104 protein-coding genes, 3 tRNA genes, 1 other RNA gene and 1 pseudogene (1 of these 109 running past the window's edge) are annotated in these 115343 nt (G+C 71.4%); 77 read left to right on the forward strand and 32 right to left on the reverse strand.

Annotation, left to right across the window (positions count from 1 at the left end; all coding sequences use genetic code 11):
* Window positions 1–169 precede the first annotated feature (169 nt).
* The 16 genes and pseudogenes from gltX to SOM35_RS04340 all read left to right on the forward strand — a co-directional run bounded on the left by gltX (window position 170) and on the right by SOM35_RS04340 (window position 10438).
* On the forward strand, window positions 170–1657 hold the full coding sequence (gltX, locus tag SOM35_RS04270) for a glutamate--tRNA ligase (protein WP_320514519.1): 1488 nt from the start codon (window positions 170–172) through the stop codon (window positions 1655–1657).
* Between the two features lie 5 nt (window positions 1658–1662).
* Complete coding sequence (locus SOM35_RS04275; protein ID WP_308118870.1) at window positions 1663–2586, forward strand: NAD(P)/FAD-dependent oxidoreductase; 924 nt, start codon at window positions 1663–1665, stop codon at window positions 2584–2586.
* 43 nt (window positions 2587–2629) lie between these two features.
* Window positions 2630–2701: transfer RNA gene (locus SOM35_RS04280), tRNA-Gln, on the forward strand.
* 167 nt (window positions 2702–2868) lie between these two features.
* Complete coding sequence (locus SOM35_RS04285) at window positions 2869–3159, forward strand: zinc ribbon domain-containing protein (RefSeq protein ID WP_111075619.1); 291 nt, start codon at window positions 2869–2871, stop codon at window positions 3157–3159.
* 196 nt (window positions 3160–3355) lie between these two features.
* Window positions 3356–4642, forward strand: coding sequence for an ABC transporter substrate-binding protein (locus SOM35_RS04290; RefSeq protein ID WP_414648549.1), 1287 nt, complete (start codon window positions 3356–3358; stop codon window positions 4640–4642).
* Between the two features lie 107 nt (window positions 4643–4749).
* Window positions 4750–5772 (forward strand): carbohydrate ABC transporter permease, encoded by a 1023-nt coding sequence (locus SOM35_RS04295; RefSeq protein ID WP_414648550.1) that lies wholly within the window; start codon window positions 4750–4752, stop codon window positions 5770–5772.
* A gap of 62 nt (window positions 5773–5834) precedes the next feature.
* On the forward strand, window positions 5835–6671 hold the full coding sequence (locus SOM35_RS04300; protein WP_253467925.1) for a carbohydrate ABC transporter permease: 837 nt from the start codon (window positions 5835–5837) through the stop codon (window positions 6669–6671).
* A gap of 2 nt (window positions 6672–6673) precedes the next feature.
* The gene (locus tag SOM35_RS04305; protein ID WP_320514520.1) at window positions 6674–6937 is read left to right on the forward strand and encodes a hypothetical protein; all 264 of its coding nucleotides are present in this window, start codon (window positions 6674–6676) and stop codon (window positions 6935–6937) included.
* Between the two features lie 18 nt (window positions 6938–6955).
* Window positions 6956–7087, forward strand: a pseudogene (locus SOM35_RS17435) (helix-turn-helix domain-containing protein); the annotation flags it as partial.
* A complete protein-coding gene (locus SOM35_RS04310) occupies window positions 7061–7966 on the forward strand; it encodes a LacI family DNA-binding transcriptional regulator (protein ID WP_475395203.1) in 906 nt (301 codons plus the stop codon). The pseudogene SOM35_RS17435 and the gene SOM35_RS04310, both read left to right, overlap by 27 nt.
* Before the next feature lie 36 nt (window positions 7967–8002).
* Complete coding sequence (locus tag SOM35_RS04315) at window positions 8003–8635, forward strand: MBL fold metallo-hydrolase (RefSeq protein ID WP_320514522.1); 633 nt, start codon at window positions 8003–8005, stop codon at window positions 8633–8635.
* 104 nt (window positions 8636–8739) lie between these two features.
* Window positions 8740–8815: transfer RNA gene (locus SOM35_RS04320), tRNA-Glu, on the forward strand.
* A 33-nt stretch (window positions 8816–8848) separates the two neighbouring features.
* Window positions 8849–8924: transfer RNA gene (locus tag SOM35_RS04325), tRNA-Glu, on the forward strand.
* Between the two features lie 100 nt (window positions 8925–9024).
* Window positions 9025–9468 carry a fluoride efflux transporter FluC gene (locus SOM35_RS04330; RefSeq protein WP_320514523.1) on the forward strand — a complete coding sequence of 148 codons (444 nt, stop codon included), beginning with the start codon at window positions 9025–9027 and terminating at the stop codon, window positions 9466–9468.
* A complete protein-coding gene (gene crcB / locus SOM35_RS04335; RefSeq protein WP_111075611.1) occupies window positions 9465–9839 on the forward strand; it encodes a fluoride efflux transporter CrcB in 375 nt (124 codons plus the stop codon). The genes SOM35_RS04330 and crcB overlap by 4 nt, the downstream gene beginning before the upstream one ends.
* Window positions 9836–10438: a histidine phosphatase family protein gene (locus SOM35_RS04340; protein WP_290156969.1), complete on the forward strand. Its 603-nt coding sequence runs from the start codon at window positions 9836–9838 to the stop codon at window positions 10436–10438. The genes crcB and SOM35_RS04340 overlap by 4 nt, the downstream gene beginning before the upstream one ends.
* Before the next feature lie 68 nt (window positions 10439–10506).
* Here the strand turns inward: SOM35_RS04340 and SOM35_RS04345 are convergent, their stop codons facing one another.
* Window positions 10507–10929 carry a GNAT family N-acetyltransferase gene (locus SOM35_RS04345; protein ID WP_320514524.1) on the reverse strand — a complete coding sequence of 141 codons (423 nt, stop codon included), beginning with the start codon at window positions 10927–10929 and terminating at the stop codon, window positions 10507–10509.
* Window positions 10930–10969: 40 nt separating this feature from the next.
* Window positions 10970–12037: an FUSC family protein gene (locus SOM35_RS04350; RefSeq protein WP_320514525.1), complete on the reverse strand. Its 1068-nt coding sequence runs from the start codon at window positions 12035–12037 to the stop codon at window positions 10970–10972.
* A 147-nt stretch (window positions 12038–12184) separates the two neighbouring features.
* On the opposite strand from SOM35_RS04350, the gene leuC reads away from it, so the two are divergent.
* From leuC to SOM35_RS04380, 6 genes are all read left to right on the forward strand, one after another.
* The gene (gene leuC / locus SOM35_RS04355) at window positions 12185–13636 is read left to right on the forward strand and encodes a 3-isopropylmalate dehydratase large subunit (RefSeq protein ID WP_320514526.1); all 1452 of its coding nucleotides are present in this window, start codon (window positions 12185–12187) and stop codon (window positions 13634–13636) included.
* A complete protein-coding gene (gene leuD, locus SOM35_RS04360; protein WP_320514527.1) occupies window positions 13636–14232 on the forward strand; it encodes a 3-isopropylmalate dehydratase small subunit in 597 nt (198 codons plus the stop codon). The genes leuC and leuD overlap by 1 nt, the downstream gene beginning before the upstream one ends.
* Window positions 14232–15599, forward strand: a complete 1368-nt coding sequence (gene murA / locus SOM35_RS04365) for a UDP-N-acetylglucosamine 1-carboxyvinyltransferase (protein ID WP_111075605.1) — start codon at window positions 14232–14234, stop codon at window positions 15597–15599. Before leuD ends, murA begins: the two co-directional genes overlap by 1 nt.
* The gene (locus tag SOM35_RS04370) at window positions 15596–16408 is read left to right on the forward strand and encodes a lysophospholipid acyltransferase family protein (RefSeq protein WP_320514528.1); all 813 of its coding nucleotides are present in this window, start codon (window positions 15596–15598) and stop codon (window positions 16406–16408) included. The genes murA and SOM35_RS04370 overlap by 4 nt, the downstream gene beginning before the upstream one ends.
* A gap of 106 nt (window positions 16409–16514) precedes the next feature.
* Window positions 16515–17528: an NAD(P)H-dependent glycerol-3-phosphate dehydrogenase gene (locus SOM35_RS04375; protein WP_111075634.1), complete on the forward strand. Its 1014-nt coding sequence runs from the start codon at window positions 16515–16517 to the stop codon at window positions 17526–17528.
* Window positions 17529–17559: 31 nt separating this feature from the next.
* Window positions 17560–18702, forward strand: a complete 1143-nt coding sequence (locus tag SOM35_RS04380; RefSeq protein WP_320514529.1) for a D-alanine--D-alanine ligase family protein — start codon at window positions 17560–17562, stop codon at window positions 18700–18702.
* Window positions 18703–18791: 89 nt separating this feature from the next.
* Here the strand turns inward: SOM35_RS04380 and SOM35_RS04385 are convergent, their stop codons facing one another.
* On the reverse strand, window positions 18792–19316 hold the full coding sequence (locus SOM35_RS04385) for a DUF3515 domain-containing protein (RefSeq protein WP_320514530.1): 525 nt from the start codon (window positions 19314–19316) through the stop codon (window positions 18792–18794).
* A gap of 24 nt (window positions 19317–19340) precedes the next feature.
* Between SOM35_RS04385 and thiL the strand changes: the two genes are divergently transcribed.
* Window positions 19341–20369: a thiamine-phosphate kinase gene (gene thiL / locus SOM35_RS04390; protein WP_320514531.1), complete on the forward strand. Its 1029-nt coding sequence runs from the start codon at window positions 19341–19343 to the stop codon at window positions 20367–20369.
* A 64-nt stretch (window positions 20370–20433) separates the two neighbouring features.
* On the opposite strand, the gene SOM35_RS04395 is transcribed toward thiL, so the two are convergent.
* Window positions 20434–21000 (reverse strand): RsmD family RNA methyltransferase, encoded by a 567-nt coding sequence (locus SOM35_RS04395; RefSeq protein WP_320514532.1) that lies wholly within the window; start codon window positions 20998–21000, stop codon window positions 20434–20436.
* Window positions 21001–21177: 177 nt separating this feature from the next.
* Between SOM35_RS04395 and SOM35_RS04400 the strand changes: the two genes are divergently transcribed.
* The 7 genes from SOM35_RS04400 (at window position 21178) to SOM35_RS04430 (ending at window position 30429) form a co-directional block, all read left to right on the forward strand.
* A complete protein-coding gene (locus SOM35_RS04400; RefSeq protein ID WP_320514896.1) occupies window positions 21178–23379 on the forward strand; it encodes an ATP-dependent DNA helicase RecG in 2202 nt (733 codons plus the stop codon).
* An 81-nt stretch (window positions 23380–23460) separates the two neighbouring features.
* Window positions 23461–23949, forward strand: a complete 489-nt coding sequence (gene coaD / locus SOM35_RS04405) for a pantetheine-phosphate adenylyltransferase (protein WP_320514533.1) — start codon at window positions 23461–23463, stop codon at window positions 23947–23949.
* Window positions 23950–24017: 68 nt separating this feature from the next.
* A complete protein-coding gene (locus SOM35_RS04410; protein ID WP_320514534.1) occupies window positions 24018–24623 on the forward strand; it encodes a YceD family protein in 606 nt (201 codons plus the stop codon).
* A gap of 47 nt (window positions 24624–24670) precedes the next feature.
* The gene (rpmF, locus tag SOM35_RS04415) at window positions 24671–24874 is read left to right on the forward strand and encodes a 50S ribosomal protein L32 (protein ID WP_110902027.1); all 204 of its coding nucleotides are present in this window, start codon (window positions 24671–24673) and stop codon (window positions 24872–24874) included.
* Between the two features lie 13 nt (window positions 24875–24887).
* Entirely contained in the window at window positions 24888–25619 is a 732-nt protein-coding gene (rnc, locus tag SOM35_RS04420; RefSeq protein ID WP_111075599.1) for a ribonuclease III, read from the forward strand.
* A 4-nt stretch (window positions 25620–25623) separates the two neighbouring features.
* Window positions 25624–26658: a bifunctional DNA-formamidopyrimidine glycosylase/DNA-(apurinic or apyrimidinic site) lyase gene (gene mutM, locus SOM35_RS04425; RefSeq protein WP_320514535.1), complete on the forward strand. Its 1035-nt coding sequence runs from the start codon at window positions 25624–25626 to the stop codon at window positions 26656–26658.
* A gap of 33 nt (window positions 26659–26691) precedes the next feature.
* On the forward strand, window positions 26692–30429 hold the full coding sequence (locus tag SOM35_RS04430; RefSeq protein ID WP_320514536.1) for a chromosome segregation SMC family protein: 3738 nt from the start codon (window positions 26692–26694) through the stop codon (window positions 30427–30429).
* A 170-nt stretch (window positions 30430–30599) separates the two neighbouring features.
* On the opposite strand, the gene SOM35_RS04435 is transcribed toward SOM35_RS04430, so the two are convergent.
* Window positions 30600–31628: a TerC family protein gene (locus SOM35_RS04435; RefSeq protein WP_320514537.1), complete on the reverse strand. Its 1029-nt coding sequence runs from the start codon at window positions 31626–31628 to the stop codon at window positions 30600–30602.
* A 227-nt stretch (window positions 31629–31855) separates the two neighbouring features.
* On the opposite strand from SOM35_RS04435, the gene ftsY reads away from it, so the two are divergent.
* From ftsY to SOM35_RS04450, 3 genes are read left to right on the forward strand one after another with little or no spacing between them, the layout of a single operon-like run.
* Window positions 31856–32725: a signal recognition particle-docking protein FtsY gene (gene ftsY / locus SOM35_RS04440; protein ID WP_216261016.1), complete on the forward strand. Its 870-nt coding sequence runs from the start codon at window positions 31856–31858 to the stop codon at window positions 32723–32725.
* Window positions 32722–34254 (forward strand): hypothetical protein, encoded by a 1533-nt coding sequence (locus tag SOM35_RS04445; protein ID WP_320514538.1) that lies wholly within the window; start codon window positions 32722–32724, stop codon window positions 34252–34254. Before ftsY ends, SOM35_RS04445 begins: the two co-directional genes overlap by 4 nt.
* Before the next feature lie 40 nt (window positions 34255–34294).
* Window positions 34295–34462, forward strand: a complete 168-nt coding sequence (locus SOM35_RS04450) for a hypothetical protein (protein ID WP_216261028.1) — start codon at window positions 34295–34297, stop codon at window positions 34460–34462.
* A gap of 257 nt (window positions 34463–34719) precedes the next feature.
* Here the strand turns inward: SOM35_RS04450 and lipA are convergent, their stop codons facing one another.
* Both lipA and lipB read right to left on the reverse strand, forming a co-directional pair.
* Window positions 34720–35703, reverse strand: a complete 984-nt coding sequence (gene lipA / locus SOM35_RS04455; protein WP_320514539.1) for a lipoyl synthase — start codon at window positions 35701–35703, stop codon at window positions 34720–34722.
* Complete coding sequence (gene lipB / locus SOM35_RS04460) at window positions 35700–36467, reverse strand: lipoyl(octanoyl) transferase LipB (RefSeq protein ID WP_320514540.1); 768 nt, start codon at window positions 36465–36467, stop codon at window positions 35700–35702. The genes lipA and lipB overlap by 4 nt, the downstream gene beginning before the upstream one ends.
* Window positions 36468–36548: 81 nt before the next feature.
* Between lipB and SOM35_RS04465 the strand changes: the two genes are divergently transcribed.
* The 3 genes from SOM35_RS04465 (at window position 36549) to ffh (ending at window position 39519) form a co-directional block, all read left to right on the forward strand.
* Window positions 36549–36920, forward strand: a complete 372-nt coding sequence (locus SOM35_RS04465; RefSeq protein ID WP_320514541.1) for a PadR family transcriptional regulator — start codon at window positions 36549–36551, stop codon at window positions 36918–36920.
* Window positions 36917–37894 carry a hypothetical protein gene (locus SOM35_RS04470; protein ID WP_320514542.1) on the forward strand — a complete coding sequence of 326 codons (978 nt, stop codon included), beginning with the start codon at window positions 36917–36919 and terminating at the stop codon, window positions 37892–37894. Before SOM35_RS04465 ends, SOM35_RS04470 begins: the two co-directional genes overlap by 4 nt.
* Before the next feature lie 71 nt (window positions 37895–37965).
* Window positions 37966–39519 carry a signal recognition particle protein gene (gene ffh / locus SOM35_RS04475; protein WP_111075593.1) on the forward strand — a complete coding sequence of 518 codons (1554 nt, stop codon included), beginning with the start codon at window positions 37966–37968 and terminating at the stop codon, window positions 39517–39519.
* A 112-nt stretch (window positions 39520–39631) separates the two neighbouring features.
* Here the strand turns inward: ffh and SOM35_RS04480 are convergent, their stop codons facing one another.
* Window positions 39632–40762, reverse strand: coding sequence for a glutamate--cysteine ligase (locus tag SOM35_RS04480; RefSeq protein WP_320514543.1), 1131 nt, complete (start codon window positions 40760–40762; stop codon window positions 39632–39634).
* A gap of 94 nt (window positions 40763–40856) precedes the next feature.
* Here SOM35_RS04480 and SOM35_RS04485 point away from each other — a divergent pair, with 94 nt between their 5' ends.
* The 5 genes from SOM35_RS04485 to trmD all read left to right on the forward strand — a co-directional run bounded on the left by SOM35_RS04485 (window position 40857) and on the right by trmD (window position 45169).
* Window positions 40857–42971 (forward strand): oxidoreductase, encoded by a 2115-nt coding sequence (locus tag SOM35_RS04485; protein WP_320514544.1) that lies wholly within the window; start codon window positions 40857–40859, stop codon window positions 42969–42971.
* Between the two features lie 184 nt (window positions 42972–43155).
* Window positions 43156–43566 carry a 30S ribosomal protein S16 gene (rpsP, locus tag SOM35_RS04490; RefSeq protein ID WP_111075590.1) on the forward strand — a complete coding sequence of 137 codons (411 nt, stop codon included), beginning with the start codon at window positions 43156–43158 and terminating at the stop codon, window positions 43564–43566.
* 3 nt (window positions 43567–43569) lie between these two features.
* Window positions 43570–43806 (forward strand): RNA-binding protein, encoded by a 237-nt coding sequence (locus SOM35_RS04495; RefSeq protein ID WP_111075589.1) that lies wholly within the window; start codon window positions 43570–43572, stop codon window positions 43804–43806.
* Window positions 43807–43825: 19 nt separating this feature from the next.
* Window positions 43826–44479, forward strand: coding sequence for a ribosome maturation factor RimM (rimM, locus tag SOM35_RS04500; protein ID WP_320514545.1), 654 nt, complete (start codon window positions 43826–43828; stop codon window positions 44477–44479).
* 3 nt (window positions 44480–44482) lie between these two features.
* Window positions 44483–45169 carry a tRNA (guanosine(37)-N1)-methyltransferase TrmD gene (gene trmD, locus SOM35_RS04505; RefSeq protein ID WP_111075587.1) on the forward strand — a complete coding sequence of 229 codons (687 nt, stop codon included), beginning with the start codon at window positions 44483–44485 and terminating at the stop codon, window positions 45167–45169.
* Window positions 45170–45260: 91 nt separating this feature from the next.
* Here trmD and map read toward each other — a convergent pair whose 3' ends face one another.
* Complete coding sequence (map, locus tag SOM35_RS04510; protein ID WP_320514546.1) at window positions 45261–46043, reverse strand: type I methionyl aminopeptidase; 783 nt, start codon at window positions 46041–46043, stop codon at window positions 45261–45263.
* A gap of 164 nt (window positions 46044–46207) precedes the next feature.
* Here map and rplS point away from each other — a divergent pair, with 164 nt between their 5' ends.
* The 9 genes from rplS to SOM35_RS04555 all read left to right on the forward strand — a co-directional run bounded on the left by rplS (window position 46208) and on the right by SOM35_RS04555 (window position 53471).
* On the forward strand, window positions 46208–46561 hold the full coding sequence (rplS, locus tag SOM35_RS04515) for a 50S ribosomal protein L19 (RefSeq protein WP_110826147.1): 354 nt from the start codon (window positions 46208–46210) through the stop codon (window positions 46559–46561).
* A gap of 159 nt (window positions 46562–46720) precedes the next feature.
* The gene (gene lepB / locus SOM35_RS04520) at window positions 46721–47470 is read left to right on the forward strand and encodes a signal peptidase I (RefSeq protein ID WP_221852354.1); all 750 of its coding nucleotides are present in this window, start codon (window positions 46721–46723) and stop codon (window positions 47468–47470) included.
* On the forward strand, window positions 47467–48162 hold the full coding sequence (locus SOM35_RS04525) for a ribonuclease HII (protein WP_320514547.1): 696 nt from the start codon (window positions 47467–47469) through the stop codon (window positions 48160–48162). The genes lepB and SOM35_RS04525 overlap by 4 nt, the downstream gene beginning before the upstream one ends.
* Window positions 48163–48268: 106 nt before the next feature.
* A complete protein-coding gene (locus SOM35_RS04530) occupies window positions 48269–48592 on the forward strand; it encodes a DUF2469 family protein (protein ID WP_110826150.1) in 324 nt (107 codons plus the stop codon).
* Window positions 48593–48670: 78 nt separating this feature from the next.
* Window positions 48671–49021, forward strand: a complete 351-nt coding sequence (locus tag SOM35_RS04535; RefSeq protein ID WP_110902043.1) for a histone-like nucleoid-structuring protein Lsr2 — start codon at window positions 48671–48673, stop codon at window positions 49019–49021.
* Between the two features lie 185 nt (window positions 49022–49206).
* Window positions 49207–49611 carry a YraN family protein gene (locus tag SOM35_RS04540; protein ID WP_320514548.1) on the forward strand — a complete coding sequence of 135 codons (405 nt, stop codon included), beginning with the start codon at window positions 49207–49209 and terminating at the stop codon, window positions 49609–49611.
* Window positions 49608–51131, forward strand: a complete 1524-nt coding sequence (locus SOM35_RS04545) for a YifB family Mg chelatase-like AAA ATPase (RefSeq protein ID WP_320514549.1) — start codon at window positions 49608–49610, stop codon at window positions 51129–51131. The genes SOM35_RS04540 and SOM35_RS04545 overlap by 4 nt, the downstream gene beginning before the upstream one ends.
* Window positions 51128–52465: a DNA-processing protein DprA gene (dprA, locus tag SOM35_RS04550; RefSeq protein WP_320514550.1), complete on the forward strand. Its 1338-nt coding sequence runs from the start codon at window positions 51128–51130 to the stop codon at window positions 52463–52465. Before SOM35_RS04545 ends, dprA begins: the two co-directional genes overlap by 4 nt.
* Window positions 52466–52481: 16 nt before the next feature.
* Complete coding sequence (locus SOM35_RS04555) at window positions 52482–53471, forward strand: tyrosine recombinase XerC (RefSeq protein ID WP_320514551.1); 990 nt, start codon at window positions 52482–52484, stop codon at window positions 53469–53471.
* Here SOM35_RS04555 and SOM35_RS04560 read toward each other — a convergent pair.
* Window positions 53444–54091, reverse strand: a complete 648-nt coding sequence (locus SOM35_RS04560; RefSeq protein ID WP_320514552.1) for a murein hydrolase activator EnvC family protein — start codon at window positions 54089–54091, stop codon at window positions 53444–53446. The genes SOM35_RS04555 and SOM35_RS04560 overlap by 28 nt on opposite strands.
* A 371-nt stretch (window positions 54092–54462) precedes the next feature.
* Here SOM35_RS04560 and SOM35_RS04565 point away from each other — a divergent pair, with 371 nt between their 5' ends.
* The 10 genes from SOM35_RS04565 (at window position 54463) to SOM35_RS04610 (ending at window position 63263) form a co-directional block, all read left to right on the forward strand.
* Window positions 54463–55905, forward strand: a complete 1443-nt coding sequence (locus SOM35_RS04565) for a sugar porter family MFS transporter (protein ID WP_320514553.1) — start codon at window positions 54463–54465, stop codon at window positions 55903–55905.
* Between the two features lie 271 nt (window positions 55906–56176).
* Complete coding sequence (gene rpsB, locus SOM35_RS04570; RefSeq protein WP_320514554.1) at window positions 56177–57103, forward strand: 30S ribosomal protein S2; 927 nt, start codon at window positions 56177–56179, stop codon at window positions 57101–57103.
* Window positions 57104–57193: 90 nt separating this feature from the next.
* Window positions 57194–58021, forward strand: a complete 828-nt coding sequence (gene tsf, locus SOM35_RS04575) for a translation elongation factor Ts (protein WP_320514555.1) — start codon at window positions 57194–57196, stop codon at window positions 58019–58021.
* Window positions 58022–58126: 105 nt separating this feature from the next.
* Window positions 58127–58846, forward strand: coding sequence for a UMP kinase (gene pyrH, locus SOM35_RS04580; protein WP_111075577.1), 720 nt, complete (start codon window positions 58127–58129; stop codon window positions 58844–58846).
* Window positions 58847–58900: 54 nt separating this feature from the next.
* On the forward strand, window positions 58901–59455 hold the full coding sequence (frr, locus tag SOM35_RS04585; RefSeq protein ID WP_111043857.1) for a ribosome recycling factor: 555 nt from the start codon (window positions 58901–58903) through the stop codon (window positions 59453–59455).
* A gap of 50 nt (window positions 59456–59505) precedes the next feature.
* Window positions 59506–60447 carry a phosphatidate cytidylyltransferase gene (locus SOM35_RS04590; RefSeq protein ID WP_320514556.1) on the forward strand — a complete coding sequence of 314 codons (942 nt, stop codon included), beginning with the start codon at window positions 59506–59508 and terminating at the stop codon, window positions 60445–60447.
* A 103-nt stretch (window positions 60448–60550) separates the two neighbouring features.
* Window positions 60551–61099, forward strand: coding sequence for a DivIVA domain-containing protein (locus tag SOM35_RS04595; RefSeq protein ID WP_111075575.1), 549 nt, complete (start codon window positions 60551–60553; stop codon window positions 61097–61099).
* A gap of 233 nt (window positions 61100–61332) precedes the next feature.
* Window positions 61333–62178: an aggregation-promoting factor C-terminal-like domain-containing protein gene (locus SOM35_RS04600; RefSeq protein ID WP_320514557.1), complete on the forward strand. Its 846-nt coding sequence runs from the start codon at window positions 61333–61335 to the stop codon at window positions 62176–62178.
* Window positions 62179–62190: 12 nt separating this feature from the next.
* Entirely contained in the window at window positions 62191–62496 is a 306-nt protein-coding gene (locus SOM35_RS04605) for a hypothetical protein (protein WP_374107141.1), read from the forward strand.
* Window positions 62493–63263 (forward strand): alpha/beta hydrolase, encoded by a 771-nt coding sequence (locus SOM35_RS04610; RefSeq protein WP_320514558.1) that lies wholly within the window; start codon window positions 62493–62495, stop codon window positions 63261–63263. The genes SOM35_RS04605 and SOM35_RS04610 overlap by 4 nt, the downstream gene beginning before the upstream one ends.
* A gap of 64 nt (window positions 63264–63327) precedes the next feature.
* On the opposite strand, the gene SOM35_RS04615 is transcribed toward SOM35_RS04610, so the two are convergent.
* Window positions 63328–65169, reverse strand: a complete 1842-nt coding sequence (locus tag SOM35_RS04615; RefSeq protein ID WP_320514559.1) for a coiled-coil domain-containing protein — start codon at window positions 65167–65169, stop codon at window positions 63328–63330.
* 183 nt (window positions 65170–65352) lie between these two features.
* Between SOM35_RS04615 and SOM35_RS04620 the strand changes: the two genes are divergently transcribed.
* Window positions 65353–67095, forward strand: a complete 1743-nt coding sequence (locus tag SOM35_RS04620) for a DUF8094 domain-containing protein (RefSeq protein ID WP_320514560.1) — start codon at window positions 65353–65355, stop codon at window positions 67093–67095.
* Window positions 67092–68114: a tetratricopeptide repeat protein gene (locus SOM35_RS04625; RefSeq protein ID WP_290156941.1), complete on the forward strand. Its 1023-nt coding sequence runs from the start codon at window positions 67092–67094 to the stop codon at window positions 68112–68114. Before SOM35_RS04620 ends, SOM35_RS04625 begins: the two co-directional genes overlap by 4 nt.
* 87 nt (window positions 68115–68201) lie before the next feature.
* Here SOM35_RS04625 and glgB read toward each other — a convergent pair whose 3' ends face one another.
* The 3 genes from glgB to SOM35_RS04640 all read right to left on the reverse strand — a co-directional run bounded on the left by glgB (window position 68202) and on the right by SOM35_RS04640 (window position 74908).
* Window positions 68202–70724, reverse strand: coding sequence for a 1,4-alpha-glucan branching protein GlgB (glgB, locus tag SOM35_RS04630; protein WP_320514561.1), 2523 nt, complete (start codon window positions 70722–70724; stop codon window positions 68202–68204).
* A complete protein-coding gene (locus SOM35_RS04635) occupies window positions 70721–72778 on the reverse strand; it encodes a maltotransferase domain-containing protein (protein WP_320514562.1) in 2058 nt (685 codons plus the stop codon). Before SOM35_RS04635 ends, glgB begins: the two co-directional genes overlap by 4 nt.
* A gap of 105 nt (window positions 72779–72883) precedes the next feature.
* Window positions 72884–74908, reverse strand: a complete 2025-nt coding sequence (locus SOM35_RS04640; RefSeq protein WP_320514563.1) for a glycogen debranching protein — start codon at window positions 74906–74908, stop codon at window positions 72884–72886.
* Between the two features lie 58 nt (window positions 74909–74966).
* On the opposite strand from SOM35_RS04640, the gene SOM35_RS04645 reads away from it, so the two are divergent.
* From SOM35_RS04645 to SOM35_RS04675, 7 genes are all read left to right on the forward strand, one after another.
* A complete protein-coding gene (locus tag SOM35_RS04645) occupies window positions 74967–76130 on the forward strand; it encodes a cysteine desulfurase family protein (protein ID WP_301222218.1) in 1164 nt (387 codons plus the stop codon).
* Window positions 76131–76161: 31 nt separating this feature from the next.
* Window positions 76162–77271 (forward strand): peptide chain release factor 2, encoded by a 1110-nt coding sequence (gene prfB / locus SOM35_RS04650; protein WP_221850118.1) that lies wholly within the window; start codon window positions 76162–76164, stop codon window positions 77269–77271.
* 94 nt (window positions 77272–77365) lie between these two features.
* The gene (ftsE, locus tag SOM35_RS04655; RefSeq protein WP_111075566.1) at window positions 77366–78121 is read left to right on the forward strand and encodes a cell division ATP-binding protein FtsE; all 756 of its coding nucleotides are present in this window, start codon (window positions 77366–77368) and stop codon (window positions 78119–78121) included.
* Complete coding sequence (gene ftsX / locus SOM35_RS04660) at window positions 78118–79032, forward strand: permease-like cell division protein FtsX (RefSeq protein WP_111075565.1); 915 nt, start codon at window positions 78118–78120, stop codon at window positions 79030–79032. Before ftsE ends, ftsX begins: the two co-directional genes overlap by 4 nt.
* A gap of 142 nt (window positions 79033–79174) precedes the next feature.
* Window positions 79175–79651, forward strand: a complete 477-nt coding sequence (gene smpB, locus SOM35_RS04665) for an SsrA-binding protein SmpB (RefSeq protein ID WP_216261097.1) — start codon at window positions 79175–79177, stop codon at window positions 79649–79651.
* Window positions 79652–79776: 125 nt separating this feature from the next.
* Window positions 79777–80153: a transfer-messenger RNA gene (gene ssrA / locus SOM35_RS04670) on the forward strand.
* Between the two features lie 182 nt (window positions 80154–80335).
* Window positions 80336–81178 carry a hypothetical protein gene (locus SOM35_RS04675; RefSeq protein ID WP_320514564.1) on the forward strand — a complete coding sequence of 281 codons (843 nt, stop codon included), beginning with the start codon at window positions 80336–80338 and terminating at the stop codon, window positions 81176–81178.
* Between the two features lie 15 nt (window positions 81179–81193).
* Here SOM35_RS04675 and SOM35_RS04680 read toward each other — a convergent pair whose 3' ends face one another.
* From SOM35_RS04680 to SOM35_RS04715, 8 genes are all read right to left on the reverse strand, one after another.
* On the reverse strand, window positions 81194–82498 hold the full coding sequence (locus SOM35_RS04680) for an LLM class flavin-dependent oxidoreductase (protein WP_320514565.1): 1305 nt from the start codon (window positions 82496–82498) through the stop codon (window positions 81194–81196).
* A complete protein-coding gene (locus SOM35_RS04685; protein ID WP_320514566.1) occupies window positions 82495–83910 on the reverse strand; it encodes an O-acetylhomoserine aminocarboxypropyltransferase/cysteine synthase family protein in 1416 nt (471 codons plus the stop codon). The genes SOM35_RS04680 and SOM35_RS04685 overlap by 4 nt, the downstream gene beginning before the upstream one ends.
* Window positions 83911–84040: 130 nt before the next feature.
* Window positions 84041–84760: a M50 family metallopeptidase gene (locus SOM35_RS04690; protein ID WP_320514567.1), complete on the reverse strand. Its 720-nt coding sequence runs from the start codon at window positions 84758–84760 to the stop codon at window positions 84041–84043.
* Window positions 84761–84791: 31 nt separating this feature from the next.
* Window positions 84792–85604, reverse strand: a complete 813-nt coding sequence (locus SOM35_RS04695) for a hypothetical protein (protein WP_320514568.1) — start codon at window positions 85602–85604, stop codon at window positions 84792–84794.
* A 1-nt stretch (window position 85605) separates the two neighbouring features.
* The gene (locus SOM35_RS04700) at window positions 85606–87210 is read right to left on the reverse strand and encodes a polysaccharide deacetylase family protein (protein WP_320514569.1); all 1605 of its coding nucleotides are present in this window, start codon (window positions 87208–87210) and stop codon (window positions 85606–85608) included.
* On the reverse strand, window positions 87207–89036 hold the full coding sequence (gene glmS / locus SOM35_RS04705) for a glutamine--fructose-6-phosphate transaminase (isomerizing) (protein WP_320514570.1): 1830 nt from the start codon (window positions 89034–89036) through the stop codon (window positions 87207–87209). Before glmS ends, SOM35_RS04700 begins: the two co-directional genes overlap by 4 nt.
* Window positions 89037–89038: 2 nt before the next feature.
* On the reverse strand, window positions 89039–90079 hold the full coding sequence (locus tag SOM35_RS04710; RefSeq protein WP_320514571.1) for an NAD-dependent epimerase/dehydratase family protein: 1041 nt from the start codon (window positions 90077–90079) through the stop codon (window positions 89039–89041).
* Between the two features lie 11 nt (window positions 90080–90090).
* Window positions 90091–91503, reverse strand: coding sequence for a nucleotide sugar dehydrogenase (locus SOM35_RS04715; protein ID WP_320514572.1), 1413 nt, complete (start codon window positions 91501–91503; stop codon window positions 90091–90093).
* A gap of 387 nt (window positions 91504–91890) precedes the next feature.
* Between SOM35_RS04715 and SOM35_RS04720 the strand changes: the two genes are divergently transcribed.
* Window positions 91891–93195, forward strand: a complete 1305-nt coding sequence (locus tag SOM35_RS04720) for a glycosyltransferase family 2 protein (RefSeq protein WP_320514573.1) — start codon at window positions 91891–91893, stop codon at window positions 93193–93195.
* A gap of 80 nt (window positions 93196–93275) precedes the next feature.
* On the opposite strand, the gene SOM35_RS04725 is transcribed toward SOM35_RS04720, so the two are convergent.
* A complete protein-coding gene (locus SOM35_RS04725) occupies window positions 93276–95975 on the reverse strand; it encodes a helix-turn-helix transcriptional regulator (RefSeq protein ID WP_320514574.1) in 2700 nt (899 codons plus the stop codon).
* 490 nt (window positions 95976–96465) lie between these two features.
* Here SOM35_RS04725 and SOM35_RS04730 point away from each other — a divergent pair, with 490 nt between their 5' ends.
* On the forward strand, window positions 96466–98043 hold the full coding sequence (locus SOM35_RS04730; protein WP_320514575.1) for an MFS transporter: 1578 nt from the start codon (window positions 96466–96468) through the stop codon (window positions 98041–98043).
* A 44-nt stretch (window positions 98044–98087) separates the two neighbouring features.
* Here SOM35_RS04730 and SOM35_RS04735 read toward each other — a convergent pair whose 3' ends face one another.
* The 4 genes from SOM35_RS04735 to aroA all read right to left on the reverse strand — a co-directional run bounded on the left by SOM35_RS04735 (window position 98088) and on the right by aroA (window position 102551).
* The gene (locus SOM35_RS04735; RefSeq protein WP_111075553.1) at window positions 98088–98873 is read right to left on the reverse strand and encodes an inositol monophosphatase family protein; all 786 of its coding nucleotides are present in this window, start codon (window positions 98871–98873) and stop codon (window positions 98088–98090) included.
* A 61-nt stretch (window positions 98874–98934) separates the two neighbouring features.
* Complete coding sequence (locus tag SOM35_RS04740; protein WP_320514576.1) at window positions 98935–100080, reverse strand: hypothetical protein; 1146 nt, start codon at window positions 100078–100080, stop codon at window positions 98935–98937.
* A 51-nt stretch (window positions 100081–100131) separates the two neighbouring features.
* A complete protein-coding gene (gene rsgA, locus SOM35_RS04745; RefSeq protein ID WP_221850105.1) occupies window positions 100132–101184 on the reverse strand; it encodes a ribosome small subunit-dependent GTPase A in 1053 nt (350 codons plus the stop codon).
* Window positions 101181–102551 (reverse strand): 3-phosphoshikimate 1-carboxyvinyltransferase, encoded by a 1371-nt coding sequence (gene aroA / locus SOM35_RS04750; protein ID WP_320514577.1) that lies wholly within the window; start codon window positions 102549–102551, stop codon window positions 101181–101183. The genes rsgA and aroA overlap by 4 nt, the downstream gene beginning before the upstream one ends.
* A 152-nt stretch (window positions 102552–102703) precedes the next feature.
* Between aroA and SOM35_RS04755 the strand changes: the two genes are divergently transcribed.
* The 3 genes from SOM35_RS04755 (at window position 102704) to SOM35_RS04765 (ending at window position 104243) form a co-directional block, all read left to right on the forward strand.
* Window positions 102704–103504, forward strand: coding sequence for a sigma-70 family RNA polymerase sigma factor (locus SOM35_RS04755; RefSeq protein ID WP_221850103.1), 801 nt, complete (start codon window positions 102704–102706; stop codon window positions 103502–103504).
* Window positions 103501–103743, forward strand: a complete 243-nt coding sequence (locus tag SOM35_RS04760) for a zf-HC2 domain-containing protein (protein ID WP_111075549.1) — start codon at window positions 103501–103503, stop codon at window positions 103741–103743. The genes SOM35_RS04755 and SOM35_RS04760 overlap by 4 nt, the downstream gene beginning before the upstream one ends.
* Window positions 103744–103805: 62 nt before the next feature.
* Entirely contained in the window at window positions 103806–104243 is a 438-nt protein-coding gene (locus tag SOM35_RS04765; RefSeq protein WP_221850102.1) for a GNAT family N-acetyltransferase, read from the forward strand.
* 102 nt (window positions 104244–104345) lie between these two features.
* Here SOM35_RS04765 and SOM35_RS04770 read toward each other — a convergent pair whose 3' ends face one another.
* On the reverse strand, window positions 104346–108140 hold the full coding sequence (locus SOM35_RS04770; RefSeq protein WP_320514578.1) for a multifunctional oxoglutarate decarboxylase/oxoglutarate dehydrogenase thiamine pyrophosphate-binding subunit/dihydrolipoyllysine-residue succinyltransferase subunit: 3795 nt from the start codon (window positions 108138–108140) through the stop codon (window positions 104346–104348).
* Between the two features lie 190 nt (window positions 108141–108330).
* On the opposite strand from SOM35_RS04770, the gene guaB1 reads away from it, so the two are divergent.
* Complete coding sequence (gene guaB1 / locus SOM35_RS04775) at window positions 108331–109770, forward strand: GMP reductase (RefSeq protein WP_320514579.1); 1440 nt, start codon at window positions 108331–108333, stop codon at window positions 109768–109770.
* Window positions 109771–109846: 76 nt separating this feature from the next.
* On the opposite strand, the gene SOM35_RS04780 is transcribed toward guaB1, so the two are convergent.
* The 3 genes from SOM35_RS04780 to SOM35_RS04790 all read right to left on the reverse strand — a co-directional run bounded on the left by SOM35_RS04780 (window position 109847) and on the right by SOM35_RS04790 (window position 113059).
* Window positions 109847–110887 (reverse strand): hemolysin family protein, encoded by a 1041-nt coding sequence (locus SOM35_RS04780; RefSeq protein WP_111075547.1) that lies wholly within the window; start codon window positions 110885–110887, stop codon window positions 109847–109849.
* Window positions 110884–112248, reverse strand: a complete 1365-nt coding sequence (locus tag SOM35_RS04785) for a hemolysin family protein (RefSeq protein ID WP_320514897.1) — start codon at window positions 112246–112248, stop codon at window positions 110884–110886. The genes SOM35_RS04780 and SOM35_RS04785 overlap by 4 nt, the downstream gene beginning before the upstream one ends.
* 190 nt (window positions 112249–112438) lie before the next feature.
* Window positions 112439–113059, reverse strand: coding sequence for an HAD family hydrolase (locus tag SOM35_RS04790; RefSeq protein ID WP_320514580.1), 621 nt, complete (start codon window positions 113057–113059; stop codon window positions 112439–112441).
* Window positions 113060–113083: 24 nt separating this feature from the next.
* On the opposite strand from SOM35_RS04790, the gene SOM35_RS04795 reads away from it, so the two are divergent.
* On the forward strand, window positions 113084–113938 hold the full coding sequence (locus tag SOM35_RS04795; protein WP_320514581.1) for an ADP-dependent NAD(P)H-hydrate dehydratase: 855 nt from the start codon (window positions 113084–113086) through the stop codon (window positions 113936–113938).
* 115 nt (window positions 113939–114053) lie between these two features.
* Here the strand turns inward: SOM35_RS04795 and SOM35_RS04800 are convergent, their stop codons facing one another.
* On the reverse strand, window positions 114054–114794 hold the full coding sequence (locus SOM35_RS04800; RefSeq protein WP_320514582.1) for a YceI family protein: 741 nt from the start codon (window positions 114792–114794) through the stop codon (window positions 114054–114056).
* 67 nt (window positions 114795–114861) lie between these two features.
* Here SOM35_RS04800 and SOM35_RS04805 point away from each other — a divergent pair, with 67 nt between their 5' ends.
* Window positions 114862–115343: the start of a glycosyltransferase family 87 protein gene (locus SOM35_RS04805; protein ID WP_320514583.1), read on the forward strand. Its footprint extends 784 nt past the window's final position; 482 of the gene's 1266 nt are visible here — the first part of the coding sequence; the start codon lies at window positions 114862–114864; its stop codon lies beyond the right edge, outside the window.

Here is a 115343-nt window from a genome sequence, read left to right on the forward strand (position 1 = left end):
GGAGAGTAGGACGCCGCCGGACTTCTCTTCAATGGAAAGCCCCTGACGGGTGGAGCATCACGCTCCACCGGTCAGGGGCTTTTCTGCATTCCCCGGCAGAGCCGTCTCCGGAGGACTGGCGCTCGCTGGCCGCCAGCGCAACGGGCGGCCACGGTAGGATCAGGGCGTCATGACAGCGCCATTCTCCCCTGCCACCGGTTCCGACGTCCGCGTCCGGTTCTGCCCGTCGCCCACCGGAACGCCGCACGTCGGCCTCGTCCGCACTGCCCTGTTCAACTGGGCCTACGCCCGGCACACTGGCGGCAAGCTCGTCTTCCGCATCGAGGACACCGATGCCGCCCGTGACAGCGAAGAGTCGTACGCCCAGATCATCGAGGCACTGCGCTGGTTGAAGCTGGACTGGGACGAGGGGGTCGAGGTCGGGGGACCGCACGGCCCGTACCGACAGTCCGAGCGAGCCGACGTCTACGCCGACGCGATCGCGCAGCTCACGGCGGCCGGCCACGTGTACGAGTCGTACGTCACGCCGGAGGAGATGGAAGCCCGCAACGTCGCGAACGGCCGCGACCCGAAGCAGGGCTACGACAACCACGAGCGTGACCTCACCGCCGCTGAGCGTCAGGCCTTCCGCGACCAGGGTCGGGCGCCGGCGCTCCGCCTGCGCGTGCCGGACCGTGACCTCAGCTTCCAGGATCTCGTCCGCGGTGAGATCACCTTCCCGCAGGGCTCGTTCCCGGACTTCGTGGTGGTGCGTCCGAACGGCAAGCCGCTGTACACGTTCACGAACCCCCTCGATGACGCTCTGATGGGGATCACGCACGTCCTCCGTGGCGAGGACCTGCTGTCGTCGACCCCGCGTCAGATCGCGCTGTACGAGGCCCTGTACGAGATCGGCCTCGCGCAGTTCATCCCGCAGTTCGGTCACCTGCCGTACGTGATGGGGGAGGGCAACAAGAAGCTCTCGAAGCGCGACCCGGAGTCGAACCTCTTCCACCACCGCGCGAACGGCATGGTCCCCGAGGGCCTGGTCAACTACCTCGCCCTGCTCGGGTGGTCGATCGGTGCCGACCGCGACGTGTTCTCGATCGACGAGATGGTCGCAGCCTTCGAGGTCACCGACGTGAACCCGAACCCGGCGCGCTTCGACCACAAGAAGGCCGAGTCGATCAACGGTGACCACATCCGCCTGCTCGACCCTGCCGACTTCCGTGCTCGTCTCACGCCCTACCTGACCGACTTCCTCGACGACCCGGCGACGGCGGAGCAGCAGCGTGTGCTCGAGCTGGCCGCGCCGCTCGTCCAGGAGCGCATGCAGCTGCTCAGCGAGGCGCCGGGCATGCTCGGGTTCCTGTTCACCGCGGACGACGACCTGGTGGTCGAGGACGACGCCCTCGGTTCGCTCAAGGGCGACCCGGCCCCGGTCCTCCAGGCCGGCATCGGCGCACTCGAGCAGCTCGACGACTGGTCCACGGCCGCCATCGAGCAGGCCCTGCGGACGGCGCTCATCGACGGCCTCGAGCTGAAGCCCCGGGTGGCGTTCGGTCCGCTGCGTGTCGCGGTGTCCGGTCGTCGGATCAGCCCGCCGCTGTTCGAGTCGATGGAGATCCTCGGCAAGCAGTCCACGCTCGCGCGGCTCCGTTCCCTCGCGGCACGCTGACGTCCGTGGTCGACGTCGTCGTCATCGGAGCCGGTCCGGCCGGGCTCAGCGCTGCGCTCAACCTGGTGCGGGCGAAGCGCACGGTGTTGCTGCTCGATGCGAACCGACCCCGGAACGCCGCGACCCTGCGCTCGCACGGGTTCATCACACGGGACGGCATCTCACCCCTGGAGCTGCGGAAGCTCGGGCGCGACGAGGTGGCCGGCTACCCGGAGGCCACGGTGACCCAGGCCGTCGTGGACCGGGTGTGGCAGGCCGACGGCGCGTGGAACGTGCACGGGACGTGGCGGGGCGCCGAGGTGTCGGCGACCGCACGGGCGGTGGTGATCGCCACGGGCCTCCGTGAGTCGTTCCCCGCGCTGCCGTCGCTCCGGGCGTTCTACGGCACGGACGTGCACAGCTGTGTCGAGTGTGACGGGTACGGCAAGGCGGGGCAGCCACTGGCGTTCATCGGCGAGACCGACGACGTCGTCGACCGTGCGTTGCTCGTCGGCTCGTGGTCGGACGACCTCATCGTCTTCACGAACGGCGTCGCGCCGGTGACCGACGCGGGGCGTGCGCGTCTCGACGCTGCGGGTATCCGTGTCGACGAGCGTCCCCTGGCGGACCTGGAGGGCGACCGCACCGGCATGACCGGCGTCCGGTTGGCCGACGGGGACGTGGTGTCGCGGTCCGGTGCCTTCGTGCGGCCCGAGTGGCACGCCGACCTGGACTGGGTCGACGCGGCCCTCGACCGCGACGCCCAGGGCTTCGTGCGGGTGGACCGGCTCGGTCGCTCGAACCTGCCCGGGCTGTACGCAGTCGGGGACGTCACACCGCCCGGACCGGAGCAGCTCATCGTCGCTGCGGGTCACGGCGCCTCGACCGCCGCGGCTGTGCACCGTGACCTCGTCGGTGGTCTCGAAGACCTCCGGGATGCTGTACAGTAGTTGATCGTGCCCCGGACAACGGGGCGCGGGGCCGCAGGGCCTTTGGGGTATGGTGTAATTGGCAACACAGCGGTTTCTGGTACCGTCGTTCTTGGTTCGAGTCCAGGTACCCCAGCAAGTGGACACACGGAAAGCCCCCGGGAAACCGGGGGCTTTCGTCGTTCCCGGGCGAAGGCGTCGTTCCGGCGCGCGGGTCTGCCGACCGGCTATCGTCGATGCACGAGCGCGGACAGCGCGCCGCCACGCCCGGACACCGTCCGGGCGACACGACCAGGGGGACCCATGATCATCTTCGGCAGCCGCACCCGTGACGCCCTCGTCGGGGTGCTCTTCTTCGCCTGCACCCTCTGCGGGTCCACCGCTGCGCAGCGCCTGCACCGCCTGCGGACGTGGTTCACGCTGTTCTTCCTGCCGGTGTTCCCGTTCGGGCACGGTCGGTACGTGCTGCAGTGCGCCTACTGCGGCGGCCAGTCGGCCATGCCGCGCGAGGGCGCCGAGCGGTTCATCGCCGACAGCGAGCGGGCGCAGCAGGCGCACCTGGCGCAGGAGACCCTGCCGCCGACCGGCGCCTGAGCCGCGGGACACCGGACGCGGCAGCTCGCCCGGCACAGCTCTGTAACGCTCCGGTCACGGTGCGACTGCAACCGGTTGCACCACCCCCGTCCGGGGCGTAGCGTCCTCGCTCAGCAGGCAGCGTCGCCTGCTCCAGTGCAGCGTCGCCGGCACGGTCCGGCGATGCTCCTGGTGATCTCGATGAGGAGACAACGCTGTGAAGAACACACGTGCGAAGGGCCGCGTGGCCTCGATCGCAGGGATCGCGGTCGTCGGCCTGTTGCTCGCGAGCTGCTCGAGCGGGAGCTCGGCCTCGAACGACGCGAAGAGCGGGCAGGACAGCCGCGGACCGATCACCTACGTCCAGGGCAAGGACAACTCGAACGTCGTCCGCCCGCTGATCGCCAAGTGGAACAAGGCCCACCCGGATGAGAAGGTCACCTTCAAGGAGCAGTCCGACCAGGCCGACCAGCAGCACGACGACCTCGTGCAGCACTTCCAGGCCAAGGACGACAACTACGACGTGGTGGACGTCGACGTGGTGTGGACTGCGGAGTTCGCCGCGAAGAGCTGGCTCACCCCGCTGACCGGTGACATGAAGATCGACACGTCGAAGCTGCTGCCGTCGACGGTGAAGACCGCGACGTACAACGACACGCTCTACGCGGCCCCGCAGACCTCCGACGGCGCGCTGCTCTACTACCGCAAGGACCTCGTGAAGACCCCGCCGACGACGTGGGACGAGATGATGAAGGACTGCTCGATCGCGAAGGACGCCGGCATCGGCTGCTACGCCGGACAGTTCGCCAAGTACGAGGGGCTGACGGTCAACGCCTCCGAGGCGATCAACGGCGCTGGCGGCGCGGTCCTCAACGGCAGCGGCAAGCCGGACGTGGACACCTCCGACGCGAAGGCCGGGCTGCAGAAGCTCGTCGACGCCTTCCAGGACGGCAACATCCCGAAGGAGGCGATCACCTACCAGGAAGAGCAGGGTCGCCAGGCGTTCGAGGACGGCAAGCTGCTGTTCCTCCGTAACTGGCCGTACGTGTACAGCCTCGCGAAGACGGACGGCTCCAGCAAGGTGAAGGACACCTTCGGCATCGCCCCGATCCCAGGTGCGGACGGCGTCGGTGCCTCCACCCTGGGCGGCCACAACGCCGCGATCAGCGTCTACTCGAAGCACAAGGCCACCGCGCACGACTTCCTCGAGTTCCTCATCTCGAACGACACGCAGAAGTTCTTCGCGACGCAGGGCTCGCTCGCCCCGGTCATCGGCGACCTGTACACGGACCAGGAGCTCACGGCGAAGCTGCCGTACCTCCCGACGCTCCTCGAGTCGATCAAGTCGGCCGAACCGCGTCCGGTGACGCCGTTCTACCCGGCCGTGACGAAGGCGATCCAGGACAACACCTACGCCGCACTCAAGGGGTCGAAGTCCGTCGACTCGGCGATGCAGGACATGCAGGCCGCGCTCACGTCGGCGACCGACGGCAGCGGCAACTGACACCGCGGGCGGCGCACGCCGCCCACTGACGGGAGGGTCGTGGTCACGCGACCACGTCCCTCCCGACTCCACTCTGTGCGTTCCCGACACCGGCAAGGAGGCCGTCCGTGTCAGCAGCAACCGAGATCCCCGCAGCGATACCCGAACCCCAGGGGACGGAGCCACCGAAGCGTCGCAAGGGCGGGCTCAACGCGGACCACGGCCGGTGGGCCGTGTACCTGATCGGCCCGACGATCGTGCTCCTGGCGATCGTCATCGGCTACCCCGTCGTCAGCGCGGTCATCCAGTCGTTCCAGCTCGACCAGGGCCTCGACAAGGCGACCGGCCTGTTCGTCGCGGGTGGCTTCGCCGGCGTCACGAACTACGTGCACTGGCTCGGCCAGCAGTGCGGGAACGCCGCTTGCCCGCCCGGCAACCTCGGGTCCCAGTTCTGGACGGCGTTCGGCAACACGTTCTTCTTCACGGTCGTGACCGTGGCACTCGAGACCGTCATCGGGCTCTGGATGGCCATCATCATGAACCGCAACTTCAAAGGCCGCGCCCTCGTCCGCGCCGCGATCCTCATCCCGTGGGCCATCCCGACCGCCGTCACCGCGAAGCTCTGGTACTTCATCTTCGACGCGAACGGCGTGCTCAACCACGTCATCGGCCACCAGGTCCTCTGGTTCTCGGACGAGTGGGCCTCGCGGTTCGCCATCATCATCGCCGACACCTGGAAGACCACGCCGTTCATGGCGCTGCTCATCCTGGCCGGGCTGCAGCTGATCCCCGACGAGGTGTACGAGGCCGGCAAGATGGACGGCGCGTCGACGATGCAGCGTTTCGTCAACATCACGCTGCCGCTCGTCAAGCCGGCGCTCATGGTCGCCATCCTGTTCCGCGTGCTCGACGCGCTCCGGATCTACGACCTCATCGCGATCATGACCGGCGGCGGTGGTGGTTCCGGCAACGCGACCGTCTCGCTGTCCGTGCTGGTCGTCGACCAGATCCGGCAGGGCTTCAACTCCGCCTCGGCACTCTCCACCATCACGTTCGTGGTCGTCTTCGTCGTCGCGTTCGTCTTCGTCCGGTTCCTCGGCGCGAACGTCGTGCAGACCCAGGCGGCACAGCAGAAGGGCGAACTCAAGTGACCCTCGCAGCAGACCGTCTCCACATCCCCGCCGAACGTGCTGGCGCGCGCAGCGACGTCCGCGTGAAGCGCCACGTCGGGCCGAAGCTCCGCACCGGCATCCAGGCCGGGGTCATCGCCCTGTGGTGCCTCCTGCCCTTCTACTGGATGATCGTCACGTCGTTCCGTGACGTCGGGTACACGTTCGACCCGACGCCGTTCTTCACGCACGTCACGCTCGACAACTACGCGACCGCGTTCTCGACGGCCCTCGGCAACCACCTCGGGCGGGCACTGCTCAACAGCGTGTTCATCGGGGCCGTGGTGACGATCATCGCCCTGCTCGTCGGCACGACCGCGGCCTACGCACTGGCCCGGCTGGAGTTCCGCGGCAAGTCCCTCATCGCCGGTGCGATCCTCGCTGCGTCGATGTTCCCGGGCGTCGCGCTCATCTCGCCGCTGTTCCAGCTGTTCACGGACATCGGCTGGATGGGCACCTACCAGGCGCTGATCCTGCCGAGCATCTCGTTCGTGCTGCCGCTGACGGTCTACACGCTCGCGTCGTTCTTCCGCGAGATGCCGTGGGACCTCGAGGAAGCGGCGCGCATCGACGGGTGCACCCGGGTGCAGGCGTTCCGTCGGATCATCCTGCCGCTCGCTGCCCCGGCCGTGTTCACGACCGCGATCCTGGCGTTCATCTCGTCCTGGAACGAGTACCTCATCTCCTCCCAGCTCTCGAGTGACGCCACCCAGCCGGTGACGGTCGCCATCGCGTCCTTCGCCGGGTCGCAGCCGCACCAGGAGCCGTACACCGCGGTGATGGCGGCGGGCACGATCGTCACGATCCCGCTCGTCATCCTGGTGCTCGTGTTCCAGCGACGCATCGTGGCCGGCCTCACCGCCGGCGGTGTGAAGGGCTGACGATGGCCCAGCGCGCGCCCCTCCGGCCGACGTCGCGGATCGAGGAGGCCATCGGTTTCGTCGGGTGCTTCGGGCTGCTGTTCTTCGGCGTCACGGTGTTCTGCGAGCTGACCGGGCGACCGGCGCTCGGGTGGGCCCTCACCCTCCTCGGCGCCGTCGTGGCGATCGTCCTCCTGGACCGGTGGCGACGCCGGGTGCTCCGGCGGACCGCGGACGCTGCCCAGGCCGACCACGGGCCGGCCGCGACGCGCGTGTCCGGCCGCTGACGGGCCTCCCGGCAGAAGCACGTGGGGATCCAGGAGATCGCGCACGCGACGGGGCTGTCGAAGGCGACCGTCTCGCGGGCGCTCCGCGGCCTGCCGACCGTGGCGGGCACGACCATCGACCAGGTGCGTCGGGTCGCCGACGAACTCGGGTACGTCCCGAGTTCGGCGGCGGCCGGTCTGGCCACCGGCCGCCAGCACGCGGTCGGGGTCGTCGTGCCGGTGATCGACCGCTGGTTCACCACGAAGGCCCTGGGCGGGGTCGACGCGGAGCTCCGGGCCGCCGGCTACGACCTGGTCCTCTACAACCTCGGTGGCCCCGGCGGCGACCGGCACCGGGCCTTCCGCCGCACGATGCTGCGCCAGCGGGTCGACGCGCTGGTGCTGCTGTCGCTGGTCCTCGACGAGACCGAGCGACGCGAGCTGCAGGTGAGCGAGCTGCCGACCGTCGTGATAGGGGGACCGGCCCACGACCTGCGGAACGTCGGTGTCGACGACCACGAGGTCGCGGCCCTGGCGGTCACGCACCTCACCGGCCTCGGACACCGCGAGGTCGCCTACGTCGGCGGGCAGGACGAAGCCGGGTTCAGCGTGGCCGTGCCGTACCGCCGGCGCGACGGGTTCACCGCGGCCATGGAGCGCGCCGGAGCGCCGGTCCGCCCCGCGTGGTACGCCGACGGCCGGTTCTCGTTCGCCGGTGGCGTGGCCGCCGGTACCGCCCTGCTCGACGTGCCGGCGTCGGAGCGACCGACCGCGGTCGTCTGCGCCTCGGACGAGATGGCACTCGGCGTCGTGGTCGCCGCGCACCGGCTCGGGCTCGACGTGCCGCGGGACGTCTCCGTCACCGGCGTCGACGGGCACGAGTACGGCGAGGTCCTCGGTCTGACGACCGTCGCGCAGGACCCGGAGGCGCAGGGTCGCGTGGCCGCACGGGCCGTCGTCCTGGAGGCCCAGGGTGCGTCCCCGGCGCCGCTCGCGCCGTCCGCCGCGCGGCTGGTGGTGCGCGGGTCGACCGCGCCGCCGTGCCGGTGAGGGCCCTCTGGCGGCGTCGGGCGTAGCGTCACCAGCATGCTGGTCACGAAACTCGAGCACGCCTGTCTCGTCGTCGAGCAGGACGGCGACCGCCTGGTCATCGACCCCGGTGCCTACACCCGGCCGATCGACACGGGTGGCGTCGTCGCCGTCGTCGTCACGCACGAGCACCCGGACCACGGCACGGCGGAGCAGCTCACGCGGATCCTGCAGCGGAACCCCGGCATCCCCGTGTTCGGACCGGCCGGGGTCGCGTCGGCGCTCGCCGGGTCCGTCGCAGTCGACGTCGTGACGGACGGGGACACCCGGACCGTGGGTGCCTTCACCCTGACCTTCCACGGCACACGGCACCAGCTCATCCACTCGTCGGTGCCGGTCGTCGACAACACCGGGGTGCTCGTCAACGGCACGCTGTTCCACCCGGGCGACGCCTACATCGACCCGGGCGTCCCCGTCGAGGTGTTCGCGACGCCGGTCGGGGCTCCGTGGCTCAAGATCGGCGAACTGATGGACCACCTGGCCGCCGTCGCCCCACGCCGGGCGTTCCCGATCCACGAGGCCACCCTCTCCGACATCGGGTTCGCCGGGCACACCGATCGGATCCGGCAGGTCGTCGAGCCCGCCGGTCAGGTCGTCGTGCTCCGGCCGGGGGAGTCGCTCACGGTCTGAGGACCGGCAGGGAGACGCCGCTGAGACCGGCGACACACCGGCGTGGGCACGGCCGTTTTGGCGCTCGATCACACCCTGTGCAATACTTGTCGAGTTGTCGGAACGGCCCCATCGTACAGTGGCCTAGTACGCCGCCCTCTCACGGCGGTAACGCGGGTTCGAATCCCGCTGGGGTCACCACGAGTGACACACTCCGAACCGACACATCGCCGCGGCCCCATCGTATAGCGGCCTAGTACGCTGCCCTCTCACGGCGGTAACGCGGGTTCGAATCCCGCTGGGGTCACCACGCATGCAGTCCCTCGTCCGGGTTCCGGGCGGGGGACTTCGTCGTTCCCGGGCGGGGGACTTCGTCGTTCCCGGGCGAACGGGTGCAGGAGGATGTCGGTATGGACTCGACCGGAGCACCACCGCAGGACGGACCGCCACACACCCGGTGGTCGATGATCGCCCTCGTGGCGCTCGGCGGCGCGGTCGGCACCGCCGTCCGGGCGCTCCTCGCCCAGGCGTTCCCGGCCGTCGACGGGATCAGCTGGAGCATCCTCGCGATCAACGTCGTCGGCGCGTTCTGCCTCGGCCTGCTGCTCGACACCCTCGCGCGTCGGGGTCCGGACGTCGGCCGACGTCGGTCGCTCCGGCTGTTCGTCGGGACCGGCGTGCTCGGCGGGTTCACGACGTACAGCACCCTGGCCGACGACACCGCACGGCTGCTCGACGGTGGTCGGTGGGCTGCCGGTGGCGGGTACGCACTGCTGTCGGTCGTGCTCGGGCTGGTCGCCGTGGTCGCCGGACTCGCGGTCGCCGGTGCGCTGACGAAGCGGGCAGCGCGGTGACCGCCCTCGTGCTGGTGGTCGTCGCCGTCGGCGGCGGGGTCGGGGCCGCGCTGCGGTTCGTGCTGGACGGCGTCGTCAAGGCGCGGGTGACCCGGTTCCCCCTCGGCACGCTGCTGATCAACGTCTCCGGATCACTCGTCCTCGGGTTCGTCACGGGCCTGGGGGAGGCCGGCACACTCGCCGCCCCGATGGTCGCCGTGCTCGGGACGGGCATGATGGGTGGGTACACGACGTTCTCGACGGCGAGCGTCGAGACCGTGCAGCTCCTCCGATCCGGCAAGACCCGGCTCGCCGTCCTGAACGGCCTCGGGATGCTCGTCGTCTCGGTCGGCGCTGCTGCGCTCGGCCTCCAGCTCGGAAGGAACACATGACCTCGGAACGCCCCGGCGAACTCGTCCTCGTCCGCCACGGAGAGACGGAGTGGTCGAAGAGCGGGCAGCACACCGGCCGCACCGACATCCCGTTGACGGAGAACGGCGTCGCGCAGGCCGAACGGGCCGCCCGGTACCTGGCGGACCGCGACTTCGCGCTCGCCCTGTCGAGCCCCCTCGCCCGGGCCCGCGAGACCGCCCGCATCATCGGCGTCGACCCGGAGCTCGACGAAGACCTGTACGAGTGGGACTACGGCGCGTACGAAGGCCTGACGACGCCGCAGATCAAGGTCCAGCGGCACGGCCCGTGGGACCTCTGGACCGACGGCGTCCCCGCCGGTGACACGCCCGGCGAGAACGCCGCCGAGGTCCGGGTCCGGGTCGAGCGGGTCATCAACCGCGCGCGCCCGGTCCTCGCCGAGGGCCAGGACGCGATCTTCGTCGCGCACGGCCACGTGCTCCGTGCCCTCGGCGCCGCCTGGATCCGTCTCGCGCCGCAGGACGGCGCGGTGCTCAAGCTCGGCACGGCGACGGTCAGCACGCTCGGGTACGAGCACGGCCGACCGGTCATCGACGCCTGGAACATCACCCCGTCCTGAGGTGACGAACGGCACGGGCGGCGGTGACGATCCCCGCCGCCCGCCGCCGTCCGGCCCGGCGTCCGCGGTCAGTCGGCGCTGAGCACGATCCCCATGCCGAGGCTCGGGGTGACGTCCTCGAACCCGAGCGAGCGGTACAGGCGCTGCCCCGGCGGGTCCCCGATGAGCGACACGTAGGGCCCCGCGGGAGCCCGGTCGCGGATGTCCGCCACCAGCCACTCGACCACCGCTCGGCCGAGCCCCTGCCGCTGGTGTGCCGGGTCGGTGGCGACGTCGACGACGTGGAAGTACCAGCCGCCGTCGCCGATCACGCGGCCCATCGCGACCGGTGTGCCGTCGGCGTCGACGACGTGGCAGGCCGACCAGGCACCCGCGATCGCCGGCGCACCCTGCTCGGCCGTCACCGGGGTCAGCCCGGAGTCACGCCGGAGCCGCAGGTAGTCCTGGAGCGGCGGGGCGGTCGGCAGCAGCGTGTAGTCGGCGGTGTCCATGTCCCCAGCCTGCCCGATGCCGGCGTCGGGGGCGGTGTGGTCAGACCGTGCGGATGCTGCTGGTCGCCCCCAGTGCCCGACCACGGCGCCGTTCGACGACGCGTCCGACCGCCAGGAGCGCGACGCTGACGACCGCGCCGAGCAGCGTCTGCACGATCCGGTCGAGCGCCAGGAGCCCCGGGGCCTCCGGCAGGCTCAGCCACGACACCGCCAGGGCCAGCGGCGTGAGGAACAGCAGGCAGACGGCGTAGTTCCGCGCGACGAAGACCTCGGCCATGAACTGCCCGACGACGGCGATGACGACGATCCACCACGCCGAGGGTTCGAGCAGCAGGATCCCGACCGCGACGACCGTCCCGCCGACGGTGCCGACGACGCGCTGGACGGCGCGCGAGACCGTGTGTCGCTGCCGGAGCGCCGGCAGCGTCGACACGACGGCGATCACGGCCCAGTACGGGTGACCGAGACCCGGCAGGGACTCGGCGACCGTCCCGGCCGCGAGCGCGCCGACGACGTTGAGGCCGATGGTCTCCCAGAGTGCCGAGGTCCGGAGGACCGCCAGCGACCGGTGCTTCCGGGCCGCGAGCGGACGGAACCGGTGCGGTGCGTGCGGGTGCAGGACCCGGCGGAAGCCCGCGCCGGACATCGCGACGAGCCACGCCCAGGCGACCGAGCCGAGGATGATCGCGGCGACGAGCGGCAGGTCGCCGGTGTGCACCGGCACGAGGGCCGAGACGACGAACGCGAACACCGGGAAGATCGGTTGGGCGGGGATCGTCCGGAGGGCGCTGAGCGTGGCGACCGCGACGACCAGCACCACGACGAGGCCGGCGCCCTGCAGCCACAGCGGCGACCCGAGCAGCGACACCGCGATGCCCGCGGCCATGCACGCGACCTGCAGCGACCCGGCGACCCCGGTGGTCACGGCACGCTGCCGGTACGGCTCGGTCGCGCCGAAGATCGCGGTGAAGCCGGCGAACAGCGCGAAGGCGGCGTACTGCGGCATCCCGAGTCCAACGAGCAGCGCGAGCGGGACACCGCCCGCGATCGCGGCGCGCGCTGCGCCCTCGAGGTTGGTCGTGCGGGTCGAGTGCGGAGCGGTCGTCATGTCCTGGCCATCCTCTCACCGCGACGGGTGTCGTCGACTCGTGGCGGGCCTCCCGGCTGTCGTCCCGCGATTGGTATACCAAGCTGCTAGAGTGCTCGGACGACGCCGTGTCAGCGGTGTCGCAACGCGAAGCGAGGAGGCACGGGCATGGGCAGGACGCTCGCCGAGAAGGTGTGGGACGACCACGTCGTCGTCAAGGGGGAGGACGGCAACCCCGACCTCCTGTACATCGACCTCCACCTCGTGCACGAGGTGACCAGCCCGCAGGCCTTCGACGGCCTCCGTCAGGCCGGTCGCCCGGTGCGTCGCCTCGACCTCACGATCGCGACCGAGGACCACAACACGCCGACGCTCGCGATCGACCGGCCGATCGCGGACCCGACGAGCCGCACCCAGATCGAGACCCTGCGCCGCAACTGCGCGGAGTTCGGCGTCCGCCTGCACTCCCTGGGCGACAAGGAGCAGGGGATCGTGCACGTCGTCGGTCCGCAGCTCGGTCTGACCATGCCCGGCATCACCGTCGTGTGCGGCGACTCGCACACCTCGACCCACGGGGCCTTCGGCGCGATGGCGTTCGGCATCGGCACCAGCGAGGTCGAGCACGTCCTGGCGACGCAGACCCTGCCCCTGAAGCCCTTCAAGACGATGGCGGTCACGGTCGAGGGCACGCTGCGGCCGGGCGTGACGGCGAAGGACGTCATCCTGGCCGTGATCGCGCAGATCGGTACCGGCGGTGGGCAGGGCTACGTCCTGGAGTACCGCGGGTCGGCGATCCGGGCGCTCTCGATGGAGGGCCGGATGACCATCTGCAACATGTCGATCGAAGCGGGCGCCCGCGCCGGCATGGTGGCCCCCGACCAGACGACGTACGACTACGTGCAGGGCCGCGACCACGCCCCGACCGGCTCCGACTGGGACGACGCCGTCGCGTACTGGGACACGCTCGCCACCGACGACGACGCGGTGTTCGACGCCGAGGTCTTCATCGACGCCGACACGCTCGAACCGTTCGTCACCTGGGGCACGAACCCCGGCCAGGGCGTCTCGCTCTCCGACTCCGTGCCGGACCCGGCCGACTACGCCGACCCGAACGACCGCGCCGCGGCCTCCCGCGCGCTCGAGTACATGGACATCCAGGCGGGGACGCCGATGAAGGACATCGCGGTCGACGCGGTCTTCATGGGCTCCTGCACGAACTCCCGCATCGAGGACCTCCGCGCCTTCGCCTCCGTCATCAAGGGCCGCGAGAAGGCGCCCGGTGTGCGCGTGATGGTCGTGCCGGGGTCCGCGCGAGTCCGGCTCGAGGCCGAGGCCGAGGGGCTCGACCAGGTCTTCATCGCCTTCGGTGCCGAGTGGCGCTTCGCGGGCTGCTCGATGTGCCTCGGCATGAACCCCGACCAGCTCGCGCCGGGGGAGCGCTGCGCCTCCACCTCGAACCGCAACTTCGAGGGCCGGCAGGGCAAGGGCGGCCGCACGCACCTGGTCTCGCCGCTCGTCGCGGCCGCGACCGCTGTCCGCGGAACGCTCTCGAGCCCGTGGGACCTGGAAGACGACGACGCACGCCGGGCCGTCCCGGTGACCGCTGGAGGGAACCACTGATGGAGAAGATCGGCACCGTCACCGGGATCGCCGCACCGCTGAAGCGGTCGAACGTCGACACCGACCAGATCATCCCCGCGGTCTACCTGAAGCGGGTCACGAAGACCGGCTTCGAGGACGCGCTGTTCTCCGGATGGCGGCAGGACCCCGAGTTCGTGCTCAACCAGCCCGCCTTCCAGGGCGCCCGCGTGCTGATCGCCGGACCGGACTTCGGCACCGGCTCGTCGCGCGAGCACGCGGTGTGGGCCCTGCGCGACTTCGGCTTCCGTGTGGTCGTGTCCCCCCGTTTCGCGGACATCTTCAAGGGCAACGCCGGCAAGCAGGGACTGGTCACCGCGATGGTGCCGGAGCCCGAGATCGAGCGGATGTGGGCCGCGATCGACGCGCAGCCGGGCATCGAGGCGACGGTGGACCTCGCGACACAGCGCGTGTCGATCGGCGACGTGGACGTGGCTTTCGAGATCGACGCTTACACTCGTTGGCGGTTGATGGAAGGGCTCGACGACATCGGGCTCACCCTCCGTGACGAGACCTCGATCACGGAGTTCGAACACTGCCGCTCCAGTTGGCGGCCGAAGACATTGCCGGTGAAGTAGTGAACTCTCTCGTACAGGACGCAGCAGCCGCAGGGGCGCGCGTCGGGTTGAAGTCGGACGAGATCGTCATCCGCGGGGGCAAGCCCCTCGTGGGACGCATCGAGGTCCGCGGTGCGAAGAACCTGGCGACCAAGGCCATGGTCGCCGCGCTCCTCGGAGACACCCCGTCGATCCTCAAGGACGTCCCGGACATCTCCGACGTCAAGGTCGTCCGCGGCCTGCTCGAGGTGCACGGCGTCCGCGTGACCGACCCGGCCCGTGGCGAGCTCATCCTCGACCCGTCCCGCGTCGAGTCCGCGCACTTCGCCGAGATCGACGCCCACGCCGGGTCGAGCCGGATCCCGATCCTGTTCTGCGGCCCGCTGCTGCACAAGCTGGGCGAGGCGTTCATCCCCGACCTCGGCGGCTGCCGCATCGGCGACCGTCCGATCGACTTCCACCTCGACGCCCTGCGCGCCATGGGTGCCGTCGTCGACAAGCAGATCTCCGGCATCCACATCACGGCGCCGAACGGCCTCAAGGGCGCGAACATCGAGCTGCCCTACCCGAGCGTCGGGGCGACCGAGCAGGTCCTGCTCTCGTCCGTGCTCGCCGAGGGCACCACCGAGCTCCGCAACGCGGCGATCGAGCCCGAGATCATGGACCTCATCGCGATCCTGCAGAAGATGGGCGCGATCGTCACGGTCGAGCCCAGCCGCACGATCTTCATCGAGGGCGTCAAGTCGCTCCGCGGGTACACCCACCGCGCGATCAACGACCGCAACGAGGCCGCGAGCTGGGCCTCCGCCGCGCTGGCCACCAACGGCGACATCTTCGTCGAGGGCGCCAAGCAGCAGGAGCTCATGACGTTCCTCAACGTCTTCCGCAAGGTCGGCGGCGGGTTCGACATCCAGGAGGACGGCATCCGGTTCTACCGCGAGCTCGACGTCCTCAAGCCCGTCGTCATCGAGACCGACGTGCACCCCGGCTTCATGACCGACTGGCAGCAGCCGCTCGTCGTGGCCCTGACGCAGGCTGAGGGCCAGAGCGTCGTGCACGAGACCGTCTACGAGAACCGCTTCGGCTTCACCGACGCGCTGAACGAGATGGGTGCCGACATCGTCGTGCACAAGGAGGGCCTGCCGGGTCACGACCGCCGTGTCGCCCGTCGACCCTTCGAGCAGGCCGCGGTCGTCACCGGCCCGACGAAGCTGCACGGTGCGAACGTCCGTGTCCCCGACCTCCGCGGTGGCTTCAGCCACCTCATCGCGGCGCTGACCGCCGAGGGCGAGTCGCACATCACGAACGTCGGCATCATCAGCCGCGGCTACGAGCACTTCATCCCGAAGCTCCGCAAGCTCGGCGCGGACTTCGACTTCGCGGGATGAGCACCGAGCCGGCCGACGCCCGAGCCGGTGCGGTGGACCAGGTCACCACGGGCCTCCCGAACCCTGGGAGGCGCTGGAAGCGTGGTGACCTGAACGTCGCGTTCCGGATCACCTCGGTCTTCGTGATCCCGTTGTTCCGTCGGGTCGCGGCGTACCGGTGGCACGGCCCGAACCGCCTGCCGGCGGACGGGGCGTTCGTGCTCGCGCCGAACCACTACACGAACATCGACCCGCTGGTGGTCGGCACCGCCGTCTGGGTGAGCCGCCGACCACCGCTGTTCCTGGCGAAGGCGTCGATCTTCGACGTGCCCGTCGTCGGCAAGCTGATGACCGGCATGGGGCAGATCCCGGTCGAGCGGTCGGGCCGCACGCGGTCCAGCAACCCCCTGCAGGGCGGCGGCGGCCTCGTCCGGAACGGCGGCGCCGTCATCGTCTACCCGGAGGGCACGCTCACCCGCGACCCCGACCTGTGGCCGATGCGCGGCAAGACCGGCGCGGCCCGGATCGCCCTCGAGAACGACGTGCCGCTCATCCCGATGGCCCACTGGGGCACGCAGCGGATCCTGCCGCGGTACTCGAAGCGCCTCAACCTGTTCCGCAAGGCCCACGTCGACATCCTGTTCGGCGAGCCGATGGACCTGTCGGCGTACCGGGGCAAGCCGATCGACCAGGCCCTGCTGCAGGAGGTCACCGACGCGCTGATGGCCGAGATCACGGAGCTCGTCGAACAGCTCCGTGGGGAACGCGCCCCGGAGAAGCGCTGGGACCCCAGCGCCGCCCGCCAGAAGGAGACCGGCAAGTTTGAGTGACGCAGCCGACCGGGGGACCGCACCCGGTCTCCGACCGCACGACGACCACCCGGACCCCTCCGTCGCCGCACGCGGTGCGGTCGACACCGCGGCGATCCGTGTCGTGATGCAGTCCACCGACAAGCCACGTGTCGCCGTCATCGGGGCCGGCAGCTGGGGAACCACCTTCGCGAAGGTCCTGGCCGAGGGCGGTGCCGAGACCGTCGTCTGGGCTCGCCGTCCCGAGGTCGCCCGCGAGATCACCGAGACCAAGCGCAACTCGGACTACCTGCCCGGCATCAACCTGCCGCGCACCCTGACCGCGTCGACGTCCCTCGCGGCGGTGCTCGCCGGCGCCGAGCAGGTGTACGTCTCGGTGCCGTCGCAGACCCTCCGCTCGAACCTCGCCGCGATCCGCGAGCTGCTGCCCGCGGACGTGCCGGTGGTCAGCCTCATGAAGGGCGTCGAGAAGGCCACCGGACTGCGGATGAGCGAGGTCCTGCTCGAGGGGCTCGGCATCGACCAGGACCGCATCGCCGTGGCCAGCGGACCGAACCTGGCGCTCGAGATCGCCCGCCGGCAGCCCACCGCCGCCGTCGTGTCGTCGTCGAGCGTCGACACCGCGACCGCCGTCGCCGCGGTTGCGACGAACCCCTACTTCCGCTCGTTCATCAACACCGACGTGATCGGCACCGAGTTCGGCGGGGTGCTCAAGAACCTCATCGCGGTGGCGATCGGCATCGTCGACGGCGTCGGGTACGGCGAGAACACCAAGGCGTCGATCATCACCCGTGGTCTGGCCGAGATGACGGAGTTCGCGGTGTCGCTCGGCGCGCAGCCGTCGACGTTGTCCGGGCTCGCCGGCCTCGGCGACCTGATCGCCACGTGCCAGTCCCCGCTGTCGCGGAACAACACCGCCGGTCGACTGCTCGGCCAGGGGTACCGCTTCGACGAGGTCGTCCGCCAGATGAACCAGACCGCGGAGGGCCTGGCCTCGGTCGCGCCGATCCTCGAACTGGCGCGAGCGAACGGCGTCGACATGCCCATCGTCGGGCAGGTCGGCGAGGTCCTCGCCGGTAGGCTCGATCCGCGCAACATCGCGCCGCACCTCACGGAGACCGACGAGCCCCAGGGCGAGTGACCGGTCCCGGTACCCACCGCTTGGAGCGTCCATGAGCAGCACCGCGCCCGCATCCGAACCGACCGACGCCGAGCTCACCCCGGAGACCGACGACCGGACGACCGTCGCGGTGCTCTTCGGTGGCCGGTCGAGCGAGCACGAGATCAGCTGCGTGACCGCCGGCGGGATCATGGACGTCGTCGACCGCGACCGGTACGACCTGCTGCCCATCGGCATCACGAAGGACGGCGCGTTCACCCTGCAGCCGGACGACCCGTCGGACTGGGCGCTCCGCGGCCAGGAGCTGCCCACCGTGCCGGACAACGGCACCCGCGTGCGCTTCCCGGTCTCCGGTGATTCCAGGGAACTCTTCGTGGAGCTGCCCGACGGCTCGGTGGAGTCCCTGGGCTCGGTCGACGTGGTGTTCCCGATCCTGCACGGTCCGTTCGGCGAGGACGGCACGATCCAGGGCCTGCTGGAGACCGCCGGCCTGCCCTACGTCGGCGACGGCGTGCTCGCCAGTGCCCTGGCGATGGACAAGCACGTCGCGAAGGCCGTCCTCGAACACGCCGGCTTGCGCGTCGCCCCCTGGACGACCGTGCTCCGTCGGCAGTGGCAGTCCGACCCGGTGGACGTCGCCGAGTCGGTCGCCGCACACGGCTTCCCGCTCTTCGTGAAGCCCGCCCGCGCCGGCTCGAGCATGGGCGTCTCGCGCGTCGACGACCCCGCACAGCTCGGTGCCGCGATGGACCTGGCCTTCGAGCACGACAACAAGGTCATCGTGGAGCCCCGGGTGATCGGGCGCGAGGTCGAGGTCGCCGTCCTGGAGGGCCGTGACGGCACCCCGCGCACGAGTCTGCCCGGCGAGATCGTCGTCGCCGAGGACGGCTTCTACGACTTCAGCGCCAAGTACCTGGGTGGTGACGAGCAGCTGCTCTGCCCGGCCCCACTCACCGAGTCCGAGACCGACGAGATCCGGTCGATCGGCGCTCGGGCGTTCGAGGCGATCGGTGGCGCCGGACTGGCGCGGGTCGACTGCTTCCTGACCGACGACGGGTTCGTGGTCAACGAGGTCAACACGATGCCCGGCTTCACGCCGTTCTCGATGTACCCGCGCTGCTGGGCGGCGTCGGGCATGGCGTACCCGGACCTGGTCGCCGAACTCATCGAGCTGGGGCGGGTCGCGGTCCGCTGATCTCCGCGGGCGTCGAGCGCCCACCGCCCAGCGCCCCTGCCGACGTCCTGCCGAGCAGCGCTCTGGCCGACGTCCTCCGGAGCAGCGCCTCAGCCGACGTCCTGCGGATCGAGGCAGCGGTGCCCGTCCTTCGGCAGCGTCGACACCGCGTCGCCGAGGTCCTGCAGGGCGTCCGGCGTCGCGCGCTTCGTGTCGATGACGACCTGCACCGCGGGTGAGCGGCCGAAGGTCGTGTAGACGACGTTCTGTCCGCGGTCGTCGCGGATCCAGTCGACCGAGCCCTGCGCGAAGCACGGCAGGTCGGAGACCGTCGGCACGGCGACACCGCAGTGGTAGAGCACGGCGGCGGGGGACCCCCACGCGGCAGTCGCCTGCGCCGAGGTGTTGCGGAGCGACAGCGTGCTGTTCACCGTCGCGGGGAGTCGGACCTGCGCACCGGCGCAGGCGGCCGCGTTCGCGGAGGGAGCGGCCTGCATCGCGACGGCGTTGGTGCAGCCGGTCAGTCCGACGACGACGGCCGCGGCCAGGACGAGACCCGCGACGGCACTGCGCCGGCGGGTGACGGCACGGGGCTGACGGGTGACGGTCCGGGGGTGGCGGGGTGCGGTGTCCATCGGCGTCCAGGCTACCGTTCTGGTGTGGACGCGACGGACGAGCAGGACCCCGGCACCCGGCCCCGGACAGCAGCAGACGCGACGGTCGGGGCACTCGGCGAACTGGCCGTGCTCGCCCGCGTGACCCGGCGCCTCCCGTCCGGCTCGCCGCTGCTCGGACCCGGTGACGACTGCGCCGTCGTCGCCGCTCCCGACGGACGCTTCGTCGTGACGACGGACATGATGGTGCACGGCCCGGACTTCCGCTGGGCCTGGTCCTCGCCGGAGGACGTCGGCTGGAAGGCCGCCGCCACGAACCTCTCCGACGTCGCCGCGATGGGCGCGGTGCCCTCCGGTCTCGTCGTCGCGATCGCCGCCCCGCAGGAGACGCCGGTGACCGTGCTCGAGGGCATCGCCGACGGCTTCCGGGTCGCGATCGAGGCCCTGGCACCCGGCATCGGGGTCGTCGGCGGTGACCTGTCGACCTCGGCGACGTTCTCGCTGACCGTGACGGCGTTCGGCGACCTCGGTGGATGTGCTCCCGTCGTCCGCTCCGGCGCGCAGCCGGGTGACGTCCTGGCGGTCTCGGGTGAACTCGGGCCGGCTGCACGGGGGCTCGCCCGCCTGTTCCGCGACGGGGTCGACGACGCCGGTGAGCCGGACGCCGACCGGGTCCGGGCGACCGGGGCGGACACCGACCCCGACGTGGGCCGGCAGCGCCGTCCGGTGCCGCCGATCGCCGACGGGCCGCTCGCCGCCGCAGCCGGAGCGACCGCGATGCTCGACCTTTCCGACGGCTTGGCGATCGACGCCGGCCGGCTGGCGCGCGCGAGCGGGGTGACGCTGGAGCTCGACGTCGAACCGGCACTGGACCCGGTCGCGCTGCACGGCGGCGAGGACCACGGGCTGCTGGCGACGTTCCCGCCCGGCGCGAGCCTGCCCGGTGGGTTCCAACGGATCGGGGTCGTCCGCGCACGCGGAGCGGACCACGGCGTCGACCTGGTGCGGGGCGGGGGAGCGGTCCCGACGACGGGGTGGGACCCCTACGCCGACTGGGACGGCGCGGCGGGCTGAGCGCGCAGCACGTCCGGCAGCAGCAGCGCGCTGTGTGCCCGGCTCAGGCCGCTCTGTGCCGGGCTCAGCCCGCTGCGTCCGCCAGGGCTTCCCACGCGACGGTGTCACCCCAGGACCGCTTGCTGAACGGCGTCAGCCCGACCGGCCACGTCGGTTCCGGCGAGCGGGTGCCCCGTTCGACGACGACGACCGCCTCGGGCGTCAGCCGGGACACCAGGGCGTCGAGGACGTCGGTCAGCTCGGACTCCGGGACCTCGTACGGCGGGTCGATGAACACCAGGTCGAACGTCTTCGCCGTGGTGCGGAGGTAGCCGAGGGCCGGCTGCGCGTGCACCGCGACCCGGACGCCCGGCACACGCTTCTGCACCGCCTTCGCGTTCTCACGACAGGCCGCCGCAGCGGGTGCCGCCCGATCGACGAGCGACACCTCGACCGCACCCCGCGAGGCCGCTTCGAGGCCCAGGGCACCGGTCCCCGCGTACAGGTCGGCGACCGAGGCGTCGTCGATCAGCCCGCGCGACTCGAGCGACGAGAAGAGCGCTTCGCGCACGCGGTCGCTCGTCGGCCGGGTGCCGGACTTCGGCACCCGGAGCGTCGTGGAGCCGGCGGCACCGGCGATGATGCGGGTCATACAGCCACCGTAGCGGGCAGCCGGTGCCCCTCCGGCGTTCTCCACAGGCGTCCGGGAGGCCCGTGGCAGGTCGGTCGTGCCGGGTACCGTGGCCCTGTGGTCACCTCCCGCGCCGACTCCGCTCCGACGACGCCCGACACCTCCGCGCCCGACGGCCTCGCACCCGCCACGCCCGACGTGCAGTGGGGACCGGCGCCGCTCGACGTGAAGCTGGCGAACGTCCTCGGCGGCCGGACCGCGAAGGTGATCGAGAAGGCCTTCGGTCACCGGACCGTCGGCGAGTTCCTCGAACACGCCCCCCGGCGCTACGCCGAACGCGGTGCGCTGACCGCGCTGGACTCCCTGGCGATCGGCGAGGCGGTGACGATCGTCGCCGAGGTGATCGAGGTCCGCGAACGCACGATGCGCGCACGGCGCGGGTCGATCCTCGAAGCGAAGATCGGGGACGGCAAGGGCCTGCTGACGCTGACGTTCTTCAACCAGGGCTGGCGAACCAAGGACCTCGTCCCGGGTGCCCGCGGGGTGTTCGCCGGCAAGGTCGGCGACTACCGCGGTGCCCGGCAGCTGGCGCACCCCGACTACGAGCTGTTCGACCGCGACGACCCGCGTGCCCTGGCGGACCCCGAGTCGGACGAGGCCATCCGGTGGTCGCGGCAGCCGATCCCGATCTACCCGGCGACGGCCTCGCTGTCGTCCTGGCAGATCGCGAAGGCGATGGGCATCGTCCTCGACACCCTGCCGGACGTCGCCGACCCGATCCCGGCCTCGGTGCGGACCCGTCTCGACCTGGTGCCGTTCCGGAAGGCGCTCGAGATGCTGCACCGGCCCGAGAAGGTCGCCGACTTCAAGCGCGCGCAGGACGCCCTGCGCTACCGCGAGGCGTTCGTGCTGCAGACCGCCCTGGTGCAGCGTCGGATCGCGGCCCGCGCGACGGCCTCGGTGGCACGCGTCGCCGCACCGGGTGGGATCCTCGAGCGGTTCGACGCGACCCTGCCGTTCACGCTCACCGACGACCAGCGATCGGTCGGCGCCGAGATCGCCCAGGACATGGCCGGCAGCTGGCCGATGCACCGCCTGGTGCAGGGCGAGGTCGGTTCCGGCAAGACCCTCGTCGCGATCCGGGCGATGCTCACCGTGGCGGAGTCCGGCGGGCAGTCGGCCCTGATCGCCCCGACCGAGGTCCTGGCGGCGCAGCACCTCCGGTCGATCGTGAAGTTCCTCGGCCCGGACCTCGCCGCGGAGCTCCGACCGGTGATCCTGACCGGGTCGCAGTCCACCGACGAACGCCGCCGCGCACTGCTCGCCGCGGCCTCCGGCGGCTCCCGGCTCGTCGTCGGCACGCACGCGCTCCTCGGTGACCGCGTGGACTTCGCCGAACTCGGTCTGGTGGTCGTCGACGAGCAGCACCGCTTCGGCGTCGAGCAGCGTGAAGCCCTGCGGACGAAGGGCACGACCCCGCCGCACGTGCTGGTGTTGACCGCGACGCCGATCCCGCGGACGGTCGCGATGACCGTGTTCGGCGACCTCGACGTGTCGACCATCCAGGGCATGCCCTCCGGTCGCGCCGGGGTGGAGACCTTCACGGTGGGGCTCGCTGAGCATCCCGGGTGGGAGTCCCGGATCTGGACCCGGATGGCCGAGGAACTGGCCGACGGTCGGCAGGCGTTCGTCGTCTGCCCCGCCATCGACGACGCCCACGGCGAGGACGACGGCGCCCCCGAACCCGCCGCCGACGGCAGCGACCCCGAGGGCACGCCGACGCGGAAGCCCGCGACCGTCCTGGCGACCGCCGAGCGGATGCGCACGATGCCGGTGCTCGACGGTCGGCGGATCGAGGTCCTGCACGGTCGCATGACGGCAGAGGAGAAGGACCGGGTGATGACGTCCTTCGCCGACGGGGCCGTCGACGTGCTCGTCGCCACGACGGTGATCGAGGTCGGGGTAGACGTGCCGAACGCCTCGATGATGGCGGTCCTCGACGCGGACCGGTTCGGCGTCTCGCAGCTGCACCAGCTGCGCGGACGCATCGGTCGCGGACAGTACGCGGGCGTCTGCCTGCTCGTCACCCACGCCGAGGCCGAGACGGTGTCGCGCGAGCGGGTCGACGCCGTCGCGGCGTCCGACGACGGGTTCGAACTGGCACGGGTGGACCTGGAGCTCCGCCGCGAGGGCGACGTCCTCGGTGAACGCCAGTCCGGCGGACGGTCCTCGCTCACCCTGCTGCGGGTGGTGCAGCACGCCGACGTCATCATCGACGCCCGCGAAGAGGCCGAGCGGGTCCTCGAGCGCGACCCGGACCTCAGCGGCAGCCCGGCGCTGCTGGACGCCCTGGCACGGCGACTGGACGAGTCCGACGCGGCGTTCCTCGGCAAGAACTGAGCACGCGGCGATCGAGCACGGAGCCGAACGGAGCCGGACGGCGCCGCAGCGGGTCAGGGCGGGGCCGGTATGGTCGCGTGCATGACGAAGATCGCCGTCGTGCCCGGCTCGTTCGACCCCGTGACGCTGGGGCACCTCGACGTCATCGCCCGTGCCGCGGAGCTGTTCGACGAGGTCCACGTGCTCGTCGTCCACAACCCCGACAAGAAGGCCGCGCTGTTCGACGCCGGCGACCGGGTCCGCCTCATCGAGGAGTCCCTGACCGAGGTCGGCGTGCCCGGCACGGTCGTGGTCGGGGAGTGGACCGCCGGGCTCCTGGTCGACTACTGCCGACAGGTCGGCTCGAAGATCCTGGTGAAGGGCGTCCGCTCCGGTGAGGACGTGGCGTACGAGACCCCGATGGCGATCATGAACCGCCACCTGGCCGGCGTCGAGACGGTGTTCCTGCTGCCGGACGCCGCCCGGGCGCACGTGTCGAGCTCGCTCATCCGACAGGTCTCGGGCCTGGGTGGCGACGTCACGCCCTACGTGCCGCAGGTCGTGGCGCGCGCACTCGCCGCCCGGCACTGAGACCGGCACCACCCCGACACGCGTCGGGTGCTCGACTCCTCGTCTCGGGCGCGCTAGGCTGGTTGATCGTGTATTCCTCCGTGAACAGCCCCTACGCCCTGCGTGTGCGTGAACTCGCGCAACGGCCGGGCGAGATGCGCGAGGTCTCGCTCGACATCGCGGTGCCGAGCACGCTCGGTGCCGGTCTGATCGCCGTGCGCGAGGGCGACCAGATGCACCTCGACGTCAAGCTCGAGGGCCTGCACGAGGGCATCCTGGTCTCCGGACACGCCCGGGCCGAGGCGACGGGGGAGTGCTCGCGCTGCCTCATCGACATCAGCGAGCCCGTCGAGGTCGAATTCGCGGAACTGTTCGCGTATGATGCCTCGGAGGAATTCGACTACCAGGTTCACGATGAGCACGTGGATTGTGAACCGGTCGTCCGAGACGCAGTGGTGCTGTCGCTGCCGTTCACCCCGCTCTGCCGACCGGACTGTCCAGGACTCGACCCGGTGACGGGTGAGCGCCTGGCGGACGTCGGTGAGCGACCGGCTCCGTCGGCCACGGATCCCCGTTGGGCAGCGCTCGGCGGGATCCAGTTCGACAGCAACGACCACCAGAACCCCAGCGAGCACCACACCGCTGACCAGACCACCGCGGACGAGGAGCGGGCGCCGGCCGACCAGGCCGAGTGACCGCCACCATCCACGACTGACCACCGACCAAACGAAAGAGAACCACCATGGCCGTCCCGAAGCGCAAGCAGTCCCGTGCGAACACGCACGCCCGTCGATCGCAGTGGAAGGCCGCACCGGTCCAGCTCGTGAAGACGATCGAGAACGGCAAGGTCGTCTACAGCCTCCCGCACCGTGCGAAGGTCGTCGAGGACTCGGCCGGCACCCCCCTGTACATGGAGTACAAGGGCCGCAAGGTCGCCGACGTCTGATCGGACTGCATTCATGACTGCGACGTCCGGCGCCGCGGGGTCCAGCCCCGTGGGGCCGGACGTCGTTCGTCTTCGTGACCTCCTCGGGGTCCCTGTCGACCTCGAGCTCCTCCAGCTCGCGCTGACCCATCGTTCGTACGCGTACGAGCACGGCGGGATCCGGCACAACGAGCGGCTGGAGTTCCTCGGCGACTCCATCCTCGGCCAGGCCGTGACCGTCAAGCTCTTCCGGGACTACCCGGAGCTCGACGAGGGTGAACTCGCCAAGCGACGCGCCAGCCTGGTGTCGACCGTCGCCCTGGCGGAGATCGGTCGGCACATCGGCCTCGGTGCGTACCTCCGGCTCGGCAAGGGCGAGGAGCAGACCGGTGGTCGGGACAAGTCCTCGATCCTCGCCGACACCGTCGAAGCCGTGATCGGTGCGACCTACCTGTCCGCGGGTGCTGACTCCGCCACCGACCTGGTGCTCGGTCTCGTCGCCCCGCTGCTCGTCGATCCGGCACGCTTCGGCGCCGCGATGGACCCGAAGACCAGCCTGCAGGAGCTCGCGTCCGCGCTGACGCTCGGCAACCCGGCGTACCGGATCACCGAGGCCGGCCCGGACCACGACAAGACCTTCCACGCCACCGTCGTGCTGCAGGGCGAGGACATCGCCACCGGCACCGGGACGAGCAAGAAGACCGCCGAGATGTCGGCCGCGCTCGACGCCTGGACACGCCTGTCCGGGCGCACCGCCGGGGCCTGACCAGGTGCCCGAACTCCCCGAGGTCGAGGTCGTCCGCGCCGGCCTCGAACCCGCGGTCACCGGTGCGCGGGTCCTGCACGTGCAGGTGCTCGACGAGCGTGCCCTCACCCGGCACGACGGCCCGGCCGAGGACTTCGCGCACCGCCTGACCGGTCGGACGATCGCCGCCGCCGTCCGCCGTGGCAAGTTCATGTGGTTCCCGCTGAGCGACCAGGCAACACAGAGCGACCAGGCAACACAGAGCGACGAGGCAGCACAGAGCGACGAGGCAGCACAGAGCGACGACACGCAGCCCGAGGCCCTCGTCGCCCACCTCGGCATGAGCGGTCAGATCCTGCTCGGCCGCGACCGCCCCGCCGCCCGCCACCGCCGCATCGTCCTCGACGTCCAGCCGCCCGGCACGGACCGCGACGGTGCTCCGGAGACACCCGTCCAGCTCGAGTTCGTCGACCAGCGGACCTTCGGGTCGATGGCGATCGACCGGATGCTGCCGACGATCGACGGCGCTCCCGCCGGTCTGGCCGGCGCCGTGGACACGATCGACCCCGACGCGGCCTGGCGTCGCCGGATCCCGTTCCAGGTGTCGCACATCGCCCGCGACCCGCTGGACCCCGCGTTCGACGACGACCGCTTCCTGGCCGCGGCACGGAAGCGGTCGAGCGGCATCAAGCGGGTCCTGCTCGACCAGGGCGTCATCAGCGGCATCGGGAACATCTACGCCGACGAGTCACTCTGGGCAGCGAAGCTCCACCACGACCGCCCGGCCGACCGGCTGCCGCGTGCGACCCTCCGCGGGCTGCTCGACGAGGTCCGAGCGGTGCTGCGGCGCGCGCTGGAGGACGGCGGCACGAGCTTCGACGACCAGTACGTCAACGTGAACGGGCAGTCCGGCTACTTCTCGCAGCGCCTGGCGGTCTACGGGCAGCAGGGTGAGCCGTGCCCCCGGTGCGGCACGCCGATCGTGCGCGAGCCGTGGATGAACCGCTCCAGCCACCGTTGCCCCGTGTGCCAACCGAGGCCGCGCGTCCGCCTGCGTTAGCCTGACGCGGACGCCGAGGACCCCGGAGACCGCATGTACCTGAAGAGCCTGACCATCAAGGGGTTCAAGTCCTTCGCGCAGACGACGACGTTCGCGTTCGAACCCGGCGTCACGTGCATCGTCGGGCCGAACGGCTCCGGCAAGTCGAACGTGGTCGACGCCCTCGCCTGGGTGATGGGGGAGCAGGGTGCCAAGACCCTGCGCGGCGGCAAGATGGAGGACGTCATCTTCGCCGGCACCGCCACCCGCGGGCCGCTCGGTCGGGCACAGGTCACGCTGACGATCGACAACGCGGACGGGCTGCTGCCGATCGAGTACGCCGAGGTGACGATCGCCCGCACGCTGTTCCGCAACGGCGGCAGCGAGTACGCCATCAACGGCGAGAACTGCCGGCTGCTCGACGTGCAGGAGCTGCTGAGCGACACCGGCCTCGGTCGTGAGATGCACGTCATCGTCGGGCAGGGCCAGCTCGACAAGGTGCTGCACGCCACCCCGGAGGACCGACGCGGCTTCATCGAGGAGGCCGCCGGCATCCTCAAGCACCGTCGCCGCAAGGAGAAGACGCTCCGCAAGCTCGAGGCGATGCAGACGAACCTCACCCGGCTGTCCGACCTGGCGGGGGAGATCCGGCGCCAGCTCAAGCCGCTCGGTCGGCAGGCCGAGGTGGCCCGGAAGGCGCAGTCCGTCGCCGCGGTCGCACGGGACGCGAAGGCGCGGCTCTTGGCGGACGACGTGGTGCGCCTCCGCCGTGAGCTCCGGGACCACCTGGCCGTCGAGACCGGTCGGAAGTCCGAGCGTGGCGTGCTGCAGGAGCGGCTCGACCAGATCCGGCAGCGCCAGCAGCAGGTGGAGGCGAGCATGGTCGGCGACGACGTGGACCGCGCCCGGACCGTGGTGCACCGGCTCGAGAGCGTGCAGGAGCGCCTCCGCAGCCTGTCGATGCTCGCGAACCAGCGGCTGATGTTCCTGGCGCAGCAGGCCGAGGCGCCGCAGCAGGGTCCGACGATCACTCCTGAGCGGGTCGCCGGCGTCCGTGCCGAGGCCGACCGGCTCGACGACCGGGCGCGCGACATGCAGGCCGGCACGACGACCGTCGCTGAGCAGGTCCGGGCCGCCCGGGCCGCGCTCGACGCCCTCGACGAGCAGATCGCTGCGCAGGCCGCCCTGGTCGCGCAGCACGACCTCGACGGGCAGCGGCTGGCGAGCGCGGTGGAGGTGGCGCGGTCGAAGCGCTCCGCGGCGACGAACGACCGGGAACGTCGGGAGCGGTCGCTGACCGAGGCCGTCGCTCGTGCCGAGCAGGCGGCCGCCGCGCTCGAGGACGTCGGCCGTGACCCGGCTCTCGACACCGACGAGGACGCCCTCACCACGGCCCTCGCCACCGCGCGTGAGCAGCTCGACCACGCGCAGACCGACCGGGACGCCCACCGCGACCGGCTGCACACGCTCGAGCGTGAGCGGGACGCGCTGGACGCCCGGATCGCCGCCCTGGCGCTGTCGATCGACGTGCGCGACGGCTCCCAGGCCGTCATCGACGCCGGTCGTGCGGGCATCGTCGGCCGCCTGGCCGACCGCCTCACGGTGACGCCCGGGTTCGAGGCGGCCGTCGCCACGGCGCTCGACGGCCTGGCCGACGCCGTCCTCGCCGACGACCGCGCGGTCGCACTCGGCGCCGTCGAGCACGCCCGGTCCGCCGACCTCGGCCGCATCGACGTGGTCGTCGCCGACGTTGCCGGCACCGGTTCCCGACTGCCCGCCGTGCTGCCGTCGTCGGTCCGCCGGGCGCTCGACCTGGTGCAGGGCCCGCCCGCCCTCACCGCCCTGCTGGCCGACACGCTGGTCGCGGACGACGACGTCGACCTGGAGGCCGTGCTCGCCGCCGCCCCGGACGCCACGGTGGTCACGCGGTCCGGCGACCTGGTCCGCGCCGCCCGGGTGACCGGCGGCGGGGCACGGACCACGTCCCGCATCGAGCTCGTCGCCGACCGGGACGCCGCCGAGACGCGACGACAGACCGTGGTGACCGAGGCGGAGGAGGCGGCCACGGGCCTCCAAGCCGCGCGGACCGCGGTCGAGACAGCACGACGCGCGGTGGACGAGGCCGACCATGCCGCGCGTGAGCACGCCCGCGCGAGCGCCGAGTACGACCGGGCCAGCGCGTCCGCCCGGGCCCGCGCCGAGAACACCGCGGCCGAGGTCGACCGTCTGCGTGCTGCCCTGGCCGAGACCGACGGCACGACGGTCGCGACCGACGCGGCGCTGGCCGAGGCGGAGACCGCGCTCCGGCAGTTCACCGACCGGCCGAAGCCCGTCGTCGACGCGTCGGCCCGACCGGCGGCGCAGGACGCGGTCGACGCCGCCCGGGCCGCCGAGATCGAGCACCGGCTGCAGGTCGAGACCGCCCGGGAACGCGCGCGTGCCGAGCGCCGACGCGCCGACCAGCTGGAACGGCAGCTCGAGGCCGAGCGTGCCGCGGCCGAGGAAGCAGCCCGGCTCGCGGTCATCCGCCGGGCCCAGATCGCCTCGGCCGAAGGGGTGCTCGCAGACCTGCCGGTGGTCCTGGCCGCGGTCGACCGGTCCCTCGCCGAGGCGCGGGTGCAGCTCGCGTCGGAGGAGTCCGAGCGGTCCCGCCGCAACACCGAGCTGCAGACGATCCGGAACGAGGAGCGCGAGCTGCGCGACCGGTTGCAGACCCTCACCGACGGTGTGCACTCGCTCGAGATGGAGATCTACGAGAAGCGGCTGCACGTCACCGGGGTCCTGGACCGGGCGCAGAGCGAGCTCGGGCTGGGGGAGTCCGTCCTGGTCGCGGAGTACGGGCCGGACGTCCCGGTGCCGGTCGACGTGCTGGTCGACCCGAGGGTGCTGGCACGACGGCACCGGGAAGCGGCACGGGCGGCGGCAGCGGTCACCGGCGACGACACGACCGCGGACACGACAGCGGTCACGACCCCGGAGACGGACGTCGACGCCGATGCCGACACGGACACCGAGCTCGTGGACGCCGAGTCGACCCTGCCCGGCGGACCGGCGCTGCCCGAGTTCGAGGCGCCCGACGTCGACCCCGCCACCGTCCCGACCACCCCCTACGTCCGCGAGGAGCAGGAGCGCCGACTGGCCGCCGCCGAGCGGGACCTCGGCCGGCTCGGCAAGGTGAACCCGCTGGCGCTCGAGGAGTTCCAGGCGCTCGAGCAGCGGCACGCGTTCCTGTCCGAACAGCTCGAGGACCTGCAGCAGACCCGCACCGACCTGCTGACGATCATCGAGGAACTCGACGGCAAGATGCAGACGATCTTCGCGTCGGCGTTCGAGGACACGCAGGCGGCGTTCGACATCGTGTTCCCGATCCTGTTCCCGGGCGGTTCGGGTTCGATCTCGCTGACGAACCCCGACGACATGCTCACCACGGGCATCGACGTGCAGGTGAAGCCCGCCGGCAAGAAGATCGACCGGCTGACGCTGCTGTCCGGCGGCGAGCGGTCCCTGGCGGCGGTGGCGCTCCTGGTGGCGATCTTCACCGCGCGGCCGAGCCCGTTCTACATCATGGACGAGGTCGAAGCGGCCCTCGACGACGCCAACCTGGGCCGTCTGCTCACCGTGTTCGGCCGCCTGCGCGAGGCGTCGCAGCTCATCGTCATCACGCACCAGAAGCGGACGATGGAGATCGCGGACGCGCTGTACGGGGTGTCGATGCGGCAGGACGGTGTCTCGGCGGTCGTCGGCCAGCGGGTGCAGCGGCCGGAGCCGCCGGCCGAGCCGGCGGTCGCGTAGCCGCCGCGGAGCGGCTGATGGGCGAGCCTCGGCTCGGCGGACACTCCGTGCCGACGGGGCGGCGTGATCTGTCCGCCGGACCGAGCCTCGGCCGTCGCGGCCGTACCCACGACGGACGGGAGGCCCGGTACCAGCTGGTACCGGGCCTCCCGTCCGTCGTGGAGGGACGCCTACTTCGCGTCCGCCTGGACCTCCGACGGCTTCTCGCCCGCCGGGGTGAGGCCGCGCTGCTGGCGACGCTTCGACACCACGAGGCTGGCGACCGTCGCGACGGTGATCGTCAGCAGGATGAACCCGAGCGAGAACCAGATCGGGATCTCCGGGGCCCACTCGACGTGCTGCCCGCCGTTGATGAACGGCACCTCGTTGACGTGCAGCGCGTGGAAGACGAGCTTCACGCCGATGAAGGCGAGGATGACGGCCAGACCCTGACCCAGGTAGATGAGCCGTTCGAGCAGCCCGGCGATCAGGAAGTACAGCTGACGGAGACCCAGCAGCGAGAACGCGTTCGCGGTGAACACGATGAACGCGTCCTGGGTGAGACCGAAGATCGCGGGGATCGAGTCGAGCGCGAAGAGGACGTCGGTCAGACCGATCGAGACCATGACGAGGAGCATCGGGGTGAAGAGGCGCTTGCCGTTGACCCGGGTGGTCATGCGGTCACCGTCGAAGTGGTCCGAGGTCGGGATGACGCGGCGGAGCAGTCGGATGAGCTTCGAGTCGCCGTCCTCGGCACCGTGCTCGTCGCCGCCCTTGGCCTGCGACCAGGCGAGCCAGAACAGCAGGATGCCGAACAGGTAGAAGACCCACGAGAAGTTCTCGATGATCGTGACACCGAGGGCGATGAAGACACCGCGGGCGACGAGGGCGATCGCGACACCGACCAGCAGGACCTTCTGCTGGAACTCCTTCGGCACCGCGAAGGTCGTCATGATGATGAGGAAGACGAAGAGGTTGTCGACGGACAAGGCCTTCTCGGTCAACCACCCGGCGAAGTACTCACCGCCGGCCTGTCCGCCGCCGAACACCCAGACGCCGACACCGAACAGGATCGCGAGGGCGATGTAGACGACCGACCAGAAGGCCGATTCGCGGATGTGCGGCACGTGCGGGGTGCGCACGTGCGAGAAGAAGTCGAACACGAGCAAGGCGAGGATGCCTGCGATCGTGAAGAGCCACACGTACAGGGGGACGTCCATGGAGAGCCTCCAGGTCAGGGGCGTGCCACAGGAAAGTGGGTACGCCGGAGCCTGAAGGTCTCTTCCGCCGCGGTCCGGGTCGAGTGGAGCAGACCGGGCCGCGACCGACGCCCCGGGTCCGGGTCGTTCCGGACCGTACTGACGGGGTCGCCGAGAGGGAATACTCCCCTTCGCGAGTTCGATGCTAGCGAAGGTCCGCCCCGGTCGCGCACCCGTAAGCTGGGAACATGGCGAGTAGTTGGTCCCTGTCCTCCCGGCTCCGTGGTCTCTTCCAGCGGAAGACCATCGACGAGACCACGTGGGAGGACCTCGAGACCGCGTTGATCGGCGCGGACTTCGGTCCCGACATCTCCGAGGAGATCATCGAGGACCTCCGCGCGCGGGTCGAGCGCTACGGCACGACCGACCCCGCCGACCTGAACCGCATGTTGCGCGAGGTGCTCGAGGAGCGCCTCTCGAAGCTCGACACGACGCTCAAGCTCAGCGCCCGTCCGGCCGTCGTGCTCGTCGTCGGGGTGAACGGTGTCGGCAAGACCACGACGATCGGCAAGTTCGCGAAGTTCCTCCGCACCTACGACCGCACGGTCCTGGTCGGTGCGGCGGACACCTTCCGCGCCGCCGCGGTCGAGCAGGTCGCGACGTGGGCCCAGCGCGCCGGCGTCGACGTCGTCCGTCCCGCGCAGCCCGGGCAGGACCCGGCCTCGGTGGCGTACCAGACGGTCGAGCGGGCGATCCGCGAGGGCACCGAGATCGTCGTCATCGACACCGCCGGTCGCCTGCACACCAAGGCCGGGCTGATGGACGAGCTCGGCAAGATCAAGCGCGTGGTCGAGAAGCAGACCGAGATCGCCGAGGTCCTGCTGGTCCTCGACGCGACGACCGGGCAGAACGGCCTGGCCCAAGCGCAGGCGTTCATCGAGGGCGCCGGGGTGACCGGGCTCGTCATCACGAAGCTCGACGGCTCCGCGAAGGCCGGCTTCGTGCTGAGCGTGCAGGAGAAGACCGGGATCCCGATCAAGCTGATCGGCCAGGGCGAGGGCATCAACGACCTCACCGGTTTCACGCCGCACGTCTTCGTCCAGAACCTGGTCGGTTGAGCGCCGCCGCACCGTCGACGGCGCACCGCCTCGACGACCGGGTCCGGAACCGGCGCGACGGCACGCGACGAGGCGGCGAGCGCCGGGTCCCGGTGCTCGAGGTCGTCGTCATGTGCATCGTCGCCGTCGCCCTGACGATCGGCAGCCTGCTCCACAAGCTGCAGTGCGCGGTCCCGGGCATCGACTTCGTGTCGGCGACCGGCAAGGCGTGCTTCGCCGACACGGTCAGCCTCTTCTCGAGCCGCGGCCTGGGCACCCACGTGTTCCCGTACGTGCAGCCGCTCGGCGAGAACGGCCTCCCGCCGGGCAGCCTCGAGTACCCGACCCTCACCGGCCTCTGGGCGTGGCTGAGCGCCCTGCCGGTGGACTCGCTGCGCGGGTTCCTCGTCGTGACGGCGCTGACCTTCGTGCCGGTGGTCGTCGTCACGGTCGTGGGCCTCTCGCTGGTCGCCGGTCGTCGGGCGTGGTTCTTCGCCGCGACCCCGCCGCTGTTCCTCTACGCCCTCTACAACTGGGACCTGCTGCCGGTCGCGTGCACGGTCGTGGCCGTCGTCGTGGCGGTCCGCTGGCCGGCCGGGCGGGCGCTCGTCTGGCGCGCGGTCGTCGTCGGCGCGCTGTTCGGCCTCGGCGGGGCGTTCAAGTTCTACCCGCTCGTCTTCGTGGCGCCGTTCGTCCTCGCCCTGCTCGTCGACGCGACGGCGGCCTGGGGCGACCGACTGCGGCGCACCGCCGGCGCCGTCGCCGGCTCGGTGGGCGTGGTCCTCGTCGCGAACGTGCCGTTCGTGCTGGTCGAACCGGAGTCGTGGTTCTCGATCATCCGGTACCAGGGCATCCGGGACATCGACAACGCGACGCTCTCGGTCTGGTACTACGCGTTCCAGCCGTGGTCGTCCGCCGACTCGCCCACGTTCCAGCACACGCTGAACCTGCTGGCCACCGGTGCCACCGCGATCGCGTTGCTCGCCGTGCTCGTGACCGGCCTGGTGCTCGGCATCCGCCGCGGCCGCATGCCGTGGATAGAGACGAACGCGGCGATCCTCTGCGCCTACCTGGTGGCGAACAAGGTCGACTCGCTGCAGTACGCGCTGTGGCTCGCCCCGTTCTTCGTCCTGGTGCGCATCCGGACGGGCTGGATCGTCGCCTACCTCGCCGCCAACACGCTGCTCTTCGCCGGCTGGTTCCGGCACATCCACCTGCAGGCATCGGGCACCACGGTGCGCACCTACGCCGACGAGGCCCTGTCCATCGGGGTCTGGGCGCAGATCATCCTGCTGCCGATCCTCGTGGTGGTGTTCCTCCGTGCCCGCGCGGTCGACGCGGACCAGGCGGTCGACGCGCACCAGTCGGTCGACGCGGACCAGGCGGTCGACCCAGACCGAGCGACCCACCCAGACCGGGCGACCCACCCGGGCCGGGCGACCGACCAGGGCCCGGCGGACGAGGCGCACCCGCCGGACGGGGAGCATCCGGCACCGGTGGCGCACCGCACGGTCGCAGGCCCGAGCACGGCGTCACCCACCGACGTGTAGCGTCCGGGACGACCTGCCCCGATCGAAGAGGAACACACCCATGCCCGCACTGCTCATCATCGCGATCATCGTCGGCATCGTCCTGCTGGTCACCGGCATCGTGAGTGCCGCCCTCAAGGCCCTGCTGTTCATCGGCATCGTGCTGATCGTCCTGGCGGTGGTCGGCTGGATCCTCCGCCGTGTCCGCGGTGGCGGTTCGCGCGTCTGACCGACGCGACCACGCGCACGACGGGAGGCTCCCCACCAGCAGGTGGGGAGCCTCCCGTCTGTCCGAGCGCGACCGCCCGTCCGAGCGTGACCGTCCTCCCGTGCGTGACCGCCCGTCCGTGCGTGACCGCCCGTCTGCGATCTCCCGCGGACGGTCCGCGGCCCGTCGTCCGGCCCGACGGATGTGGGTCGGTGCACCCACCGGCCACCGGCCACCGGCCACCGGCCACCGGCCGCCGGCCACCGACCCGGTGCCGGTCAGACGGCCTGCCGGCCCGGCGACGCGTCGAGCAGGTGCGCCAGGTGCTCCGGCACGGTGCCGCCGCGCGCGACCGTCGCCCGGGCCCACAGCCGTCCGGCGCGGTACGAGGACCGGACGAGGGGCCCGGCCAGGACGCCGGCGAAGCCCATGTCCTCGGCGAGCTCGCGGAGGGCGACGAACTCCTCGGGCGCGACCCAGCGGGCGACGGGCAGGTGCCGAGGTGAGGGCCGGAGGTACTGCGTGAGCGTGATGATGTCGGTGCCGGCGTCGTGGAGGCGCTGCAGGGCGTCCTCGATCTCGTGCCGCTCCTCGCCCATGCCGAGGATGAGGTTCGACTTGGTCACCAGTCCGGCGTCCCGGCCCTGGGTGATGACGTCGAGGGACCGCTCGAAGGTGAACGCCGGTCGGATGCGCTTGAAGATCCGGGGGACGGTCTCGACGTTGTGCGCGAAGACCTCGGGGCGGGCGTCGAACACCCGGCCGAGCTGGTCGGGTCGACCGGAGAAGTCGGGCACGAGGATCTCGACCCCGGTGCCGGGCGAGTGCTCGTGGATGGCACGGATCGTCTCGGCGTAGAGCCAGGAGCCCCCGTCGTCGAGGTCGTCCCGTGCCACCCCCGTCACGGTCGCGTACCGCAGCTGCATGGCGGCGACCGAGTCGGCGACGCGCCGGGGTTCGTCACGGTCGAGGGGTTCGGGCTTGCCGGTGTCGATCTGGCAGAAGTCGCACCGGCGCGTGCACTGCGAGCCGCCGATGAGGAACGTCGCCTCGCGGTCTTCCCAGCACTCGAAGACGTTCGGGCAGCCGGCCTCCTGGCAGACGGTGTGCAGGCGCTGGTCGCGCACGAGGTCGGTCAGTTCGCGGTACGCCGGGCCCTGCGACGCGCGGGTCTTGATCCACGCCGGCTTGGTCTCGATGGGCGTCTCGGCGTTCCGGGCCTCGACGCGGAGCATGCGGCGGCCTTCCGGGGCGAGGGTCATGCTGCGGTCTCCTGTCGCTGGCGGGTGCTGGTGCCGGTGCGTGCGGTGTCGCGAGCGGCGGTGCCGACCGGGAGGCGCGGCGCGCGTCCGGTGGACGGCTCGCCGTCGTCGCGGGGCCGAGCCGGGTGCTGCGCGGGCAGCGCGTCGACGGCGGCGAGGACGCCGGCGGTGACGACGTCGAGGACGTCCGCCACCGCGACCGACCGTCCGGCGGCATGGCTCAGGGTCGTCACGCCGGCGTCGGCGATGCCGCACGGGACGATGGCGGCGTAGGCGTCGAGGGCGTTCGCGCAGTTGAGGGCGATGCCGTGCGTCGAGACACCCTGAGCGACATGGAGTCCGACCGCCCCGACCTTGGCCGCGGTCGGACCCGTGCCGACCCAGGCACCACTGCGACCCGGGACCCGGCGGGTGGGCACCCCGACGGAGGTCGCCGCGTCGATGAGCACCTGTTCGAGGGAGCGGACCCAGGCGACGACGTCGAGCGGCTCGCCGAGCCGGACGATCGGGTAGGCCACGAGCTGCCCCGGCCCGTGCCACGTGATCCGGCCGCCGCGGTCGACCTCGACCACGGGCGAGCCGTCCGTCGGCAGGTCGGTGGGCTCGGTGCGCCGGCCGGCCGTGTACACCGACGGGTGCTCGGCGAGCACGAGGGCGCCCGGGGAGCGCCCGGCCACGACGTCCGCGTGCAGGGCACACTGCAGCGCGAGTCCCTCGGCGTAGGGGAGCGGGCCCGGCCAGCGGACGACGTCGATCTCCGGCATGCCGCGAGCGTAGCCAGTAGTTGGACGCAGTACAACAACCACGCGCTTGCAATGCTCTGATCGACAGAGTATCTTCGCCGCATGAGCACCGCCGAGATGCGCGAACCGACCCTGCTCGTGCTGACCTCCCTCGCCGGAGGGCGCAAGCACGGCTACGGCCTGATCGGCGACGCCGCCGACCTGTCCGACGGGCGGGTGCGCCTCAAGGTCGGCACGTTGTACGCCGTCCTCGACCGGCTGCTCGACCAGGGCCTCGTCGCTGCGGCGGGGGAAGAGGTCGTCGACGGCCGACTGCGCCGGTACTTCGATCTCACCGATGCCGGTGCCGACGCCCTCGACGCCGAGGTCCGCCGCATCGAGGCCAACGCCGCTGCCGCACGGGCACGGCTCACCGCGTGGCGGCCGGCCCCGGCCACACGCAGCATCCACATCCGACTGGGGGGAGTGTCGTGACGAACACGAGGCTGGGACAGGGCACGAGGCTGGAACGCGACTACGGGCGGGCGCTCGGGTGGTACCCGATGCGGTGGCGCCGGACGCACGGACCGGCGATGCTCGGGACGCTGCTCGACGTCGCCGACGACGAGGGACGCAGTCGACCCGCGCACGGGGAACTCGCGGAGCTGCGGTGGCAGGGGGTGCGCGAACGGGTGAACACCGTCGTGCCGGGGGACGTCCGGGCGCTCGCCGCGTCGATCGGGACCGGGTCGATGGCCGGGTTCGCCCTCGTTTACCTGGTCTGGGTGTCCTGGGGACCGTGGGACGCACGGCCGCTCGCCCCGAACCAGTACGACACCTTCGGGCCGTTCTGGAACGCCGGCGTGCTGTTCTGCGTGCCGTTCCTGCTCGGTGCGCTCGCGGCGGTGGCCGGGTCGCGTGCCGCCGCGCACCTCTTCGTGCTCGTCGGGCTCGTCGCACTGCCGATCGTGACCGTCATGGTCCGCGCAGACGTCGGGCAGCCCGGCCCGCGGTCGACCACACTCGGTGCCGCTCTCCTGCTCGGGCTCGTCGCACTGCTCGGCGATCCCCGTGACCGGCGAGCGCTGCTGTCCACGTTCGCCGTCGTCGGCGGAGGGCTCGTCTTCTACGCGGTCTGGCTCCCACCGACCGGCAACTCGTGGCGCCTCGTCACCGTGGGCGACGGCGGGTTCTGGGGCTCCGTCGCGGCGCCGTGGATGACGGCCTCCGCCGGCGTGACGGTCGCCGTCGTCGTCGTCGTGCTCCTGGTCCGGCGGCGACCGGTCCCCGCGGCTGCGCTCGCACTGGCGTGGTTGCCCTGGGGTGCGGCGACGACCGTCACCCTCCGCTTCTTCGCGGACGAGCCCGCGGACGCGGTCGTGGTCGCCGCCGTGTCGGTGGCCTTCGCGGTCGGGGCCGTAGCGGCCGCCGCCCGTCGCCCGACCCGTCGCCGACGCGAGCAGGCGTGAGCGGCACCGGCGGGGCGGCGGCGGGCCGCGCCTCCAGGGCCGTCCGCGACGGACGGTAGGATGGTCGGATCATGGCGCAATTCGGTTCACTCTCCGATCGGCTCACCGAGACCTTCCGCAACCTGCGGAGCAAGGGACGGCTGACCCCGTCCGACGTGGACGGCACCGTCCGCGAGATCCGGCGGGCACTGCTCGACGCGGACGTCGCACTCGAGGTCGTGAAGTCCTTCACCGCCTCGGTGCGTGAACGGGCACTCTCGGACGAGGTCAACAAGGCGCTGAACCCGGCGCAGCAGGTCGTCCAGATCGTCAACGAAGAGCTCGTCGGCATCCTCGGCGGGCAGCAGCGACGCCTCGAGTTCGCGAAGCGGCCGCCGACGGTCATCATGCTCGCAGGCCTACAGGGCGCCGGCAAGACGACGCTGGCGGGCAAGCTCGGCAAGTGGCTCAAGAAGGACGGCCACACCCCGATGCTCGTCGCGGCGGACCTCCAGCGTCCGAACGCGGTGCAGCAGCTGCAGGTCGTCGGCGAGCAGGCCGGCGTGCACGTCTTCGCCCCGGAGCCCGGCAACGGCGTCGGTGACCCGGTCAAGGTCGCGAAGAACGCCATCAAGGCCGCGGTCGACCAGCAGTACGACACCGTGATCGTGGACACCGCCGGCCGCCTGGGTGTGGACGCCGAGCTGATGAAGCAGGCCGCGAACATCCGCAAGGCCGTCGACCCGGACGAGGTCCTCTTCGTCATCGACGCGATGATCGGTCAGGACGCCGTCACGACCGCCCGTGCCTTCCAGGAGGGCGTCGACTTCACCGGCGTCGTCCTGTCCAAGCTCGACGGTGACGCCCGCGGTGGCGCGGCCCTGTCGGTCGCCTCGATCACCGGACGCCCGATCATGTTCGCGTCGACCGGTGAGGGGCTCGACGACTTCGAGCCGTTCCACCCGGACCGCATGGCGAGCCGCATCCTCGACCTCGGCGACATCCTGTCGCTCATCGAGCAGGCACAGGGTGCCTTCGACGAGGACGAGGCCCGCAAGGTCGCCGAGAAGATCGCGACCGACAACTTCACCCTGAACGACTTCCTGCAGCAGATGCAGCAGCTCCGGAAGGCCGGGTCCATCAAGGGCATGCTCGGCATGCTCCCCGGCGCGAAGGGCATGCGGGAAGCGCTCGACAACTTCGACGAGCGCGAGATCGTCCGCACCGAGGCGATCATCCAGTCGATGACGCCGCAGGAGCGCGAACTGCCCAAGCTGCTCAACGGCTCCCGCCGCCTGCGTATCGCCCGGGGTGCGGGCTCGACGGTGACCGAGGTCAACGCCCTGGTCAACCGGTTCGAGCAGGCCGCGAAGATGATGAAGACCGTCGCCCGCGGCGGTGTCCCGCAGATGCCGGGCATGGGCCCGATCCCGGGCATGCACGGCGGCAAGAAGCAGCAGCCGCAGGGCAAGAAGAAGAAGGTCGGCAACCCGGCGAAGCGCGCGGCGCTCGCTTCCGGTGCCGCTCCGGCTCCGCAACAGGCGCCGAAGGGTGCGGGCCTCGGGCTCGGCATGGGGTCCGGGAAGAACGGCGGCGCGCCGTCCGAGGAAGAACTCGCGTCGTTGCAGAAGTTCCTCGGTCGCTGACCGTGTGTCACTGACTGTTCGTCGCTGAGAACGGGAGGCCCGGTACCAGCTGGTACCGGGCCTCCCGTTCGTCACGTGGTCGCGTCGCGACCCTCCCCTGTGGGGCGCGTGCTCAGAGCGAGTCGCGGAGCTCGCCGACCAGGTGCTGCACGACCGCGCGGAGGTCGCCGCCGTTCTCCTGCGCGACCGCGAGCTGCCGCTGGTACGAGGCGCCCCGTTCGATCATCGTGTCGAGGTGGTGCAGTTCCTCCTGGCAACCGAGTCGTTCCGCGACCGGGTCGAGGCGCGACACCAGGTCGTGCACCTCGTCCGTGACCAGTCGCTCGTCCCCGGCGACGTTCGTGATGATCTCGGCGTCCATGCCGTACCGGGCGGCTCGCCACTTGTTCTCGCGGACGAACCACGGCTGCATCGCCTGCAGGGTCTCGCCGGCGTCGATCCGGTCCGAGCTCTCGGTGACCAGGCACTGCACGAGCGCGGTGACCGCACCCACCTCGTGCAGGGTCGAGATGCCGTCGGACACGCGGTTCTCGATCGTGCCCCAGCCCGGCGAGGGGCGGATGTCCCAGCGCAGGTCCTTCACGCCGTCGATGACGCCGGTGTGCACGAGGTCGCCGACGACCTCCTCGAAGTTCGCCCACGCACCGAGCTGCGGCGGGAGCCCACCGGTCGGCAGCTGCTGGAACATCAGGGCCCGGTTCGAGGCGTAGCCCGTGTCGGTGCCCGCCCAGAACGGGCTCGAGGCCGTGAAGGCCTGCAGGTGTGGGACGTAGCCGAGCATCGCGTTCATGATCGGGACGGCCTTGTCACGGTCGTCGATGCCGACGTGCACGTGCACGCCCCAGATGAGCATCTGCCGGCCCCACCAGCGGGTGCGGTCGATGAGGGTCGTGTAGTGCTCGCTGTCGGGCGTGATCTCCTGCTGGTCCCACTGTGCGAACGGGTGCGTGCCGGAGCACATCACCTGCGCGTCGAGGGGCTCGGCGGCGTCGATGACCTCGCCGATGATGCCGGAGAGCTCGCGGGTGGCACCGCCGACGGTGTCGTGGACCCCGGTGACGACCTCGACCGTGTTGGTGAGCAGTTCCTCCGTCACCCGTTCCGGATCGTCCAGGCGCTCCCGGACGGCGGCGAGCACCGCCGGGGCCCGGGGCGTGAGGTCACCCGTCGCGCGGTCGACGAGGGGCAGCTCCCACTCGACGCCGATCGTCGACGGAGCGGATTCGGAGAACCGGATGTCCATGGGGCCATCCTGCCCGTCCGTCCCACCGGAACGACGGAGAGTCCGGCGTGTCCGCTCTGCCGCCGAGCGGGCACGTTCGCCTAGTGTTCGTTGCGTGACCGCTGTCGTTCCGCCCGTTGCCGACGTGCCCGCCGAGCTCCGAACCGTGGCCTCGCCCTGGACGCTCGGCCCCCTGCACCTGTCGAACCGGGTGGTGATGGGGTCGATGCACACCGGGCTCGAGGTCCTGGACGACGGCGGTGTCGCGATGGCCGAGTTCTACCGGGAGCGCGCTGCCGGCGGTGTCGCGTGCATCATCACCGGCGGCATCGCGGTGAGCGACGAGGCCCGCGGCGGCCCGGACTTCGCGGTGTTCGGTGTCGGGGGTGCCGACGAACGGTTCCGCCGCGCGGTCGCCGCGGTGCACGACGAGGGCGGTACGGTCCTGGCGCAGCTGTTCCACGCGGGCCGGTACGCACTCGTCGGGGGACTGACCGACCGCGACGGCCGCCCGCAGCGGGCCGTGGCCCCCTCGGCGCTGCCCTGGGCGGCCGCGCGTGGCGTGCTGCCCGAGGAACTCACCGCCGACGAGGTCCGCCGGACGATCGAGGACTTCGCCACGGCGGCCCGCACGGCCGCGGCGATCGGCTTCGACGGTGTCGAGATCATGGCGTCCGAGGGGTACCTCGTGAACCAGTTCCAGTCGCCGCTGACGAACCTGCGCGACGACGAGTGGGGCGGGAGCCCCGAGCGCCGCCGTCGCTTCGCGATCGAGGTCGTCCGCGCCGTCCGTGCCGCCGTCCCCGAGCTGGCCGTCACGATCCGGCTCTCCGGCGCCGACCTGATGCCCGGGTCCTCCACGGACGCGGACGTCGACGCCCTGGTGCGCGAACTGCTGCCGCTCGGCCTCGACGCGATCTCGGTCGGCATCGGCTGGCACGAGTCCCGGACCCCGACGATCCAGGCGTCCGTGCCACACGGCGCGTGGATCGAGCAGGCGAGCCGGATCGCCGACGTGGTCCGGGCCTCCGACCACCCGGACGTGCGCGTGATCGCGTCGAACCGGATGACGGACCTGCGCGACGGCGAAGCGGTCCTCGCCGACGGCCGGATCGACGCGGTGGCGCTGGCACGACCGTTCCTGGCGGACGCGGAGCTCATCGAGCGCTCCCTGGCCGGCCGCTTCGACCTGGTGAACACGTGCATCGGCTGCAACCAGGCGTGCCTCGACCGGTCCGTCGTCGGCGCGCCGGTGTCGTGCCTGGTGAACCCGCGTGCCGCCCGCGAGGTGCGGTTCCCGCTCCGGCCGACGGCGGCCCCGAAACGCGTGGACGTCGTCGGCGGGGGACCGGCCGGTCTCGCCGCAGCGGTCGACGCCGCCCGACGTGGGCACGACGTCCGGCTCTGGGAGGCCTCGGACGTGCTCGGCGGGCAGTTCGGCCTCGCCGCCGAGATCCCCGGGAAGGAGGACTACGCCGGCCCCGTGCAGGCAGCCCGCGCGGAACTCGCGGAGCGCGGTGCGACCGTGCACCTGGGTCGTGCCGCCACCCTCGCCGACCTCCGTGACAGCGACGCCGTGGTGCTCGCGTCCGGGGTGACCCCGCGCGTGGTCGACGTCCCCGGGGTGGACCTGCCGCACGTGCTCACCTACGAGCAGGCCCTCCGCGACGGTGTGCCCGACGGCACGGTGGCGGTCATCGGCGGCGGCGGGATCGGCGTCGACACCGCCGCGTTCCTCACCGAGTCCCCGGACGAGGCTGTGCGTGCCACCGAGTTCGGCGAGCGGTGGCAGGTGCCGGTGTCCGACGAGCTCGTCGGGGACCTGCCGCAGCGCCAGCCGACCGCGGCGCGCACGGTCCGGCCCGGGCACCAGGTCACGGTCCTCCGCCGGTCGGGCAAGTTCGGGCAGGGGATCGGCCTCACCTCGCGGTGGGTCGCGCTCGGCCGGCTCCGGGACGCCGGGGTCCGGATGATCGGCGGGGTGCAGGAGTACCTGCGGATCGAGCCGGGTCGCCTCTGGATCCGCGACGAGTCCGGGGACGAGGTCGCCGTGCCGGCCGACGTCGTCGTGGTCTGTGCCGGACAGGAGGCGCGGGACGAGTTGACCACGGGCCTCCAGTCCGCAGACGTGCCGTATGCGGTCGTCGGCGGCGCCCGGGACGCCCGCAGTGTCGACGCCGTCCGGGCGACGAGCGAGGCCCTGGAGGCCGTCCGACGCCTGGCACCGTAGGGCGCCGCCGACGCGCCGCGGGACGTGGCTCGCTTCCCGCTCCGGAATCTGCAAGAATGAACGGTCGAATCGTGTCCGCTCGACCCTCTATCCAGCGGATCGCGATCTCATCGAGCTTCTACCGTGTGTGCCCCCACGCCCGCGGTTCCGGTTCAACCACAACACGTACGCAACAGGAGTCATTGTGGCTGTCAAGATCCGTCTCAAGCGCCTCGGCAAGATCCGAGCGCCTTACTACCGCATCGTCGTCGCCGACTCGCGCACCAAGCGCGATGGTCGTGTCATCGAGGAGATCGGCAAGTACCACCCCACCGAGGAGCCCTCGTTCATCGAGGTGCAGTCTGAGCGTGCGCAGTACTGGCTCAGCGTCGGTGCGCAGCCGACCGAGCAGGTCGCCGCACTCCTCAAGCTGACCGGTGACTGGGCCAAGTTCAAGGGCGAGAAGGACACCGCGTCCAAGGTCCAGGTCCGCGAGCCGAAGCCGGCCTTCACGGTCGACAGCTCCAAGAAGGCCGTCCTCAAGCCCAAGTCGGAGAAGACGGCCCCCGCCGCTCCGGCCGCAGCCGAGACCGCCGACGAGACGACCGAGGCGTAGTCCTTGCTCGAATCCGCGCTGACGCACCTCGTCAAGGGGATCGTCGATCACCCTGACGACGTGCGCGTCGCCAGCTCCACCTCCCCGCGGGGCGAGGTCCTCGAGGTGCGTGTGCACCCCGAGGACCTCGGCCGCGTGATCGGTCGCGCCGGTCGCACCGCGAAGGCGCTCCGCACGCTCGTCACGGCCCTGGCCGACGGCAAGCGCGTGCGGGTCGACGTGGTGGACAGCGATTCCTAGGGAGACGACCCAGCTCCGGGTGGGTCGCATCACGAAGGCGCACGGGCTCAAGGGCGGCATCAAGCTCGAGCTCTACACCGACGACCCGGATCGTCGGTTCACGCCAGGAGCGGTCTTCACGCTCCAGGTCCCCGACGACTCTCCCTGGTCGGGGAAGACCATCGCGCTCGACGAGCTGCGCTGGTACAACTCCCACCCGGTCGCCTTCTTCGAGGGCATCGCCGACCGGAGCGCCGCCGAGACCCTCGCACGCGCCATCCTCTGGGTCGAACAGGACACCGAGGAAGAGACCGGCGAGGACGACGCCTGGTACGACCACCAGCTGGTCGGCCTGACGGTGCTCCGCGACGGTGTGCAGGTCGGCACCGTCGCCCGGGTCGACCACATGCCGGCCCAGGACCTGCTCGCGGTCGACACCGAGTCCCGCGGCGAGGTCCTCGTGCCGTTCGTCGCGGCGATCGTCCCCTCGGTCGACCTGGAGGCCGGCACCGTCACGGTGACGCCGCCGACGGGGCTGTTCGAGGACCCCGAGGACATGAGCCGTCCCGAGACGGTCACGCCGGCTCCCGACGCGTCGGCTGACGAGTCGTCGGCCCCCGATTCGTCGGCTGCAGAGTCGTCGGCTCCCGAGTCGTCGGCACCCGACGCGTCGGCTCGCGACTCCGAGGACTGATCCGTGCGGATCGACATCGTCACGATCTTCCCGGAGTTCTTCGGGGTGCTCGACGTTTCCCTGCTCGGCAAGGCACGGCAGGGCGGGCTGCTCGACCTGCACGTGCACGACCTGCGCTCGTGGACGACCGACCGCCACCGCACCGTCGACGACACCCCGTACGGCGGCGGCGCCGGCATGGTCATGAAGCCCGAACCGTGGGCCGAGGCGCTGTCCTCGATCCTGCGGTCCGACGGCTCGTCGACCCTCGTCGTCCCGACGCCCGCGGGCACCCCCTTCCGGCAGACCATCGCCCGCTCGCTCGCCGAGCACGAGCACCTCGTCTTCGCCTGCGGGCGGTACGAGGGCATCGACGCCCGGGTGTTCGAGTGGGCGGCCACCCGGAGCACGGTCGTCGAGCTCTCGCTCGGCGACTACGTCCTGAACGGCGGCGAGGTCGCGGCCATGGCCATGATCGAAGCCGTCGGCCGTCTGGTCCCCGGTGTGGTCGGCAACCCCGAGTCCCTCGTCGAGGAGTCCCACGAGGACGGCCTGCTCGAGTACCCCTCGTACACGAAGCCGGCCTCCTGGCGTGGCCTCGACGTGCCGGACGTCCTGCTCAGTGGGCACCACGGGCGGATCGCCGGCTGGCGGCACGAGCAGCAGGTCGAGCGGACGCGCCGCGTCCGGCCGGACCTGCTGCCGGACTGAGCGGGTCGCGGACCCGCCACTGACGTCACGGGAGGCCCGTCACCAGCTGGTGACGGGCCTCCCGTCCGTCGTGTGGCCGGCCGGGCCGGTGTCAGGCGCCGCGCTGTTCCCGGCGGAGGGTGAGGACCTCCGGGCCCTGCTCGGTCACCGCGACCGTGTGCTCGACGTGCGCCGCGCGCGAGCCGTCGACGCTGCGGAGGGTCCACCCGTCCTGGTCCTGGTAGAGCTCGTCCGTGCCCTGCATGAGCCACGGCTCGATCGCGACGACCAGTCCGGGGCGGAGCTTCAGGCCGCGGCCGGGGCGCCCGTCGTTCGGGACGTGCGGGTCGCCGTGCATCGTGTGTCCGACGCCGTGTCCGCCGAACTGCAGGTTCACGTCGTAGCCGGCGCCACGGGCGACCGAGCCGATCGCGGCCGAGACGTCACCGAGCTTGTTGCCGGGGGCCGCCTGGGCGATGCCCGCGGCCAGGCACTGCTCGACGGTCGCGATGAGGCGCTGGTCCTCGTCGCGCGGGGTGCCGACCTGGACCGTGACGGCGGAGTCCGCCACCCAGCCGTCGACGCTCGCGGCGAAGTCCAGGCTGACCAGGTCGCCGTCCTGCAGGACGAGGTCGTACGGCAGGCCGTGCAGCGCGGCGTCGTTCACCGAGGTGCAGAGGTTCTTGCCGAAGGGGGACTTGCCGAACGACGGGTGGTAGTCGACGTAGCAGCTCTCCGCCCCGCGCTCGGCGATCATGCGTGCGGCGACGCGGTCGAGGTCGAGCAGGTTCACGCCGACGTCGACGGTCTCGAGTAGGGCGTCCAGGACGTCAGCGACGAAACGGCCGGCGACACGCAGTCCGTCGAGTTCGGCGGGGGTGCGGAGTTCGATCATGGGACCATCCTGCCGGTTGGCTGCAGTGCACTTGTTGTGGCATGATGATCGATCGTGCCCTGGCTGGACTCTGCCACGGGGGAGTCGCCGACACCGGGCACGTCTCGTTCTTTCCGAATTCGATCCGCGGCGACCCGTGTGCGTCCGCAGGAAGTGACACCATCATGCAGCTCCTCGACCACGTGACCGCCGGTGCCCTGCGCACCGACCACCCTGACTTCCGCCCCGGAGACACCGTCAAGGTCCACGTCAACATCGTCGAAGGCACGCGCTCGCGTATCCAGGTCTTCCAGGGTGTCGTCATCGGCCGCCAGGGCCACGGCATCGGCGAGACCTTCACGGTCCGCAAGGTGAGCTTCCAGGTCGGTGTCGAGCGCATGTTCCCCGTGCACTCCCCGATCATCGACCACGTCGAGATCGTCACCCGCGGTGACGTCCGTCGCGCGAAGCTCTACTACCTCCGCGAACTCCGCGGCAAGGCAGCCCGTCGCAAGATCAAGGAGAAGCGCGACAACTGATCGTCTTCACAGGGAGCGCCGGGAAGCCGGTTCCTCTGCGAGCCCCTCGTCCATGTACGGTTGTGCATCGGCGGGGGGCTCGTCCGTTCCTGGAGCCCGTCGCCACCGGGGCAGGAGCATCTCGGAAGCACTTCCGGGAACAGGTCGACGAGAGCGGAAATGACGGACACGACAGAGGGTGAAGCCCGTCGGCCACGAACGGCGAAGAAGCCGCGCAACGGGGTCCTGACGTTCCTGCGCGACCTCGTCATCATCTTCATCGCGGCGCTGCTGGTGTCGTTCCTGGTGAAGACGTTCCTGATCCGCTCGTTCTACATCCCGTCCGAGTCGATGCAGAACACCCTGCAGGTGAACGACCGCGTCATCGTCAACGAACTCGTCCCCGGCGCCGTCAAGCTCAAGCGCGGCGACGTCGTGGTCTTCAAGGACCCGGGCGGGTGGCTCACCGGTGAGACCCTGCCGAACGTCCAGCCGACGACGCCAATCGGCAAGGCCGCGGACTGGCTGCTCACCCAGGTCGGTCTCGGCACCGGCGACAGCGACGACCACCTGATCAAGCGCGTGATCGGCCTGCCGGGCGACAAGGTGAGCTGCTGCAACGACCTCGGACAGATGTCGGTCAACGGGGTCCCGCTGACCGAGCCGTACCTGAAGCTGCCCGCGGGTGACACCCGTGCGTCGCAGACACCGTTCTCCGTCACCGTGCCGAAGGGCACCATCTGGGTGATGGGCGACAACCGCGACAACTCACGCGACTCCCGCTACAACGGTGACACCCCGTCGAAGGGCTTCGTGCCGCTGTCCGACGTCACCGGTCGGGCCTTCGTGATCTCATGGCCGACCAACCGCTGGACCTGGCTCGACGACCACCCCGAGGTCTTCGCCGGGGTGGAGCAGCGGGACAAGTGACCCCGGTCCGGCCCTCACTGCGGCTCGAGAAGTCGCTGCTCGCCGCCGGGCGGGTCACCGTGATCGGCGTCGACGAGGTCGGCCGTGGCGCGATCGCCGGCCCGGTCGGGGTCGGCGTCGCCGCCGTCACCCTCGACGTCCGTCGGGTGCCGCCGGGCCTGGCCGACTCGAAGCTCCTGACCCAGGCGCGGCGGGAGGCCCTGGTCCCCGTCGTGACGCGCTGGGCGCGCACCGCGGTGGGGATGGCGTCGGCGCAGGTCGTCGACGAACAGGGCATCGTCGCCGCGCTCGGACTGGCCGGGGCCCGGGCGATCGGGGCACTCGTGCAGGACGGCGTGTCACTCGAGGGTGCCGTGGTGGTGCTCGACGGGTCGTTCGACTGGCTCACCCGCGCGCTGCCGGCCGAACAACGGCCGCTCGACGTCCAGGTGCGGGTGAAGGCCGACCGGGACTGCGCGTCGGTCGCAGCGGCCTCGGTCGTCGCCAAGGTCGCTCGTGACGACCTGATGATCGCCGCCCACGACGACGCGCCGCACTACGCATGGGCGTCGAACAAGGGCTACGGGTCGACCGCGCACTACGACGCGATCCGCACGGTCGGACCGCACGAGCTGCACCGGAAGACCTGGCTGCACGCGGCGTCGAGTGTCGCCCTGGACGGGTTCGACGAGCTGGACACCGTCGGCGGGTGAGTGCGGACCTGCGCGGTTCGCACTTGTTCTCCGCGGTTCTCCGCGGTAGGACGGTCAGGAGGCCGTGGTCGCTCTGGAGTGTCGGCCGCTCTAGACTGAGCGGGCCATGGATGACGAAGAATTCGACGACTACGACCGCGAGGTCGAACTGGCCCTGTACCGCGAGTACCGCGACGTCGTGGGGCAGTTCCGGTACGTGGTCGAGACCGAGCGGCGGTTCTACCTGGCGAACGAGGTCGAACTCGTACGCCGGGACACCGAGCACGACTTCTACTTCGAATTGACGATGAACGACGTGTGGGTCTGGGACGTCTACCGTTCCGACCGCTTCGTGAAGTCGGTCCGGGTGCTCACGTTCAAGGACGTGAACGTCGAAGAACTCACCGCGCGTGAACTCGAACTGCCGAAGGAACTCGCGCTCGACGAATGAGGCGCGCCGGGCAATTCGACCGTTCCGCATTGTGCTGCGATACTCTGAGTTGCAATAACGACTCTGAAGGAGTGCACGATGGCGCAGAAGGTCACTGTCCAGCTCGTCGACGATCTCGACGATTCGCCGATCGCCGCTGGCGATGGCCGAACGGTCGAGTTCGCGTTCGACGGTTCGTCGTACGAGATCGACCTGTCGAACGACAACGTCGACAAGTTCCGGGACGCGATCTCGGACTACATCGCCGCGGCGCGCAAGACCGCCGGTCGTCGCACCGGTTCGACGGGCAAGAGCCCGTCCGCCCCGAAGCGGGGGAACTCCGAGGAACTCGGGAAGATCCGCGAGTGGGCCAAGGAGAACGGGTACGAGGTCTCTTCCCGCGGCCGTATCTCCACGCAGGTGCAGGAAGCGTACGCAGCCGCACACTGAGCATCCGACCGGCGCATCAGCGCTGATCACGGCACGAGCCGGACATTCCGTGAGGAATTGTCCGGCTTTTGTCATGTGCGGCAACATTTCCGGCGCTTTCCTGCACAGGACGGTCGTTCTGCCTGGTTGTCCCCAGATTGCGGGTACCGGCCCGGTCGTTTCGCTCGGTGATTCATCGTTGCTCCATGACGAATCGTGCAGACCGACCGGACGTCGGCGGCGCTCTTCCCCGACGTGATCCGCGCCGGACGACGGGCAATGTCGGAGAAGACCACGCGGTGGAATGGCTCGAGCGGCACGGCTTCTCGATCATCGACCGGAACTGGCGATGCGTGCGCGGCGAAGTCGACATCGTCGCGCGGGACGGTGACACGATCGTCTTCATCGAGGTGAAGACCCGCACCGGGCAGACGACCGGACATCCGCTCGAAGCGGTGACGCCCCGGAAGCTCGCACGCATCCGGCAACTCGTCCCCGCCTGGTTCCACGCACACCGCGACCAGACGGCGCGTGCGATCCGGATCGACTGCATCGCGGTGACGATGATCGCGGACCACGTGGCGATCGAGCACGTCGAGGCGCTCGGATGAGCGACATCGGACGGACCTCGGCGGTCGCGCTGGTCGGCGTGCAGGGCAGCCTCGTCGAGGTGGAGGCGCACCTGACCAGCCAGCTGCCTGCGTTCAGCATCATCGGGCTGCCGGACACCTCGCTCGGCGAAGCCCGTGAACGGGTCCGGTCCGCGGCGGCGATGGCGGACTGTCCGCTGCCGGCGCGCCGGATCACGGTGAACCTCACCCCGGCGAGTGTGCCGAAGCGCGGCTCCGGCTTCGACCTGGCGATCGCGATGGCCGTGCTCGCCGCTGCCGGCACTGCGCCCGGGGCCGACCGCGGGGTCGTCTACGTCGGGGAACTCGGACTGGACGGGCGGGTCCGACCGGTACCGGGGATCATTCCCGTGGTCCTGGCGGCGCGGGCCGCCGGGATCGGACGGGTCGTGCTGCCGGTGGGCAACCTCACCGAAGCGCGGGCGGTCCCGGGCATCGCACTCACCGCCGTGGACTCGCTCCGCTCCGCCGCGATCGACGCGGGGGCCGACCTCCCCGCGGGCTTCGCCGATCCGGTCCTGCCGCCGCCCGTGCCCGACGACACCCTGCCGTCGCTGGAGCTGGCGGACGTCGTCGGCAACGCGATCGGGGTGCGTGCGGTCATCGCCGCGGCGGCCGGCGGGCACCACGTGCTGCTGCTCGGACCACCGGGCGCCGGCAAGACGATGCTCGCCGAACGCCTGCCCGCACTGCTGCCGGACCTCGACCCGGACGCCGCGCTCGAGGTCGCGGCCGTCCGCTCCGTCGCCGGCCACGGGGAACGCTCGTGGACGCTCCGACCGCCGTGGGAGGCACCGCACCACTCCGCCTCCGCCGCGGCACTGATCGGCGGCGGGACCGGGCAACTCCGACCGGGAGCGGTGTCACGGGCGACGCGCGGGGTGCTGTTCCTCGACGAGGCGACCGAGTTCCCGCGGGTGGTGCTCGACGCACTCCGGCAGCCCCTCGAAGCCGGGCGCATCACGGTCCACCGGGCCGGGGGATCAGCGGAGTTCCCGGCACGCTGTCAGCTCGTGCTGGCGGCGAACCCGTGCCCGTGCGGCAACGCCGGGTCGACCGGAGGCGCGGGGTGCTCGTGCGTGCCGAGCGCGGTCCGGCGGTACCTCGGTCGGCTGTCCGGGCCGCTGCTCGACCGCATCGACATCCGGGTCGCCGTCCCGCGGGTGACGACCGGCATGCTCCGGGCCGACAGCGGTGCGACGCCGACCACCGCTGCGGCCCGTCGGACGGTGCTCGAGGCCCGGCAGCGGATGAGCACTCGCCTGCGGGGGACCGGGTGGAGCCGGAACGCCGAGGTGACCGGTTCGTGGTTGCGCGAGGAAGGACGCGCGGCCGACGGCGCGACGGACCTGCTCGACCGGGGCCTCGACCTCGGGACACTGACAATGCGGGGGTGGGACCGGGTGATGCGACTGGCGTGGACGATGGCCGACCTCGACGGTGACGACCGACCGGAGCGGCAGCACGTCGAACGGGCGCTGGCGTTGCGGACCGCGCTGTGAGCGGCACCGGAGCCGGGTGGTCGCCGTCGGACCGCGACGCTGTCCTCGGCCGGCTGCGGGACCCGGCGGTGTGTCCGACCGGCGGTGACGAGCACGACGAGGTCCTGGCGCGGGTGGCGTGGTCGACGGTCGTCGAGCCCGGGGACTCGGATGCGGGACAGCTGGTCGCACGCCTGGGAGCAGGGCGGTCGATCCGGGCCGTGCTCGATGCCCTCGACGCCGGACCGCTCGAGGTGGCGGAGATGCTGGTCGGTGCGGGTGCGGGTGCGGGTGCGGGTGCGGGTGCGGGTGCCCGGGGTTCGACGGGCTCCGCTGTTCGTTCCTGTGACGAGGACGAGATCCGGGAGCGGCTGGTGGAGTCCGCCGCCACGGCACTCGTCCCGGCACTCGCGCGGTGGCGGCCCCGGCTGCTCCGGCTCGACGTCGACGCCGTGCTGTCGGCAGCGTCAGCGGTCGGGTGCGCCCTCGTCGTGCCCGGCGACCAGGACTGGCCCGCGGGGATCGACGACCTCGGCCCACACGCGCCGCTGGTCCTCTGGCGACGCGGAGCACCGTGCACCGCCGGACGTCCGGCCGTCGCGGTCGTCGGTTCGCGGGCGAACACGGTCCTCGGTGCCGAGGCCGCCGCAGAGATCACCTCCGCCGCCGCCGATGCCGGCTGTGTCGTCGTCTCCGGGGGAGCACACGGCATCGACGCCGTCGCGCACCGGGTCGCGATGGCCGCCGCCGCTCCGACGGTCGCCGTGCTCGCCGGCGGGGTCGACCAGCTCTACCCGGCCGCGAACACCGCGATGCTGCACGCTGTGGCCGAGCACGGCGCCCTGCTCGCCGAGTGTCCACCGGGGACCCGACCGTCGCGGTGGCGGTTCCTCGCCCGGAACCGGCTGATCGCGGCCCTCGCGACCACGACCGTCATCGTCGAGGCCGGAGCCCGGTCCGGGGCACTCAACACCGCGAACCACGCCGGTCAGCTGGGACGGACGGTGTTCGCCGTCCCGGGGCCGTACTCGTCGTCGGCGTCGGTCGGCTGTCACCGGTTGATCGCGGACCGGCGGGCGGAGATCGTGGTGCAACCGCGCGACCCGGCCGAGACGGCAGTGCGACTGTGGGCGGGGGAGCGGATCGTCGCCGGGGCCGAGGTCCCGATCGCCGGCGCGCGGACCGACCCCGAGGTGCTCCGTGTCGTCGACGCCCTGGCCGCGCGGCGCCCGACCCCGCTCGACGAGGTCGCCCGGCGGTCCGGGCTCTCACTCGCCGACACCACCGATGCCCTGGCGCTGGCGGAACTGCAGGGGCTGGTCCGGACCGGCCCCGGGGGATGGACGACCACGTGAGCCGTACCCTGGCGTCATGCACGACACCGAGGACGACCAGCAGCACGCGGGTGGGACGCTCGCGGCCGTCGTCCGGGTGTTCCTCGACCACTGTCGGCTCGGCCGCGGCCTCAGCGAACAGACCGTCCGGGCCTACCGTGCCGACCTCGAGGACCTCGTGGCGTTCGCCGCCGAGCGGCAGGTCCTCACGGCCGCGGGACTCACGCTCGAGGTGCTCCGCGACTGGCTCTGGGCCGCGACCGAACGCGGTCTCGCCCGGTCGACCATCGCGCGCCGGAGTGCGTCGGTCCGGGCCTTCACACGGTGGGCGAGCGAGACCGGTGTGCTGGCCGTCGACCCGGGGGTGCGTCTCCGCGCTCCGAAGGGCGCCGCCCACCTGCCCCGCGTCGTAGCGCAGGACCAGGTGCGGTCGATGCTCGACGGGCTCGCCGTCCGCGCCGCCGGCGACGATCCGGCGGCGCTCCGCGACCGGGCGGTGGTCGAGCTGCTGTACGCCGCCGGCATCCGGGTGAGCGAACTCGTCGGACTCGACCTCGGCGACGTCGACCGGAGCCGCCTGACCGTCCGCGTCCTCGGCAAGGGCGGCAAGGAGCGGGTGGTGCCGTTCGGCGTTCCGGCACACGACGCCCTCGAGGCGTGGCTCGACCGTGGTCGGCCGGCGCTCGCCGCAGCGGTTGCAGCTGGGGGACCGGCAGACAACGGCGCTGTCGCTGCCGCGCGTCCCGCCGGTGCAGCCCTGTTCCTCGGCGACCGCGGTGCCCGACTCGGCACCCGCAGCGCGTACCGCATCGTCGCCCGGCTGCTCGAGGCCCTGCCCGGCGAGGGTCCGAGCGGCCCGCACACCTTCCGACACACCGCGGCGACGCACCTGCTCGACGGGGGAGCGGACCTCCGGGCGGTCCAGGAGCTGCTCGGGCACGCGAGCCTCGGCACGACGCAGATCTACACGCACGTCTCCTCAGCACGCCTCCGCGAGGTCTACCGCACCGCCCACCCTCGCGCCTGAGACTCCGGCAGCAGCACCGGCCAGGCGGGTCTCGACAGGAGCGGCAACGGATCCACGTACCGGCCGTCGACCCGGGCGCCGAGGTGCACGCACGGCTCCGCCACCGGACAGTGACCGCTGCCGACCGTCCCGACCGGGTCGCCTCGTCGGACGAGCGTGCCCGCCGACACCGACGGCAGGACCGGATCGAGGGTGCTCACCAACCCGCCGCCGTGGTCGATCGTCACGACCGGACGGCCCCCGACCTGCCCGGCGAACGCGACGGTGCCGTCCGCCGGAGCCGTCACCGGCGTCCCGGGGCCGGCGGGCACGTCGAGCCCGCGGTGTCCCGGCCCGTAGTCGGTCGCCGGTGCCTGCCACGGCCGGAGAACGACGTGGGACGACGTCGGCCACGACCACCGCGCCGGTGCCTCGGTGTCCGCCAGCCAGGCGTGAGCGGAAGTTGCGCCCGGCAGCGCGCCGGACACCGCCAGCACGGAACCCGACAGCGCGGTCGTCGGCAGCGCGCGAACCGGCAGCGCGTGCCCTGGCACCGCGCGAACCGGTAGCGCCACGACCGGCAGCATCACGACCATCGCGAGCACCAGCCTCGCCCGGGCCGACACACGCCACGCCAGCACGCGAGCCCGTCGCGAACCGCGCCACGTCGATCCGCCCCACGTCCCTCCGCCCTGCATCCACCGGCTCCGCATCCACCCGCGCCCGGTCCACCCGCGCCACTTCCACCCGTTCCGCATCCCGTCCTCCTGGGCCCACGTTCCCGGGTGCGACGCGGCCGCGGGGCGGGCCGGAGCCGACCTGTGGGCGGTTCCCCGGGCCTCCCGTCCGGTGCAGGACAGGACGATCTGGACCACACCTGATGTGCTGACCAGCCGCAGAAGGGGTACTGTCGGGGCCGCTCCGGACACCGCAACGCCGCTCGGACGGCGATCCAGCCGACCGCCGGGGCACCGTGCACCACCCGGCACGGCGGCGGGAATCCAGGAGCATCGTGTCGAACACGACCACCGGACACGGCGAAGACCGTGCGTTCAAGGGGAAGGTCACACTGTTCGCCATCGCGGCGGCAGTCGGTGGCTTCCTCTTCGGTTTCGACTCGTCCGTCATCAACGGCGCCGTCGAGGCCATCAAGGGCGAGTTCGACCTGTCCGAGGGCGCCAGCGGCTTCGCGGTCGCCTCGGCCCTCATCGGCTGTGCGTTCGGCGCCTACTTCGCCGGTCGTCTCGCGGACCGTTGGGGTCGCACCCGGGTGATGTTCTGGGCCGCCGTGCTGTTCTTCGTCTCGTCGATCGGTTCCGGCTTCGCGTTCGCCACGTGGGACTTCGTCCTCTGGCGTCTCATCGGTGGTCTCGGCATCGGCACCGCGTCGGTCATCGCTCCCGCGTACATCTCCGAGGTCTCCCCGAAGGCGATCCGTGGGCGGCTGGCCTCGTTCCAGCAGCTCGCGATCACGCTCGGTATCTTCGCCGCGCTGCTCTCCGACCAGTTCTTCGCCGTCACCGCGGGCAGCGCCTCGGCCGAGGTCGCCGGGCTGCCGGCCTGGCGCTGGATGTTCCTGGTCGGTGTGATCCCGTCGATCGTCTACGGCATCCTCGCGATCACCCTGCCGGAGTCCCCGCGCTACCTGCTCACGAAGGGCCGGAAGGACGACGCCCGCGACGTCATGACGAAGATCGTGCCGCGTGACACCGTGAACACGAGCCTGGAGGAGATCCAGGACGGCATCACCAAGGAAGCCAACGAGAAGAAGGGCTCGATCCGCGGCGACCGCTTCGGTCTGCAGCCCATCGTCTGGGTCGGCATCATCCTCGCCGTGCTGCAGCAGTTCGTCGGCATCAACGTGATCTTCTACTACTCGACCACCCTCTGGCAGGCCGTCGGGTTCAAGGAGAACGACTCGTTCCTCATCTCGACGATCACCTCGGTGGTCAACGTCGCGGTCACGTTCATCGCGATCTTCCTGGTGGACAAGGTCGGCCGCAAGCCGCTCCTGGTCGCCGGTTCCGCGGGCATGTTCGTCTCGTTGGCGATGGTCGCGATCGCGTTCTCGCAGTCCGTGATGGTCGACGGTGAGCCGAGCCTGCCGGGTGCCTGGGGCATCATCGCGCTGATCTTCGCGAACCTCTTCGTCGTGTCGTTCGGCGCCACGTGGGGTCCGCTCATGTGGGTGCTCCTCGGCGAGATGTTCCCGAACCGCATCCGCGCCACCGCGCTCGGCATCGGGTCGGCAGCCAACTGGATCGCCAACTTCATCGTCACGATCTCGTTCCCGGTGCTGTCTGGCTTCAACCTCACGGTCACGTACGGCATCTACGCCCTGTTCGCGTTGATCTCGTTCTTCTTCGTCATCGCGAAGATCCCCGAGACCAAGGGCCGCTCCCTCGAGGAGATGGGCATCAGCGCCGACGGGGAGACCAGCGCTGCCAAGGCCTAGTCACCTCCGCAGTACCGGACGGGAGGCCCGGATCACCATCGCCGATCGGCGCACGTGATCCGGGCCTCTCTTCTGTTAGCATTTCTCCAGCAGCGCGCCGAGCGCGCTGACTTCGCGTGTCCACGCAGCACACACGGTCATCGGTCCCGCTCTCGCGAGCGGGCGGCTGTGTGTCAGGGCACCAGGGACCACGACCTCCGGTCGTGGTCGACACAACCGCACCAGGTGCACGGCCATGCCGTGCGCCGAGAACACAGAAGGAGGACGGCACATGGCCGTCGTCACCATCCGCCAGCTGCTCGACAGCGGCGTCCACTTCGGACACCAGACCCGTCGGTGGAACCCGAAGGTGAAGCGCTTCATCCTCGCCGAGCGCTCGGGCATCCACATCATCGACCTGCAGCAGTCGCTGGCCTTCATCGACCGCGCGTACGACTTCGTCAAGGAGACGGTCGCACACGGTGGCACGATCCTCTTCGTGGGCACCAAGAAGCAGGCTCAGGGCTCCATCGCCGAGCAGGCAACCCGCGTCGGCCAGCCGTACGTCAACCAGCGTTGGCTCGGCGGTCTGCTCACGAACTTCCAGACGGTCTCCAAGCGCCTCGCGCGCATGAAGGAGCTCGAGGAGATCGACTTCGACGACACGACGAAGGGCTTCACCAAGAAGGAGCTCCTCATCAAGAAGCGCGAGCTGGACAAGCTCCACAAGACCCTCGGTGGTATCCGCAACCTCACGCGGACCCCGAGCGCGCTCTGGATCGTCGACACCAAGAAGGAGCACCTCGCCGTCGACGAGGCGCAGAAGCTCGGGATCCCGATCATCGGCATCCTCGACACCAACTGCGACCCGGACGAGATCACGTACCCGATCCCGGGCAACGACGACGCGATCCGCTCCGTCGGCCTCCTGACCCGCATCGTCGCCGACGCCGCGGCCGAGGGCCTGAAGACCCGCCACAACGGCGGCAACGACGACGAGGCCACCGAGCCGCTCGCCGAGTGGGAGCAGGAGCTCCTCGGTGGCGACAGCGCGAACCCGGCCGCCGACGCCGCTCCGGAGGGCGCGACCGTCCAGGAGAACGACGCCGACGCGCAGGTCGCCGCGAAGGAGATCGGCGAGCCGATCGCCGACGCCGACAAGAACGCCGAGCCGACCGCTGAGGCCGAGAAGGCCGCGGAGACCACTCCCGCCGAGTGATCACCAGGGGCGCCGGACCGGCATCGGTCCGGCGCCCCTGCCTCGCTCCCCACTCTCCACACACGCACAGTCCAGAAAGGACGCCTGTCAATGGCAAACTTCACCGCACAGGACGTGAAGAAGCTCCGCGAGGACCTCGGGGCCGGCATGATGGACGCGAAGAACGCGCTCGTCGAGGCTGACGGCGACTACGACAAGGCCGTCGAGCTGCTCCGCATCAAGGGCGCGAAGGCCGTCGCCAAGCGCGACGACCGCGCGACCTCCGAGGGTGTCGTCGTCGCCACCGCCGACAACGGCGCCGCGACCGTCGTCGAGCTCGCCAGCGAGACCGACTTCGTCGCCAAGAACGAGAAGTTCACGACCCTGGCCGACAAGGTGCTCGGTGCGGTCGCCGCAGCCGGTGCCACCGACGTCGCCTCCGCGAACGCCGCGCCGCTCGACGGCAAGACGGTGCTCGAGGTCATCAACGAGAACGCCGCCGCACTCGGCGAGAAGCTCGAGGTCCGCACGGTCCGCCGTGTCGAGGGCTCGGCCTTCGAGATCTACCTGCACAAGACCAGCCAGGACCTGCCGCCGCAGATCGCCGTCGTCGTCGCCTACAAGGGTGACAACGCCGCCGAGGCTCGTTCGATCGCGCAGCACGTCGCGTTCGCGAACCCGTCGTACCTGACGCGCGACGAGGTCCCGACCGAGGCCATCGAGAAGGAGCGTGCGACCGTCGAGGCGATCACGCGCGAAGAGGGCAAGCCGGAGGCTGCACTCCCGAAGATCGTCGAAGGCCGCGTCAACGCCTTCATCAAGGGCATCTCGCTCCTCGACCAGGACTACGCGAAGGACAACAAGATCTCCGTCGCGAAGGCCGCCGAGAACGCCGGCATCACGATCCAGGGCTTCGCCCGCGTCAAGGTCGGCGCGTAACGAACCCATGACGGGGCCAGGAACCAACCGGTTCCTGGCCCCGTTGTCGTGCGCCCCCGCGCACCGAGTACATTTCCACGAGACCACGACGAAGGGTGCCCCGACATGACCGACGAGAAGACCGGACGCCGACGAGTCCTGCTGAAGCTCTCGGGAGAGGCGTTCGGCGCCGGTTCCCTGGGCGTCAACCCGGACGTCATCGGCACCATCGCCAAGCAGATCGCCGCAGCCGCCCACGAGGTCGAGGTCGCGATCGTCGTCGGCGGTGGCAACTTCTTCCGCGGCGCCGAGCTCTCGCAGCGCGGCATGGACCGCGGACGCGCCGACTACATGGGCATGCTCGGGACGGTCATGAACGCGCTCGCGCTGCAGGACTTCCTGGAGCAGGCCGGCGCCGCCACCCGTGTGCAGTCGGCGATCAGCATGACCCAGGTCGCCGAGCCGTACATCCCGCGGCGTGCCGAGCGCCACCTCGAGAAGGGCCGCGTCGTCATCTTCGGCGCGGGTGCCGGCCTGCCGTACTTCTCGACGGACACCGTCGCGGCGCAGCGGGCGCTCGAGATCGGTGCCGACGAGGTCCTCGTCGCCAAGAACGGCGTCGACGGCGTCTACTCCGCGGACCCGAAGAAGGACCCGACCGCCGAGAAGCTGCACCACGTGACGTACCAGGACGCACTGCTCAAGGGCCTCAAGGTCGTCGACGCGACCGCGTTCTCGCTCTGCATGGACAACGGCATGCCGATGCACGTCTTCGGCATGGAGGGCGAGGGCAACGTCCGCGCCGCCATCCAGGGTGAGCGCATCGGCACCGTGGTCAGCAACTGACCGGCGCCTCGTCGCCGACTGACTAGACTCGACCCGTACCGAAGGAGAACCACCGTGATCAGTGACGTCATGACCGATGCGACCGAGAAGATGGCCAAGGCCGTCGACGTGGCGAAGGACGACTTCGGCACCGTGCGCACCGGCCGCATCAACGCCGCCCTCTTCCAGAAGATCCCGGTCGAGTACTACGGTTCGCCGACCCCCCTCGCGCAGCTCGCGTCCCTGCAGACGCCGGAAGCCCGCACGCTGATCGTGACGCCGTACGACAAGACGGCGCTCAAGGAGATCGAGCGGGCCATCGCGACCTTCCCGAACCTCGGGGCCAGCCCGACCAACGACGGCGAGATCGTCCGCGTGACGATCCCCGAGCTGTCGGCCGAGCGCCGCAAGGAGTTCGTGAAGATCGTCAAGAGCAAGGGCGAAGACCACAAGGTGGTCCTGCGCAACATCCGCCGCAAGGCGAAGGACGACCTCGACGCGCTGAAGGGCGAGGTGTCCGACGACGACATCGCCCGCAGCGACAAGGAGCTCGACGCGCTCACCAAGAAGCACGTCGACCAGATCGACGAGGCGCTGAAGAAGAAGGAAGCCGAACTCCTCGAGGTCTGATGCGCCGTCCCGACCAGGGCGACGACCGCCCCACATCTGATGACCGCCGCATGTCGGGGTTCCGACAGGACTTCGATGCGCGGGCGAGGGCGGCCCGGAACGACTTCGAGGCGCAGATCCGGCAGCGCCGAGCAGAGTTCGGTGCCCGGAACGAAGCACTGACCGCACGGACGGGTCGCAACCTGCCGGCGGCCATCGCGATCGCCCTGGCGTTCGCGGTGGTCATGCTCGGCTCGCTGCTGCTGTACACGCCGTCGTTCATGATCGTGGCGGCGTTCCTGCTCGGGCTCGGCGTGTACGAGCTCGCGAGTGCGATGCGCTTCGCCGGCCGTGACGTCCCCCGGATCCCGAGCGTCGCGGTCGCGATCGCCACGGTGCCGGCCGCGTTCCTCGGTGGACAGATCTGGGCGCTGTTCACGTTGCTCGGTGGCGTCATGTTCATCTCGCTCTGGCGCCTGGTCGAGGTCGCCGTGTCGCGAACGAAGCCACCGGCCTCGAGCGTGGCGCGCGACCTGACGAACGGGTTGTTCGTCCAGGCCTACGTCACCCTGCTCGGTGCCTGTGTGGTGCTCCTGTCGGCACAGCCGCAGGGGCAGCTGTGGGTCGTCGGGTTCATCCTCGTCGTCGTCGCGGTCGACACCGGTGCCTACGCCACCGGGATCAACCTCGGGAAGCACCCGATGGCGCCGAAGATCAGCCCGAAGAAGACCTGGGAGGGCTTCGGGGGCTCGGTCGGCGCGAGCATCATCGTCGGCATCCTCGTCACCTGGCTGATGCTCGGTCTGCCCTGGTGGACCGGGATCATCCTCGGCGTGCTCATCTCCGGGTCGGCGACGCTCGGGGACCTCACGGAGTCGATGATCAAACGCGACCTCGGCATCAAGGACATCTCGTCGTTCCTGCCCGGGCACGGCGGACTGCTCGACCGCATCGACAGCATCCTGCCGTCGGCCGCGATCGCCTACCTGATGTACCTCGTCGTCAACCACTGAGCTCGGCCGGCCGGTCGGGCCCGTGTGACCAGGCGCCGGGCACTCAGGTGCCGAGTCCGCGCGTCCAGGTGGCGCACTGGTCGGAGCCTGGCACAATGGCGCCGTGCCATCGACGTTCCCGACTGCCCCCCGCTCGGTCCTCGGCTACGACTCCGACGAGGTCGATCGATTCCTCGAGGACGCTCGTCGCGCCTACACCGCGAACGACAGCGCCCCGGGGATCGAGGCCGCCAAGATCCGCGCGACCGCGTTCTCGATGAAGAAGGGCGGCTACTCCACGGTGCACGTGGACGCCGCGCTCGAGCGTCTCGAGGACGCCTTCGCCGCCCGCGAGCGCGAGCGCGAGATCGCCGACGTCGGCCAGAAGGCCTGGTACGCGGAGGCCCGTGGCAAGGCCTCGGACGTCGTCGCGCGACTCGGTCGTCCCGACGCGCAGCGGTTCCAGCGCGTCAGTTTCCTGACGACCGGGTACCACCCGAAGGACGTCGACGCGTTCTCCCGTCGGCTGCACGGGTACTTCAAGGACGGCAAGCCGCTCAGCCTCACCGAGGTGCGCTCGGTGGTGTTCCGCCCGAAGCACGGCGGCTACCGCGAAGCGCAAGTGGACGCCCTGCTCGACGCCGTCATCGAGGTCATGCTCGCCGTCCGCTGAGGACCCGTGCCGGGGCCGACCCGGGCCTCCCGTCCGGACGGACCGGACTCACCTGCCCCAGGTGCTTCGCTTTCCGTGATCGTTCCGTTATCCTGGTCAGACTCATGGGCAGGCACACGGCAGACCAGCGATCCGACCGCGCAACCCGCGCACTGGACGATCACCAGATCGTCAGTGAGCGCCGCGCGGCGAAGAACCGAACCGACACGGCGGAGACCACGGTCGTCCGTCCGGTGACTGCACCGCAGGCGGAGCAGCACGCTGCTCCCGTCATCGCGCCGGTGTCTGTCGCCGCGAACCGGGTCTCGGACGCCGCGGTGGCCCGCGCTGCGGTCGCGCCGACGTCGGAGTCGCCGCGCGTCGTTCGCGTCGCCTGCACCCGTGCGCTCGCCCCGGTCAAGCCGACGACCCCGCGGTCGTTCGGCGGCTTCGTGCGGCAGCGCTCGACCATCCCCGTCCTCTCGTTCTTCGCCGTCTCGGCGTTCGTCGGCGGGTCGCTCTTCAACCCGATGCAGACGGACGCCGCTTCGGCAGCGCCCGTCCTGGCCCCGGCGCCGATCTCGGTGCCGCAGCAGTTCTCGGCCCACGGCACCTACGGCGACTTCGACGCAGCCCGCGACGGCTTCGACGTCACGAAGCCGGCACCGAAGCCCACGCCGACGCCGACCCCCACGGCGACGCCGGACGCCGACGCGACCGACACGGATGCAGCCGCGACGTCCACCGCCGCGCAGCAGCCGGTCGCGAGCACGCCGGTCGCGCCCGTCGCCACGCCGGACCCGGGCAGCGCCCAGGCCATCGGCCAGCAGATGGTCGCCGCCCGCGGCTGGGGCAACGACCAGTACAGCTGCCTCGTCTCCCTGTGGAACAAGGAATCAGGCTGGCGGGTCAACGCCTACAACCCGAGTGGTGCCTACGGCATCCCGCAGTCGCTGCCGGGCAGCAAGATGGCGTCCGCCGGTGCGGACTGGCAGACCAACCCCGCCACGCAGATCACCTGGGGCCTCAACTACATCACGGGTGTCTACGGCACCCCGTGCGGCGCCTGGGCCCACAGCGTCTCGTACAACTGGTACTGATCGGCGTCCGGGGTGCCGCGGAGCAACCGGCCGCGGAACCCACGCGGTCGAGGCCATGACGTCGAGCCGGAGGACTCCGGTTTCGACCGCATGCTCAACGGCTGGCGGCGTACCGAACACCGGCGCGGCCGTGAGTGGTCGGTGCAGCCCATCTCCGCAGCCTCGGCGCAGAAGGAGTACGTCTGCCCCGGTTGCGGACTGACGATCGAACCCGGCGTCGCCCACGTCGTGGTCTGGCGTGCCGACGGCGTCCTCGGCGACGCAGCCGACCTGGCGGCACGCCGTCACTGGCACCACCACTGCTGGAGCATCGCATGACGTCCGAGCCGACCTCCGGCGGGGACAGCGCCGAGATCCGGTCGGGCAGCGTGCTCCCCGCTCGTCGGACCGACATCGAGCTGGTCACCGACGACCATCTGACGCTCGTGGGGGAGCTCGCCGAGCCGCTCGACCGGGTGGCGCGGGGGACCGTCGTGGCGTTGCACCCGCTGCCGACGGCGCAGGGCTTCATGGACTCGCACGTCCTCAAGAAGGCCGCGGCTCGTCTGCCCGCCCTGGCCGACATCGCGGTGCTGCGCTTCAACTTCCGGTCGGTGACCTCACCCCGGGGGACTTCGGAGGGTGTCTTCGGCGACGGGGTGTCCGAGGGGTTCGACCTCCGAGCCGCCGTGCAGGACGTCGTCGACCGGGGACTCCCCACGCCGTGGCTGGTCGGCTGGTCCTTCGGGACGGAGGTCGTCCTGAAACACGCCATCGAGCACGTCGAGGCCGGACACGTGGCCGGCGTGGTGCTCCTGTCGCCGCCACTGCACCGCACGTCGGACGCGGAGCTCGCACGTTGGGCCGCGGTCGACGTGCCGGTTGTCGCCCTCGTCCCCGAGCACGACGACTTCCTGCAGCCCGACCAGGCAGCGCGACGGTTCGCGATCGCGCCGACGATCCGGGTCGTCCCGGTCGCCGGGGCGAAGCACCTCTGGGTGGGGGAGAAGTACGTGCGGATCGTGCTCGACACGATCGCCGATCTCGTCGTGCCGGGCAGCGCGCCGCTGCCGACGCACTGGCCCGCGGCGGCCCCGCGCCCGTAGCGCCAGCCGTCAACCAGCCCCGTCCGGGGACGGGGCGGGTTGCCCCCGGCGGCCGGGGTTCCCCTCAGCGGACGGACGCGTCCGGTTCGTCGGCGTCCACGGGGTCGCCCGGCGCCGGTGCCTGCTGGTCGATGACGCCCGCCGCGTGGCTGAGGACACCCCGGAGGTTCTCCAGGTACCCCGCGACGGCCTCCCGCTCGGTCCGGATGGCCCCGAGTCGGTCCTCGGCGTCGGCGAGCAGTTCCGCGGTGCGGTCCTCGGCGTCCGCGACGAGCCGGTGCGCACGTTCCTGCGCGTCACGCACCAGGTCGGCGGCGTGCTCCTGGGCGGCCGTCTCCTGTTCGCGTGCCAGGTCGGCGGCCTCTCGCTCGAGGCGGTCTGCGGTCTCGCGGGCAGTGGTGGCGCGGCGCGTGGCCTCGGCGAGCTGCAGGTTCGCCTCGTCCAGGTACTTCTGCGTCTCGGTGACCGTGGCCCGGTGCCGGTCGAGGTACTCCTGCTCGGCGTCGTCGCGACGTGCGGCGAGTTCGGTCTCGAGAGCGGCACGCGCGTCGTCCCGTTCGCGGGTGATCTCGGCGCGGACCTCGTCGCGCTCCTGGGTGAGACCGGCGCGCGCGGTGTCGATCTCCTGGCGGAGGGCCGTGCGCTCGGCGAACAGGTCGTCGAGTTCGGCGGTGCGACGGTCGGCGATCTCGGTGTCGACCTCGGCGTGCTCGCGCTCCCGGCGTGCGGCGAGTTCGTTCTCGTGTTCGCGGGCGGCGCGCTCGGCCTCGGCGGCGGCGGTCTCCCGCTCGCGCTCGATGCGGGCGGCGTGCTCGGCGGTCTCGCGCTCGATGCGGTCGGTGGTCTCCTGCACGCGCCGGGCGTTCTCGGCCGCGGTCTGCTCCGTGTCGACGCGGAGCTGGGCACGGGCTGCGGCGATCTCCTGCTCGAGGTCGGTACGGGCGACGGCGAGCTCACGGTCCCACTCGGCGCGGGCGGCGGCGAGTTCCTCGTCGAGGGCACTGCGGCGTTCGTCGATCTCGGCGGCCAGTTCGGCACGACGCTGCTCGACCTCGGCCGCGAGTCCGGCACGGCCGGTCTCGAGTTCGAGTTCGAGAGCGCGTCGGGCTTCACCGTGCTCGCGCTCCCACGCCGTGCGGGACTCGGCCAGCGTGCGGTCGAGCTGTTCGCGACGGGTGCCCTCCTCGCGGTCGAGGTCCTCGAGGCGGCGTGCCTGGTCGGCCTCGAACACGCTGCGACGGTGCTCGGTCTCGCGGTCGAGGTCGGCGGCCGCGCGACGGGCGTCGGCGGACTCCCGCTGGGCGACCTCGCGCAGCTCGGCGACCTCGTGCTGGACCTCGGCGCGGAGGGCGTTGGTCTCGCGGATGGCGACCGAGCGGACCTCGGCGGCCTCGGTGACCGCGGCTCCGCGCACGGCGGCGGCTTCGTTGCGGGCGTCCTGCACGAGGATGCCGGCCTCGGAGCGGGCGCGTTCGACGGTGTCGGCGGACTCGGCGCGGGCCCGGGAGAGCTCGTTGGTCGCACGGGTGCGGGCGTCCTCGAGGGTGACCTGGGCTTCGTCCCGGGCCTCGCGGAGGGTGCGCTCGGCCTCGGTGCGACTGCTGGCCCGGAGACGCTGGGCGTCGATGTCTGCCTGGCTGATCAGGCGCGTGGACTGTTCCTCGGCCACGCGGAGGGTGGACTCGAGTCGCGTGCCGAGGCCGCTGTAGGTCGGGGTGCCGGCCTCGTCCAGCTCGCCCTGCAGGTCCGAGACGCGGGACTGCAGGAGACGGATCTCCTTCGCGGCTTCGGCCCGGTCGGTGTTCGACTTGATCAGCTCGCGGCGGAGGTCGTTCAGAGCCCGTTCGACCTCGTCCTTGCGGTAGCCCCGCAGCTCGGTCCCGAACTCTGCCTCGTCGTTCGCCACGTGTCGCTCCCTGTGGTCGTCCCGGACCACCCCGTGCAGTCCGGACCCCGATTGTAGTGGTGCGTCCGCGACGGCTCCTGAGGCCGACGGTGACCCCGGGGATGCGCCTCCCAGCTGTCCTGGGTACCCTGGGCCGTTGTCCTGCGCCGATCCACCCATCCCGGCGCGGAGGGAGAGAGATCCGTGCGATTCGTCCTGGCGATCGTCAGCTTCGTCATCGGGGTGCTCCTCGTCGGCCTGGGAGTCGGGCAGCGGACCGTGTTCGCGCCACCCACCTCGATCGTCGCGGCGACGAGCGGGTCGAACGCCGCTCCCGTCACCGTGCTGCCCGGCAGCGTGCTCAACGCGAACCCGGGTTACCAGCGCGTCAACGTGTCGGGCACGGGCAAGGTGTTCGCCGCCTACGGCAAGACGTCCGACGTCGACGCCTGGATCGGTGACACCGAGCACACGACCCTCCGCTACGACGCCGAGGACGCTTCCCTGGAGTCCCGCACCACCGGATCCGGCTCCGACCTGCCCGACCCGAAGGGCAGCGACCTCTGGTACCAGGAGTACGACGATGCCCGTCAGTTCACCGTCCGACTGCCCGCCGACGTGTCGCTCGTGGTGATGGGCGACGGTTCGGACGCGGCACCCGCCGACATCTCCGTGACGTGGCCGCGCGACACCGCGACGCCCTCCGTCGGGCCGCTGCTGACGGCCGGTGGGGTCTTCGTGCTCGGTGGCCTGGTCATGCTCGTCTGGGCCTTCCTGCACCAGCGCCGCTCCCGTGGTCCGCGCCGTCGGAGTGGTGGTGGCCGCCCGCCGCGCGTGCGTGCCTCGCGTCGCGCCGCCGCCGCCGGTGCCCAGGTGCCGGCACGCAGCCGTCGTGGTCGTCGCGCCATCATCGCCGTCCCGGTGCTCGTCGCCGGCGCTCTCGTGCTGAGCGGGTGCTCGTCGGAGTACTGGCCGACCGGCAACGGAGCGGACGCGACCCCGACACCGACCGCCACGGCCACCGGCGCCGCGGTCCCCGACGCCTCGACCGCCGCCACGAAGCAGCAGATCGCCCGCATCGTGTCCCGCGTGGCCGAGGTCGCCGAGAAGGCCGACGCCGACAAGGACGCCAGTCTCGCCGCGACCCGCTTCGCCGGACCGGCGCTCGAGATCCGCAAGGCGAACTACACGATCCGCGACAGCGACGCCAAGGCGCAGGCCCTGCCCGCCGTGGCCGCCGACGACGTCTGCGTGGCGCTGCCGCAGCAGACCGACACCTGGCCGCGCACCGTCTTCGCCGTCGTCGCCGCGGACTGCACCGACAAGAAGACGGCCCCGCAGGCGTTGACCCTCGTGCAGCAGGACGCCCGCTCGGACTACAAGGTCGAGTACGCGGTCTCGCTCGAGGCCGATGCCCAGCTGCCGTCGCTCGCGCCGACCTCCGTCGGTGCCGCCCAGCTCGCACCGGACACGAAGCTCCTGGCGCTGGCCCCGAACGCCGTCGCCGCGGCCTACGGCGACATCCTGTCGAAGGACACCGCGAGCGAGTCCGCCGACCTGTTCGACAGCGACGGCGACGACCTGCGCTCGCGGATCGGCAAGTCGTACAAGGACGAGAAGGCGAAGGGGCTGCCGGACACCGCGAAGATCGAGTACTCGTCCGAGGTCCCCGAGGACTCGGCCCTGGCCCTCGCCACGAACACCGCCGGTGCGCTCGTCTCCGTCGACCTCAACGAGATCGAGAAGGTCACCCCGACGGCCGCCGGTGCCGAGGTCAACCCCGAGGGTGCCGTCAAGGCACTGTCCGGCGTCGACTCGAGCACCAAGGGCGTGACCGCCACGTACGGCGTCCAGTTGCTCTTCTCCGTGCCCCCGGTGGGTTCGGACGACAAGATAGAACTCCTCGGGTTCACCCAGGGCCTGATCGCAGCGAGTGAGGTGCAATGACCAACGTCCCCCCGACCCCGTCCAGCCTGCGCGGAGCAGTCGACCTCTCGTCCCTCGTCGACCGGGCCCAGCGTCCGCCGCAGGGTGCCGCCGGCCCCGCCGGGAGCCCCGCCACGCCGGGCAACGCCGGCGCGACGGCCGGTCCGGCAGCCGGTGCCGCGCCCACGGACGGTGTCCTGAGCGTCCCGTCCCTCGTGATGGACGTCACCGACCAGAGCTTCCAGGACATCGTCCAGCTCTCCACCGTCGTCCCGGTCATCGTGGACATCTGGGCCGAGTGGTGCGGCCCGTGCAAGCAGCTCTCGCCGGTCCTCGAGCGGCTGACCGAGGAGTACGCGGGACGCATCGTCCTGGCCAAGGTCGACGCCGACACGAACCCGCAGCTCGTCCAGGCGTTCCAGGCACAGTCGATCCCGACCGTCGCGGCCGTCATCGGCGGCCGTCCGCTCGGACTGTTCGTCGGTGCCCTGCCCGAGGCCGAGGTCCGCGACGTCTTCGAGCAGGTCCTGCAGGCGGCGGAGCAGAACGGCGTCGCCGGCCGGGTCCAGGTCGACGGAGCCGTCGAGGCCGACGACGCGGAGCAGGGTGAGCCGGAACCGGAGCCCCTGCCGCCGCACCACCAGGCCGCGTACGACGCGATCGAGGCCGGGGACTACGCCACCGCGATCAGCGAGTACCGCACCGCGATCCTGCAGGACCCGCACGACCAGATGGCCGTGGCCGGTCTGGCCCAGGTGTCGTTGCTCGACCGGCTCTCCGGAAAGACCGCGGACGAGATCCGCGCGGCGGCCGGTGCCGGCCCGGCGGACGTCGCGGCCCAGCTCGCCGTCGCCGACCTCGACATCAGTGGCGGGCACGTCGAGGACGCCTTCGGACGCCTCCTCGACCTCGTCCCGACGGTGTTCGGCGACGACCGCGAAGCGCTCCGCGTACGCCTCGTCGAGTACTTCGAGCTGATCGGCGCCGAGGACCCGCGCGTCGTCGCCGCCCGGCGGCGGCTCGCCAACGCGCTCTACTGAGCGCGGGTCGCGCGACGCGACACGGAGCACGACGGGAGGCCCGGTACCAGCTGGTACCGGGCCTCCCGTCCGTCGTGCCTGTGGGTGCTACTCGGCCAGGCGCAGCCAGACGGCGCCCAGCGGGGGCACCACGAGGTTCGCCGAGGCCGGGCGACCGGCCCAGGGGACGTCCTCGGCCTGGACCGAACCGAGGTTGCCGACACCGGACCCGCCGTACGCCGACGCGTCGGTGTTGAGCACCTCGTTCCAGGTGCCCGCCGTCGGCAGGCCGAAGCGGTGCTCGACGGGGACGCCGGAGAAGTTGACGAAGACCGCCAGTTTCTCGTCGCCCGCCTTGCGGAGGAACCCGAGCGTGGCGTGCGGTGCGTCGCCGCTCTCGAGCCACTCGAAGCCCTCGGCGCTGGAGTCGAACGTCCAGAGCGCCGGGTTCTCCTTGTACACGCGGTTCAGCTCGGCGACCAGGTCCTGCACGCCGCGGTGGCCCGGGTCGTCGAGCAGCCACCAGTCGAGACCGTTGGCTTCGCTCCACTCGGAGGGCTGGGCGAACTCCTGGCCCATGAAGAGCAGCTGCTTGCCGGGGTGTGCCCACATGAAGGCCAGGTAGGCACGCACGTTGGCGAGCTTCTGCCACTCGTCGCCGGGCATCTTGCCGTAGAGCGAGCCCTTGCCGTGCACGACCTCGTCGTGACTGATCGGCAGCGTGAACTGCTCGCTGAACGCGTAGACGAACGAGAACGTGATCTCGTCGTGGTGGTACGAGCGGTACGCCGGGTCACGCTCGACGTACTGCAGCGTGTCGTGCATCCAGCCCATGTTCCACTTCTGGCCGAACCCGAGGCCGCCGGCGCTGGTCGGCTGCGTGACGCCGGGCCACGAGGTCGACTCCTCGGCGATCATCACGATGCCGGGGTAGCGCTTGTACGCGGTGGCGTTCGTCTCCTGCAGGAGCGAGATCGCCTCGAGGTTCTCGCGACCGCCGTGGATGTTCGGCAGCCACTCGGTGCGGGAGTAGTCCAGGTACAGCATCGAGGCCACGGCGTCGACCCGGAGGCCGTCGATGTGGAACTCCTCGAGCCAGTAGAGCGCGTTGGCGACGAGGAAGTTGCGGACCTGCGGCTGCCCGAAGTCGAACACGTAGGTGCCCCAGTCGAGCTGTTCGCCGCGGCGGGGGTCCGGGTGCTCGAACAGGGCGTAGCCGTCGAACTTCGCCAGCGCCCACTCGTCCTTCGGGAAGTGCCCGGGGACCCAGTCCATGATGACGCCGATGCCGGCCGAGTGCAGCCGGTCGATGAGGTACCGCAGGTCGTCGGGGGAGCCGAAGCGGGCGGTCGGCGAGTAGTACCCGGTGACCTGGTAGCCCCACGAGCCACCGAACGGGTGCTCGGCGAGCGGCAGGAACTGGACGTGGGTGAAGCCGGTGTACTGCAGGTGCCCGATGAGGTCGTCGGCCACCTCGCGGTAGCTCAGTCCCGGACGCCACGAGCCGAGGTGTACCTCGTAGACGCTCATCGGCGCGTCGTGGGTCGTCGCGGTGGCGCGCTCGGCCATCCAGCGGGCGTCGCCCTCGGACCAGGTGTGGTGCGCGCTCGTGATCACGGACGCGGTGAGCGGCGGGACCTCGGTGCGGCGGGCGAACGGGTCGGCGCGCTCCACCCAGCCGCTGTCGGTGAGGATCTGGAACTTGTACCGCTGCCCCTCGAGGGCGCCCGGCCAGAACAGCTCCCACACGCCGAGTTCGTTCAGGCGGCGCATCGCGGTGGTGCGGCCCTCCCAGCCCTCGAAGTCGCCGATCACGCGGACGGCGGTGGCACGCGGCGCCCACACGGCGAACGCCACACCGTCGACACCGTCGACCGTCTGCACGTGCGCGCCCAGGTGGTGCCAGAGCTGCTCGTCGCGACCCTCACCGAACAGGTGCAGGTCGAGCTCGCCGAGCGTCGGCGGGAACCGGTACGCGTCGTCGGTGGTCCAGGTCTCGTCGTCCTCGTAGTCGGCCTCGACGCGGTACCGGCCGAGCTCGCCGACGGTCGCGCCGGCCCAGACGCCTTCGCCCTCGTGACGGAGCTCGACGTCGTCGCCGTCGGGTCGGACGATGCGGACCGCGGTCGCCAGGTGGCGGACCACACGGACGCTCGTGCCGCCGTCGACCGGGTGCGGGCCGAGCACGTCGTGCGGCTGGGACCAGCGTCCCTCCGCGACCTGCTGGCGGACCCACTCGTCGACGGGGCCGGGGACGGGCTCGGTCGTCGCGACGGCCGTGCTGTCGGACGTCGATGACGCAGAGGTGGCGGGCGCGTCCTCCGTCCGGGAGGCGCTGGGTGCCTCCGCCTCGTCCGTCGCGTCCGGCGTCGCCGACGTCAGCCCGCCGGCGAGCGTGGCCGACTCCGGCACGTCGCGCGAGGGGGACTCGGGCGGGGCGACCGGTGCGCCCGGGAGGTCCTCACCGGGAGCCGAGGTGTTCGGCTCGGTGCGGACCGCCTGGCGCGGGATCGCGGGGGGCGGCGGCGGGACCGGCGGCAGGCCGGGACCGCGGGGCGGCTGGGGTGCGCCCTGCTGGGGTGCGCCCTGCTGGGGTGCGCTGGGCTGCCCGGCATTGGTGGGATCGGTCATCGGTGCGGTCCTTCCACGACGAGCAGGTGCACGGGCTCCTGGAAGGCATCCAGGCGCACGTAGTTCGAGGAGCCCCAGGTCCAGCGGGCGCCGGTCACGACGTCGCGGACGTCGAACTCGGTGCCGGGCTCGAGACCGAGGGCGGCGAGGTCGAGGTGCACGGTGGTCTCACGGGCGGAGTGCGGGTCGACGTTCGCGACGACGATCACCGTGTCGTCCCGACCGGACCGGGTGAACCGGCCGGGCAGGTGCTTCGAGTACACGACGATGGCGTCGTCCTCAGCGCTGTGCACGGTGGTGTTCCGCAGCTGCCGGAGCGCGGGGTGCGCCGAGCGGAGGCGGTTGAGCATCGTCACGTACGGGGCGAGGCTCGCGCCCTCCGCCTCGGCGAGCGCGAAGTCCCGCGGCTTGTACTCGTACTTCTCGTTGTCGATGTTCTCTTCGGAGCCCGGGCGGGCGACGTCCTCGAAGAGCTCGTAGCCGGAGTACATGCCCCACGTCGGGGCGCCGGTCGCGGCGAGGGCAGCGCGCACCTTGTAGCCGGCGCGGCCGCCGTACTGCAGGAACTCGGTGAGGATGTCGGGCGTGTTCACGAAGAGGTTCGGGCGCAGGTAGGCGCTCGTCTCGTGGGAGAGCTCGTCGAAGTACGTCTCGATCTCCTCCTTCGTGTTGCGCCAGGTGAAGTACGAGTACGACTGCTGGAACCCGGTCTCGGCCAGGGCACGCATCATCGCCGGGCGGGTGAACGCCTCGGCCAGGAACACGACGTCCGGGTGCTCGTCGCGGACCTCGCGGATCACTCGCTCCCAGAACCACAGCGGCTTGGTGTGCGGGTTGTCGACGCGGAACACCTTGACGCCGAACGTGATCCAGTGGCGGAGCACCCGGAGCACCTCGGCGACCAGGCCCTCGGGGTCGGTGTCGAACTGGATCGGGTAGATGTCCTGGTAGCGCTTCGGCGGGTTCTCGGCGGTGGCGATGGAGCCGTCGGCACGGACCGTGAACCACTCCGGGTGCTCGGTGACCCAGGGGTGGTCCGGGGAACACTGCAGCGCGAAGTCGAGCGCGACCTCCATGCCGGTGTTCTTCGCCGTCTCGACGAAGGCGCGGAAGTCGTCCTCGGTGCCGAGGTCCGGGTGGATGGCGTCGTGGCCACCCTCGGGACCGCCGATCGCCCAGGGGCTGCCCGGGTCGTTCGGCCCGGCCTCGAGCGTGTTGTTCGGGCCCTTGCGTGCGGTGCGGCCGATCGGGTGGATCGGCGGCAGGTAGACGATCTCGAAGCCCATCCGTGCGACGGCGGGCAGGCGACGGGCCGCGGTGCGGAAGTCGCCGCTCTTCCACGAGCCGTCCGGGTTGCGCTTGGCACCCTCGCTGCGGGGGAAGAACTCGTACCAGGCGCCGACACCGGCGCGGGTGCGCTCGACGTCGAGCAGCTGCAGGGCGGAGCTCGTCCGCAGGGAGTCGATCGGGGTCTCGTCGATCTCGGCGACGACGCGGGGGTCGTCCACCGCTGCCAGCCGCTCAGCCGGGTCGAGGTCGGTGTCGCGCAGGCGGACGGCGGCGCGGGCGGCCACGGCGGAGCCCTGACGCTCGAGCAGCGCGGCACCGTCGAGCAGGGTCGCCTCGGTGTCGACACCGGCGGCGATCTTCAGTCGGGCGCCGTGCACCCAGGTCGCCCAGTCGTCGGAGTACGCCTCGACGTGCCACTCCCAGACGCCGGTGCCCTCGACCTGCACGGTCGCCTCGTACCGGTCGGTGCCGGCGGCGACGAGGGTCAGCGGGACGCGGAGGGTGCGCTCGTCGGCCTGCAGCGCCGCCGGGGCGGGGGTCTGCTGGGCGACGGCCTGGGTCGTCTCGGGCTGCTGGCCCGCGGGGCGGACGAGGACGAGGTCCGCGCCGATGATGCCGTGCCCCTCGCGGAAGACGGTCGCACCGAACGTGATCACCTCCCCGTCGAAGCCCTTGCCCGGGAAGCCGTTCGGCGTCGTCGGGGCGAGTTCGGTGATCGGGATGCGCCCGATCTTCGGACGCCGGGGTCGGTCTACGGAGGCCACGGAGCAGACGCTACCCGGCTGGGCCGTCCGTGTTCCCCGGGAAGCGTGTCGCGCCTCCCTGCAGGGGTGGCGGGCGGGAGGCCGTCGGGCCGCACCGACGTCGGCTCAGATGACGTCGAAGACGTGGATGCCGGGGCCGTAGGCGCTGAACACGGTGCCGGCGGGACGGTGCCGGTCGTGGTCGCGGTGCTTCTCGCTCGACCACGCCAGCCGGTACGCGAAGACGTCCTCGCGCGTCGGCAGGGTGAGGTCGCGGGTCCGCCCGCTGCCGTGCACCACGACCAGCACGCGGTCGTACGGCTCGTGCTCGGGCGTCGACTCGACGAAGTACTGCAGCGCGCGGTGGATGGGCTGGTCCCAGCCCTCGGCGGTCATCGCCTGGCCGTCCGGGCCGTACCAGGTCATCCGCGACGCCGACGGCGTGGTCTGGCCGGGGACGCCGAAGCGCGACGGCCGGAGGGCCGGGTGCGCGGCGCGGAGCCGGGTCAGGGCCGCCATCGCCTCGGTCATCGACTCGGCGTCCTCGTCGTCCGACCAGTCCACCGGCGTCAGGTCGTCCGAGACGACGTACGCGTTGTTGTTGCCGTGCTGGGTGCGGCTGCGCTCGTCACCCGCGGTGATCATGGGCACCCCGGCGGAGAGCAGCACGGTCGCCATCAGGTTCCGCATCGACCGCCCACGTGCCGCCCGGACCCCGCGGTCGGCCGTGTCGCCCTCGATGCCGTGGTTGAACGAGCGGTTGTCGTTCGAGCCGTCGCGGTTCTCCTCGCCGTTCGCCTCGTTGTGCTTCGCGTCGAAGGACACCAGGTCGTGCAGGGTGAAGCCGTCGTGGGCGGTGACGAAGTTGACGCCGGACAGCGGGCCGCGCTCCGGGCCGAACAGGTGCCGGGAGCCGGTGAGGGCTCCGGCGAGCGCCCCGATCCCGGCCTCCGGGGCTCCGCGGCGTCGTTCGTCGGCGAGGTCCTCGAGCCAGAACTTCCGGACCGTGTCGCGGAACCCGTCGTTCCACTCGAGGGTGCGGGCGCCGAACGAGCCGGTGCGCCAGCCGTCCGGGCCGACGTCCCACGGTTCGGCGATGACCAGGGTGTCCTGCAGGTCGGGGTGGTTCCGGATCCGTTCGAGCAGCGGGTGCTCCGGGTCGAAGACGTGGTCGCCGTCGCGGGCCAGGGACGCCATGAGGTCGAAGCGGAACCCGTCGACCTGCACCTCGCGCGCCCAGTAGCGGAGGCTGTCGAGGATGAGGTCGGCGGTCGCGGTCACCGAGGTGTCGAGCGTGTTGCCGCACCCGGTCGTGTCGTAGTAGGTGTCCGTGTCGGACCAGCGGTAGCGGCCGGCGCCGTCGATCCCGCGCAGTGAGGTGGTGGGGCCGCCCAGGCCCTCTTCCGCGGTGTGGTTGTAGACGACGTCGAGGACGACCTGGATCCCGGCCTCGTGCAGCAGCCGGACCATGCCCTTGAACTCGCGGAGCACCGCGTCGGCACCCGCGGCCCGGGCGCCGGCGGAGGCGTGTCCGGCGTGCGGGGCGAAGAACCCGAGCGTGTTGTAGCCCCAGGCGTTCTCGCGCCCGGCCTCGCGCAGCCACCGCTCGGTGTCGAACGCCTGCACGGGCAGGAGCTCGAGCGTGGTCACGCCGATGCGCTGCAGGTGGGCGATGGTGCTCTCGTGGGCGACGCCGGCGTAGGTGCCGCGGAGTTCCTCCGGGATCGCCGGGTTCGCGCTGGTGAGGGTCCGGACGTTCGCCTCGTACACGACGGCGCGATCCAGGGGGACGACCGGCTTGGTGACGCCGCCCCAGTCGAAGGTGCCGTCGACGACGACACTGGTCCAGCGCGGGGTGTCACCGGTCGCGACGACGCCGCGTGCGTACGGGTCGAGGAGCGGGCGGGTCGGGTCGAACTCGTGCCGCGGCCCGGTCGGCCCGTCGACGAGCAGGTGGTAGGTGTCCCCGACCTGCACGCCGGGCGTGGCGGCGCTCCACTCGTCGGTCTCGTCGATGCGCGCCAACGGGAAGGCACCTCGGCCGTCGACGACCACCGTCACCGCGGTCGCCGAGGCGGACCGCACCGTCATCCGGGGGTCCCCGTCGTCGACCCGGAAGCCGGGCGTGGTCTCGGTCGCGGTCTCGTACACGCCCCCAGGGTACGAGGCCAGCCGGGTATCCTGAAAACGCTCCAGAAAGGGGTACCCCGTGCCCGTCTACCTCGACCACGCCGCGACCACGCCGATCCTGCCGGAAGCGCTCGCCGCGTTCACCGACGCGCTGACCACCGTCGGCAACCCGTCGTCGATCCACAGCGCCGGCCAGCGCGCCAAGATGCTGCTCGAGGACGGCCGTGCCCGGGTCGCCGCGTCGCTCGGTGCCGACCCGGTGGAGGTCGTCTTCACCTCCGGCGGCACCGAGAGCATCAACCTCGCCGTCAAGGGCCTGTTCTGGGCCCGGCAGCGCGACCGCCGGCGTCCCCGCATCGTCGTCCCGGCGGGGGAGCACCACGCCACGGTCGACACGGTCGACTGGCTGGAACGCCACGAGGGCGCCGTGGTCGACGTCGTCCCGCTCGACGCCGCGGGTCGCGTCGACCTCGCCGGACTGGAGGCACGGCTCGCCTCCGCCGACGACGTCGCCCTGGTCACGTTCCTGTGGGCGAACAACGAGGTCGGCACCATGCAGCCCGTCGAGCGGATCGTCGCGCTCGCCCACGCCGCCGGGGTCCCGGTGCACAGCGACGCCGTCGCCGCGTACGGCCAGGTGCCGGTGGACTTCGCCGCGTCCGGCCTCGACGCGTTGAGCGTGTCGGCGCACAAGATCGGCGGCCCGGTCGGGGTCGGTGCGCTGGTGCTCGGCCGACGCGCGGTCGTCGAGCCGCTCATCCACGGCGGGGGCCAGCAGCGCCAGGTCCGGAGTGGCACGCAGGACGCCCCGGCCGCCGCGGCCTTCGGGGTCGCCGCAGCCGCGCCGCACGCCGACGTCCGGCACCTGCGGGACCGCCTCGTCGACGGGGTCCGGGCCGCCGTTCCGTCCGCGGTGCTGATGGGTGACCCGGTCGACCGGCTGCCGAACAACGCGCACTTCACGTTCCCGGGCTGCGAGGGGGACTCGCTGCTGTTCCTGCTCGACGCCGCCGGGGTCGCCGTGTCCACCGGGTCGGCGTGCCAGGCCGGGGTGCCCGAGGCGTCGCACGTGCTGCTCGCGATGGGCCTCAGCGAGGACGACGCACGCGGTGCGCTCCGGATCACCCTCGGCCACACCTCGACCGAGCAGGACGTCGACGCCTTCCTCGCCGCGCTGCCGGTGGCCGTCGAGCGTGCCGGTGCGGCGGGGATGGCGCGGCGGGAGCCGTCGCTCGGGCGCTGACCCGGACGCCCGGCCGGTAGGATCGGGGACCATGGTCGAACTGGACATCAGCGAGCAGGTCAACGCCCTCCGAGTGACCTTCGGGAACATCCGCTCCGTGGTCGACGTCGACCGCCTCGAGCGTGAGATCGCCGAACTCAGCGAGCAGGCCGGCGCCCCCGACCTGTGGGAGGACACCGACCACGCGCAGCAGGTCACCAGCGCGCTCGCCCACCGGCAGTCCCAGCTGAAGAAGCTCACGGCGACCGAGCAGCGCCTCGACGACCTCGAGGTCCTGGTCGAGATGGCGAACGAGGCCGAGGACCAGGAGTCCGCCGACGAAGCGGCTGAGGAGCTCAAGGCCATCACCAAGACGATGGGCGACCTCGAGGTCCAGACGCTCCTCGACGGCGAGTACGACGACCGTCCCGCCGTGATCACGATCCGTGCCGGTGCCGGCGGTGTCGACGCCGCCGACTTCGCCGAGATGCTCATGCGCATGTACCTGCGCTACGCGGAGCAGCACGACCAGAAGGTGACCGTGATGGACACCTCCTACGCCGAAGAGGCGGGCATCAAGTCCGCCACGTTCGAGGTGGACGGCCCGCACGCGTTCGGCACCCTGTCGGTCGAGGCCGGCACGCACCGCCTGGTCCGCATGTCGCCGTTCGGCGCCGCGGGCAAGCGCCAGACGTCCTTCGCCGCGGTCGAGGTCATCCCGCTGATGCCGGAGACCGCGGTCATCGACATCCCGGAGAACGACATCCGCGTCGACGTGTTCCGCTCCTCCGGCCCCGGTGGACAGTCCGTCAACACGACCGACTCCGCCGTGCGCCTGACCCACCTGCCGACCGGCACCGTCGTGTCGATGCAGAACGAGAAGTCGCAGATCCAGAACCGTGCCGCGGCCATGCGCGTGCTGCAGTCGCGCCTCCTGCTCCTGAAGAAGGAAGAGGAGAACGCGAAGAAGAAGGAACTCGCCGGCACCATCACCGCCAGCTGGGGGGACCAGATCCGCAACTACGTGCTGGCGCCGTACCAGATGGTCAAGGACCTGCGGACCGAGTACGAGGTCAACAACCCGTCGGCGGTCTTCGACGGCGACCTGGACGGCTTCATCAACGCCGGCATCCGCTGGCGCAAGCGTCCGGACGAGGACTGAGCGTCGAACGGGGTCGGATCTGAGCGACCCCACCGGTTCCTGAGCCGCGCGCCTGGAGCAGGATCACCGGTTCGCGACCTACCCTGATCCGGTCATGATCAAATTCGACCAGGTCACCAAGGTGTACTCGGGCAACCCGAGTCCCGCTCTCGACAACGTCACCCTCGAGATCCTCAAGGGCGAGTTCGTCTTCCTCGTCGGTGCGTCCGGCTCCGGGAAGTCGAGCTTCCTCCGGCTCGTGCTGAAGGAGGAGAAGCCCTCCCGCGGGCAGATCCACGTGCTCGGGCAGCGTCTCGGCGCGCTCTCCTCCCGCAAGGTCCCGTACTTCCGCCGCAACCTCGGCGTGGTGTTCCAGGACTTCCGGCTGCTGCCGAACAAGAACGTCTTCGACAACGTCGCGTTCTCGCTGCAGGTGATCGGCAAGAGCAAGGGCTTCATCAGTGAGTCCGTCACCGACGTGCTCAAGCTCGTCGGGCTCTCCGGCAAGGCGACCCGGATGCCGCACGAGCTCTCCGGTGGTGAGCAGCAGCGCGTGGCGATCGCCCGCGCCGTCGTGAACAAGCCGGCCGTCCTGCTGGCCGACGAACCGACCGGCAACCTCGACCCGACGACCTCGGCGGGCATCATGGCGCTCCTCGAACGCATCAACCAAGGAGGCACGACGATCTTGATGGCGACGCACGACGCGAGCATCGTGAACCAGATGCAGCGCCGGGTCATCGAGCTCTCCGGCGGCAGCGTCCTCCGCGACGAGCAGGCCGGCGGCTACCAGACCCAGGCCCTGCCCATCCAGCGTGGTGGCGTCTCGAACACGACCGGCATCCAGACCATCCCGGGGCTCATCCGATGAGGCTCGGACTCGTCATGGCCGAGGTCGGTTCCGGCCTCCGTCGCAACGCCTCGATGGTGGTCTCCGTCGTCCTGGTGACCTTCATCTCGCTGACCTTCGTCGGCACCGCGATCCTGCTGCAGATGCAGATCAACCAGATGAAGGGGTACTGGTACGACCGAGCCCAGGTCGCCGTCTACCTCTGCACCGAGACCGACACCACCGGCAACTGCACCGGGGCGAAGGCGACCGACGACCAGCGCGCCCAGATCAAGCAGCAGCTGGCGTCGTCCACGCTGAAGCCGTACATCGAGAAGTCGTACTTCGAGGACCAGCAGGACGCGTACACCCGTTTCAAGCAGCAGTTCAAGGACTCGCCCGCGACCGAGTTCGTCAAGCCCGAGTACCTGAACGAGACCTTCTGGGTGAACCTGAAGAACCCGTCGCAGGCCGACGTCCTGGTCGAGAGCCTGTCGAAGGTCGCCGGCGTGCAGAGCGTCGTCGACCAGCGCGGGTACCTGCAACCGATCTTCAACCTGCTCAACGCGTCGTCCTACACGGCGATCGGCATCGCGGGGTTGATGCTCGTCGCCGCGGTGCTCCTCATCGCCACCACGATCCGGTTGTCCGCGTTCTCGAGACGACGGGAGCTCGGCATCATGCGGTTGGTGGGCGCCTCGAACCGGTTCATCCAGACGCCGTTCGTGCTCGAGGGGGTGATCGCCGCCGCGGTCGGAGCCGTCCTCGCGGGTGGTGCGATCACGGCCGTGGTCTGGTTCTTCGTCCGCAACTACCTGACGAAACGGTTCTCCGGCACCGCGTTCATCGGCATGGACGACGCGGCGATCGTCGTGCCGGCGGTCATCGTCATCGGTGTGGTCCTGGCGGCGGTCTCCGCCTCCATCGCGATCCGGCGGTACCTCAAGGTCTGATCGCGACCGCAGGTCGTCCCGTCTGGAGGCCCGCACACCGAGAACGGGAGGGATCCCGGGAAGGTGTGCGGGCCTCCCGGCGTTCGGTATGCTGGGCGGCTCGCACGCAAGCGGGTGCGCACCCAACGAAGAGGAGCCGGTCATGGCGAAGGAACGCGGGGAGAAGGTCGTCGCGACGAACCGTCGTGCGCGCCACGACTACCTCATCGAGGACACGTACGAGGCCGGCATGGTCCTCAGCGGGACCGAGGTGAAGTCGCTGCGCGAAGGCCGGGCGTCCCTCGTCGACGGGTACGCCTTCGTCGACGCCGGTGAAGCGTGGCTCGACGCCGTGCACATCCCCGAGTACACCGAGGGGACGTGGAACAACCACGCACCGCGGCGCAAGCGGAAGCTGCTCCTGCACAAGCAGGAGATCGTGAAGATCTCGCACAAGACGTCGCAGGGCGGCTACACGCTCGTGCCGATGAAGATCTACTTCCACGACGGTCGGGCCAAGGTCGAGATCGCGGTCGCGAAGGGCAAGCGCGAGTTCGACAAGCGCCAGGCCCTGCGTGAGAAGACCGACAAGCGTGAGGCCGAGCGGGCCATGCGCTCCCGCAACCGTCTCGGCGAGTGACCAGCCGACTCGACTAGCGTCAGACTCGTTCAGTCGGTAGACTCAACAGTTGCCTGGCCCGGACAGAGTCCGGAGCAGGGATGGAAACTCAACAGCGTGACAGCGGCTCGCACGTCGGCCTGCATGGGGATGATCGGTTTCGACATTGCCTGTGTGCCGACGGGAAGCGGGCCGAGGACCCACGGTCATCTCGTCAACGATCCGTGGAAACCAACAAGTGCCAATTCCAAGCGCACTGACTTCGCTCTCGCTGCGTAAGCAGCCCAGCACATGAAGTCCGTCGGCCAGGTGATCGTCTTCTAACCTGAGTTCCGGCGTCATCCAGAGGACTTGCTGCACGGTTGCGCCTCAGGGCCGTGCGGGACTTGCACTGAGACTGGGCCTGTCGTCCGAGAAGCCGGTAGCAACGGACGGGGCCGAGCAGAACGAACATCCGGATACGCCCGTAGAAGACGTCGAATTGCAGCGATGGACGGGGGTTCGATTCCCCCCATCTCCACCACCTGCCGATCGTCGGACCGCTGTCACGTGAGTCGCCATCGAAGGCCCCGCATCGTCCCCGGACGGCGCGGGGCCTTCGGCATGCCCGGGGCATCTGCACGGCCGGGCCATCTGCATGCTCGGGGCATCTGCATGCCCGGGCCATCTGCACACCCGGGGCAGGGGACTACGCTCCGAGGCACGGTGCCGCAGCCCGTCGGTACCGTCCCGAACGAGAGGTACACCGTGCAGGAGATCGCGATCCGAGTCCGTCTGCGGGAGCAGGACCGTCTGGGCCTGGCCGAGTACGAGCGCATCGTGGGCTCCGTCGCCTCGGTCGCCGCCGTGGTCGCCTGGCTGCCGACGCCCGATGCCCGGTTGGTGCTGCGCGGGCGTGGTGCCGAACCGGTCCGGCTGGAGACGATGTCCTACGGCACGGTGTTCGAGATGCTCGTCGTGATGGACCAGCGCACCCCGGGCGTCGAGCGGGCGGCAGCTGCGGTGGCGGCGCTGCTGGAGTCGGTCCGGCACGAGCGCGTCGAGGACGACGTCGCCGGCGTCGCGGGCGAGCTCGACCGGCTCGACCGTTCCGCGCCGCGTGGCCGCTCGGTGCCCGAGCGGGCGCTCCGGACGTTCCTCGAGGGTGCCCGTGCGGACGCGCTGGCCCGGAAGTCGACGACGCGACTCCGTGCCGCGCAGTCGCTCCTGCGGCTCGCCGAGTCCGGTGCCGAGGTGCTGGTCGAGCGGGTCGAGGACGCCCTCGCCCCGGTCGTCACCGAGCAGCCCGTCGACGTCGTGGCGGACACCGGTTCGGCTGTCGTGGTCGAGCCCGTCGATGGCGTCGAGCCCGACGGCGTCGAACCCGACGGCGTCGAACCCGTCGCACCCGAGCCGGAGCAGCCGAAGAAGAAGAACGTCGACGAGAAGTCGTCCAAGAAGAAGAAGTCGTCGAAGAAGAAGGACGACAAGAAGAAGGACAGCAAGAAGAAGGACGACAAGAAGAAGGACGACAAGAAGAAGTCGTCGAAGAAGGACAAGAAGAAGTAGCCGCGACGGGAGGGGTCAGAAGTCGAACAGGTTGGCGCGGAGCCCGCCCGCGCCGTACTCACGACGGAGGATCCCGCGCTGCCGGAGCACCGGCACCAGGTCACCGAGCATCCGGTACACCTGCGCCGGGTGCAGGTCGCCGGACAGGATCACCCCGTCGTTGTCGGCATCGGACCCGAGCTCCTCGATGAAGTCCGCGAACTCGTCGGCCGTCCCGACGAAGCCCGAGCGATCGGCGACCCGGCCGAGCTGGGCCTTGCGGGTGAGCAGTTCGCGCAACGGGGCGTCCGGCGTGTCCCCGAGGAGCCCACGGACGGTACCGGCCGAGACGTGGTCGGCGAAGGTGCCCTCGGGGATCGGTGCGTCGAGGTCGAGGGCGAGCAGATCGGTCTCCGAGTCGCTCGACCACGCCAGCGCGACGGTACGCAGGGCCTCGTCGGACGGGTGCCGGGACGCCTCGACGATGCGGTCCGCCTCCTCGGGCGAGGACACGACGACGGGCTTGAGGACGAACAGGACCCGCAGGTCCTCCGGCCGCCGTCCGACCTCGGCGGCGGCGGCGTGCACCTTCGCCCGGTAGGCGGAGACCGCGGTGGCCGTCAGGGGAGCGAGTGCGAGCTGCACGTCGGAGTGCGTCCCGGCGAAGCCCAGCCCGCGTCCGGAGCCGCCGGGGGAGACCACGACGGGGTCGGACTCGAGCGGCAGCGCGTTGAGGGGGCCCGCGGTCCGGAAGTACTCGCCCTCGTGCTGGAACGTGTCGAGTTCGGCGCCGTCGGCGAAGTGCCAGTCGGACTCGGACTGCAGGTGCCCGGAGCCCCACGAGTGCCAGAGTCGGCGGAGCAGTCCCATCCACTCCTCGGCGCGGTCGTAGGCGGCGTCGTGCGGCAGCGGGTCGAGGCCGGCGTGCCGGGCACTGCCCACGTCGGTGACGACGTTGACGCCGAGCCGGTCCGACGACAGGTGCGCGAGCGTCGCCAGCTGTCGGGCTGCCAGGTACGGCGGGGTGACGCCGGCGTTCACGGTCGGGGCGATGCCGATGTGCCGGGTCGCGGCGAACAGCCACGGGGCGAGCAGCAGCGGGTCGTGCTTGGGCCCGCCGTACGCCTGCCGGATGCGCAGGTCGAGGGTCGACGGGTCGCCGAGGGAGATCGCGTCCTCGGCGATGACCAGGTCGAGTCCGGCGTCCTCGAGGGCCCGCACCGACTGCTGGTACAGCTCCGGCTTCGTCCAGTCGTGTCCCCAGTGCCAGTCCGCGCGACCCCACGCCTGCGGGCCGAACCCGCGCGAGAAGAAGTAGCCGACGTGTTGCATCCGGGTCATCGGCCGGCCCTGTCGAGCACCGTGACGGACGTGACGGGGGCGGGGCGTGCCTCCCGGCCGACGACCGAGGCGACCGACGCGACCGAGGGCACCGACGCGACCGAGGGCACCGACGCGCCCGCGCGGACCGCGGCGAACCCGCGTTCCAGGTCGCGGAGCAGGTCGGCGACGTCCTCGATGCCGATCGACAGGCGGACGAGCCCGTCACCGATGCCGAGCGCGGCCCGCTCGGCGGGCGTCCGTCCGGCATGGGTGGTCGTCGCGGGGTGCAGCACCAGCGACCGCACGTCGCCCAGGTGCGTCATCCGGCTGAACAGCTCGACCGCGTCGATGAACGCGTGGGCGGCTTGCTCGCCACCGGCGAACGTGAACGCGAAGACGGACCCGGCGCCACGGGGCAGGTAGCGCCGGGCGAGGTCGTGGTACGGACTGGAGGCCAGACCCGCGTGGTCGACGCTCGTCACCTCGGGCTGCGCCTCCAGCCACGTCGCGACCGTCAGCGCGTTCGCGACGTGCCGCTCGACGCGGAGCGACAGCGTCTCGATGCCCTGCCGGAGGAGGAACGCGTTGAAGGGGGAGGGCGTCGGGCCGATCCGGGAGGCGACGACGTCCCGCGCGTAGGCGAGGAACGCACCGGTGCCGGCGCGGTCCACGTAGCTGGCACCACCGAGGGCCCGGTCGGGCTGGGTGAGGTGCGGCCAGCGTTCCGGGGTGGCGGTCCAGTCGAACCGTCCGCCGTCGACGACCACACCGCCGAGCCCCGACCCGTGTCCGGACAGGAACTTCGACGCGGAGTGGACCACGACGTCGGCGCCGTGCTCGACGGGTTGCACGAGGTACGGGGTCGCGAGCGTGTTGTCGACGACGAGGGGGACGCCGGCGCGGTGGGCGACCTCGGCGACGCCGGCGATGTCGAGGACGTCGTTCTTCGGGTTCGGGATCGTCTCGGCGAAGAACAGCTTCGTCTCGGGTCGGACGGCGGCGGCCCAGGCGTCGAGGTCCCGGGCGTCGGTGACGAAGTCGACGTGGATGCCGAGCCGGCCGAGGTTCTGCAGCAGCAGCCCGCGCGTGCCCTCGTAGATGCTGGCGGCGCTGACGACGTGGTCGCCCGCGGCGAGGAGCCCGAGGAAGGCGACCGTCGCGGCCGCCTGACCGCTGCTCACCAGGAGGGCATCGGCTCCCCGCTCGAGCAGGGCGATGCGCCGCTCGACGTCGGCGTTCGTCGGGTTGCCGAGCCGGGTGTACGTGTAGCCGTCGTCGGTGCCGGCGAAGCGGTCCCGCGCCTGGGCAGCGTCCTCGAACAGGAAGCCGGAGGACATGTGGATCGCGGGCACCCGGGCGCCGTGCGCGGTGTCGGGCAGGAAGCCGCCGTGCACCTGTTCGGTCGCGAAACCGGGTCGTTCGTCCGTCATGCGTCCACCTCCGTGCCGGGTCGTCCGGCCGCTCGGGCGTGCGGTCGTTGCGCCGTACTCTCGCAGGCTCGGTGCCGTCCCGCGTCGAATGCGGCGTCGGGTTACGGCGATGCTGTGCGCGGTCGGCGGGCTAGGAGCCGACGAGCGTCCGGATGCCGGTGAGGACGGTCTCACCGACCGCCAGCAGTGGACCGCGAGCCGCCCACACCGCCACACCGTTGCCCGCCAGGAACAGCACGAACCAGACGACCGCGGGCAGACGCATCTCGGCGGCCGCGATGTGGAAGTCGGTCTGCACCCGTGCCCCGGTGAGGAGCCACCGGACGACCTGCACGAGCGAGCGCAGTCCGTCGACCAGGAGCGCTGCGCCGAGGGCCGCGACGACCAGCAGGGTCAGGTCCGATGGGCGCACGGCGACCCACACGGCGAGCGCGTCGAACCCGATCACCACGAGGAGCCCGAACCAGTTCCGGACGAACAGCAGCGCGACCAAGCCCACGACGCCGAGCACGGCCACGGGCAGCCAGGGCGAGCCGACCACCGCTCCGGTGACGAGCAGGACACCGGCCCAGATCGGTGCGCTGTAGCCGGCGAACAGGTTGAGCAGCCGCACCAGCCAGCGGACCGCTCCCGGGACGCGGCCGAGCTGCACCCAGGCCTCGCCGGAGCCGTCCGGGTGCAGGTCGATGCGCCGGATGCGGCCACCGAAGGGCACCACGACGACGCAGTGCCCGACCTCGTGCACGATCGTCGCGGCCAGGCGGGCGATCCGGCCGAGGAACGGCACGAGGGGGAGCACGGCGCCGATGAGCAGGGCGGCGAACACGGCGGAGGCGGGCAGGGAGGTCAAGCCGACATCGTGGCAGACCGTCCTCGGCGGTTCACTGGGAGACCTGGCTGGTCGTGATCACCCGGCGCCAGGGGCCGTTCGGGACCTTGTCGGCCTCGATGAACCGCCAGGCGATCCGGTCGTCCTCGCCGTCGAGCTCGGCGTAGTACAGGCAGCCGTTCAGCGCGGGGGAGACGTCCACCCCGGCGCCGTTGTACCGCTTGTTGGCTGGCCGCGCGTTCGTGGAGCCGAAGACGTAGGCGCTGTCGTGGTAGGTGCCGGGGCCGGCGTCCTGGACCTGGCCGTAGCAGGTGCGTCCGTCCTTGGTGAGCTGGACCCACCGGTTCTTGAGGTAGCTGAAGCCGTCGTCGCCGCGGTGCTTCCGGTAGGCGGTGTCGCCGGCCCAGGGCACCACCCGGTCCCGATCGCGGAACCCCGTGCGGTCGTTGACGTCGTCGTACGGCACGTCGAGGTAGAACGGGTTCTCCTTCGGCTTCATGTGCACCGGGAAGTACCCGTTGCCGGCGGTGCGGCGTTCGGTCTGGCAGATGCGTTTGACGATCACACCGTCGCAGCCGCCGTAGCTGCCCTGCCAGTCGTCGTCGTAGGTCGAGTAGACCTGGCTGCCGTCGTCGGCGTCCGGGTCGAAGACCTCGCCGACCCAGAACGTCGTGGAGACGATCCTGGTGTGCCACGGGTAGGTGCGGGCCACCGCTCCACCGCCGGACGGGCTGCCGCAGCCGGCGAGGACCGCGGTGAGCGCGAGCGTGCTGACGAGGGCCGCCGCCCTCCGCAGCCGGACGCCCCGGCCCCGGGAGCCGCGGAGGCGGGTCTCCCGGGGTCGGGGCTGGGGTGTCGTCCGCACGTCACCGGCCGATCGTGCCGGGCGCTGCCGGAGCTGCCGGCGCTGCCGGGGCGGGTGCCGCCGGGGCGGGTGCCGCCGGGGCGTCGAGCGGGCTCGCCATGCCGGACGTGTCGAGCTGCCCGAGGACCGCACGGGACCGGACGGCCAGGGCGTCGACGGCCGGGGCGATCCGGCTGACGCTGCTGCTCGTCTTCGCCGACGTGGTCGCGCTGTTCGTCGTCGTCGTGGTGGTCGCCAGCTGCGGCGCACCGACCGTGTCGTAGGCGGCGACGTCGTCGGTGGTCAGCGTGCCGTTCGTGAACAGGTTCAGGCCGAAGCTGATGCCGTTGAACCCGGCCGGGATCTGGTCCGTCGTCCACACCGCCTGGGTCCACGTGGTGGCCGAGGCGTACCAGGGGCTCGACGTCCAGTAGTGCCACGACCCGGTGGTCGCGTCGCGCAGGTAGACCGTGAACTGCGTCACGGTGTCCGCCTTGTAGTACTCGCGGAGCGAGTACGTGTGCCCGGCGACGACGGTGGGTGCGCAGTCGCCGAGGTCGAACGTCGGCAACCACTTCGCGTCACCGTCCGTGTAGTCGCTCACGGTGAGCGACGTCGCCTTCGTGGTGGTGCCGGTGCGACCCGGGCTGACGGTGCTGAACGCCGCCGTGTTCGAGCCGTACCCGCCGTACTGCCAGCACTTCTGACCGCTCGGGCTGGTGGAGGAGGTCGTCTGGAACGACGGGTTCTGCACGGCGTTGACGCCGGGTGCTGCCGGTCCGGGGACCGGTGACTGCACGACCGGCTGCACCGGGGTGCCGACCGCGTCGCCGACCGTCTTGACGGTGGTGGCGTTCGCCGGGTCGGCCGAGTACGCGGCGAGCCACTGGGCGAACTGCGCGAACAGGGCCGGTGAGGTCGTCGGGTCGAGCGAGGTGTCGTCGCTGATGTGGTGGAAGGTGAGCTGCACCCAGCCGCCCCTGTCGGTCTTCGCCTGGGTGACCTGCTTCTGCAGGTCGGCCAGGGTCCAGTCCGCCTCGACCTGGCTCGGTGCCCGGGTCAGCATGGCGTTGCGGGGCGGCAGGGTCTCCGCCGTGACGCAGCCGGTGCAGTCGTACGGGGTCTGCACGTCGCCGAGGCCGCGGGCGCTGGTGTACCCGCAGGCGCGGACGGCGTCACGCGTCTTCGTGGTCGACTCCGCGAAGGGGTAGGCGAAGCTCCGGACGGTGTAGCCCCACGACGAAAGAGTGGCACGCGACTGGCAGGCCTGCCGCTGCGCCTCGGCCTGGGACAGCGCCGACATGTCGGGGTGGGTGACGCTGTGCCCACCGATCTCGTTGCCGGCGGCCGCGAGGGTCGCCAGGTCCGACTGCTGCATGTAGCTGGGGGCGTTGAGGTACCCGGTGATGATGTAGAACGTGCCGGTCAGGCCGTTCTGCTGCAGCACCTGCGCGGCCGGCATCTGGTCGGCGTCGCCGTCGTCGAAGGTCAGGCTGACCGTGACGGGCTTCGTGACCGTCGCGGCGCGTGCCGGGGCGGCTCCGAGGAGACCCGTGACGACGATCGCCACGGCCGCCAGGACGGCGAGGATCACCGTCAGGCGGTTGAAGGACTGGTCCTTGGTCATTCGACCGTCACCGACTTCGCGAGGTTGCGGGGCTTGTCCACGTCGCAGCCGAGCTGCAGCGCGAGCTCGCGGGCGAGCATCTGGAGGGGGACGACGGACTCGAGCGGCCCCCAGAGCGACATGCCCTGGTCGGTCACGTCGGTCCGTCGGGAGAGCAGCCGGCCGGCGTCGCGACCGAGCGCGGGCACGTCGGCGCCGGCACCACCGATGGTGATGACGAAGCCACCGCGGGCGCGGACCTCGGCGACGTTCGCCTGGATCTTGTGCTCGCCGTTGTCGACGACGACCACGGGGGTGCCGTCGGTGACGAGTGCGAGCGGGCCGTGCTTGAGCTCGCCGGCCGGGTAGGCCTCGGCCCACCGGTAGGAGAGCTCCTTGAGCTTCAGCGCACCCTCGGCAGCGAACGGGAGGCCCGCCCCGCGTCCCAGGAACAGGAACCCGGAGGCGTCGCGCACGCTCGAGACGAGCAGCGGGATCCGGTCGAGGGACGCTTCGGCCGCGCCGGCCAGGAGGCCCGGCAGCCGCTGCATGTCGCCCACGAGCGCCAGTGCACGCGAGCGGTCGATCCGGCCGGACGCCACCAGTGCGGAGATCATCGCTGAGACGCCGACGACGACCTGCGCCGTGAACGTCTTCGTCGCGGCGACGCCGATCTCCGGCCCGGCGTGGCAGTCGAGCACGGCGTCGGCACGACGGGCGAGCGACGAGTGCAGGTTGTTCGTCAACGCGAGCACCTGGTACCGGTCCGCGAACCGGTCGAGCGCACGGAGCACGTCCGCGGTCTCGCCCGACTGGCTGATCGCGACGACCAGGGTGCCGGGCGTCAGGACGGCCTGGTCGGCCTCGCTGGCGACGACGGTGTCGGTGGGGACACCGCCGAGTCCGCGGAGCGCGGTCGCGATGACCTGCCCGGCGTTCAACGAGGTCCCGCACGCCACGACGGCGACGCGCTCGAACGGCGCGAGCCCGAGGCCGCGCCACATCGAGCCGTCGACCGCGCGGCCGGCGACCCGGTCGAGGATCTCCGCGACGACGGCGGGCTGCTCCTCGATCTCCTTCGCCATGTGGTCGGTGTGGTCACCGAGCTCGAGCGCCTCGGCGGCGAACGGCGACGGCGTCGCGAACGGCACCGCCACGACCTCGCCACGGGAGGACCAGGTCCAGCTCTCGCCGAGCTCGACCACGTCCCCGTCCCGGAGCGCCACGAAGGTCTCCGCCCACGTGGCGATCGCACCGATGTCGCTCGCGACGAAGTCACCGCGGGCGGCACGGGCCACCACGAGCGGGGACCGGTCGGCCGCGACGACCATCCGGCCGTCGCGGGCGTCGAGGACCACGATGGCCCAGGAGCCCTCGAGCTGCGCGGTCGCGATCTGCACCGCGAGCATCAGGTCCGGGTCGACCGCCAGGGCACGCTCGACGAGGTGCGTGATGACCTCCGAGTCGACCTCGGACACGAACACGTGTCCCTGGGCGCTCAGCTGCTCGCGGAGCAGGTCCGCGTTCTCGATGATGCCGTTGTGCACGACGCTGATCCGACCGGAGCAGTCGGCGTGCGGGTGCGCGTTCGTCTCACGGACGGCGCCGTGCGTCGCCCAGCGGGTGTGGCCGATGCCGATGCCCGTGAACGGGTCACCGGAGCGGGCGGCGACGAGCGTGCGCAGGTCGCCGACGCGGGACACCGAACGGATCGTCTCGGTGCCGCCGGTGCTGGTGCGGACAGCGATGCCGGCCGAGTCGTAGCCGCGGTACTCCAGACGCTCCAGACCGTCCAGGAGGTACGGGGTGGCGTCGTCCGCCACCCGTGCCGCGATGATGCCGCACACGGCTAGACCGCCGCCGTCGCGCTCGCCGGGGCACCCGCCGTCGCACCCGCCGGGGCGGCGTCGGTGACGGCGTCTGCGACCGCGCGGGAACGCACGTCCTCCGCGACCAACCGGACCACGGCCTCCAGGGGGGTCACCGGGGCGAACCCGACGGCGGCTTCGGCACGCGTGTTGTCCGGGACCCGACGGCGCATGTCCTCGTAGCCCTCGCCGTACGCCTCGTCGTAGGGGACGTAGGTGATCTGGCTGTCCGAATCGACGATGTCGATGACGAGCTCCGCCAGCTCGGCGATGCTGATCTCGCGCTCGCCGCCGAGGTTGAACGCCTCGCCGTAGGCCGCGTCGTGCTCGATGAGCGCGACCATCGCGGGGACGACGTCGCCGACGAACGAGAAGCAGCGCGACTGGACGCCGTCGCCGTACACGGTCAGCGGCTCGCCGCGGACGGCCTGGCCGACGAGGTTCGGGACGACCATGCCGTAGCGACCGGTCTGGCGCGGACCGACCGTGTTGAACGGACGGACGATGGCGACGCGCAGGCCGTACTCCTTGAAGTAGGCGTGCGCGAAGGCCTCGTCGATGCCCTTCGCCGCGGCGTAGGTCCAGCGGGCCACGAGCGGCGAACCGAGCACGCGGTCGGCGGTCTCGTGCAGCGCGTCGGCGGTGTTCTTGCCGTAGATCTCGCTGGTGGAGACGAGGAGCAGCTTCGCGCCGGCGGCGACACAGGCGTCCAGGACGTTCTCGCTGCCGTGGATGTTCGTGCGGAGCCCCTGCAGCGGGTGATCCACGATGAGCTTCACGCCGACTGCGGCGGCCAGGTGGAAGACCCGGTCCGAACCGGCGACCAGTTCGGCGACGAGCTCGCGGTCGAGGATGCTGCCCTCGACGACCCGCAGCCGCTCGTGTCCGGCGACGGCGGCCAGGTTGTCGGCACGGCCGGTCGAGAAGTCGTCGAGGACGACGACGTCGTCGCCGTCGGCGAGCAGGCGTTCGACGAGGTGGCTGCCGATGAACCCGGCACCTCCGGTGACGATGGACTTCATGGCGTTCCCTTTCAGAGGAGGATGCGGCCGGTGAGGTCCGCAGCCCGGTAGGTGGTGTCGATCACGAGCTGCTCGCCGGTGATCCAGGACAGGTCGGCGTCGGTGTGCCGGGTGTGCAGCAGCACGACGTCGGCAGCGAAGGCGGCTTCGTCGACGACGTCGTCGAGGACCGTGCCGTCGTGCAGGCGGACCGACTCGAAGCGGTGGTCGGCGAACCCGACCTCGGCACCGGCGGCGATCAGGCCCTCGAGGATCTCGAGTGCGGGGGACTCGCGGAGGTCCGCGACGTCACGCTTGTAGGCGATGCCGACGACGAGCACCCGGGCACCGCGGAGGCCACGGCCGGCGTCCGAGAGGACCTCGCGGGTGCGGTCGACGACCCGACCCGGACGGGCGGCGATCTCGGTCATCGCCTGGGTGATCATCGGCGCGGCCTGTCGGTCGGCCTTGAGCTGCCAGAGCAGGTAGTGCGGGTCGCAGGGGATGCAGTGACCGCCGACACCCGGGCCCGGCATGAACGCCATGAACCCGTACGGCTTCGTCGCGGCGGCGTCCACGACGTCCGCCACGTCGATGCCCATCGTCCGGCAGATGTCCGAGAACTCGTTCGCCAGCGCGATGTTCACCGCGCGGAAGGTGTTCTCGAGCAGCTTCGTCATCTCGGCCGCGGCGAGCGAGGGCACGCGGTGCACCCGGGCGTAGCGGCCGAGCATCTCGTCCGCGATCTCGGCGCACTCGGGCGTCGCCGCACCGAGCACACGCGGCACGTCCTCGTGCGCGACCGAGGCGTTGCCCGGGTCGATGCGCTCCGGGCTGAACGCGACGAACACGTCCCGACCCGGCAGCAGCCCACGCTCGGTGAGGGGCTGCACGAGCAGGTCGTCGGTGCACCCGACGTAGGTGGTGCTCGTCAGCATCAGGAGCTGCCCGGGCACGGCGTGCTCGACGACCGTCGCGGCGGCACCGCGGAGGATCGCCAGGTCCGGCACCAGGTACTCGTCGACCGGCGTCGGCACGCAGACGATCACGGCCGCCGCACGGGCGAGCATCGACGGGTCGTCGGTGAGGACGAAGTCCTCCGCCAGGAACGCCGACTCGAGCCGCACCCGGTCGTCGTCGAGCAGGTCGGCGCCGCGGGACCGGATCGTCTCCAGGCGGCGCTGCGACGCGTCGAGGCCGACCACCGAGGTGCCCGAGTGGTGGTACGCCAGGGCCGTCGGGAGCCCGACGTAGCCGAGACCCACGATGGCCACGTCGAACTCGAAGCCGCGGGTCCCGCCGTGTGCGGTGGTGCCCCGGGTGAGCGGCACGCTGCTGCTCAGGGGGGCCGAGACGTCCGGGGACGTCGGGACGGTCGTCGTCGTCGGAGCGACCGGCGACGTGCGGACCGACAGGGCGTCGGACGACGGAGGTGCGATGGACATGCGGGTTCCCCTCGGGTCGGGACACAACCGGGAAGTCGTCCCGGCAGGCACCGACCGCCGTCGGGTGGGCCGCGGGATCGGGTGGGCCGTGTCCGGGCCACCGTCCGTCCCCGGATCAGGCGGGGGCGGACGGTGGCGGTCCGGGTGCGGCCGGTCGGGTACCGATCTCGGGTACGCGGTCCTTCCCCGATGACGGGGCCGGCGGTCGGTGCGTTGCCACCATCACGGGTCGGGCCACCCGCCGGCAACGCCACGGAGCCGGTCTTGCGGTGCCCCGCAGCACCGTGGCGGCGACTGCGGGACCGCATGCGGACTCCCGCAACCGCATGCGGCCCCGGGTGCGGGAATGCGGTGCGGAGTCTCCGCCGTGCCGCTTAGCGTCGCCCCATGCTCACGTTCGTCGTCGCCCTCGTGCTCGTCCTCGGCGTCAACACGATCCTCTGGACCACGGTCGGCGCGACCCGGGTCGTCACCGCCCGTCTGCACCGCGTCGGCGCCGACGGCCGCGGTCGTCGGGCCCACCGCCGCGGCATGCCGGCACCCGTCTCGCGGGGCTACCGACCGCCGACGACCGCCGACGTCGCCGTCCTCGTCGCCGCGCACGACGAGGAACTCGTCATCGAACGCACCATCCGCTCCGCGGCCGAGCACCTGCCACCCGAGCAGATCCTCGTCGTCTCCGACGGGTCCTCGGACCGCACCGTCGAGATCGCCCGCGCCGCCGGTGCCCAGGTGTACGACCTGCAGCCGAACCGCGGCAAGGCCGGTGCCATCGCGGCCGCCATCGAGCACTTCTCGATCCCGGAGCGCTTCGAGGTGATGATGCTCCTGGACGCCGACACCCACCTGTCCACCGACTACTTCACCACCGGGCTGCCGGAGTTCTCCGCCCCCGACGTCGTCGCCGTCGCCGGTCGCGCCACCACGATCCTGGAGCCCCGCGCACCCACCTTCTCCGGCCGCCTGCTCGTCGCGTACCGCGAACGCGTCTACGTCGCCGTCCAGTACCTGCAGAAGTTCGGCCAGGCCGCCCCCGCCGCCAACGTCGTCGCCATCGTTCCCGGCTTCGCCTCGATGTACCGCACCCGGATCCTCCGCGACATCGACATCACCGCCGAGGGTCTGGCCATCGAGGACTTCAACATGACGTTCGAGGTGCACGCGAAGGAGCTCGGCCGCGTCGCGTTCCGCCCCGGCGCCGCCGTCGCCTACACGCAGGACCCCGACACCCTGCGCGACTACGCGAAACAGGTCCGACGCTGGAACCTCGGCTTCTGGCAGACCCTCCGGCGCCACCGCTTCGGCCTCCGCCGCTTCGGACTCGCCACCGGACTGTTCGTGCTCGAGCTCCTGACGTCGAGCCTGATGATGCTCCTGCTGCTGCCCGCGGTGGCGCTCGCCGGGACCGCTGCGGTCCTCGTGGCGCTCGGCATGGGCGCCGGGTTCCCGGACGCCGTGCTCGCCGTCGACCCGGTCACCGGGATCGTGGTCGGCGTGCTGCTGCCCGACTACCTGCTCACCATCGTCGTCGCGGTGGTCTCCCGCCGCGGCGTCTACGTCCTGTACGGCCTGACCTTCCCGCTCCTCCGGGTCCTCGACTCGTACCTGTGCCTCCGCGCCCTCTTCCTCGCCTTCCGCGGTGGTTCCAGCGGGGTCTGGCACAGCCCCACGCGGCGGGCGGCCACCGTCTGACACGGCGGGCGCGACCGCACGACGAACGGGAGGCCCGGTACCAGCTGGTACCGGGCCTCCCGTCTCGTCTGCGGTCGCGTCTACCCCAGCAGCGCCACCAGGTGCGAGCGCGAGCGCGCCCCGACCTTCCGGTAGATCTGCGTGAGTCGGAGCTCCACCGTCCGCTGCGACATGTACAGCGACGAGGCGATCTCGCGGTTCCGGTAGCCCTCCGTGACCTTCTGGACCACTGCCTGCTCCTCGGCGGTGAGCAGGGTGAGGACCGGCGTGCCGTCCGGTGCGCTCCGCGGCGTCGTCGGCGACGGCGTCGAGTCGAACTGCGACTGCCGGAGCGCCGACGACCCGACGGCCGGCGGCATCGCGGCGACGCCCTGCGGGGCGGCGAGCGGACGACGGAGCCCCGCTGCCTCGTAGGCCGCGGCGGACGCTGCCCCGAGCCGTGCGCGGTCCGGACCGGTGCCCGTCGACGCGAGCGCGGCGAGGGTCCGGGCGCGCTCGAACTGCGAGTCCGTGGGCTCGAACAGCTCGAGCGCACGGTGTCGTGCGGCCTCGCGGGTGGTGTCGTCGCTGACGAGTGCCAGGCTCCGTGCCAGGACGAGGGCGCCCCAGCGCGACGGGTGTGCCCGGTGGTCGGCGGCGAGACGGGCCGTCGTGGTCCGCGCGTCGTCGGTCCGGCCGAGCCGCACGTACGCCTCGATCAGGTCGCCGAGGTGCCGGAGCACCGTCGGGTTCCGGACCGTCCGGCCGATCGCGTCGGCGGTCTCGAGTGCCGCCGCGGCTTCCTCGGCACGACCCTCGAACAGCAGGACCCGGCCACGGAACGCGTGCAGCTTCGCCGTCGCACCCCAGAGCCCGCTCGTGGAGCGGAGCGCGAGGCACCGGTCGAGCACCTCGAGGGTGGCCACCGGGCGACCCTCGAGGAAGTGCCGCCAAGCGATCGCGATGGCCCGCGAGGGCTCCCGCAGTCGCTCGACGACGCTCGACCCGGTCTCCCAGGCGTCGATCGCGCGGAGGGCGAGCCGGAAGTTGCCCGAGCGCACCTCGTTCTCCGCGGTCAGGTACCGGGCGGCCTCGACCCACACCGGAGCGGTGTGCGACGAGCGTGCCAGGACCAGCGCGAACACCCGGCGGGCGCTGCGGTACCGCTCGGACAGGCTGAGCGCGTGGGCGAGCAGCAGCAGCGTCGGGTCGGAGAGGGCCAGCAGGCTGGTCGTCGCGAGACCGTCGTGCAGGTCCCGGTCCGGCGGCAGGTGTCCGTCGACCGCGGCGACCATCTGCCGTGCGGCCTGCAGGATCTGCGCCGTGTGCGGCGGCAGTGCCGACTCGAACGGTTCGGCACGCTGCAGCAGGTCGCGGGCGTGCTCCAGCTCCCAGGCCTCGGCCCGGAAGCTGGCGACCATGGCCAGGAGGCCCGTGACGGCCTCCGCCTCGGCGGCGTCGGTCGCGTCGGCGGGGACGAGCAGCTCGTCCGCCTCGACGGCCTCGCCGCTGAGGTACTGCACCGAGTAGTGCAGCCGCAGGCGGCGCACGTCGTCGAGGCGGGACCGGAACGGCGCGATCGCGGCGAGGTAGCGCGCTGCGTAGCCGAGCAGGCGGTGTGCGAGCAGGACCTCGGCGACCGCGAGGAGCGCCAGGTGCTCGCGCTCCGACCGGGTGCCGACGTGCAGCGCACGCTCGGTGAGCGTCACGGCCGCCGCGGCGTCGCCGTCCGCCGCGTACGCCAGGGCGGCGTGCAGCAGGGCGACGGCGTCCGGCAGGTCGTCCGTGAAGCTCCGGTGCCACGACGCCGCACGCGGGTCGTGGGCGGCTGCGGACGCGGCGAGTTCGGCGTGTGCCGCGCGGCGGTCGCGGGCCGTCATCCGCCAGTGCAGGAAGGAGCGCACGAGCGGGGAACGGACCGAGATCGACTGGCCGCGGACCGTGACGAGCCCGACGGACGCGAGGTCCTCGACGACGTCGCGGTCCCACTCCGGACCGCCCGCCTTCGTGACGAGGACCAGGGCGAGGCGGGCCAGGACGTCCAGATCGCGTCCGGGGACCGCCGCGACCACGGGTGCCACGATGCGGTCCGTCGTCGGGGTGGGACGCAGCGGCAGCACGAGGGGTTCCGTGCCGAGCAGCTGCTCACGGCGGAGCATGCCGAGCTGTTCACGGAGCACGCCGGGGTTGCCGGCGGTCTGCTCGGCGATGACCGCCAGGACACCGTCGTTCGCGTCGTCGGCGGCCAGCTCCCGGGCGAGCAGCAGTGCCTCGTCCGGGTGCAGGGGCGCCAGGCGCAGCGACGGCAGGGCCGCGAGCGGGCTGTCCGACGGCACGGTCGCCACCGTGGCGACGACGCGGAGGGACGTCCCGACGAGTCGGCCGGCGAGGAACGCGATGAGCGTCTGGCTCGCCGCGTCCATCCGGTCGAGGTCGTCGATGAGCACCAGCGTCGGCGCCATCTGGAGGGTGCGCAGGGTGTCGAGGAGTTCGTGCGCCACGACGATGACCTGCGCGGGGTCCGCGTCACGCACGGTCCCGAGGATCCGGGAGACGTGTGCGGCGGCCCGGGGGTCGTCGAGTGCGCTGAAGAGCGTCGTCACACCACCGAGCGGCCAGCGGGATTCGCTGCCGTTCACGCCGATGCGGACGACGGGGAGGGAGACGCGGCTGCTGGCCGCGTCGAGGACGCTCGTGCGTCCGGAGCCGGGATCGCCGACGACGACCAGCGCGGACTCCCGGGGGAGTACGGCGAGGGTCGTGATCCGGTCGACCTCAGTGCGTCGACCGGTGAGTTCCATCAGGACTCACCGGCCTCCGGCGCCAGGGACGGGGGAGCGTGACGCACCGGCGGGGAAGCCGGCGACGTGGGAGCCCGCAGCGGAGTGGGTGGCTCCGCGGTGGGTGGTGCCGACGGACGACGGGTGGGTGGCCCGGTTCGCTGGCAGGGTCGACGTGTGGACAGATCGCGGATGACGAGCCTGGGTGGGCTCGGTTCCGCTCGGGAACGATGATGTCATCGTCTTGATCACCCCTCGGGTTAGGGTCTTCGGACGAATGACGGCGGGTCCGCGCTCGCTGGGACTAGGGATCCCGGTGCGGTCACATGACCTTCCGTCAGGAGAACGCTAACCCCTCTTCGGCGATGCTGAGCCGTCCGTCAGGGAAAGGTCTCGATGCGCGTGCCCCCAGTCCGGGGGGACAGGCGGACCCCCGTCCGGACGCGGTGGTAGGAGACGGGGTACAGAACCGTGGGTCTGCCCGGAGCACGGCCCGGGTACGAACGGGGCGGTGAGCGAGCGGACGGGCGAACAGGTGGACGGACGGACAGCGGACCGACAGCGGTGGCGGGCGTTCGGGGTCTGCGTCGCGGTCGCGGCGCTGACGATCCTGGACCTGTCGAAGGTCAACGTGGGCCTGCCGTCGATCGAGCAGTCGCTGCATGCCACGAGCTCCTCGCTGCAGCTCATCGTCGCCGGGTACGCCCTGGCGTTCGGCCTGGCGCTGGTGCCGGCCGGACGGCTCGGCGACCTGACGAACCGGCGGCGCCTGTTCGTCGTCGGGCTCGTCGCCTTCACCGTGTCGAGCCTGCTCTGCGCCCTGGCACCGACGATCGAGGTGCTCACCATCACCCGGATCCTGCAGGGCTTCGCCGCGGGGACCCAGATGCCGCAGGTGATCGGCCTGGTGCAGCAACTGTTCCGCGGCGAGGAACGCGGTCGGGCGTTCGGCCTGTTCGGCGCGGTGATCGGCGTTTCCACGGCACTCGGCCCCACGATCGGCGGCGGCCTCATCGCACTCGGCGGCGAGCAGGACGGATGGCGTCTGCTGTTCTGGATGAACGTGCCACTCGGTGTCGCCGCGCTCGTCGCCGCCTGGCGGCTGCTGCCCCGCGGTGACCAGGGCCGGGCCACGGACCGCGAGCTCGACGTCGTCGGGATCCTGCTGCTCGGGGTCGCGATCGTCGCCCTGATGCTGCCGTTCGTGACCACCTCGGGCGGCGGCGGATCGGCCGCCCGGTGGCTCTGGCTGGCGGTCTCGGCGGTCTTCCTCGTCGGCTTCGTGCTGTGGGAACAGGGGTACAAACGCCGGGGGAAGTCCCCGGTCGTCCACTTCGAGCTGTTCCGCCGGTCGTCCTACCGGAACGGCCTGGCGATCGTCGCCGTCTACTTCGCGGCGCTGCCGGCGTCGTTCCTCATGGTCACGCTCTACCTGCAGGAGGGGCTCGGGCTCGCTCCGGTGTTCGCCGGCATGGTGAGCATCCCGTTCGCGATCACGAGCGCGGTCGGCTCCTACGTCGGCGGACGACTGGTGAACCGGATCGGTCGGGCGCTCGTCGTCGCCGGGCTCGGTGCGGTCGTCGTCGGCTTCGTGCTGCTCATGCTCGCCGCGGTCCTCACCCCGCCCGAGGTCACCCCGTGGGCGATGGCCGGGGCCTTCCTGGTCGGTGGACTCGGCGGCGGGTTCGTGGTCTCGCCGAACCAGACCCTGACGCTCGCCGAGGTGCCGGTCGAACAGTCCGGGGTCGCCGGGTCCATGCAGCAGCTCGGGCAGCGCGTCGGCACGGCGATCGGCACCGCGGTGGCGACGAGCATCTTCTACGGGATCGTCCGGAGCGAGTCCGCAGGGTCGGGTGGCGGGGCGGGTGCCGGCGGCCGGTTGGACGCCTACCACGACGCCTTCCGGAGCGGCACGACGTTCACGGTCTCGCTCATCGCGGTGGCGCTCGTGCTCGCGGTCGCCGACCTCGTGGTCCGGCGGCGCGCTGCCGCTCGCGAAGGGGACCGGCGCGCGGGCGACCGGGGCGAGGGGGACCGGGGCGGCGTGCCCGAGGGCCAGCACGGGGCGGAGGCGGGGCGGCAGGACTGAGGAGGGCGTGCCTCCCGTCCGGTCGTCGGCGGCGGGTGCGCCCGTCAGCTGCGGCGGACGACCTCGACGACCGCGTCGTGGACCAGGCCGTTCGACGCCAGCGCGCTGCCGTGCCAGGGGCCCGGGTCGCCGTCGAGCGAGGTGAAGCGTCCGCCGGCTTCCTCGACGATCGGCACCAGGGCGGCGATGTCCCACGGCTTGAGGTCCGGCTCGCCCGCGACGTCGAGGACCCCCTCGGCGACCATCATGTAGGACCACATGTCGCCGTAGGCGCGGGTGCGCCACACCGTCCGGGACAGCGCGACCAGGGCGTCGAGCCGGTCGTCGTCGTCCCACTGCTGCAGCGAGTTGTAGCTGAGGCTGGCGTCCTCGAGCGTGCTGACACCCGACACGTGCAGCGGCCCCTCGAGCGAGTGCGCGCCGAGGCCCGTGGCTGCCCACCAGCGCTTGCCGAGCGCCGGGGCGCTCACCACGCCGAGGACCGGACGGCCGTCGACCGCCAACGCGATGAGGGTCGCCCACACCGGGACGCCTCGCAGGTAGTTCGCGGTGCCGTCGATCGGGTCGACGACCCACTGGCGGTGCCCCTCGCTCAGCGCGTCGGCGCCGGAGTCAGCGGTGGTCTCCTCGCCGAGGAACGCGTCGTCCGGGCGTTCCGCCGTCAGCCGCTCCCGCAGCGCCCGCTCGACGGCCTGGTCGGCGTCGGTGACCGCGGTGTGGTCGGCCTTCCGTGACACGTGCAGGTCGGCGGCGCGGAACCGGTCGAGGCTGATCGCGTCGGCGGTGTCGGCGAGGGAACGGGCGAAGTCCAGGTCGGCGCTGAGGTCCACGGGGCCAGCGTACCGGGGGCGCGGGTGCTGGCGCGGGGTGGCGGCTGTCCGACGGCGAACCTCAGGCCGCCACGACCTCTTCCTCCTCGAGCAGCGTGACGGCGCGCTCGCGGGCGATCCGGGTCCGGCGGGCGACGAGACCGTGCACGACGACGCAGAGCAGCAGCGCGGCGACCAGCCAGAGTGCCAGCACCAGACCGCTCCGGCCCAGCGAGGCGCCCGGGAAGTACTGCAGGTCCTGCGCGGCCTGCAGCCAGGCGGCGCCGCTCCAGAACGTGTTGAGGCCGGCGAAGAACCCGGGCTGGAACGCCGGCTGGAAGATGCCGCCCGAGGACGTGAAGTTGAGCATCACGAACAGCATCGTCAGCACCGGGGTGGTCCACCGGCCGATGAGCGGGTGCAGCCCGACACCGAGCGCGATGATGACCGCGTCGTAGAGCCAGGCGAACAGGAAGACCTGCCACTGGTGGGTGGTCAGCACGCCGTACACCGGTCCGGCGACGACGATGCCGATGCCCGCGACGACGCCCGCGGTGACGAGCCCGACGACGGCGGTCCACACCGGACGGAGGCGAGTGGCGAACGCGGCGACGGCGATCGCGGACGAGTACCCGCCGACGCTCAGGCCGACCAGCAGGAAGAACAGGCCCTGGCCGGTGGTGTCCTGGTCACCGGTGGGGACGACGTCGACGACGTGGAACGGCAGGTGCTGCTCGAAGGCGATCGGCACGAACACCTTCTGCGCGGCCGAGGCGGTGGTCTCGCTGGCGGCCGTCGAGACGTAGAGCGTCGCGGCCGAGTCGCTCGGGGCGTACACGGCAGCCAGGTCACGGTCGCGGACCTGCTGCTCGGCGGTCTCCGTGCTGCCGACGACGTGGGCGACGAGGGCGCCGTCGGACTGGTCGGTGACGGTCTGCGCGAACACCTGGGTGGCCGGGGTCGTGCCGACGATGCCGACGGGCAGGTCGTGCGGGGTGGGGGCGTGGAAGGCGCCGAGGTAGGCCAGCGTCATGCCGACCGCCAGGAAGAGCGGCACCAGGATGTGCGAGCCGAACGAGCGGAGCACCCCGGCGAGTCCCTGCGGGCGCAGCACGCCGGGGGCGCGGTGCGGCGGGCGCTGGGCGGCGTGGCCGTGGACGGCGGTCGGGCCGGGGGTGGAGGAGGACGACGCGCTCGGCGCGTAGTTGTCCTTTGCAACTTCGGACACGAGGGGACAGCGTACGCCCGCCCGAGACCGAAGTCGAGTTGCCTGGCGGCGCTACGCCGTCCCGGGGTCCTCGGCGCCCATGCCCGTGAGCAGCGCCCGGAACGAGTCCAGTCGCTCCACCCCCGTCGCCCCGAGTTCACCGTTCTGCACCCGGTCGACGATCTCCCAGTCGTGCGCCTGGTCGAGCGGGATGCCGTCGGGGGAGTCCTGCACGGTGACCGCGTGCGAGGCGAACGCCCGGAACACGTTCTCCGGCTGCACGTGCCCCAGCCCGAACGACCGGACGCCCGGGGTGTCGATGATCCAGCCGCCGTCCCGCACGCGCAGCGCGATCGAGGACGACGACGTGTGCCGCCCGCGGCCGGTCACCGAGTTCACGACGCCGATCGCCCGCGTCGACCCGGTCAGGGCGTTCACGAGCGTCGACTTGCCGACACCGGAGTGCCCGACCGTCACGGTGACCTTGTCGTCCAGCAGGTCGTGCAGGGCCGCGAACGGGACGTCGTCGGAACGGCTCGTCACGATGCGCAGGTCCAGGCAGGCGAAGTGCGCCAGGAACGGTGTCGGGTCGGCGAGGTCGGTCTTCGTGATGCAGAGGATCGGGTCGAGCCCCGCGTCGAACGCCGCCACCAGGTACCGGTCGATCAGACGCGTCCGGGGTTCCGGGTCGGCCGCGGCCACCACGATGAGCATCTGGTCGGCGTTGGCGACGATGACGCGCTCGACCTCGTCCGAGTCGTCGGCACTGCGTCGGAGCAACGAGGTGCGCTCGGCCACCCGGACGATGCGGGCCAGCGAGCCCTCGTCGCCCGAGACGTCCCCGGCGAGCGACACGTGGTCCCCGGTCACGACGGACTTCCGGCCGAGTTCCCGTGCCTTCGTGGCGGTGACGACGTGCTCGCCGTCCTCGTTCGTCACGAGGACGCCGAACCGACCGCGGTCGACGTTCGTCACCCAGCCGGTCGGGGCGTCGTCGTACGTGGGGCGGGTCTTGGTGCGCGGCCGGTTGCCCTTCGGGTTCGGGCGTACGCGGACGCTGGACTCGTCGTACTGGCCGTACGGCTCGTCCTCGTCGCCGCCGTCGGTGTCGTCCCACCAGCTCATGCCGGGTCCCCCTCGGTGGTGTCGGCGACCGTGCTCGTCGCGAGCAGGTCGGCCCACAGCTCCGGGAACTGCGGCAGCGTCTTCGCGGTCGAGCCGATGTCGTCGACGGCCACGCCCTCGGTCACCAGGCCGATGACGGCCCCGGCGGTGGCCATCCGGTGGTCCTCGTAGGCGGCCCAGTCGCCGCCGTGGAGCCGTGCCGGGTCGATCCGCAAGCCCTCGGGACGTTCCGTCACCGCGCCTCCCAGACCGTTGACGTCCGCCGCCAGCGCGGCCAGCCGGTCCGTCTCGTGGCCGCGCAGGTGCCCGATGCCGGAGACCTCGCTCGGGCCGTCGGCCAGGGCCGCGAGCGCGACGAGCGCGGGGGCGAGTTCGCCGCCGCGTGTCAGGTCCAGGTCCACCCCCGGGACGGAGGCCCCACCCCGGATCCCGACACCGCCGTCGAACACCAGGTCGTCACCGTCGCGTGTCACGGTCGCGCCCCACAGCGGCAGGAGCGACTCGAGGTCGGCGCCGACCTGCGTCGTCTCGGTCGGCCAGGTCCGGATCCGGACCGTCCCGCCGGCGACGAGGGCGGCGACCGCGAACGGGGCAGCGTTCGAGAGGTCCGGTTCGATCGTCACGTCGCGCGCCCGGATCGGCCCCGGGTGCACGACCCACTCGCCGACCGCGGGTTCGTCGACCTGCACGCCCCGGGCACGCAGGACCTCCACCGTCATCGCGATGTGCGGCAGGCTCGGCAGCCGCTCCCCGGTGTGCCGGAGGTGCAGCCCCTCGGTGAAGCGCGGTGCAGAGAGCAGCAGGCCGGAGACGAACTGGGACGATGCCGAGGCGTCGATGTCGAGCGTGCCGCCCCGGACCGAGCCGGTCCCGACGAAGCTGAAGGGCATCGCGCCGCCGCCGTCGTCGGTGACCTGCACGCCGAGGTCGACGAGTGCCTGGACGATCGCGGCCATCGGGCGCTTCCGTGCGTAGGGGTCGCCGTCGATCGTCACCGGTCCCTCGGCCAGGGCGGCGAGCGGCGGCAGGAAGCGCATCACGGTGCCCGCGAGCCCGCAGTCCACCCGGACGTCGCCGTGCATCGGGCCGGGCGTCACCCGGAGGTCCGGGCCGTACGGGTTCGCCGGGTCCCCGGCGGCCGGTCGGACCTCGTCGATGCCGACGCCGAGCTGCCGGAGCGCGGCCGTCATCAGCGCGGAGTCACGCGAGTGCAACGGCAGGTGGATCGTCGACGGGCCGTCGGCCAGGGCGGCGAGCACCAGCTCCCGGTTCGTCAGCGACTTCGAGCCCGGCAGGGCGACGTCGCCGGCCAGCGGCCCGCGCGCGACCGGGGCGGTCCAGGGGTGGGAATGCGTCGTGGCTGCCATCGGTTCACCACACTACTGAACCCATCGGGAGGAGCACGGTGATCGCACTCGCACCGTCACGAACGGCCGACACAGCACTGCTGCCTCGGGCCGTCACGACGCTCGCCGAGCCACAGGGCCCGGACACCACCGTCCGCCTAGACTGGCGGGCGATGACGACCGACGAACCGCAGCACGCACCGGACGACCTGGTCGACGAGACCGAGGAGCAGCTCGACGCCGTCGAGGACGAGGACCTCGCCGGACTCGACGCCGACGCCGGACCGGAGCCCGTCGACGCGAAGACCGTGTCCGAGCACGAGCTGCGACGGCTGTTCGAGGACCAGGCACTGCCGTTCATGGACCAGCTGTACGGCGCCGCGATGCGGATGACCCGGAACCCGGCCGACGCCTCCGACCTGGTGCAGGAGACCTTCGTGAAGGCGTTCGCCGCCTTCCGGCAGTTCCGCCAGGGCACGAACCTCAAGGCGTGGCTCTACCGGATCCTCACGAACACGTTCATCAACACGTACCGCAAGAACCAGCGCAACCCGTACCAGGGCACCATCGACGAGCTCGAGGACTGGCAGCTGGGCGGCGCGGAGAGCGTCACGCAGTCGATCTCGGCGCGCTCCGCCGAGGCCGACGCCATCGACCACCTGCCGTCCTCCGCCGTGAAGGACGCGCTGCAGGCCATCCCGGAGGACTTCCGGATGGCCGTTTACTTCGCCGATGTCGAAGGGTTCTCGTACCAGGAGATCGCCGACATCATGAAGACCCCCGTGGGGACGGTCATGAGCCGCCTCCACCGTGGACGCCGGCTCTTGCGGGGGCTCCTGGCGGAACACGCACGAGAGACCGGCATCGTCCCGGACGCAGCGTCGACGGCGACGATGCGCGGACGAGGCCGAGGTGCAGGCACGCGGGCGGCCACGACGGCCGGCACCCGCACGACGCGGAAGGACGCACGATGAGCGGGTGCGACTGCTCGAAGGCGAAGGCGGAACTCGAGGAGTTCCTGCACGACGAACTCCGACACGAGGACGCCGCGGACATCCGCGAGCACATGGACGGCTGCGAGGACTGCCTCACCGAACACCGCGTCGGTGTCGTCCTGATGGAGACCGTCAAGCGTGCCTGCCGCGAGACCGCGCCGGAGCAGCTCCGTGACGAGGTCCTCGCCCGACTCCGCGCGGTGCAGTCGACCCACTGACCGCGGCCCGGCCGGCCCGTCACACCGGCGGTCACGGCCCCGCGAACGGGTAGGGTGCGGACATGACCGACGCCGAGCCGATCAGCACCTGGACCGAACCCGACGTCGCCGCGGTGACCGACCTGGTGCGCCTCCTCGGCCACCAGGTCGAACCCGCCGCGATGCAGGCCCGACTCGACCGGCTCACCGCCGAGGCCGGCCACCGCACCTGGGTGGTCCGCGGTGACGACGGCCGACCGATCGCCGTCGCCGGCGCGCAGGTCACGTGGACCTACGCCAGCGACGAACCGACCGCACAGCTGCTGCTGCTCGTCGTCGACCCGACGGCCAGGAGGAGCGGCACCGGTTCCGCGCTGCTCGGCACCTTCGAGACGTGGGCGGCCGAGCAGGGCGCGCGCCGACTCTCCGCCGTCAGCGCTGCGGCGACGGACAACGCGCACCGCTTCTACCAGCGTCGCGGGTACCACGAGGCGGGCGTCCGCTACACGAGGTTGGTCTAGCAAGCAGTCGCGGTCACATTCCTCGCGAACGTCGGAGCGCCTCGTGCGGGAGTCCAGCGGACTGCTGCACGAGGCGCTTCCTGGTCGGCTACACCGACGCGCTCACGCGCTCAATGCCCGGTCGATGACGTCGGCGGCCTCCTGCGCACTGCGCTTCGAGGAACCGGTCGCCGGGGCCGCGCTCGCTGAGCGGGACGCGACGGACAGCGGGCGGCCGTCCAGGTGCGGCGAGAGGTTCATGCAGACGAACGGCCAGGCACCCTGGTTCTCGGGTTCCTCCTGCGCGAAGACGACCTCGGCCTCCGGGTAGCTCGCCAGGACCTCGAGGATCCGGTCGAGCGGCAGCGGGGCGAGCTGCTCGAGCCGGACGAGTGCGACGTCGTCGACGCCGCGCTTCTCCGCCTCGGTCCGCAGGTCGTGGTGGATCTTGCCCGAGTGCAGCACGACGCGACGTACCGAACCCCGGTCGACGCCCTTGGCCGCCAGACGGCCGTCGTCCAGGACCTCTTCGAAGGTGCCGGTCGTGAAGTCATCGACCGCACTCGTCGCCTGTCGCAGGCGGAGCATCGCCTTCGGGGAGAACACGATCAGCGGCTTCTGCGGCTTCGCCCACGCCTGTCGACGGAGCAGGTGGAAGTAGGACGCCGGCGTCGAGGGCCGTGCCACCACCATGTTGTCCTGCGCGCAGAGCTGCAGGTACCGCTCGATGCGGCCGGAGGAGTGGTCCGGTCCCTGGCCCTCGTACCCGTGGGGGAGCAGGAGCACCAGGCCGGAGCGCTGGCCCCACTTCTGCTCGGCGGACGAGATGAACTCGTCGATCACGGTCTGGGCGCCGTTGGCGAAGTCACCGAACTGCGCTTCCCAGAGCACGAGCGCCTCGGGACGCTCGACCGAGTAGCCGTACTCGAACGCCATCGCCGCGTACTCGCTGAGCAGCGAGTCGTAGATGAAGAAGCGGGCCTGGTCCTCGGTGAGGTTCGCGAGTGGCAGCCACTCCTGGCCGTTCGTCCGGTCGTGGAACACCGCCTGGCGCTGCACGAACGTGCCGCGTCGGGCGTCCTGTCCGGCGAGCCGGACGGGCTTGCCCTCGACCAGGACGGAGCCGATCGCCATCAGCTCGGCCATCGCCCAGTCGACCCCACCGGCGCGGGTCATCTCCCGGCGCTTGGTGAGGAGCTGCTGCAGCTTCGGGTGGATCGAGAAGCCCGACGGCGGGTTGCCGTGCGCGTCGCCGATGAGTTCGACGAGCTCCTGCGAGATCGCGGTGTCGTGCACCTCGATCTCGGAGTCGTCGCGCTGGGCGGTCGGGCGCTCGAGCCCGTTCACCGCGCCGGAGTCGTCCACGGCGACGGTCGGCATGGTGCCGGTCTGCGCCTCGTGCGTCTCGGCGAACGCGCGCTCCAGGCGGTCCTGGAAGTCGCGGTGTGCGTCGTCGTACTCCTGCTGAGTGATGTCCCCACGGCCGACGAGGGCCTCGGTGTACAGGGTGCGGACGGAGCGCTTCGCCTCGATGAGGTTGTACATCAGCGGCTGGGTCATCGAGGGGTCGTCGCCCTCGTTGTGGCCGCGTCGGCGGTAGCAGACCAGGTCGATGACGACGTCGCGGTGGAACTCCTCGCGGTACGCGAACGCCAGGTCGGCGACGCGCGCCACCGCTTCCGGGTCGTCGCCGTTCACGTGGAAGACCGGCGCCTGGATCGTCTTGGCGACGTCGGTCGAGTAGACCGACGTGCGCGCCGACTCCGGCGGGGTGGTGAAGCCGACCTGGTTGTTGATGACCAGGTGCACGGTGCCACCGGTGCGGTAGCCACGCAGCTGCGACATCTGCAGGGTCTCGACGACCACGCCCTGGCCGGCCATCGCGGCGTCACCGTGCACGAGCACCGGCAGCGTGCCGAACGTGCCGGCGGGCTTCCGGTCCTGCTTGGCGCGGACGATGCCCTCGAGCACGCCGTCGACGGCTTCGAGGTGCGACGGGTTCGCCGCGATCGTCACCGGGATGCGGGAGCCGTCCGAGGCGCGGAACACGCCCTCGGTGCCGACGTGGTACTTGACGTCGCCGGAGCCCTGCCCGGACACCGTGCCGGGGAGCTGGGTGCCCTCGAACTCCCGGAAGATCTGCCCGTACGTCTTGCCGGCGATGTTCGTCAGGACGTTGAGACGGCCGCGGTGCGCCATGCCGATCGCGACCTCGTCGAGGTCGGCGACCGAGGCGTGCTGGATCAGGGTGTCGAGGAACGCGATGGTCGACTCGCCGCCCTCGAGCGAGAAGCGCTTCTGACCGACGTACTTGGTCTGCAGGAATGTCTCGAACGCCTCGGCCTCGTTGAGCTTGCCGAGGACCCGAAGCTGCTCGTCCTTCGATGGCTTCGAGTACGGGACCTCGATGTGCTCCTGCACCCAACGACGCTGCTCCGGGTCCTGGATGTGCATGTACTCGATGCCGACCGTCCGGCAGTAGGCGTCCCGGAGGATGCCGAGCACGTCACGGAGCGGTGCGGTCGTGGTGCCGGCGAGGCCGCCGGTCACGAACTCCCGGTCGAGGTCCCAGAACGTCAGCCCGTGGCGCTCGATCTCCAGGTCGGGGTGCGTGCGCTGCCGGTACTCGAGCGGGTCGATGTCGGCCATCAGGTGCCCGCGGACGCGGTAGCTGTTGATGAGCTCCTGCACGCGTGCGGTCTTGTTCACCCGGTGGGCCAGGTCGACGTTGATGTCGTTCGCCCACTGGATCGGCTTGTAGGGGATCCGGAGCGCCGCGAAGATGTCGTCGTAGAAGCCGTGCTGGCCGATGAGCCGCTCGTGCACCTGCTTGAGGAACTCGCCCGAACCGGCACCCTGGATGACCCGGTGGTCGTAGGTGCTCGTCAGCGTGATGGTCTTGCCGACGCCGAGCTCGACGAGGGTCTTCGGTGCCGAACCCTGGAACTGCGCCGGGTACTCGAGCGCACCGGCGCCGATGATGCAGCCCTGGCCCCGGGTCAGGCGCGGGACCGAGTGCACGGTGCCGATGCCGCCCGGGTTCGTGAGGGAGATCGTCGTGCCCTGGAAGTCCGACGGGGTCAGCTTGTTGTCCCGCGCGCGCTTGACGACGTCCTCGTACACGGAGAGGAACTGCCCGAACGTCAGGGTCTCGGCGCGCTTGATGCTGGGGACCAGCAGGGAACGCGTCCCGTCCTTCTTCGGGACGTCGATCGCGATGCCGAGGTTGACGTGCGCGGGGGTGATCAGGAACGGCTTGCCGTCGCGCTCCTCGTAGGAGACGTTCTGGCTGGGGAAGTCCTTGAGCGTCTGGACCATGGCCCAGCCGATCAGGTGCGTGAAGGAGATCTTGCCGCCGCGGGCCCGGCGCAGGTGATTGTTGATGACGATCCGGTTGTCGATCATCAGCTTCGCCGGGATCGTCCGGACGCTGGTGGCGGTCGGGACGGTGAGCGACGCGTCCATGTTCGACGCCAGGGTCTTCGCCATGCCACGGAGCGGGGTGGCGACGTCCTCGTGGGTCTCTTCGTGCTCGTCGGCGGAGTCGTTCGCCTCGGCCGGGATCGGCTGCGGCGACGGCTGGCGCGAGGTGGTGCGGGCCTGGAGCGGCGTCTTCGTCTCTCCGGTGGCGGGCTGCTGCGTGGAGGACGGACCGGCGACGGCGGCGGGCTGCTCGGCGGGGGCGGCCTGGGCAGCGGCGGCCTGGGCGGGAGCGGCGGTGGCGGAGTCGGCAGCGGCGGACGGGGCAGCGTCCGTGCTGGTGGGTTGGGCCCGGTGGTAGCTCTCGAGGACCGGCCACCAGGACTCGTCGACGCTGCTCTTGTCGGCGAGGAACTGCTCGTAGAGCTCGTCCACCAGCCACTCGTTCGCGCCGAATTCGCCCGCGGTCTCGTCAGTTCCGGTCAGATGGCTCGACACAGCCGATCGCCCACTCTCCGTCGATTGATGCTCGTGTGTGTCGTGCAGGGCAACCCTGTCCCGCACGCCGTCAACCCTAGCCGCTCCTCCGTGGCCGTGAGGTGGGAGACGGCGGGTGAGTCGGGCCTCCCGGGCGGGTCTGCGTGCCGCTCCCCGGCGGCCCTCCGCGCGCCGCCGTACAGTGGCGGTCATGAGGTTCTACGAGACGCGGCCGACCCACGACCTGACCTACTCCGACGTCTTCCTCGTCCCCAGCCGGTCGAGCGTGACGAGCCGTTTCGACGTGGACCTGTCCACGAACGACGGCACCGGTGCGACGATCCCGATCGTCAGCGCCAACATGAACTCGGTGACGGGTCCGCGGCTCGCGGCGACCCTCGCCCGTCGTGGCGGGCTCGGGGTGCTGCCGCAGGACATGCACCTGCAGGACCTCGACGCGGCGATCCGCTGGGTGAAGGCGCAGCCGGTCGACTTCGACTCCGCGATCGACCTGGGTGCCGACGCCACCGTCGCCGAGGCGCTCGAGCAGCTGCTGCCCGTCGAGGGTCGCGGTGTGGTCGTGCGCGACGAGGCGGGGGAGTACCTCGGCTGCGTGCCCGCGACCCGGCTCGCCACCGCCGGTGCCGACGCGGTCCTCGGCGACCTGCTGCACGGCGCGACGACCGCGATCGACGCCGAGGACGCCGGGTCCTCCCGCCACGTGTACGACGTGCTCACCGCGGCCGGGGTCGACTTCGCGCCGGTGATGCGGCACGGCAAGGTCGTCGGCACCGTCAGCCCGACGAGCGCCATCCGGTCCGACATCTACCGGCCGGCCGTCGACGCCTCCGGCCGCCTGCGGGTCGCCGCGGCCGTCGGCATCAACGGCGACGTCGCCGCGAAGGCCGCCGCCCTCGCCGACGCGGGCGTCGACGTCCTGGTCCTCGACACCGCGCACGGCCACCAGGAGGGCATGATCCGCGCGCTCCGTGCGGTGTCCGCCCTCGACCTCGGCATCCCGCTCGTCGCCGGCAACGTCGTCACCGCCGACGCCGTCGCCCACCTGGTCGCCGCGGGCGCGTCGATCATCAAGGTCGGTGTCGGGCCGGGCGCGATGTGCACCACCCGCATGATGACCGCCGTCGGGCGTCCGCAGTTCTCCGCCGTGCTCGAGACCGCCGCAGCGGCGCGCTCGCTCGGCGCACACGTCTGGGCCGACGGCGGGGTCCGCTACCCGCGTGACGTCGCCCTGGCGCTGGCCGCGGGCGCGTCGGCCGTGATGATCGGCTCGTGGTTCGCCGGCACGCTCGAGGCGCCGGGTGTGCTCCGCCGTGATGACGCCGGGCGGGCGTACAAGGAGAGCTGGGGGATGGCCTCCGCCAAGGCGGTGCGGGAGCGCTTCGAGCGGCTCGACCCCTACGAGCGGGCCCGCAAGGCGCTCTTCGCCGAGGGGATCTCGTCGTCGACGATCTACCTGGACCCGGAGCGCCCGAGCGTCGAGGACCTGCTCGACATGATCACGACGGGGCTCCGCAGCTCCGCCACGTACGCGGGCGCGCAGTCGCTGACCGAGTTCGCGGACCGTGCCCTGGTCGGCATCCAGTCCGCCGCCGGCTACGAGGAGGGCAAGCCCCTCCCCGTCAGCTGGTAGCTGGTAGCCGACCACGGACGGACGGGAGGCTCCCCACCAGCTGGTGGGGAGCCTCCCGTCCGTCGTCCTGGTGCGTCTACCGGCGTCGGGTCGAGTCCTCGACGGTGCCGATGAGCTCCTCGAGGATGTCCTCGAGGAACAGCACGCCCGTCGTCCGACCGTCCGCGTCGAAGGCCCGCGCCACGTGGCGCCCCGCCCCGCGCATGGTGGCGAGGGCGTCCTCCAGGTCCATCTCCGTGTAGAGCGAGATGAGCTGGCGGATGCGCTTCGGCGGTACCGGGTCGTCGAACTCGTCCGGACGCAGGTCGATGACGTCCTTGACGTGCACGTACCCGGTCGGGTCACCCGCGTCGTCGACCAGGACGTAGCGCGAGAAGCCGCGCTGGGCGACGGCGCGCTCGACGTCGGCAGGCGTGGCGTCCTCGTGCAGGGTGACGAGCCCGGACATCGGCACGGCGACGTCCTTGACCTTCTTCTCGGTGAACTCGAACGCCATCCGGAGCGTGCCGGAGTCGTCGGCCAGGGTGCCCTCGCGTCGGGACTGCTCGACGATCGTCTGCACCTCTTCCACGGTGTAGGCGCTGACGGCCTCGTCCTTCGGCTCGACCTTGAACAGGCGCAGCACGCCGTTCGCGACCTCGTTGAGCCCGACGACGACCCAGTGCAGGCCGTGACCGATGTACCAGAGCGTCGGCACGAGCAGCAGCGCCGCCCGGTCCGGCATCGAGAACGAGATGTTCTTCGGCACCATCTCGCCGAACACGACGTGCAGGAACGACACGAGCAGCAGCGTGAAGACGAACGCCACGATGCCGATCACCTCGGCGCTCCAGCCGGTCAGGTGCAGCGGGACCTCGAGCAGGTGGTGGATCGCCGGCTCGGAGACGTTGAGGATGAGCAGCGAGCAGACGGTGATGCCGAGCTGCGTGGTCGCGAGCATCCGGGTGGCGTGCTCCATCGCCCACAGGGTCATCTGCGCGGCCCGGGAGCCCTGCTCGGCACGCGGTTCGATCTGCGAGCGGCGGGCCGAGATGACCGCGAACTCCGCCGCGACGAAGAAGGCGTTGCCGCCGAGCAGCACGAAGAGCCAGAAGATGCCCCACCAGTCGGAACTCATCGGGTGGCCTCCTGGTCCGTCGTGGTGGTGCGTGCGGCGGTTCGCCGGTCGGCGCCGGCACTGCTGCCGAGGGTGTCCTCGCCGACCGGGTTCGGCGTGTACCGGATCCGGTCGATGCGGCGGCCGTCCAGGCGTTCGATGCGGAAGACGCCGGAGTCGATCGCGACCTCGTCACCGACCTGGGGCAGGCGGCCGAGCTCCTGCATGAGGAACCCACCGACGGTCTCGTAGGGGCCGTCCTCGGGCACGGTGACGCTCGCGCGGTCCTCGAGCTCGTCGGGGCGCAGCAGCCCCGGGAAGGTCAGCCAACCGCGGCTCCGGACGACGTCGATGCGTGCCCGGTCGTGCTCGTCGGACACCTCGCCGACGATCTCCTCGACCAGGTCCTCGAGCGTCACGACACCGGCGGTGCCGCCGTACTCGTCGACGACGATGACCATCTGGTAGCCACGGCCGCGGACCTCGGTGAGCAGGGTGTCGCCGGGCATGGTCTCCGGCACGCGCTCGGCGTCGGTCATCAGGGCGCCGACCGGCACCTCGGCACGCTTCTCGCGCGGCACCGAGACGGCCTGCTTGACGTGCACGAGTCCGACGACGTCGTCCGCGTCCTCCTCGATGACGGGGAAGCGGCTGAAGCCGGTCTTGCGGGCCAGGGCGATGACCGCCTCGGCGCTGTCGGACACGCGGATGGTCGACAGACGCGGGCGGGGGGTCATCACGTCGCTGGCGTTGAGCTCGGAGAAGGACAGCGTGCGCTGGAGCAGCGTGGCGGTGTCCTGTTCGAGTGAGCCCTCGGAGGCGGACCGGCGGAGCAGCGAGGTGAGCTCCTCGGCACTGCGGGCACCCGAGAGCTCTTCCTGCGGCTCGATGCCGATCCCGCGGAGGATGGCGTTCGCGGTGCCGTTGAGCAGGGCGACGGCGGGCTTGAACACCGTCGTGAAGCCGACCTGCAGCGGCACGACCAGACGGGCGGTCTGCAGCGGCAGCGCCAGCGCGAAGTTCTTCGGCACGAGTTCACCGAGGATCATCGACAGCAGGGTCGCGATGACGAGCGCCACGATCGAGCCGACGGTCTCGACGACGCCCTCGGCCAGGTTCATCGCGAGGAACGGCGCTTCGAGCAGCTTCGCGATCGACGGTTCGAGCAGGTAGCCGGTGAGCAGCGTCGTCAGCGTGATGCCGAGCTGGGCGCTGGAGAGGTGCGTCGAGGTGACCTTGAGCGCACCGATGACCGGGCCGAGGCCGGTCTCGCCGCGGTCACGGCGGGCTTCGACGTCGGCACGGTCGAGGTTGACGAGCGCGAACTCGGACGCCACGAAGACGCCGGTGCCGAGCGTCAGCAGGATGCCGCCGATCAGCATGACGATGTCGACGGGGCTCACGAGGCGCACCTCGGAGTCGGACAGCTCACTGTGTGAGCGGCGGGCATGTGATGGTCAGCACTAGGAGGGTCGTCCACAATGCCTCGATCGTACCGGGCGCTGCCTCGGAGGAAGCGAGAGGACGTCAGGAGCCACCCGCGCCTCCCGTCCGACGAGCGTGAGCCGGCCGTCAGACGGTCGCCGCGAGCTCCTCGAGCGACCGACGCAGCGCCGCGGCCGACGTGAAGTGCACGCCGACGGCACCGACGGCGTCGGCGCCGGCCGCGTTCTCGGCCCGGTTGTCGACGAACACCATCGCGCCCGGCTCGATCCCGAGGCGCGTGCAGGTCTCGTGGTAGATCGCCGCGTCGGGCTTGAGGACGTGCTCCTCCGCGCTCACCACGACCGTCTCGAACAGCGAGCCCATCGGGGAGCGGCGGTACGGGTCGCCGAAGTCGAAGCCCGCGTTCGAGAGCAGTGCCACCCGAGTGCCGTTGTCGTGCAGCTCCTCGACCAGCGCCAGGACCTCCGGGTCGACCTCGAACCAGCCGGTGAAGTCGAGCGCCCACAGCCGGTGGATCTCGGTCACCGACCAGGACTGCCCGGTGCGCTCGGCGATCGCGCGCCAGTACGCGAGCACCGTCAGGTCGCCGCGGTCCAGGTCGTGCCGGAGCTCCTGGTACACCGGGAACAGCGTGTCGGCGTCGAGCCCGGTCGCCTCGAGCAGTGCGGCACGGGCGGCGTGCGGGGTCCGGCTGATCACCTCGCCGTAGTCGAAGACGACGACACGACCAGGCAGGGACAGGCTCATGCCCGTCACCGTACCGTGGGCACGATGAACGACTTCGTCTCCGTCCGACCCGCCGACGCCGCCCGCTGGATCACCGTCCCGACCGGGGACACCTCGAAGTACCGACGCGGGGTCCTCGGCGTCGCCACCGGGTCCGAGCAGTACCCGGGCGCCGCGGTGATGGGCGTCGACGCCGCGGTCCACACCGGGCTCGGCATGGTCCGCTACGTCGGGCCCGACCGTGCCACGGACTTCGTGCTCGCCCGACGGCCCGAGATCGTCGCCGGCGTCGGCCGTGTCCAGGCGTGGCTGGTCGGCTCGGGGATCTCGGCGGAGTCCCTCGACGCGCTCGACGAGACGACGCGCGCCGGCTTCACGCACGCCTCGGACGACGGGGTGCCGGTCGTGGTCGACGCGGGGGCGATCCCGCTCGTCGACCTCGGGCCGCTCGCGGTGCTCACGCCACACGCCGGCGAGCTGGCGTCGCTGCTCGGCGTGTCCCGCGACGAGGTCGAGGGCGACCCGCGCGGCTCCGCCCTCCGCGCCGCCGAACGGACCGGGAGCGTCGTGCTCCTCAAGGGCGCCGACACGCACGTCGTCACGCCCGACGGCGGGGTGCGGTTGGTCGCGTCCTCCGCGACGCCGTGGCTCGCAGCGGCGGGCGCCGGGGACGTCCTCGGTGGAGTCCTCGGCGCACTCGTCGCCGCGCGCGCCGGCACGTCCGAGGTCGGACCGGAGGAACTGGCCCACCTGGCAGCGGCCGCGGCGGTCGTGCACGGGGTCGCGGCGCGTCGGGCCTCGCGGGGCGGGCCGTTCCCGATGACGACGCTCATCGAGCAGCTGCCCGGCGTGGTGCGCGACCTCGCGGTGCGGGGGGACGCGGACGCGGACGCGGTTTGACGCCAGCGGGCGTCTGCCTGCTGGCCTGTCGGCCTGCTGACGGGAGGCGCGGGGCGGGCCGGTGGGGAGCCTCCCGTCCGTCAGCCGGTCGCGCCGTGACCCGCCCGGGCGCCGATCAGGACGACGGCGTGGCGTGCACGAGGAACTCGACCGCCCCGGTGTCGTCGACCTTGACGAAGCCGAGGTTCGGCGCCTGCACCGAGTAGTCCGAGAACGTGATCGGGACCGTGCCGGAGACGTCGACGCCGTCCCCGTTCAGCCCGACCTGCAGCGTCGCGGTGACCGGCTTCGTGACGCCGTGCAGTTCGAGGGTCCCGGTCGCCTTCACGGTCGTCGTGCCGCTGCCCGTCGGGACGGCGTCGGAGACCGGCTGGGTGAGCGTGAACGTCGCCGTGGGGAACGCCTGCGTGTCGAGCGCCGAGTCCCGGAAGTACGAGTCGCGCTGCGCGGAGTCCGTCGCGATGTCCCCGACCTGCACCGTGATCGTCGCCGCGCTGATCGTCGTGCCGTCGACGGTCGCCGTCCCGGTGACCTCCGACGTGCGGCCGGTGACGGTGACGTCCGAGCCGTTGAGGACCTCGTGCACGCGGTAGCCGGCCTCGGAACCCCTGCCGACCGTCCACGCGCCGGACAGGTCCGCCGCGTCGAGCGTCGACGGGGCGCGGCTGGCAGCGACCGTCGGCGTGGCCGAGGCCTTGGCGTTCTCGCTCGACGTGTAGGCGCGGGTGCCGATCGCGACGGCGACGACGGCGAACACCGCCACCACGACGAGGACGACGAGCACGATGACGAGACGACGCCGAGGGCGAGGAGCCGGAGCGTCCGGCGGGATCGGCGAGTTCGGTGCGGAGGTCACCCGGAGACGGTGACACGTCACTCTCGGGATCGGCTGAGGATCGGCGGCCGGTCGGTACGCTCGTCCGGTGCGCAGGAACCCGTGGCCCGAGATCGTCGTCTTCGGGGTGGCGTTCGTCGCGGTGCACCTGGTGCTCTGGTACCTGACGCTCGTCGTGCCGAACCAGCCGATCGGCGACGTCACCATCACCTACCGACGGTGGATCGAGTCCGGGCAGTCGTCGCACTTCTGGGTCGGCATCGACTCGCCCTGGGTCTACCCGATCCTGGCGATCGTCCCGATGGCGGCCGCGGCCCTCGGTGGCACCGCGTCGATCGGCACCGGGTGGCTGCTGCTCATGGTGCTGCTGAACGCCGTCGCGGCCGCGGTGCTCTGGCGCTTCCGGGCGTTCGGCATCCGGGTCGTCTGGTGGTGGCTGGTCTTCCTGCTGGCCCTCGGTCCGATCGGCCTCGGCCGGATCGACACCGTCGCCACCGCCGTCGCCCTGGTCGGGGTGGCCTTCGTCGCCGCACGACCGGGCATCGCCGCCGCGGTGTTCACCGTTGCCGC

This window comes from Curtobacterium sp. CFBP9011 (genome assembly GCF_034045095.1).
Lineage (GTDB): Bacteria > Actinomycetota > Actinomycetes > Actinomycetales > Microbacteriaceae > Curtobacterium.

Bases quoted from the DNA above. Each gene is read 5' to 3' on its own strand.
- gltX (WP_320514519.1), top strand. From the start codon at position 170: ATGACAGCGCCATTCTCCCCTGCCACCGGTTCCGACGTCCGCGTCCGG.
- SOM35_RS04285 (WP_111075619.1), top strand. From the start codon at position 2,869: ATGATCATCTTCGGCAGCCGCACCCGTGACGCCCTCGTCGGGGTGCTC.
- SOM35_RS04305 (WP_320514520.1), top strand. From the start codon at position 6,674: ATGGCCCAGCGCGCGCCCCTCCGGCCGACGTCGCGGATCGAGGAGGCC.
- SOM35_RS04315 (WP_320514522.1), top strand. From the start codon at position 8,003: ATGCTGGTCACGAAACTCGAGCACGCCTGTCTCGTCGTCGAGCAGGAC.
- SOM35_RS04330 (WP_320514523.1), top strand. From the start codon at position 9,025: ATGGACTCGACCGGAGCACCACCGCAGGACGGACCGCCACACACCCGG.
- SOM35_RS04340 (WP_290156969.1), top strand. From the start codon at position 9,836: ATGACCTCGGAACGCCCCGGCGAACTCGTCCTCGTCCGCCACGGAGAG.
- SOM35_RS04345 (WP_320514524.1), bottom strand. From the start codon at position 10,929: ATGGACACCGCCGACTACACGCTGCTGCCGACCGCCCCGCCGCTCCAG.
- SOM35_RS04350 (WP_320514525.1), bottom strand. From the start codon at position 12,037: ATGACGACCGCTCCGCACTCGACCCGCACGACCAACCTCGAGGGCGCA.
- leuC (WP_320514526.1), top strand. From the start codon at position 12,185: ATGGGCAGGACGCTCGCCGAGAAGGTGTGGGACGACCACGTCGTCGTC.
- leuD (WP_320514527.1), top strand. From the start codon at position 13,636: ATGGAGAAGATCGGCACCGTCACCGGGATCGCCGCACCGCTGAAGCGG.
- SOM35_RS04370 (WP_320514528.1), top strand. From the start codon at position 15,596: ATGAGCACCGAGCCGGCCGACGCCCGAGCCGGTGCGGTGGACCAGGTC.
- SOM35_RS04375 (WP_111075634.1), top strand. From the start codon at position 16,515: ATGCAGTCCACCGACAAGCCACGTGTCGCCGTCATCGGGGCCGGCAGC.
- SOM35_RS04380 (WP_320514529.1), top strand. From the start codon at position 17,560: ATGAGCAGCACCGCGCCCGCATCCGAACCGACCGACGCCGAGCTCACC.
- SOM35_RS04385 (WP_320514530.1), bottom strand. From the start codon at position 19,316: ATGGACACCGCACCCCGCCACCCCCGGACCGTCACCCGTCAGCCCCGT.
- SOM35_RS04395 (WP_320514532.1), bottom strand. From the start codon at position 21,000: ATGACCCGCATCATCGCCGGTGCCGCCGGCTCCACGACGCTCCGGGTG.
- coaD (WP_320514533.1), top strand. From the start codon at position 23,461: ATGACGAAGATCGCCGTCGTGCCCGGCTCGTTCGACCCCGTGACGCTG.
- rpmF (WP_110902027.1), top strand. From the start codon at position 24,671: ATGGCCGTCCCGAAGCGCAAGCAGTCCCGTGCGAACACGCACGCCCGT.
- rnc (WP_111075599.1), top strand. From the start codon at position 24,888: ATGACTGCGACGTCCGGCGCCGCGGGGTCCAGCCCCGTGGGGCCGGAC.
- SOM35_RS04430 (WP_320514536.1), top strand. From the start codon at position 26,692: ATGTACCTGAAGAGCCTGACCATCAAGGGGTTCAAGTCCTTCGCGCAG.
- SOM35_RS04435 (WP_320514537.1), bottom strand. From the start codon at position 31,628: ATGGACGTCCCCCTGTACGTGTGGCTCTTCACGATCGCAGGCATCCTC.
- ftsY (WP_216261016.1), top strand. From the start codon at position 31,856: ATGGCGAGTAGTTGGTCCCTGTCCTCCCGGCTCCGTGGTCTCTTCCAG.
- SOM35_RS04450 (WP_216261028.1), top strand. From the start codon at position 34,295: ATGCCCGCACTGCTCATCATCGCGATCATCGTCGGCATCGTCCTGCTG.
- lipA (WP_320514539.1), bottom strand. From the start codon at position 35,703: ATGACCCTCGCCCCGGAAGGCCGCCGCATGCTCCGCGTCGAGGCCCGG.
- lipB (WP_320514540.1), bottom strand. From the start codon at position 36,467: ATGCCGGAGATCGACGTCGTCCGCTGGCCGGGCCCGCTCCCCTACGCC.
- SOM35_RS04465 (WP_320514541.1), top strand. From the start codon at position 36,549: ATGAGCACCGCCGAGATGCGCGAACCGACCCTGCTCGTGCTGACCTCC.
- ffh (WP_111075593.1), top strand. From the start codon at position 37,966: ATGGCGCAATTCGGTTCACTCTCCGATCGGCTCACCGAGACCTTCCGC.
- SOM35_RS04480 (WP_320514543.1), bottom strand. From the start codon at position 40,762: ATGGACATCCGGTTCTCCGAATCCGCTCCGTCGACGATCGGCGTCGAG.
- map (WP_320514546.1), bottom strand. From the start codon at position 46,043: ATGATCGAACTCCGCACCCCCGCCGAACTCGACGGACTGCGTGTCGCC.
- rplS (WP_110826147.1), top strand. From the start codon at position 46,208: ATGCAGCTCCTCGACCACGTGACCGCCGGTGCCCTGCGCACCGACCAC.
- lepB (WP_221852354.1), top strand. From the start codon at position 46,721: ATGACGGACACGACAGAGGGTGAAGCCCGTCGGCCACGAACGGCGAAG.
- SOM35_RS04530 (WP_110826150.1), top strand. From the start codon at position 48,269: ATGGATGACGAAGAATTCGACGACTACGACCGCGAGGTCGAACTGGCC.
- SOM35_RS04535 (WP_110902043.1), top strand. From the start codon at position 48,671: ATGGCGCAGAAGGTCACTGTCCAGCTCGTCGACGATCTCGACGATTCG.
- SOM35_RS04540 (WP_320514548.1), top strand. From the start codon at position 49,207: ATGACGAATCGTGCAGACCGACCGGACGTCGGCGGCGCTCTTCCCCGA.
- SOM35_RS04545 (WP_320514549.1), top strand. From the start codon at position 49,608: ATGAGCGACATCGGACGGACCTCGGCGGTCGCGCTGGTCGGCGTGCAG.
- SOM35_RS04555 (WP_320514551.1), top strand. From the start codon at position 52,482: ATGCACGACACCGAGGACGACCAGCAGCACGCGGGTGGGACGCTCGCG.
- rpsB (WP_320514554.1), top strand. From the start codon at position 56,177: ATGGCCGTCGTCACCATCCGCCAGCTGCTCGACAGCGGCGTCCACTTC.
- tsf (WP_320514555.1), top strand. From the start codon at position 57,194: ATGGCAAACTTCACCGCACAGGACGTGAAGAAGCTCCGCGAGGACCTC.
- pyrH (WP_111075577.1), top strand. From the start codon at position 58,127: ATGACCGACGAGAAGACCGGACGCCGACGAGTCCTGCTGAAGCTCTCG.
- SOM35_RS04590 (WP_320514556.1), top strand. From the start codon at position 59,506: ATGTCGGGGTTCCGACAGGACTTCGATGCGCGGGCGAGGGCGGCCCGG.
- SOM35_RS04610 (WP_320514558.1), top strand. From the start codon at position 62,493: ATGACGTCCGAGCCGACCTCCGGCGGGGACAGCGCCGAGATCCGGTCG.
- SOM35_RS04625 (WP_290156941.1), top strand. From the start codon at position 67,092: ATGACCAACGTCCCCCCGACCCCGTCCAGCCTGCGCGGAGCAGTCGAC.
- glgB (WP_320514561.1), bottom strand. From the start codon at position 70,724: ATGACCGATCCCACCAATGCCGGGCAGCCCAGCGCACCCCAGCAGGGC.
- prfB (WP_221850118.1), top strand. From the start codon at position 76,162: ATGGTCGAACTGGACATCAGCGAGCAGGTCAACGCCCTCCGAGTGACC.
- ftsE (WP_111075566.1), top strand. From the start codon at position 77,366: ATGATCAAATTCGACCAGGTCACCAAGGTGTACTCGGGCAACCCGAGT.
- ftsX (WP_111075565.1), top strand. From the start codon at position 78,118: ATGAGGCTCGGACTCGTCATGGCCGAGGTCGGTTCCGGCCTCCGTCGC.
- smpB (WP_216261097.1), top strand. From the start codon at position 79,175: ATGGCGAAGGAACGCGGGGAGAAGGTCGTCGCGACGAACCGTCGTGCG.
- SOM35_RS04680 (WP_320514565.1), bottom strand. From the start codon at position 82,498: ATGACCCGGATGCAACACGTCGGCTACTTCTTCTCGCGCGGGTTCGGC.
- SOM35_RS04685 (WP_320514566.1), bottom strand. From the start codon at position 83,910: ATGACGGACGAACGACCCGGTTTCGCGACCGAACAGGTGCACGGCGGC.
- SOM35_RS04700 (WP_320514569.1), bottom strand. From the start codon at position 87,210: ATGACCAAGGACCAGTCCTTCAACCGCCTGACGGTGATCCTCGCCGTC.
- SOM35_RS04710 (WP_320514571.1), bottom strand. From the start codon at position 90,079: ATGAAGTCCATCGTCACCGGAGGTGCCGGGTTCATCGGCAGCCACCTC.
- SOM35_RS04715 (WP_320514572.1), bottom strand. From the start codon at position 91,503: ATGTCCATCGCACCTCCGTCGTCCGACGCCCTGTCGGTCCGCACGTCG.
- SOM35_RS04720 (WP_320514573.1), top strand. From the start codon at position 91,891: ATGCTCACGTTCGTCGTCGCCCTCGTGCTCGTCCTCGGCGTCAACACG.
- SOM35_RS04725 (WP_320514574.1), bottom strand. From the start codon at position 95,975: ATGGAACTCACCGGTCGACGCACTGAGGTCGACCGGATCACGACCCTC.
- rsgA (WP_221850105.1), bottom strand. From the start codon at position 101,184: ATGAGCTGGTGGGACGACACCGACGGCGGCGACGAGGACGAGCCGTAC.
- aroA (WP_320514577.1), bottom strand. From the start codon at position 102,551: ATGGCAGCCACGACGCATTCCCACCCCTGGACCGCCCCGGTCGCGCGC.
- SOM35_RS04755 (WP_221850103.1), top strand. From the start codon at position 102,704: ATGACGACCGACGAACCGCAGCACGCACCGGACGACCTGGTCGACGAG.
- SOM35_RS04760 (WP_111075549.1), top strand. From the start codon at position 103,501: ATGAGCGGGTGCGACTGCTCGAAGGCGAAGGCGGAACTCGAGGAGTTC.
- SOM35_RS04765 (WP_221850102.1), top strand. From the start codon at position 103,806: ATGACCGACGCCGAGCCGATCAGCACCTGGACCGAACCCGACGTCGCC.
- guaB1 (WP_320514579.1), top strand. From the start codon at position 108,331: ATGAGGTTCTACGAGACGCGGCCGACCCACGACCTGACCTACTCCGAC.
- SOM35_RS04780 (WP_111075547.1), bottom strand. From the start codon at position 110,887: ATGAGTTCCGACTGGTGGGGCATCTTCTGGCTCTTCGTGCTGCTCGGC.
- SOM35_RS04785 (WP_320514897.1), bottom strand. From the start codon at position 112,248: ATGCTGATCGGCGGCATCCTGCTGACGCTCGGCACCGGCGTCTTCGTG.
- SOM35_RS04790 (WP_320514580.1), bottom strand. From the start codon at position 113,059: ATGAGCCTGTCCCTGCCTGGTCGTGTCGTCGTCTTCGACTACGGCGAG.
- SOM35_RS04795 (WP_320514581.1), top strand. From the start codon at position 113,084: ATGAACGACTTCGTCTCCGTCCGACCCGCCGACGCCGCCCGCTGGATC.